This is a genomic window from Streptomyces thermoviolaceus, from assembly GCF_045209695.1.
In the GTDB taxonomy this organism is placed as follows: Bacteria; Actinomycetota; Actinomycetes; order Streptomycetales; family Streptomycetaceae; genus Streptomyces; species Streptomyces thermoviolaceus.
On the sequence record NZ_CP109280.1, the window covers coordinates 4046515 to 4161857 of the forward strand.

The following is a 115343-nucleotide window of genomic DNA, read 5'->3' on the forward strand; positions in this document are numbered from 1 at the left end:
GCCGGGCGAGGGGAACGGAACCGTCTTCGAGGAGAGGTACCGCGGGCGGCTCATCCGCGGAGTGTGGATCCCGCACGGCACCTCGGACAGCAGCGCCGGCACGCCGGCAGCGAGCGGCACAGGTGCCGGCGAGTGGCAGGTGACGGTGGACGGCCGCCCGCTGCACCTGATGCGCCGCGCCGACGGCACCTGGCTCAGCATGGTCGACCACTACCAGTCGTACCGGACGCCCCTGGAGGCCGCCCGCGGCGCCGTGGACGTCATGGGCCCAGGCCAGCAGCTGCGCGACCTGGCGCCCGGTCCGGCCGACGGGCTGCGGCAGCACCCGTACCCGCACGCGCAGGGGGTGCCCGATGGCGTACGTGCGTAAGAACGTCGCCGCGCTGACACGGCAGGAGAAGCGGCGGTTCGTCGACGCCCTGCTGGAGCTGAAACGGCGCGGCGAGTACGACGAGTTCGTGCGCATGCACATCCACTACTTCACCCCCGACGGCGAACGCGGCCTGCGGACCGCCCACATGGCGCCGTCGTTCCTGCCCTGGCACCGCCGATTCCTGCTGGACCTGGAACGGGCCCTGCGCCGGGTGGACTCCTCGGTGACCATCCCCTACTGGGACTGGACCCGCGACCGCACGACGACGTCCGTGCCCTGGCGGGACGACCTCCTGGGCGGCAACGGGCGCCCCGGCGACCGCCGGGTGACGACCGGCCCGTTCGCCTGGGCGCACGGCCACTGGACCTTGCGGGTGGGGGTGACGGACGGCACCTTTCTGACCCGGGACCTGGGACGGTCCCACGACCCGATCGCGCTGCCCACCGCCGCGGAACTGGAGTGGGCGCTCAAGGACCCCGTGTACGACGTCGCGCCCTGGGACTCCACGGTCACCAAGGGATTCCGCAACAAGCTCGAGGGCTGGGGGCCGGGTCGGGGCAGCACCTCGTGGCGCAACCACAACCGGGTGCACCGCTGGGTGGGCGGCACCATGCTCGGCGCGGCCTCCGTCAACGACCCGGTCTTCTGGCTGCACCACGCCTTTCTCGACCTGCAGTGGACCCGCTGGCAGCGCCGCCACCGCACCGGCCGCTATCTGCCGGCGCAGCCGCCGGGCCGGGGCGACGCACAGCACGGGCGCGTCGTCGCCCGGCACCAGAAACTGCCGCCGTGGGACGTCACTCCGGACCAGCTCGAGGACGTCAGCCGGATCTACCGGTACGCGTGACCGTGACCCCGCCGGGACCGGCCCCGGACCGGGCGAAGCCCCGGCGGTCGTCGCAGACCACCGGGGCTTTCGACAGGGTCGGGACGTTCCTCGGCCGTCCTCACGGTTCGGCGGGACGAGCAGGTGCCGTCAGTGGCCGTAGCCGGAACCGCCGTTGTCGTCGTCGACGTTGGCGCAGGCGTTGCCGAACGCCGGGTTGAGCAGAGCGATCACGTCGACGGTGTTGCCGCACACATTGGCCGGGATGTGCACCGGGACCTGGATCGTGTTGCCCGACACGACGCCCGGCGAGCGGTCGGAGCTCCCGGTGGCTTCGGCGTCCGCGGCCGCCAGGCCGGCGCCGCCAAGCACCACGGCACCCGCGCCCAGGGCCACGGCTGCCGTCTTCGCGAAGCGGGACATGACGTTCTCCTCACTGATTTCGGTGGGTGCGGCAGCGGGACGTGCGACCGCACGCCTCGTTCAACGCGCCCGGATGATCACGGTCACGGTGCATGTGCGTGGATCACCCGGTTCGTTGCTGGTTCACCCTGTTCGGCGAAAGTCCGGAGCCTGGTGACACGCCCGACGTCCGGTGACGAACCCGGCGCCCCGGTGACTCCGGGGCGGCGCGCGTGACTCCGGGCGTGGCCGGGCGACGGCTCCGCGTGAGACGGCGTCCGTGGGCACACGGCGGTGCGTGCGGGAGCGATGGTCAGCCGAGCGGGTTGCGGGTGTCGCGCAGGGCGGCCAGGACCGGGGCGTACATGCGGGACTTGATGGTGCCGAGGGTGTCACCGGCCTTGTTCACCTGCGCCGCGGCGAGTTCGACGGCCGTGGAGCGCACGGCGTCCTCGGCGACCGCCCGGTCGACGATGCCGGCGGCCGCGGCGTCGGTGCCGCCGTAGCGGCGGGCGGTGACCATGGCCTCGTGCGCGGTCTGCGGCGCCAGCCGTGCCTGGATCAGCGCCGCCATGCCGGGGGTGAAGGGGATGTCGATGTCCGCCTCGGGCAGGCACCAGAAGCCGCGGTCGGCACGCATCACGCGGATGTCGTGCGCGAGGGAGAACATCGCACCGGCGGCGAAGGTGTGCCCCTGCAGCGCGGCCACGGTGACGACAGGGAGCGACAGCAGCCGCGCCAGCAGCTCGTGGACGGACACGACGTACTCGTGGTACTGGCCGGCGTTGGCGAACAGCCACTCCAGATCGAGGCCGTTGGAGTAGAACGTGCCCGTGGCCGTGGTCACCAGGGCGCGCGGGCCCTCCGCCTTCTCCACCTCGTCGAGCGCGGCGCGGACCGCGCTGATCCAGTCCGGGTTGAACCGGTTCTCTCCGTTGCCGAGGTCCAGGACGAAGACGTTGTCCTGGCGGTCGAGCGAGGGCATGGCGACTCCTTCGCGGTCTGCGCCTGAGGCGGTCGGGTGCCTGCGGGCCACTGCCCGGGAGCGGAAGCGGCGGTAGGGGGGCAGGTCGGGTGGTGGATCCCGGCGGCGGAACCGGCGGGCGGCGCTCCGTCCGGGGCGGCCCGGTGGTCACCGCACCTCCGCTTTCCGGGGCATCTGCGCCACGAGCCCTCCCCGTGGCGGCGTCGGCACATGATTGGTTACTCGTGAGTAACTTATGGGGTGTGTCGCGGCTCCCGCAAGAGGCGTCGTGTGCCGGCGAGGCGGCTTCGGGTGGGGCCGCTGCGTCGCGAGTGCGTTGCTGGAGTCGGCCGGGGTGCCGGTCGGCGGGTGGCGGAGTCATCGTCGAGACGTTGCCGTCAAGAACGCAGAACGCCCGGGAGGGGAGATCCCCTGTCCGGGCGTTGTCGCTGGTGGAGGATGGCGCCCCCGGCAGGACTCGAACCTGCGGCCAAGCGCTTAGAAGGCGCCTGCTCTATCCGCTGAGCTACGGGGGCCTGGTGTGGTGCCTCGGTCACGGGATCTTCGGGGTGATCCGTGACATTGCCGGGGACAAGGATAGGGCTCCCGCATCCGTGTCCCTCGTGCTTCGCCTCCGTGGCTTGATGTGGAGGTTCAGTGAAGCAGTCTGATAATCGCAGGCGGCTGTGAATCCTGCATCGCTTTTGGCGCTCTGAGCTGCGGGTGTTGTGCACTCGTTATGCCTGCACAGTGCCTGCGCCCCAGTCGTCCTGTCTGCCCCTTTTCTTCTGTCGGCGCGCAGACGCGCTCATATGCTTCAGAAATCTCATAAAATTGGGCATTCTTCGCATGTGGTGACTCTGGACGTACGGCCTCAGCTGCTCGAAGCACTCTCCGCCCTGCGCGACCGCGTCGCCGCCGCACGCTTTCCACTGCCTCTGGACGGGGCACCGCGCGCGCGGGCCAACCGCGACGAACTGCTCGCCCAGCTCGACGACTATCTGGTGCCCCGGCTCAAGCAGCCCGAGGCGCCCTTGCTGGCCGTGGTGGGGGGATCGACCGGCGCGGGAAAGTCCACGCTCGTCAACTCCCTGGTGGGACGACGCGTCAGCGAGGCGGGCGTGCTGCGGCCGACGACCCGGACGCCGGTCCTGGTGTGCCACCCGGAGGACCACCACTGGTTCAGCGATCCGCGTGTGCTGCCCGGCCTCACCCGCGTGTGGGTGCCCCGGCAGGACACCGCGGCCGGCCTGGTCGGCGACGACCTGCTGCCGCCCGAGGAGATCCCCCCGCGCGCACTGCGCATCGAGACCGCGGAGACCCTGCCGCCCGGGCTGGCCCTCCTCGACGCGCCCGACATCGACTCCCTCGTCGCCGAGAACCGCACCCTCGCCGCCGAGCTGATCTGCGCCGCCGACATCTGGGTGATGGTCACCTCGGCCGCACGGTACGCCGACGCCGTCCCCTGGCATCTGCTGCGCACCGCCAAGGAGTACGACGCCACGCTCGTCACCGTGCTCGACCGGGTGCCCCATCAGGTCGTCTCCGAGGTCTCCCGGCAGTACGGGGCGCTGCTGACCAAGGCCGGCCTGGGGGAGGTGCCCCGGTTCACCGTGCCGGAACTGCCCGAGTCCGCCTGGGGCGGGGGCCTGCTGCCGGCCACCGCCGTGGCGCCGCTGCGCGCCTGGCTCGTGCACCACGCGCAGGATCCCGACGCCCGCCGGCACGCGATGGCCCGTACCGCCCACGGTCTGCTGGACTCGTTGAAGTCCCGCCTGACGGAACTGGCCGCGGCCACCGCCTCGCAACACGCGGCCGCACTGCGGCTCACCTCCGCTGTCGATGCCGCCTACGACGGCGAGTACGCCCGCCTGCGCAGCCGCCTGCAGTCCGGGGCCGTGCTCGCCGGGGACGCCCTGAAACGCTGGCGCGCCTACCCGCTGGACTGCACCGCCGGCGAACTGCTCGACGCGCTCGTGGAGAGTCTGAGCGCGCTGCTGCTGTGTGCCGTGACCGCCGCCGACGAACGCATCGACGCCGCCTGGCGGCGCGAGCCGGCCGCGCGCGCCCCCGAACTGACCGCCGAGTACGGCGGCGCCGACAGCGCCGAGGACCGCATCGGGCTCGCCGTACGCCGCTGGCGGCGCGAACTGGAGGAGTACGCCGAGGACGAGGTGCGCGAGCTGGACCGGAGCGTCGCCCCCGACGCCGAGGCCGTCGCCGCACTCGCCGCCACCGGGTTGCTCGGCGGCCGCCGGGGCCGGTCCGCCGGTGAGGGACTGGCCGAACGCATCGGCGCGCACGGCGCACTGCGGCTGCGCGACCGTGCCGGACGGCTGCTCGCCGACTGCCTGGACCGTGTCATGCACACCGAGCGGGAGCGCCGGCTGGCCCCGCTCGACGCCCTGGAGGTGCACCCGGAACCCCAGGCCGAACTCATCGCCGCGCTGTCCGTACTGCTGAAGGAGAGGTGACCGGTGAGAGCCGTCACTGACCAGGACCGAACGGAACACGCCGCTCAGACGGCCCGGACGCAGGACACGGCCGCCACGGACGGGCACAGAACCCAGGACGCCGCAGGCGTCGCCGGTTCCGGGGGCGGCGCCCAGCGGGCGGCGGGCGCCGGGGCGGTGGGCCGTCCCCGGACGACCGCACCCGCCGGGGCCCCGCTCACCGGCCGCGGCGGCAACCCGCGGGGCACCGGGTACGAGGGGTACGGCGAGGGGTACGGCGAGCCGGCCCGCACCCGCGCGTTCAGGGAGCCCTCGTCCGAGGAGCCCGCCGACCGCCGCAGCCGGCCCGAGTACCCGGACCGCTCCCGCACTCCCGGCGACGGGCGCCGTGTGCGCGGGCCGGAAGACCGCGTCCTCGACGACCGTGTCCCCGACGACCGCAGGTCCCCGGGCCGTGTGCCCGACGGTCCCGCCGGACGTCACGCACGCCTGCCCGACGATGCCCGCCGCGCCCGGGTGCCGGAAGGTGGACGCCCGGCGTACGCACCGTACGGCAGCGGCGCCCGGGCCCGGAGCGACGGCCGCGCCGAGCCCCGGCCGCCGCACCACCGCGCGGACGGACGGACGGCCGACGGAGGGCGCACCGAGGCCCGCACGGACACCGGTCCCGACGGCATCCGTCGCGAGGCCGTCCGGCAGGGGGAGATGCGTGGCGAGGCGATGCGCAGCCAGGGGCGGGCCGGTGCCGGTGCGCCGATGTCCGAGCGGAACGAGGCCGGCACCCGGGCCGACGGCCGCACGAGGGCCACGGGTGAGGAGCGTTCCGTGTCCGCGGGGGGCGGCCGTTCCGCGTCCGCGGGGGAGGACCGTACGGGGTCCCTGGGGGACGGCCGTACGGGATCCGCGGGGGACGGCCGTACGGGGGCCGGAGCCGACGGGCGTCCCGCGTCCACCGGGATCTGGGACGACGGGCTGATCGCGCGGCGCGTCACCCCTGGCGGCACCAGCGCCGCCGACCTCGTCCCGGTGGCACCCCGGCCGCCCCGGCCCCTGCCGGTGCCGCCCCTCGCCTACGACGGGCCGCTGCGGTCGCGGCTGGACGCGCTGCGTGAACTGGTCGGACTGTCCCGCACCCGCGTCGACAGCGGCACGCTCGCCGAGGCGGGCCGCGTCCTGGACGAGGCCGCGGCGCGCCGCCGGCTGTCCGGGCAGCACACCGTCGTCGCCATCGCGGGCGCCACCGGCAGCGGCAAGTCGCAGCTGTTCAACGCCCTCGCCGGCGTGCCCATCTCGGAGACCGGGGTCCGCAGGCCCACCACCGCCGCGCCCATCGCGTGCAGCTGGAGCGACGGCGCGGCCGGCCTGATCGACCGGCTCGGCATCCCCGGACGGCTGCGCAGGCGCCCCGTCCACGGCCCCGACGCCGATCCGCAGCTGCGCGGCCTGGTCCTGGTCGACCTGCCCGATCACGACTCGGCCGCCGTGGAGCACCGCGAGCAGGTGGACCGCATCCTCAAGCTGGTCGACGCGGTCATCTGGGTGGTCGACCCGGAGAAGTACGCCGACGCGGTCCTGCACGAGCGGTATCTGCGGGCCCTGGCGGGCCACGCGGAGGTCATGTTCGTCGTCCTCAACCAGGTCGACCGGCTGCCCGGGGAGGCCGCCGACCAGGTGCTGGACGATCTGCGCCGGCTGCTCGACGAGGACGGGATCGCCCTGGGAGAGCACGGCGAACCCGGCGCGACCGTGCTCGCGCTGTCCGCGCTCACCGGGGAGGGCCTGCCCGAGCTGCGTGAGGCACTGGGGCGGTTCGTGGCCGAGCGCGGGGCCGCGGCCCGGCGGATCGCGGCCGACGTGGACGTGGCGGCGACCCGGCTGCGCCCGCTGTACACGGCGCAGCGGCGCGTCGGGCTGAGCGAGGAGGCACGCGAGGAGTTCGCGGACCGGCTCGCGGACGCGGTGGGCGCCGTCGCCGCGGGCGAGGCGGCCGAACGCGCCTGGCTGCGCAACGCGAGCCGGGCCTGCGGAACCCCGTGGCTGCGGTTGTGGCACTGGTACCAGGACCGCCGCGAACCCCCGACCGGACGGCTTCCGGTGCGCACCCAGCCGGACGAGGAGGCCACCGCGCGTCAGCGTGTCGAGCACGCGGTGCGGACGGTGGCCGACCATGCCTCGGCCGGGCTGCCGCAGCCGTGGGCCCAGGCGGTGCGGGAGGCCGCGGCACGCGGCGCGCAGGGACTGCCGGAGGAGCTGGACGCACTCGCGGCCCAGGCCGGGCTGCCGCCGGGCCGGCCGCCCCGGCCGGGTTGGTGGCCGGCGGCGGTGCTCGCCCAGGCGGCCATGACGATCCTGCAGGTCATCGGAGGGCTGTGGCTGGTCGGTCAGATCGCCGGCGTGCTGGCACCGAATCTGGTGGTGCCGGTGCTGCTGATGCTCGCCGGGATCGTGGGCGGCCCGGTCGTGGAGTGGAGCAGCGGCATCGCCGCCCGGGGACCGGCGCGGCGGTACGGGCAGGAGGCGGAACGCCGATTGCGCGAGGCGGCGGCGGGCTGCGGCCGGGCCCGGGTGCTGGACCCGATCGCCGCGGAGCTGCTGCGCTACCGGGAGGTGCGGGAGCAGTACGCGCGGGTGAAAGGCGTGGGGGTGCGGTGACGGCGACCCGCGGGACTCGCGGGTGCCGCGCACCCGCACCCGGGCCGGTCGCCGCGGCCGTTCTCCGTTGACCCCTATCTCGGGCCTCGTGACCCTCGTCTCGGCGCGGTGTCCCTTGCCCCTCCCTGGTTTCACCCGTCCGGGTGGCGGAGTTTTCCACAGGCATGCGGTGGTCCACAGGCCCCAGCGGACTCGGCCCGGCAGAGGCAGCCTGGTTCCGCGGTGACCGCAGCGGATGCGACGGCGCGACCGACGCGGTGGACCAGCTCGGCACGTCCGCGCGGCGGATGCGGTCACCGCACCAGCCACCGCTGTACGGAACGGGCCGTACAAGCGTCCGCCCGGCCGCCGCGGCCGGAGGAGCGAGGGAGGGGTGTCGGACGATGAACGAGACGATGGTCTGCGTGGTCGGCAACGTGGCGACGCAGGTGGTGTACCGGGAGCCGTCCTCCGGGCCTTCCGCGAGGTTCCGGCTCGCGGCCACCTCCCGCTACTGGGACCGGGAGAAGAACGCCTGGACGGACGGGCACACCAACTTCTTCACCGTGTGGGCCAACCGTCAGCTGGCCATGAACGTCGCCGCCTCGCTCACCGTGGGCGACCCCGTCCTCGTGCAGGGTCGGCTGAAGGTGCGCACGGAGGTCCGCGACGGCACGCCCCGCACCTGGGCGGACATCGACGCCGTGGCGATCGGCCACGACCTGACCCGGGGCACGGCCGCCTTCCGGCGCACCGGACGACCGGAACCGGTGACGACGCTCCCGCACAGCCCGGCCGCGCCGCCGGACAGCCGCAGCACTTCCGCCGGGCAGCCGGCGGCCGCCGCTCCGGCACCACCCGAGCCCACGTGGGAGACACCGCTGCCACCCGAGGCCGCGCAGGAGCAACACCGCCCCGACTGCGCACCGCTCGCGGTGACATGACGACATGACCACCGGCGACGGACGACAAGACCGTCGGCGGCGGACCTGCCCGGAGCGGCACATCGGCGAACGCACCCGCGGGATTCCTGCGGGATTTGTCGATAAGACCAGTTCGCGGACGGCCCGTCGGGACGCCGGGCGATAACGATTCCGATTCGGATCAACGATCTGACGATCACACAGCAAAGGGCGGGTGTGCGGGCTCCCTAGGATGCCGGACATGACTCCGGCAGCCCGGAGAAACTGCTGGTGGGACCGCACCCCCCACGCCCATGGGTCCTGCTCGAAGGGGATATATGAGTGCTTCGTATGCCGCGCCGCCCGAGCGCAGGCGAGGGGCGGTTCGCGTGGCCGCCGCGACGTTGGGATCCGGACTGGTCGCCGCCGGTGTGCTGACCGTCGCGAGTCCCGCCGCAGCCGACGAGGCACCCCGTACTCCGGGCGGTGCGACCGCCACCATCGCCGGCCTGAAGACCTACGGCACCGCGATCGTCCACGACGCCACCGGTGACCACGAGGTCTCCGCGGGCCTGTTCGAGATGTCCGTCGACGGCGGCGGCATGTTGCAAACCTACTGCGTCGATCTGCACAACCCCACCCAGCGGGACGCCCGGTACCACGAGACGCCCTGGAGCGGCACGTCGCTGGGCACCAACAAGAACGCCGGCCGGATCCGCTGGATCCTCCAGCACTCCTACCCCCAGGTCAACGACCTGGCCGCGCTCGCCGCCAAGGCGGGGGTCAAGAACCTCACCGAGCAGGACGCGGCGGTCGGAACCCAGGTGGCCATCTGGCGCTTCTCCGACGACGCGGACGTCGACGCGGTCGACCCGCAGGCCGAGAAGCTCGCCGACTACCTGGAGCACCACGCCCGGGACATGGCCGAACCGAAGGCCTCGCTCGCACTCGACCCGCCCGCCGTCTCCGGTCGGCCCGGTCAGCGGCTGGGACCGGTGACGGTGCACACCGGCGCGAGCAGCGTCACGGTGACACCCCCGGCGGACGCCGCCGGGGTGCGCATCGTCGACGAGCACGGCAAGCCGGTCACCTCCGCCAAGGACGGCACCCAGCTGTACTTCGAGGTCCCCGAGGACGCCACCGACGACGCCACGCCCCCTGCGGACGGCACCACCCCCTCCGTCGACAGCGGCGCGGGCAGCGCCGAGCTGACCGTCCAGGCGTCCACCACGGTGCCGGTCGGCCGGGCCTTCACCTCCGACAGCCGCAGCCAGACCCAGATACTGGCCGGCTCCAGCGAGTCCACCGTCTCGGCCACCGCGACCGCCACCTGGGCGGACGAGGGGCCGGCGCCCGCCCTGTCCGCCGAGAAGGACTGCGCCGAGGGCGGCCTGGTCGTCCACGCGGTGAACGAGGGCGACGCACCCTTCACCTTCGCCCTGATGGGCACCGGGCACAGCATCCCGGCGCACGCGACCAGGACGGTTCTCATCCCTCTGCAGGAGGACCAGTCCTACGACTTCACGATCACCGGACCCGGCGGCCTCGCCCAGCGCTTCACGGGCGTGCTGGACTGCAGGACTCAGAGCGACACGGCCGGCCTGACCACGCAGACCGTCGCCGAACCCTCCCCGGCCACGGGCGGCAACATCGCCGACGCCGCCGATCTCGCCGAGACCGGCGGTGACGACAGCACCCCGATGATCGCCGTCACCGGCCTGAGCCTGCTGGTTCTCGGTGCCACGGCACTGAGCATCGTCCGCAAGAAGAAGGCACCGCAGGACTGACCCAGCCCGCGCCGAGCACGTCACCCCGTACGGACCCCCGTCACCCCGGACGGACCCGCGTCCCAGCCCTCCGCGGGCGTCACCGCGGAGGGACCCGCGCCCCCGCCGGGACCCGCGGGCCCGTCCGGCCCGGCCCCCTCAGGTGACGGACGGTGGTCGGCCGCCTACCGCCTTCGACGACAAAGCCCCAGCTCACAGGCCCCCACCTGAACTGGTTTCCGCCCAGGGGTGGCGGTACGGCAAGATGGGGTGTATCTGCCCACTGCCAGATTCAAGCTGCCGGACGGTTTCTCTTGGCTGAGTTCATTTACACCATGCGCAAGGCGCGCAAGGCGCACGGCGACAAGGTGATCCTCGACGACGTCACCCTGAACTTCCTGCCGGGTGCCAAGATCGGCGTCGTCGGCCCGAACGGTGCCGGTAAGTCGACCGTGCTGAAGATCATGGCGGGGCTGGAGCAGCCGTCCAACGGCGACGCGTTCCTGTCGCCCGGGTACAGCGTCGGCATCCTGCTGCAGGAGCCGCCGCTGAACGAGGAGAAGACGGTCCTGGAGAACGTCCAGGAGGGCGTCGCCGAGATCAAGGGCAAGCTCGACCGGTTCAACGAGATCGCCGAGCAGATGGCCACCGACTACTCCGACGCGCTGCTGGAGGAGATGGGCAAGCTCCAGGAGGAGCTGGACCACGCCAACGCGTGGGACCTCGACGCCCAGCTGGAGCAGGCCATGGACGCCCTGGGATGCCCTCCCGGCGACTGGCCCGTCACCAACCTCTCCGGTGGTGAGCGCCGCCGCGTGGCGCTGTGCAAGCTGCTGCTGGAGCAGCCCGACCTGCTGCTGCTCGACGAGCCCACCAACCACCTCGACGCCGAGTCGGTGAACTGGCTGGAGCAGCACCTGGCCAAGTACGAGGGCACCGTCGTGGCGATCACCCACGACCGTTACTTCCTCGACAACGTCGCCGAGTGGATCCTGGAGCTGGACCGCGGCCGCGCCTACCCGTACCAGGGCAACTACTCCACCTACCTGGAGACCAAGGCGGCCCGTCTGAAGGTCGAGGGGCAGAAGGACGCCAAGCGGCAGAAGCGCCTCAAGGAAGAGCTGGAGTGGGTCCGCTCCAACGCCAAGGGCCGGCAGGCCAAGTCCAAGGCGCGTCTGGCCCGCTACGAGGAGATGGCCGCCGAGGCCGAGAAGATGCGGAAGCTGGACTTCGAGGAGATCCAGATCCCGCCGGGGCCGCGCCTGGGCAACGTCGTGGTCGAGGTCAAGGACCTGCACAAGGCGTTCGGCGAGAAGGTCCTCGTCGACGGCCTGTCCTTCACCCTGCCCCGCAACGGCATCGTCGGTGTCATCGGCCCCAACGGCGCCGGCAAGACCACGCTGTTCAAGATGATCCAGGGCCTGGAGACCCCGGACAGCGGCGAGATCAAGATCGGCGAGACCGTCAAGATCTCCTACGTCGACCAGAACCGCGCCAACATCGACCCGAACAAGACGCTGTGGGAGGTCGTCTCCGACGGGCTCGACTACATCAACGTCGGTCAGGTCGAGATGCCGAGCCGCGCCTATGTGTCCGCGTTCGGCTTCAAGGGACCGGACCAGCAGAAGCCGGCCGGGGTGCTCTCCGGCGGTGAGCGCAACCGCCTCAACCTGGCGCTGACCCTCAAGCAGGGCGGCAACCTGCTCCTGCTGGACGAGCCCACCAACGACCTCGACGTCGAGACGCTGTCCAGCCTGGAGAACGCCCTGCTGGAGTTCCCGGGCTGCGCCGTGGTCGTCTCCCACGACCGGTGGTTCCTCGACCGTGTGGCCACGCACATCCTCGCCTACGAGGGCGACTCCAAGTGGTTCTGGTTCGAGGGCAACTTCGAGTCGTACGAGAAGAACAAGATCGAGCGGCTCGGACCGGACGCCGCCCGCCCGCACCGTGCCACCTACAAGAAGCTGACCCGGGGCTGATCCTGCCGATGCGCCACACCTACCGCTGCCCTCTGCGCTGGGCGGACATGGATGCCTACGGGCATGTCAACAACGTGGTCTTCCTCCGCTATCTGGAGGAGGCCCGGGTCGACTTCCTGTTCCGCCCGGACAAGACCTTCCGGCGGGGGTCGGTCGTGGCGCGTCACGAGATCGACTACAAACGGCAGCTCGTCCACCGGCACGAACCGGTGGAGATCGAGCTGTGGGTCACCGAGATCCGGGCCGCCTCCTTCACCCTCGCCTACGAGGTGAAGGACGGCGACCTGGTCTACGTCCGTGCCTCCACGGTGATCGTGCCGTTCGACTTCGAGGCCCAGCGGCCGCGCCGGATCACCCCGGAGGAACGGGAGTTCCTGCAGCAGTACATGGACGGCGCGGACGGCGACGGCACCGGCACGGACCCGGACGGCGAGAAGGAGGCCGTCGCCGCATGACGGTCCTCCACCTCGCCGACGGCACCGAGGCGGCCGATCTGGCGGCCTTCCTCTCCCGGCTGCTCCACTACGACCGGGCCGCCGCCGTGCGCCTGCAGGCCGCGGGCACCGCGCTGGCGGTGTTCGGACGGCCGGCCTCCTTCGAGGTGCTGGCCGTGCGCGCGGTGCGCCTGGCCGAGCCGTACGAGGACGGACAGGACGTCACGCTCGACGCGACCGTCTCCGCGGGCGAACTGCTGGAGTCCGTCGACGAGCAGGCGGCCACGGCCACCGTCCCCGCCGCGGTGACCGGACCGCCGTGGGCCGGCGTGCTGCCGCCGCGCGGCGGCTGGCGGCCGGAGCCCGGGCTGCCCGGTGCGGACAGCCTGCGGGCCCTGGTGTCCGCCGCCGTCACCGAGTTCCGTGCCCGCACCGGGCAGTTGCCTCCCGAGGCACGCACCCGCGCCGAACTCGACCGCATCGGACGGGAGATATGGTCCCGGACGGTCGGTCCGACCCGGCTGCCGGTGCGGGCCGTGCACGCGGCACAGTCGCTGGGCTTCCTGCGCCCGGCAGCCGGGGAGAGCCAGGACGACCTGGCCCTGTTCTCCTCCGGCACGTGGCTGCGGCTGCGGGCACCCTACGGTTCGATCGCCGTCCGGCAGACCGGGCAGGAGCAGGCCGGGCTGGGCGCGCTGAGCCTCAGCGTCCGCTGAACTCCCGAGTCCGGAGCGGGAGAGCGGTCGAAGGCCGCAGGCGGACCGCCTGCTGCTGCCCGGCCTGCCGGGCCTCAGTCCCGTCGGCCGTCGTGCGGTGCGCTGTCGCGCGTTTCCCCGTCGCGTGTTTCGCTGTCGTCGGGCCAGACCGCGATGTGGTCCGGCTCCAGCTCCAGCGCCACCCGGTCCCGCATGCCCAGGGCCTGCATGTACTCGGCGGGCAGTTGCATACGGCCGGCGCGGTCCAGCATGGCGTACTCCCGGCTCACCACCCGCTCGTCGCCGGTCGCCGCGTCCACCTCGCTGCGGCGCAGCACCTCCGTGGACGTCCGTCCGTCGCGGATGGCGACGGTGCGGCGCACCTCGTTCGCCACCGCCTGGTCGTGGGTCACGATGACGACGGTCGTACCCAGGCGCTCGTTGGCGGTGCGGAAGGCGGCGAAGATCTCCTCGGCGGTGTGCGAGTCGAGTTCACCGGTGGGTTCGTCGGCGAGCAGCACCGCCGGATCGTTGGCGAGGGCCACCGCGATCGCCACCCGCTGCTGCTGACCGCCCGACATCTGCCGCGGACGGCGGTCCCGGCAGTCGGCGACCTGCAGCATCTCCAGCAGTTCCATCACCCGTTCGGCCCGGGCCCGGCGTCCGCGCGGGCCGCGTCCGCCGGACAGCTGCATCGGCAGGGCCACGTTCTGCGCGGCCGTCAGATAGGGCAGCAGATTGCGGGAGGTCTGCTGCCAGACGAAGCCGACGACCTCGCGGCGGTAGCGCAGCCGGTCCTTCGCCGACATGGCGAGCAGGTCGTACTGCGCGACCCGGGCCGCACCCGCGGTCGGCGTGTCCAACCCGGCGAGGATGTTCATCAGCGTGGACTTGCCGCTGCCGGAGGCGCCGACGAGCGCCATCAGCTCGCCCTCCCGGACCAGCAGGTCGAGGCCCTGCAGCGCCTGCACCTCCACCCCGTCGGTGGAGAAGATCCGCACCAGCCGGTCGCAGGTGATCAGGGCGTCGTGGCCGTAGGCCGGGCGGGAGCGGTCCTCGGCGACCCGCCGCTCCAGATCGTCGAGCGTGGGGCGGTGCGTGCTGCTCGGCTTCGTCGTCATCGGCTGGCTCCTGCACGGCGGCGGCGTCGGCTGTGGCGGTCACGGGTGCGGCGGCGGTCCGGCGTTCGTCGGGGGGCGCTGTCCTCGGGCGATGCGGCGTTCGTCGGCGGTCCGGCGTCCCCCGGTGGTCTGTCGTCCTCCGGTGGTCTGTTGTCCTCCGGGGTTGCGGCGTCCTCCGGGGTTGCGGCGTCCTCCGGGGTTGCGGCGTCCTCCGGTGGTCCGCTGTCTGTCCTCCGGCGGTCCGGCGTCCCCCGGTGGTCGGCTGTCGCCTGCTCCTCGCACGGCCGCCTCATCGTGCGTCCCCCGCCCGCAGTTCGCGGACCGAGCCCGCGCGGCAGGTCCACCACGCCTGCCCGGCGGCCACCGCGACCGTCAGCAGCAGGACGGCCGCCGCCGGACACAGCAGCGACAGCGGGTCGGTCCGCAGCGGGGTGACGGTGGTGGGCGCGGCGGACGGCGGCAGGGCGACGGCCGTCAGGTCGAAGCCGGACGACAGCAGGCGGATGGCGGCCCAGCCGGTCAGGGCGCCCCCCGCCGCGGCGAGCAGGGCCTGCGGCAGGGACTCCAGCACCAGCAGGCGGCGGCCCTGGGAGCGGGTGAGGCCCATGGTGCGCAGGCGGGCCAGCAGCGCGGTGCGCTCGGGGGCGGCCCGCAGCAGGGCGAGGATCAGCGCGAGCACCGCATAGCCGGTGCTCGCGGCGACGGCCGCGAGGTAGAGGCGCTCGGCACCCGACTGCAGCGGCGAGTCGGCGTACGCGGCGCGCTCGGCGGCGCGCAGACGCACGACGGCGCCGTCGCCCGCGGCGCGGCGCAGGGCGGACGCGTCGAGACGGTCCCCGGTCAGCAACAGGGCGATCCTCGGGGCCGCCGCGTCGAGCCCGGCGCCGTCCACGACCAGGAAGTCGGTGCCGGGCACCGCCGGGGTGCGGTCCCGGACGACGACGATGCGCACGGTGATGGTGGCGCCACCGCTGAGCCGGATGGGGAAGGGATCGGTGCCGTAGGTCCGGGCGACCGACGGTGAGGCCAGCGCGGGCAGCGGCGCTCCGTCCGACCCGGCGGGGCGGTGCAGCCGCTGCTCCGGGAAGGAACCCAGGCCGACGTCGCGTGCCAGTGCCGCGTAGCCCGCGGGGGAGACGCCCGCCACGGTGATCCGGGTCAGGGTGCGGCCCGCCTGGGCCTGGTCGTCGACGCGCACCTCGGTCACCTCGCGCACCCCGGCCGTGCGGCGCACCCGCTCGGCCGCCCCGGCCGGCAGGGCGTCCTCGCTGTCGATCCGGCCGTCGGCGCCCACAGCGAGCAGCGCCGCGTGGTCGCGGGCTCGGTCCACACCCGCCAGGACCGAGCCGCCGAAGGCCGCCGTGGTCAGCGCGGTCAGCAGCACCAGCAGCGGCAGAACCGGCGAGGCGGACGTACGGCCGGCGCGGGCCAGCGACAGAGGGCCCACCGCCCCGCGCAGCCGACGGGCCGGGCGGGCCGTCTGTCGCAGCAGCAGCGGATACAGGCGGGCCAGGACCAGGGCCGCGATCACCCCGACCAGCACCGGCGCCGCCGCCGGCAACTGGTCCCCGGCGCCCGTCACACCGCGCTGCCGCAGGACCGCCACCGCCCCGATCGCGATCACCAGCAGGGTCAGTTCGGCGACCGTACGACGCCGGGAGGGGCGGACGGTCGCCGTGTCCTCGCGCGATACGTGCAGGCGGACCGTGCGGTGGGCGACCGCGGCGCGCACGGGCAGCGCCGCACAGGCCAGGGCGGTGACCGCGGCCGCGGCGGCGACGGCGCGCCCGGTGCGGCCCTCGGGCACCGCGAGCAGGGCCGCCACCAGTCCGAGCGCTCCGGCGGGCACGGCGACGACCGCGGTCTCGGCGAGCAGCCGGCCGGTCAGCCCGCGCAGGGAGGCACCGCGGGCGCGCAGCAGGGTCAGTTCGGCGCGGCGCCGCTCGGCGGCCAGGCCCGCCGCCATCAGCAGCACGATCCCGGCGATGACGGCTCCGCCGGTGACGGCGACCGCGACCAGCGGGCCGATGTCGTCGTCCAGGCGGCCGAAGCCGGTCAGGACATCGTCGAGTTCGGTGCTGACCTCGGCCGTCGGGTCGGTGGCGGCGCGGACCTGTCCGAGGCCCGGCCCGCCCTCCAGGGCGGCGACCGCCGAGGTCAGCCCGTCCAGGTCCCGGGCGCGCAGGACGTCGGTGACGGGGGCCAGCTGCCAGGAGCGGACCGGGTGCCCGGAGGTGGCCAGCAGGGCGGGTGCCGCTTCCGGCGGCAGCAGCAGGGCGGCCAGCCAGTAGTACAGCGGGTCGCCGCCCGCGCTCGGCGCGCGGGCCAGCGCCGGGGTCCGCAGCAGCGGCTCTGTCGACCAGTAGGCGCCGTCCGGGGTGCGCGGCGCGACGATCCCGGTGATCCGGACCTCCAGCGGTGCCCGGGAGACGGCGGGCACATGGACGACGGAGCCGACCTTCATGTGCAGGTTTCTGGCCGTCTCCTCGGTGACGGCGGCCTCCACGCGGACGCTCGCGGCCGTGACCGGGGCGTCGGCGCGCGGCAGCCGGCCGGTGCGCACCGTGGCGTGTTCACCGAGCGCGCTCTGCGCGACCAGGTGGATCTGGGCGGGCAGGCCGCTGGGGCGGGGGATCCACGGGTCGTGGACGGTGATCGCGTCCGTGGTCCTGACCCCGTAGGACGACTGGTCCGGGTCGGTGACCAGGGGCCGTCCCACGGCCTGCAGCACCTTTGTGTACTGGTCGTGCAGGGCCGGCGGCCGCAGGGCCTCGGCGCGGGCCGCGGCGGACAGTTCCAGACCGGGCTGGGGCGTGGTCACGGTCACGGTGGTGCGGTCGGGCGTCGCCCGCTCGACGGCCCGCAGCAGACCGGCGTCCTGGTAGCGGTCCCAGACGCGCGGGACGGCGGCCGCCAGGAAAGCGGTCACCAGCACCAGCAGGGCCAGGGCTGCCGCGGCGCCCGGCGCGGTGCGCAGCCGCACACGGACCCAGGAGGGGGCGACGGGGTGCACGTCATTCACCTCCGCGCTCTCGCAGGGACACGGCCGGGTCGGCCCGGCGCAGGCTCAGTACCGCGGTCACCACCAGCGGTGTGACGGCCACCGCCGTCAGCAGCAGCGCCACCCGGGCCACCGGCAGCTCGACCAGCACCGCGGGCACGGGTTTCGTGGCCTGCCCGGTCAGCACGATCAGCGGCACCACCGCCCGGGTCAGCACGGTGCCCAGGGCCACCCCGACCACCAGCGCCAACGCCAGCAGCACCCCCTGCTCGGCGGCGAGCATCCGCGCCAGCAGACGGCGCGGGGTGCCCAGGACGCGCAGCACGGCGAACTCCGCGTCCCGCTCCCGCAGCGCGCCCGCCGCGCTCATCGCGAAACCGACCGCGGCCAGCGCCGCCGCGATCACGGCCGCCGCGGTGAACGCGGCCGCGGGCACCGCACCGAAGGGGTCGTCGCGCAGCTCGGCGGCGATCTCCTCGCGCACCACGACCTGCTCGGGCTCGACGTCCGGCAGCGCCCGCAGCGCGGCGGCGGCACCGGCGGCGCCACCGGCCTCGGTGTCCAGCCACCACTCGGTGGGCGGGCCGGTGTCGCCGCCGTACCGTACCTGCAGCAGCCGGTTCACCGCTCGCAGGTCCAGCAGCACGCCCCCGCCGTCGTGCGCGGCGTCCTCGGCCCCGTCCTGCTCGGCCGCCCCGGTCACGGTGGGCAGCGCGCGCACGGTGGCGACGACCCGCACCGGGACGTTGTGCCCGGCGACGGTCACCTCCACGTGCTGACCCGGGTGCGCGCCCGTGGCCGCGAGGAACCGGTCGGTCGCCACCGCCGCGACCTCCTTCTGCGCCGGCTGGACGGCCTGCACCCGCACCACCACCGTGTCGGTCGTGCCCCGCTCCTCACGTGGGATGTAGCCGGTGCCGTAGACGACGGTCAGCGGACGGGAGGAGGTCACCTGCGGTGCGGTGGGCGCGTTGCGGCCGTCGGGCAGGACGGCGGCGTCACCGCCGGAGAAGGCGGCGGTCCAGGACGCCGGAAAGGCCAGCCGGCGGGTGGTGCCGTCCTCGGACACGGCCTCGATCGCGGGGACGGTCAGGCGGTGCTGCTCGGCCCGTCCGACGGGCAGCGGGGCGCTCAGGCCGATCCCGGTCAGGGTCGTCGCGCCCGTGCCGGCGGGCAGCGGCAGCTGGAGCGTGCGGGCGCGGCCGTCGGCGGGCAGCGAGCCCAGCGACATCCGGTGCAGGATGCCGTAGCGGTCCTGCAGCGTGACGGTGAGATCCACCGCGAAGGTCCGGTGCGCCGCGTCCGGGCTGCTCACCGCCGCCGTGATCCGCAGCCGGCCGGTGCCCTCGGGGACCGGCACTCCTGCCGTGGTGCCGCGGGGCGCCAGCCGGTGCAGCAGGGAGCCGACCGGCTCGGACGCCAGATCGCTGCGCATCAGCACGGTGTCGGCGGCCCGCTCGGTGTCCAGTGCGAGCACGGTCGCGGTGCGGCCGCCGGGCAGCGCGAGCGAGGTGCGCACGGCGGGGGCGGCCGAGCGCACCTGCGGGATCGACGTGTACGTCGCGTCACGGCCCGGACCGCCGTCCCCGGGCGTCAGCAGCCGCACCGGCGCACCGGCCCGGAAGTCGGCCTGGTCGTCCTGCGACCGCTGCCAGGAGGCGCCCTGGCCGATGGCGAGCATGCCCAGGGCGACGGCGAGGACCAGCAGCAGCGTCGGACCGGCGCCGCGGGCGGGGCGGCGGCTGAGCTGCCAGCCCGCCAGCGCGGCCGGCAGCCCGCGCCCGCCGGCCGCCCGGCGTTCGGCCAGCCGGGCCAGCAGCGGCAGCAGCCGCAGCGTCAGCACGGTGCCGGCCAGCAGGGCCAGAGCGGGGGCGGTGACCAGCAGCGGGTCGACGCCGAGCCCGCCCGTGCCGGTGCCGAGCGCACCCGAGGACTGCCGGCTCAGCTGCCAGTACGCCACCGCCGCCACCGCCAGCAACCCGAGGTCCGCACCGGCTCGCAGCGGCGCGGCGAGCGCCGGGGAACGCCGGCCGGTCCGGAACCCGCCCGTCAGCGCGGGCAGGGTCACCGCGAGCGCGCAGCCCAGGGCCACGGCCACCGCCGTCAGCCACACCGCCCCGGTCCCGGCCGCCGGGACCTGCGGGCGCAGACCGATCCGTGCCAGGGGGCCCTGCCCGGCCAGCAGCCGGGTCAGCGGCCCGGCCAGCAGCGCCGCGCACACCACCGCCGGCAGGGCCAGCAGCAGCGCCTCCGCGGCGGCCAGCGCCGCGATCCGGCCCCGCGAGGCGCCCCGGGCGCGCAACAGCCGGGTCTCCCCGGCGCGTTCCCCGCTCAGCAGCCGGGCCACCAGCAGCAGTGCGCAGCCGGCGAGCAGCGCCAGCTGCAGCGCCGCGATCAGCAGGGTCGAACGGGAGACGAGCAGCGAGCGGTCGAGCCGGGACAGGACGTCGGGCAGGGCGGTCGTCACCGTCGGCGAGCCGCCCAGCGCGGTCGAGCGGCGCAGCTCGTCGGCGGCGTCGCGGACCGCGTCCCGCACCGCGCCGATCCGCCCGGTGGTCATCGTCGAGAAGTCCGCCGAGGCCTGCCAGGCGATCTGCCCGGCGCTCACCTGCTCGCCGGTCAGCACTCCGGGGCGGGTCAGCAGCGGGCCGTAGGTGGTGAAGTCCACCGTGCGCACCCCGCGTCCGCCCAGGTCGTCCAGCTGCCAGTAGGGCGCCGCGGGGGTGGCGGGCCGGTACACCCCGGTGATGCGCACCTGCACGGCGGCGCCGCCGAGCCGGTCGGCGAGGGTGAGCCGGTCGCCCGGCCGCAGCCCCAGGCGCTGCGCGGCGGCCTGCGGCAGCGCGGCCTCCACCGGCGCCGCCCCGTCCTGCGGCAGACGCCCGGACACCAGCCGCACCTGGGACAGGTCCAGCGCGGCGAAGTACGTCAGATCCGGGTCGCCGGAGCGCTGCGCCGCGGGCTGCAGGGAGCGGGGCAGGGCGTAGGGGCCGGACCGGGTCAGGGTGCGCACGGTCACCGGCAGCCCGTCGAACGCCGTGCGGGCCTGCCGGCGGACGGCGGCGTCGGCCTGCGCACGGTCGGCGGGCGGCAGGTCGGCCTCCACGGCCAGGGTGGTGCCGGCCGCGTTGCGATCGTCGTGCAGCCAGTGACGCAGCGCCGCGTCGCCGGTCGCCGACGCATAGGCGGTGAGGGTGGCCAGGACGGTGGTGGTCAGCAGGATCGTGAGCCAGGCGGCGGCCAGGAGCAGCCGGTGCGCGCGGGCGCGCAGCAGCAGCCAGCCCGTGAACCCTGTCACCCCGGTCCCCCCGCCCCCCGGTCGTCGTCGCGATCCGCTCGCGCATCCTGTCAGAGCAGATGCGGCCGGAGTAAGCCACCGATGACCGAGATTGATCGAATCGTGACCGGATGTCGTGGCCGGATGTCGGGGGCGGGCGGCCGCCACACAGACGATCTCCGCGACGTCCGCCACGGGGACGGGGCCACGAGGTGAGGTGGGCCGCCGCCGGGGTGCCGCGAGGACGACCTGCCGGCGCAGGGCGCGACGGACGGGGCGGAAGCGCGGGATCAGGCTCGGCCGGCCGAGCCGCTCAGTCCGGCGTGTTGATCATCGAGGCGGCCGCGTAGGTCAGGTAGTTCCACAGCGTCCGCTCGTGCTCCTCCGACAGGCCCAGCTCGTCCACGGCCACCCGCATGTGCCGCAGCCAGGCGTCGTGCGCCGCGCGGTCCACCCGGAAGGGAGCGTGCCGCATCCGCAGCCGCGGGTGGCCGCGGCGTTCGCTGTACGTCGTCGGGCCGCCCCAGTACTGCATCAGGAACAGCCGCAGCCGCTCCTCCGCCGGGCCCAGGTCCTCCTCCGGGTACATCGCCCGCAGCTCGGGGTCCTGTGCGACCCCCTCGTAGAAACGGTGGACGAGCCGGCGGAAGGTCTCCTCACCGCCGACCTGCTCGTAGAAGGTCTGCTCCTGAAGCGTGCCGCGCCGAATCTCATTCACGTGCTCCATGGTCGCAGACACCCGAAGGAACGAACCCGGCCGTGAACCGGATCCGGCCCGCCGCACACGCGCGGGTGCTCGCCTCGGGACCGTGTCCCGCAGCACAGTGGAGCCATGGGCGCGCACACGGTCGGGGACACGGACGAGGTCGGGGGCACGGACGAGGTCGGGGGCACGGACGACAGGAGCGGCACGGCCGTGCGGGCCGGTGCGGCGGCCCCGCCCGAGCCGGATCTCGCCGCGCTCGCCGAGCGGGCACGGGCGGCGCTCGTACAGACGATCGACGCAAGCGGCGCCTGGCGGGACGACCCGGTGTGGCGGGAGGCGTTCACGGCGGTGCCCCGCCACCTGTTCGTGCCGTACTACTACGTCGCCACGGAGCGCGGCTACGAACGCCGCTGGGGCGAGCACCCCGACCCCGGGGAGCGCGCGGAGTGGCTGCGCGGCGCGTACGCCGACGTCCCGCTGGCGACCCGGCTGCGCGACGGCGAACTGGTCTCCTCCAGCAGCCAGCCCTCGTTGATGGCGCGGATGCTCACCGCGCTGCGGATCGAGGACGGCAACCGGGTGCTGGAGATCGGCGCGGGCACCGGCTACAACGCGGCGCTGCTCGCCCACCGCCTGGGCGACGACGCCCTGGTCACCACCGTCGACCTGGACCCGGAGATCACCGAGTCGGCGCGCCGGCACCTGGCCGCCGCCGGGCACCGTCCGGCGGTCGTGACGGGCGACGGCGCACGCGGAGTTGCGGAACGCGCCCCTTTCGACCGGATCGTCGCGACCTGCGCGCTGCCCTCGATCCCGCGCGCCTGGCTCGCCCAGTGCACCCCCGGCGGTCGCATCCTCGCACCCGTCGCCACCGGCCTGGTGGTGCTGACCGTGCGGGACGCCGCACACGCCGAGGGACGGTTCCTTGCGACCCCCGCGTACTTCGTGCCGTTGCGCGGCGAGGGCCGGCCGGAACCGCCGGCGCCGCGGTTGGAGGGGGTGCCGGCCCGGGTGCGTGAGGACGACCTGTTCCGCTTTCTGCTGGCGGTCGGCGGCGGCCGCCTGGACGGGCGGGCGGCCTGGAGGCTGTGGGAGCGCGCGGGCCGTCCGGAACGCGAGCGGTACGGCATCACGGTGCGCGGCCCGCACGCCTGGACGTGGCTGGACGACCCGGACGGTCCGCACACCTGGCCCCTGCCGGACTGAACCGCGGACCGCCGGGGCCGGACCGGCCGGGACGCGCCCCGCCGGTCCGGGCCCCGGCGGACGGACTCAGCCCCGCCGGATGGTGATGGTCGTCCAGGCGCCGACGTGCACCCGGTCGCCGTCCCGCAGCGGCACCGGCACGAACGGCTGGATCGGCTCCTCGGAACCGTTCACCGTGGTGCCGTTGGTCGAGTTCTGGTCGATGACCGCCCAGCTGCCGTCCGGCTGCTTGACCAGCACGGCGTGCTGGTGCGAGACGCCCGGGTCCTCCGGCGGCACCGACAGGTCGATGTCGGGGGTGTCGCCGGTGGAGTGCCGGCGGCGGCCGATGGTGACCTGGTTCCCGGTGAGCGTGCGCTGCTGCTCCGGCGAGTACGCGGGCAGGCTCAGACCCGCGGCCTCCGGACCCGAGCGCTGCATCATCGCCATGAAGTACTCGCGGTCCGGCGCGATCGTCGCCGTCCATGTCGTCTGCTGGGCGGGCTGGGGCGGCTGCGGAGGCTGCGGGGCCTGCGGCGTCTGCTGCGGGAACGGCGGCGCGGGCGGGGCCTGCGTGCCGCCGGGCTGCGGATAGCCGTACCCGCCGGGGGCAGGACCGCCCGGACCGCCCGCCGGACCGCCCGGACCGCCCGGGGCGCCTGCCGGACCACCTGCCGGGCCGCCGGCCGTGCCCCCGGGGGACGGCGGGGAGATCACCCAGTCGCCGCCCCCGCCGAAGGACGGACCGCCGGACGGCGGTCGGCTCGTCGCCTGCGGGAACGGCGGCGCGGCCGGCGCACCCGCGGGCGGGAAGGACGGCGCGCCGCCCGGACCGCCCTGGCCGCCTCCGGGGCCCGCGGGGCCGGGGTCGTCGGGGCCGCCCGGACGTCCAGGAGGCTCGGGGGAGGCGAACGGCGGGTTCGGCGGGATCGGTTCGGCCGGCCGGTTCACCTGGGACGGCCGGGAGCTCTGGTAGTCGAAGGCGTCACGGCCGAAGGACGGCCCCGAGGGCGGGCCGGGCGGCTGCGGGAAGTGCGGCGCCGGGCCGGCCGGTCCGGACGGACCTGCTCCGGGACCGGACGGTCCCGCTCCCGGGCCGGACGCCGGCGCGGGCGGGGTGTAGGTGGTGGCCGTGTTGGTCAGGAAGTTCCACCGGCACTCCGCGCAGAACGGCGCACCGCCCTGGCGGGGCGTACGGCACTGCGGGCACAGCTCCGGCCCGCCGCCGGGGCCGCCGAAGCCTGCGGGGCCGGGACCACCGGGAGCGGCCGGGGCGCCCTGGCCCGGTGCCGGCGGGAAGCCGTAGCCGCCCGCCGGGGGCGGCGGGGGAGGCGGCGGTACGGCACCGGCCATGCGGTGACCGCACACCTCGCACCAGTCGTCGGAACCCGACTGGTGTCCGTTCGGGCAGGTCGGCATGTCGGCGCTTCCCCCTCTCCTTCCCGGCCGGTTCGACCGGACGTCTCCAACCCCGAGGGGCCAGGCTCACTGTCTTCGCTGTCGTCGTGTGCTGTGGTGAGGCACTACTTCTTTACACGAACGGTCTTGGTGGACCGTGTCTCGAGAGTCATCTCGTCGGCCTCCGTGACCTTCGCTTTCAGTCGCACAGTACCGGTCGCGGCGTCCACCACGTCCACCACCTTCGCAAGCAGTTTCGCAGTATCCGCGTTCCCGGAGGCGGCGGCCAGCTGAACGGCCCGGCCCAAGAGGGCCGTTGCCCCGTCGATATCACCCGCTTCGCGAAGTTCGAGTCTCCGCTGGATCGCCCGGGCCGGCTCCGCCTGGCCGGTGTAGTGGGCGACCTGGGGAGGGAGAGCGGTGGAGGCGTCCGGGTCGTCGGTCCACACGGCCCGCACCAGGCCCGGTGCGCCCAGGTTCCGCACGGTTCCGTCGGGGTGCGCCACCACCGGCGTGACGCGGGCGGCGAGCAACTCCTGCCCCACCCGTGCCGCGGGCACCCGCACGTGCAGGTGGTAGTCGCGGGCCTCGTCGCCCCAGGAACCCGTCGGACAGTCCCGGTGCGCGGTCCCGCCTCCGTCGGTCGGCCCGTCAGGTCCTCGACAGCGGGGGAGACTTGTCGGTGAAGAAGGCGACCGGCGCGTCGGCCGGGGTCCACACCCGCAGGGCGACGTCCGCGGCCCCCTTGCCCATCGCCGTCTCCGTCATCCGTGTGAAGCCGGCGGCCGGGCTCGCCGGGTCGGCGACGATGTCGGCGGTGCCGAGCAGCGCCGAGGCGATCGCTGTGATTTCTTTCACATCCCGGTCGGTGCCCACTCCGCGGGCGTCACAGGCGAACCGGCCGGCGCGGTCCCGCAGCGCCGCCGCCAGGTCCTCGGGCGACTCGTGCTCGTTGCGGCCGTCGGTGAGCAGGATGCCGTGCCGGACGACGGCGTCGGCCGAGGACAGCAGCCGGCCGGCCAGACGCAGCCAGGTGCCGACGGCGGTGCCGCCGCCCGTGCCCAGCCCGCGCAGCGCGGCCTTGGCCTCGGCACGGGTCGAGGCGTCGGCGACCGCGAGCCGTCCGCCGCCCGGAGACACCTCGGTGGCCTGATGGGTGCCGGCGACCACCGCGAAGTGCGCGCCGTCGCGCAGGGTGTCCACCGCGGCGGCCGTGGCGTCGCGGGCGTTGCGCATCTTGGCCGGCGGGTGGTCCATCGAACCGGAGCAGTCCACCATGTTCACCACGGCCGCGGAGAGACCCCGGGCGGGCGCCCGCAGATGCGGGGCCGTCTCCGCACCGCCGAGCGCGGCACCCCCGGTGGCGGTGACGGTGACGATCGCGTCGACGTCCCGGCCGCCTTCGGGCAGAGACGTCCCGGCCGCCTTCGGGCAGATGCGCGTTGTGGTGGACCTCCACCGAGAACCGCGGCACACGGGACTTCGAGAACGGGGCCATGCTGTTCCAGATCCCCCTTCGGCCCACGTGAGCGGGGCCGCCGAACCATGGGCGGACCGGTTCCCTGCGAATCCGCCGGAGTCTCCCCGTGACGAGGCCGTGCCGGGTGCCGGGGCCCGTGCCGACCGCGCACCGGCGCGCGTCCTCAGGCGGATCCTGCCCCGTGCGGCGCGGCGGGGAACGGCACGACGGCCACCGTCACGTTGTCGTGGCCCCCGCCGTCCAGGGCGTGACCGACCAGCACGCGGGCGCTGTGCAGCGGCCGCAGCGCGGCGTCCGCCGGCAGCACCTCGGCCATCTCCTCGGCCGTCTCGGCGTAGTTCCACAGCCCGTCCGTGCACACGACGACCACGCCCGGCCGGTCCGGTACGAACGCGGCGGTGTGGGGCTGCAGGTCGTAGGCGTCCGCGCCGAGCCAGCCGGTGATGGCGTGGGCCCGTTCGTCGGCGTAGGCCTCCGCCTCGCTCATCAGGCCCGCGGCCACCATCTGCGCCGCCCAGGAGTCGTCCTCGGTCAGCCGGGCCGGCGGCGCGGCGCGGTCGGCCGGCACCCAGTAGGCGCGGCTGTCGCCGACCCAGCCGACGACGAGCAGCCCGGAGGTGACCACCGCGGCCACGAGGGTGCAGGCGGGCGCGTTGAGATGCACGGAGTGCTCGCGGGCGCCGCCGGGCTCCTGCGCCAGGGCGTCGACCGCCTCGGCGGCGGCGACGATCGCCTCGTGCATGGCCTGCTGCGGGTGCGTGCCGCGGGGCAGGGCGTCCAGCAGGACATCGCCGGCCGTGCGGGACGCGGTCAGGGAGGCCTCGTCGGGGCGGGTCGCGGAGGAGACGCCGTCGCAGACCACGGCCACGGTCGCCGGCGACCCGTCGGGCAGCGTGGTGCGGCCGACGGCGAAGGCGTCCTCGTTGCGGTGGTGGCGCAGCCCCCGGTCGCTGACCGCGGCGACCGGACCCGACTCCTGCTCCATGTGGTCGCGCTCCTGCGGCTGGAGGTGCCCGCACCGGGTGCAGTAGCCGTCGTCGTCCACCTGTCCGACACGGCAGGCCACGCAGCGGGGCCCGGACTGCGCGGCGGGCGGGGCGGCCACCGCCGCACGCGGGTCGGGGGCCTGCAGCGGGTACTCCTCGGGCTCGTCCGCCCGGTCGTACCGCACCGGTGAACCGTGCTCCGCCGGAGGTGAGTCGTGCTCCGCCGGCGCGGCCGGTGGCTGCGGGGCCGCAGGGACGCCGTCCGGGCCGGTCCCTGCCGCCGGGGGCGCCGGCGGAGCGGCGGGCGGCTGTGCGGGTGCGGGCGGCTGTGCGGGCGCAGGGGGCTGTACGGGAGCGGGGGGCTGGGACGGCATGGGCGGGTGCGCCGGCATGGGCGGGTACGCCTCCGGCCCGGTGCCGCCCGGTTCCGCTCCCGGCGGAGGTGCGGGCAGGTGGGTGCGCGGCGCCTCGTGCGGGGCGTCCGGCCGCAGGGCGTCCGGCCGCGGGGCCTGCGGCCAGGAAGCGCCGGGCGCGCCGTCCGCGGCGGGAGGCACGGCCTCGGCCGGGCCCGGCACCGCGCCGGCGCCCCCGGGACCGGTGCCCCCGGGACCGGTGTCCCTCGTGAGCGTGGGCGGGCCGGCCGGCGAAGCGTCGGCCGCGGACAGATCGTGACCGCAGGCGCCGCAGAAGCGGTCACCCGGTCCGAGCGGCTCCGCGCAGCTCGGGCAGTTCGACAGCGCGGCCTGCCGGTGCATCTGCGACATCAACTACACCCATGTTCGGGGGCGGTAACGGTTGGCACGTTCCACCAGGTCGATCCTCTCCTCGCCGCCGGACGCCAGCCGGGCCGGCGTGCGGGACGAGCGCTCCAGGCCGAAGCGCAGTCCCCGCTCGTCCAGGTCGCTGCCGAGCAGCACCCGCCGCGAGGCCGGGCCGGAGACCCGGCCCCCGGAGAGTACCCAGTCCGGCGCGCAGCCGAGGACTTCCGTCGCCAGCAGTTCGCGCCGCAGCGGGTCCAGCCCCTGCGCCTCCAGGGCCTCCACCTGCGCGGCCGCGGCCGTCAGGTCGTCCGGGAACGGCGTGTCGGACGGCTCGGGACGACGGTGCCGCAGCCGGGTCTCGGCCGACGGCTCGGGCACGGCGTCCAGGGCGGCGGCCTGCTCACCGGGCGCCGACGCGGACAGCCCCGCCAGGAAACCGGCGTGCGGGTCGGCGGGGGCCACGTGCGGCACGGGCAGCGCGAGCGCCGCGGCGGCGTCGACGGGCTCGACCGGTGTGGGGGCACCGGACGCGGGAGCGGGCCGCCGCGCGGACCGGCGCCTGCGCGCCGGGCGCGCGCCCAGCCGGGAGACGTCGCCCTGAAGCGGCGGGAACACCTCCGTGTCCGGCACCTTCAGCTCCGGACCGCACAGCGTCGACGGCACGGGCCGGGACCGGCCCGTCCGCACCCACACCACCTCGCGCAGCACGCCGGTCAGCTGCTCGGCCATCTCCTCGGCGGAGGCGAACCGACGTGCCGGATCCGGGTCGGTGACGCGCAGCAGCAGCCGGTGGAACCACGCGTGACGGCGGAACACCTCCACGGTGTCCGGGCCGGGCAGCGCGTGGGCGTGGACGGTGGTGAAGCCCCGGACGTCGAAGGTGAGCACGGCCAGGGTGCGGCCCACCGTGTACAGGTCGCTCGCCACCGACGGACCGGCCTCGGCGATCTCCGGCGCCTGGTAGCCGACCGTGCCGTACACCGCCGAGGTTCGGTCGTCCGTGCGGCGCACCGCGCCCATGTCGATCAGCTTGAGCCGGTCCTCGGTCCGGAGGGCGTTGTCGGGCTTGCCGTCGCAGTACAGCAGGCCCTGGCCGTGCAGATGGCCGAGCGCCTCCAGGGCCTCGAGGCCGTAGGCGCAGGCCTGTTCCACGGGCAGCGGGTCGCGCCGGCCGTCCGGGGCGCGGCGGGCGTCGGCGATCTCGCGGGGCGATCCGCCGCCGACGTACTCCCTCACGATGTAGCCGTCGAGGGAGCCGCTCCGCCGGTTCAGGTGCTCGACGAAGGTGTGGATCGGCACGATGGTGGGGTGCTCGATCTCCGCCGGGAAACGCCGCTCGGAGACCGCCGCGGCCATCGCGTCCTGGTCGCCGGTGTCCAGCAGGCCCTTGAGCACCACCCACCGGTCGGACACCGCCCGGTCCTCGGCCAGATGGATCCAGCCCAGCCCGCCGTGCGCCAGACAGCCCACGACCTCGTACTGGCCGTGGACGACGTTGCCCGGCTCCAGCTCGGGCACGAAGGAGTACGGGTGCCCGCACGCGGTGCAGAAACCCTCCGTGCGCCCCGGCCGGCCGCCGCGGGCCCGGCCCACCGGCGCCCCGCACCGAGAGCGCGAGCAGAACCGTTTGCGTTCGGGCACCTCCGGGTCGTGCAGCACCATCGAGCGCGGGCCGGGCCGCGGCACCCGCGGCACCCGCGGCACCTGCACCAGCCCGGCCCCGAGTCGCCCGCGCCCCGAGGAACCGGACGCGGAGGAGGAACCGCGCACCGGCAGCGGCCGCCGCGACCGCGACGCCCCGGTGGACCCGGGCGCCCCCGCGGCCGGCGGCGCGCCGCGTCCCGGCCCGGCGGCGGCGGTGGACGACGGGCCGAGCCCCGGGCCGGCGGCGACGGTCGGCACCGAGCAGGTCGGGCCGTCCGCCGACACCACCGGCGCCGGCCCGCAGATGTCGCAGGACAACTCGCCGCCGCCGACGTCCTCGTACGTCCCGTCGCAGTCCGGCCGCTGACAGCCCAGCCCCGCCCGGCTCATGGTGTCCCCGTCCCCCCGTCGTCCCGCGGCGCGCTCTGCCCGGGCACCCGTGCGGCGCCGAGCAGTTCGGCGGCCGCCTGCTGGTAGCGCAGCACCGCCTGCTCGGCCACCCGCAGATCGCACGGCGCGCTCCACAGCATGCGGCGCGCGATGTCGTACCGCTCCACCAGCAGCGGGTCGTCGGCCAGGCCGTGCCGGGCCACCTTCGCCCGGTAGGCGTCCAGGCGGCCGCGCAGCTCGGCCCGGACCGCGAGCGGCGCGGTCACCGCCGTCAACGACTCGCGGGCCCGCTGCAGTTCGTCCTCGGCCTTCTGCTCGAGCGCGTCCAGCAGCGGCGACAGCCGGTGCCACTGCGCCCGCCGCCGGTACTCGGCGGCCGTCGCCAGCTGCTCGTGCAGCGCGGTCGGCGGGCCGCTGACCACCGGCACCTCCGTGGCGGCGATCTTCGCCAGCACCTCGCCGCGTGCGGTGCGCGCCTCGGCCAGGGTGCGGTCCGCACGTGAGAGCACGTCCCGCAGCTTCAGCAGCCGCTGCTCGGCGTCCCGCCGCACCCCGAGCACCGCCTCCACCTCCCGGCGCACGTCCTCCAGCGCCTGCGCCTGCCGGTCGTACACCGTGGTGTCCGGCCGGCCGCCGCCCGGGGCGGAACTGCCCGAGGCCGGGATCCAGAACGCCAGCGGGTCGGAGATCACCTGCTCGCGCAGCTTCGCCAGGGTGCGGGTGATGCGTTCCAGGTCGTCGCCCGCCGGGTGCTCGCCGGGCCGGACACCGACGGAGTGCGCCAGCCGGCGGGTGCGCTGCAGCTCGGCGGAGAGCAGGTCGATCCGGGCGGGCAGCGCCGACCAGACCGTGTCGGCGGCGATCACCACGTCCAGCCCGGCGGCGTACAGCTCGTTCATCCGCTCCACCAGTTCGGCCAGGGTGAAACGGCGGCTGAGCCGGCCCGCGTCCGGCCCGCCCTCGGCGGCCTCCGCCGACCCGGGCACCGTCACGCACGCGCCGCGCACCAGCTCCGTCAGCGCCACCAGGTCCTCGTGGCTGGACCAGCGGCGGCGGGCACGGATCTCCCGTGCGCGGCGCAACGCGTCGGTGTAGGCGTCGAAGTACGTCCACAGCAGAGCGATCGACGCCTCCGTGCGCGCCCAGCGCTCCTTGGTGACGCCGGTCAGCTCGGCGCCCTCCAGGAGCCTGCGGCCCGCGTGGTCCTGCAGGGCCAACAGGGAGGTCTCGATCGCCTCGTGCTCCGCGGCCAGCCGCGCCAGCGCACGGTCCACCTCGTCCCGGTCCAGCACCGGCTCGGCGGGGTCCGTGCCGCCCATCGATCACCTCTCGCTGCTCGTGATGTTCCCTACGGTCGTACGCCGGCCCCCGGCGGGATCCGCCCGCCGCCCCGGACGGCTCCGGTCACCTGTACACCGGTACCGGCGGGGTCGCCGACGGTGTGTCCTTACCCAGGGTGGGAAGCAACCACCTGTCGTACGACGCCTTCCAGCCCCCGTCCTTGCGGTAGTCGTCCAGTATCCGGTTCACCCGACGCACGAGATCGTCCGCGCCCCGCCTCATCGCCACCCCGTAGTACTCCTCGGTGAACGGGGCGCCCTTCGGCTCCACCGCGGGGTCCTGCGCGGCCTGGCTCGCGGCGAGCGCACCGTCGGTCACCACCGCGTCCGCCTCTCCCAGTCGCAGCCGCACCAGGCAGTCCAGCTGGCTGGGCACGGTGGTGGAGATGTCGGTGGACGCCGGCAGCCGGCCGGTCTTCTTGTCCGCGGACAGGTGGTCGTGGGCGGTGGACCCCGCCGCCGAGCAGACCTTCCGGCCGGCCAGGGAGGCGTCGTAGCCGGTGACCGGCGACGTCTTCGGGGCGAGCACCTGCTGCCCGGTGCGGAAGTACGGCGCGGAGAACGCCACCTGCTCCAGCCGGTCGCAGGTGATGGTCATGGTGCGCACCACCATGTCCACCCTTCCGCTGCGGATCGCGGTGATCCGCTCGTTGGTGGGAATCGCGCGGAACTGCACCTTGCCGGCGTCGCCGAGCAGGTCCCGCGCGATGCGGTGCGCGAGGTCGATGTCGAAGCCCTCCAGCGCGCCGGAGGCGTCGTCAGGGCTGCGGTAGCCCCAGCGGTAGCTGTTCTGGTCGACCCCGACCGACAGATAGCCCCGGGCCCGGACGGCCTCGACCGCCGGACCCGTGGCGTCGGACGGGGGCAGGCTCAGGTCCTGCGCGGTGGCGTCGGTGCACGTGCCGGCCCTGGCCTGGGCGGCCTCGGCCGCGGGGCCGCCGCCCCCGAGGACGGGGACGACCGGACGGTGCCGCTCCAGCTTCGGCAACAGCAGCACGAAGGCCAGCGCCAGCGCGCACAGCACCGCCATCGCGCCGACACCGCCCCAGCCCCTCAGCCGGGACCGCAGCCGCGTCGTCCGCATCCTCACACCCCCTTCCCTCACGCCGCCGTTCCACGTCATCGGTACTCCGAGTCATCGGTACTCCGACAGCCTGCGCCCCGCGCCCAGCACCGCTCCCGCCGCGCCCAGCACCGCGAGCACCGACGCCCCGGCCGGCAGACCGGTCAGCGCACCCCGGCCGCCCCGCGCGGCCTGCTCGAAGTCCCGGGTCTCGTGGGCGATCGCCGAGGCCAGCGCACGGTCCACCGCCTCGAAGGACACGCTGGTCGACGTGTCCGCGTCCATGCCGATGATCCGGTCGCGGGCCGTGCGGTAGTCACCGGCGTCGTCGGCCTGCCGGGCCCGCGTGTGCCGGGACGTCCACTCCTTGACCGCCGCCTGCGCCTCGCGCACCGGCCGGCGCGGCAGCGGCTGGTTGAGCTTCGCGACGACGGCCGTGGAGGCGGAGTCGGGGGAGCCGGCGGCGGTGACCAGCTCGGCGGCGGCGGTGCGGATGCCGGCCTCGTAGCGTTCCCGGGTGGTACGGCTCTCCTGACGGCCCGCCAGACACCCGCTGCTCGCCATCGTGTCGGCGTCGGCCAGGGACCGGTGGATGCCGGCGGCGTGGGCGCTGAGCGGCCGGCCGCGGTGCAGCACGTCGTCGGCGGCGGCCGCCCGCCCCGCGGTCTGCCAGGCGGCGGTCGCGCCGAACGCGAGGACGAGGAGGGCCGGCACCGCGCCGATGGCCCGCAGCCGTCCCGGTTCCGTCACGGCGGCGGCCCGCAGCCGGTCGACGCCCTCGGCGAACGCGGTACGGCGCGCGACGGGCCGCGCGGGGGACGGATCCGGCTGCGACGGGACGGCGGGCACGGCCGGGTTCCCCGGCATCGTGCCGCCTGCCGGCGGTTGTGTCACTGCTGACCTCCCCCCCGTCACCCGTCACCCGTCGCCGCTCGTGCCGCCCCGGCCGGACCGCCGGTGCACCGCGCCGCACGGCAGCCGCCGGCCGGTGACCTTGCGTCCCGCACCGCCCTTTGCCCAGGAATACGCCGCGGGATGCCGTTCGGTTCCCTGCGCACCGGGGTGGAACCGGCCGACGACGACATGGCCGTCCGCGAGGACCACGTCCCGGGAGCCGCAGCCGTGACGGTGTCGCACTTCCCGCCTCACGCCCGAGCGCCCCGCCCACGACGGTCCGTCACCATCGGTCCCGGCCAGGGCCGACGGCCCGAGACGGGGCCGTCGGCCGGTCCGGTCGTGCGCCGCCCCGCAGGACGGCTGCCTCGGCGGCGGCTGTTTCCTCACGCCCAGCAGGCACACCGCCCCCAGCAGCACGGCGCAGCACCACATCAGCTCCGCCGTCAGGGTGAGGAGCCGGACGTACTGTTCGTGTCCGGCGGCCCTGCCCCGCGGAGGCAGGAACGGCAGAAGGGGCCCGAGCACCGCGAGAGCGACGGCGCAGGCTGCGACGTCGGTGTACGGGCGACGCATGCGTCTCCTCCGTCAGCGGTGGGTCGGTGCTTCCCGCAGGAACACGGCTGCACGCCGCACCCCCGGGCCGGCCGTCATGTCCCGAAGCACCTCCGCACCCGTTCGTACGCCGTCGGCGGTGCCCCCACCCGGTCCAGGCCGAGCAGGGCCGCACCCAGAACCGGACGGGCCGTCACCACTCGGGGTACGGCCGCGGGGGCGCGGGCGGCGAGGCGGGTCCGGATGCCGTCGTCGAGCTGGGGGTGACGAGCCGCCAGGACGCTGCCGCCGAGCAGTACCGGGGTCTCCTCCTCGAGCAGCCCGAGCCGGGTCAGGGCGACCGTCGCCATGGTGACGACCTCCTCCGCCAGGCGGTCCACGATCGAACGGGCGACCGGGTCGCCCTCGGCCGCGGTGGCGAACAGCACCGGCGTCAGCTCGTGGCGGCGGTGCTGCTCCAGGCGACCGAGGTGCAGCGCCTCGATCAGGGCGTACATGGAGTCCAGACCGAAGTGGGCGGGCAGGGTGCGCGCCAGCGCGGTCGGCTCGCCGCGGCCGTCCTCCGCGCGGGCGGCGTACCACAGGGCCTCCTCGGCCAGCGCCCAGCCGCCGCCGAAGTCCCCGGAGAGCCGTCCGAGCGCGGGAAAGCGGGCGGTGGCACCGTCCGGGCGCAGGCCGACGCAGTTGATGCCCGCCCCGCACACCACCGCCACCCCGCGGGGTTCGGACACGCCGGCGCGCAGGATCGCGAAGGTGTCGTTGCGGACGTCGGTCGTCGTGCCCCAGGCTCGCTCCCCGAGGGCGGCCGCCAGCTGTTCCTCCTCCGCCGGCAGGTCGGCGTTGGCCAGGCATGCCGAGACATGGGCGACGGAGGTGACCGCGGCGGCGTCGAAGGCGCGGGCGACCGTCTCGGCCAGGGTTCCGACCGCCGTCGTCACCCCCACGGCCGGGGGCCGGAAGCCGCTGCCGCGGGCCGTGGCCAGGACGTGGCCGTCGGCCGCCACGACCGCGACGTCGGTCTTGCTGTTGCCCGCGTCGATGGCGAGGACGCTCGCGGTCAGGCCCACGCCAGATGCTCCCGGTTGTGCGCGATCAGCTCGTCGGTCAGGGTCTCGGCGGTGGCGTACTGGCCGATCAGCGGGTGGGCGAGCAGGGCGCGCAGGACCCGCTCCCGGCCGCCGTGCACGGCGGCCTGCAGCGCCAGGTCCTCGTACGCGGTCACGTGCGCCACCAGGCCCGCGTACAGCGGGTCCAGCGGGGCCACCGGCAGGGGCTCGGCACCGTTCGGGCCGACCGTCGCCGGCACCTCGATCACCGCGTCGTCGGGCAGGAACGGCAGCGTCCCCCGGTTGAGGGCGTTGACGACCTGACGGGGGCTGCCGCCCCCGCCGAGCAGCGCGGCGGCGAGGTCCACGGCCGCCTCCGAGTAGTAGGCGCCGCCCCGCTCGGCCAGCAGCGCGGGCTTCTCGGCGAGCGCCGGATCGGCGTACAGGCGCAGCAGCTCCCGTTCCATGGCGGCCACCTCCTCGGCCCGGGACGGCTTGGTGCGCAGCTCGTCCACCACCTGGTCGTGGGCGTAGTAGTACCGCAGGTAAGAGGAGGGGACGGTGCCGAGACGGTCCAGCAGGGACCTCGGCAGGCGCAGATCGGCGGCGATGGCGTCGCCGTGCTCGGCCAGCAGCCGGGGCAGCACGTCCGGGCCGTCCGGTCCGCCGAGCCGGACGCCGGTCTCCCAGGTGAGGTGGTTCAGGCCCACGTGGTCCAGGTGGACCTCGGCGGGGGAGACGCCCAGCAGCGCCGCGAACTTCCGCTGCAGTCCGATCGCCACATTGCACAGCCCGACCGCGCGGTGACCGGCCTGGAGCAGCGCCCGGGTGACGATGCCGACGGGGTTGGTGAAGTCGATGATCCACGCCTGCGGGCTGATCCGGCGCACCCGCTCGGCGATGTCCAGGACCACCGGGACGGTGCGCAGCGCCTTGGCCAGCCCGCCCGCACCGGTGGTCTCCTGGCCGACGCAGCCGCACCGCAGCGGCCAGGTCTCGTCCTGCTGCCGGGCCGCCTGGCCGCCCACGCGCAGCTGCAGCAGCACCGCGTCCGCGCCGTCCACCGCCCCGTCCAGGTCGGACGTGGTGACGATCCGGCCGGGGTGGCCCTGCCGGGCGAAGATGCGCCGGGCCAGACCGCCGACCACCTCCAGACGGTCGGCCGCCGGGTCGACGAGCACCAGTTCCTCCACGGGCAGGGTGTCCCTCAGGCGGGCGAAGCCGTCGACGAGTTCCGGCGTGTAGGTCGAGCCGCCGCCGACCACGGTGAGTTTCATCTGCCTCCCTCGATCCCCTTCTCCCTCGGCTCTCTCTGTTCTTCCGGGCCCGGCGGCCCTCCGGGCCCCGGCGCGGGGTCTCCTTCCGGACTCCGCCCGTCGGCCCGGCTGCGCGACCCCCACGCGCCCCGACGGTGCCGGCCGCGGCCCGGACGCATGCCGGGCGCGCTGCGGGCCGCCGAGGCGGGCCGGCCGTCAGCGGGAGGTGTCGAAGACCTCGTCCCGGGTGGCCGCGAGCGCGCTCTCCAGTGCCCCGCGCAGCACGGGGGACTCCCGCACCTCGCCGACCACCAGCTGCGGCCGGGAGGCCGCCAGCTCCTCCAGTTCGGCCTGCACCAGGCCGCGCAGCACCTCGCCGCCTGCGGTGAGACAGGCACCGGCGAGCACCACCAGCTCGGGGTCGAGGACGGACACGAGGGAGGCGAGACCGGTGGCCAGCCGGGTCGCGTACGCCGCCAGGAAGGCGCGGTGGGGTCCGTCGGCGCGGTCGGCGGCGCGGGCCACGAGCGCGGCGGCCACCTCCGCGCGGGGGCCCGTCGGCACGTCCGCCACGCCCAGCTGCCGGGCCAGCGCCGGCAGCGCCTGGGAACCGGCCAGCTCCTGGAAACCGCCGCTGTCGGCCTTGGCGACCTGGCGCACCAGCGGGGCACCGGGCACCGGCAGGAACCCGACCTCCCCCGCGCCGCCGGTCCAGCCGCGATGCAGCCGGCCGCCGAACACCAGGGCGGCGCCCAGCCCCTCCTGGTTCCACAGCAGCACGAAGTCCCGGTGGCCGCGAGCCGCACCGAGGCGCTGCTCGGCGACGGCGACCAGGTTGACGTCGTTCTCGTACGCGACCGGCATCGGCAGGGCGGCCGCCAGGTCCTCCAGAAGCGTGGGGGAGTGCCAGCCGGGCAGGTGGGCGGCGTACCGCAGCCGGCCGGTGCGCGGGTCGAAGGCGCCCGGGGTGCCGACGACCAGGTGGCGGACGTCGTCGCGGGCCAGGCCGGCGTCCTTCAGCGCGCCGTCGAGCGCGTCGGCGACCAGGTCCACCACGGGCCGGGCCGCGCGGCGGCCGGGGGTCGGCAGCTCGTGGGCGCCGACCGTGCGGCCGGTGAGGTCGGCGACCGCGGCCCGGATGCGCTGCGGGGTGACGTCCAGGCCGGCGGCGTACGCGGCGGTGGGATCGACCGCGTACAGCCGGGCGTTCGGGCCCGGACGGCCGGTGCTGGTGCCGGTGGAGACGACGAGCCCGGCGGCCTCCAGCCGGGCCAGCAGCTGGGAGGCGGTCGGCTTGGACAGCCCGGTCAGTGTGCCGAGCCGGGTCCGGGACAGCGGCCCGTGCTCCAGCAGCAGCTCCAGAGCGGCCCGGTCGTTCATCGCGCGCAGGACGCTCGGCGTGCCCGGGGTGCCCGTACTGTCGGAGCTGCCGGTGCGGCCGGCGCTGGGCGTACTGCCCGCAGCACCCGGGGTGCCGGTCGGTCCTGTCATGCGCCTCGTCCCCCTGAAAGCCCGCATTGTCAGGGAACTTTCCTGTCGGGACGCTAGGTCCGCCGCGACACGGGCGTCAAGAGCGCGACGCCGCAGGCCGGTGCCGTCACCACGCCGGGCCGGACACTGGACGGCGCCCGCACCTACTTCCCGTTCCCGGCCTGCTGCTGCGGGACCGTGGCCGCGGGGCGGGCCTCGGTGGGGGTCGGGTCCTCGGGCTCCTGCGGAGCCGCGACCGTCACCGGTTCCGCGGCCGGCGCGTTCCCGGCGGGGGCCGTCGCCCCGCCGACGATGCGGATGTCGGCCGCGTCCAGGGCCCGCTTGATCCGCCAGCGCAGCTCGCGCTCCACGGTCGCGGACTTGCCCGGCATGGTCTTCGCGGACACCCGCACCACCATCGAGTCGATCTCCACGCTGTCCAGGCCCAGCACCTCGATCGGGCTCCACAGCAGCTCGGCCCAGGGCTCCTCCTTGCCCATGGTCTCCGCGACCTCGGTGAGCACGGCCTTGACCTCGTCCAGGTCCTCGCTCGCCTTGAGGGTCACGTCGACGTTGGCCGTCGACCAGCCCTGGGAGAGGTTGCCGATCCGCTTGACCTCCCCGTTGCGGACGTACCAGATCTCCCCGTCGGCACCGCGCAGCTTGGTCACCCGCAGACCGACCTCGATCACCTCACCGGTGGCGACGCCCGCGTCGATGGTGTCGCCGACGCCGTACTGGTCCTCCAGGATCATGAAGACACCGGAGAGGAAGTCCGTGACCAGGTTGCGGGCGCCGAAACCGACCGCCACACCCGCCACACCGGCGCTGGCCAGCAGCGGAGCCAGATTGATCTCGAACGCCGACAGCACCATCAGCGCCGCCGTGCCCATGATCAGAAAGCCGGCCACCGAACGCAGCACCGAACCGATCGCCGCCGAGCGCTGCCGCCGCCGCTCCGCGTTGACCAGCAGCCCGCCCAGCCCGCTGCCGCTCGGCTGCGGAGCGCTCCTGCGGTTCATGCGGTCTATCAGCTGGGTGATCGCCCGCCGGACCACCATGCGCAGCACCAGCGCGACGACCACGATCAGGACCACCCGCAGGCCGGTCGCCAGCCAGGTGGACCAGTTCTCCTCCACCCAGCTCGCCGCGTTGTTCGCGCTCTGCTGGGCGTCCTGCAACGAGGGGACCGGCACGTCCGGCGACTGCGCGTCGCTCGGCGACGGGGACGGGCCGGCGGCCAGTAGGACGACGGGCACGGACACGACAGGTACCTCCAGGTGCGTCCACCCTCCGGCACGAGCGGTCAGTATCGGTCGGATCACGAAGAGGTCACCGGATGGGCAGAGCCACCACACTAACGGGGCACGTCGCGCGGAACGCCGTGAACGTCCGCGGATGTCCGGCACGGACCGGGTGCCGGCCCGTGTCCGAGCAGCCTGTGGGGGCGGACCGCACTGCGGGGGAGAAAGAGCATGTGGTCGAAAACACTCCCAGCCCATTACCGGGACATGGTGGCGCGGTCACCAGGCATGAGGGGACACTGACTCCAGGTCGTCCCGGCGCGAGCCACGCGCCGCCGGCGTACAAGGAGGCATCCGTGCCGCATGTCCTGGTCCTCAACGCGTCGTACGAGCCTCTCGGCGTCGTACCGCTCCGCCGCGCGCTCGTCCTCGTGCTCGAGAACAAGGCAGTCTGCCTCGAGGAGTCCGGCGCCCATCTGCACAGCGCAACCCTCACCGTCCCCGCACCCAGCGTGGTCCGGCTCAAGCGCTTCGTCCGCGTCCCCTACCGGGGACCGGTCCCCCTGACCCGGCGGGCCCTGTTCGCCCGCGACGGAGGCCGCTGCATGTACTGCGGCGGCGTCGCCACCAGTGTCGATCACGTCATCCCGCGTTCACGCGGCGGCAAGCACGCCTGGGACAACGTGGTCGCCTCATGCCGGCGCTGCAACCACGTCAAAGCCGACCGCCACCTCGTGGAGCTGGGCTGGCGCCTGCGCCACAAGCCGGCCCCGCCCACCGGCCTGGCCTGGCGCATCATCGGCACCGGGCACCGGGACCCACGCTGGCTGCCCTACCTGCAGCCCTACGGCGCGGACGACGTCCTGGCCCGGATCGACGGCCTGCCGGCCTGAGTCCGGGCCTTTCTGCGTTCCGGGGGCTGCCCCGGGTGCCCGCGCGTCCGGCGAGCCGGCTCTCCCCGCTGCGACCGGGGGGGAGCCGGCCCGGGGCGCCGTGCCGCTCACGCAGGGGGAGCGCGCCCGCCCGCAGCGGTAGCAGGGCGGGCGGCCCGGCACGCGGTGCCGGTCCTGCGAGAGTCACGCCTGCCCTTCGTCTGTGCCCTGCCCCGCTTCCGCGGGCCGGCGGGTACGCCGCAGGGCCGTGTCCGCCTCGAAGCCGACGATCACCGGCAGGTGGAGGGGCGCGAGGAGGCGGATCCAGACCCCTGTCGTCCAGCCGGTGAAGAACCGAGCGCGCGCGAGGCCGGCTGAGCGCCGGAATCAAAGCCCGGAGCATGTGAACAGCCCTTGTCGTCGAACGATGGCGAGCATGTCGACGAAAATCTTGCTCGAAGTCGACGAAACTCTTGCTCGAAGTTGAGCCGGCACCTGTGGCCGCTGGTTCCACCGTCTCTTCACGGGGCCGTTCGTCGACATCGACGGTGTCGAGCATCAAGTGAAGCGGGGTGCAACGGACATCGCGCTCGCCGAAGGCGCCCATCAAGGCGTATGTCCGGTATCGAGGACGAAGAGATGCCCGCCTCGCCGAGGCAAGCAGGAGTTTCTTCGTCGGAGACGTCGGTGACGGCAGTCGGCTCCTGGGCATGACCATCCGGCTCGGCCCCCGCAACGGCAGCTCCTTCCGCATCTCCGCGCCGGAACCCGTGCCGGGCTGACCGGAAGGGGCCTCGCGCCGGTCCGCCCAGGCAGCACCGAACCGTCCGGCCTCCCGGCCCCCGGAGTCAAGCCCTGCAGGCTTCGCGTCGCTCGGCCTCGGCACCGCAGGGAGCGGGCGTCGCCGCCCGGCCGGCAGAGCCGGGGAACGGCGCCGCCTCCCCCCTCCGTGCCGTCCAACGAGGTGACGTGAGGCACGTCGGGCGTCGAGGGACGTCTGCCGTCGCGTCGACGGGGTAGGGCTGCGGTATCCCGTAGCCGCATTCGACAAGGAGGCCCCCGTGGCCGCATCGGCTCAGCTTCTGCTCTCGGCCCTGTCCGGACCCGAGGCGTTCGCCGGTTACGAGTCCCCCCTGGGCGGGGCGGAGAGCGCCTGCGCGGAGGCGCCGCTGACCAGCGAACCCCCGCTGCCCGACACCGCACCGCTCACCAGCGAACCGCCGCTCGCCGAGACCGCGCCCCTGACCAGCGAGGCCACCACGCGGGCCGACGGATGCGGTCTGCTGCCGGCCCAGTGCGCCGCCGAGCGGTCCGCCACGGCCCCCGGACGCGCGGAGCCGTAGATGGCGCCGCAGCCGGTCGAACCGCCCGGGGCGCCCCCCGGACGCACACTGGCCCGGCTCGCCGCCCTGCACGGCGTCGCCACCTCCTACAGCCCGGCTCCGGGCCGCACGGTCACCGTCCCCGCCGACGCGGTCGTCGCCGCCCTGGCCGCCCTCGGCGTCGACGCGAGCAGCGAAAAGGCCGCCCGTGCCGCGCTCGCCGCCGGGGAGCGGGAACGCGCCGAACGGCTGCTGCCGCCCACCGTCGTCCTCGTCCGGGGCGAGGACCCGCCCGCCGCCCTGACCGCGCTGCCCTCCGGCACCCGGCTCCGCGTCGACACCGAGCAGGGCGAGGTGCGCACCACCGCGGACGACCTGCCCTGGGGCGTGCACCGGCTGACCGCCACCGCCCCCGGCGGGCGCACCGGCCGCGCCCACCTGATCGTCGCTCCGCCCCGGCTGCCGGCCCCCGCGGGCCGCGGCTACGGCCTGCTGGTGCAGCTGTACTCCCTGCTGAGCCGCCGCTCCTGGGGTATGGGCGACCTCGGTGACCTCGCCGAGCTGGCCGGCTGGGCCGGAGGCACGCTCGGCGCCGGGTTCGTGCAGGTCAACCCGCTGCACGCGGCCGTGCCCGGATCACCCACCGACCCCTCGCCCTACCGTCCCTCCTCACGCCGCTTCCCCGACCCCGTGCACCTGCAGGTGGAGAACGTCCCCGAGTACGCCTCGGTGGCCGGCCACGAGCGGATGCGGTCGCTGCTCGCCGAGGCCGCCGCCCTGCGCGTGGCGGTGCTGGAGCGGGGCGCGCTGATCGACCGGGACGCGGTGTGGCGGCTGAAGCGGCAGGCCCTGGAGCTGGTCCACGAGGTCCGGCTCGCACCCAAGCGGCGTGCCGCCTACGAGGCGTTCCTCGCCGAGCAGGGCCAGGAGCTTGAGGACCACGCCACCTGGTGCGCGCTCGCGGAGGTGCACGGCTCCGACTGGCGCACCTGGCCGGCCGGGCTGCGCGACCCCCGCTCGGCCGAGACCGCCCGCGCCCGCCACGAGCTGAGGGACCGGGTGGACTTCCACCGCCGGCTGGCCTGGCTCACCGACCTGCAGCTGGCCGAGGCCCAGCGCGCGGCGCGCGAGGCCGGCATGGACATCGGGATCGTGCACGACCTCGCGGTCGGCATGCATCCGCAGGGCGCCGACGCCTGGGCGCAGCAGGAGTACTGCGCGGCCGGGATGTCGGTGGGCGCCCCGCCGGACGCGTTCAACGCCCGCGGCCAGGACTGGGACCTGCCGCCGTGGCGCCCCGACCGCCTGGCCGCCTGCGGCTACGCCCCGTTCCGCCGGCTGCTGCGCGCCCTGTTCCGTCACGCCGGCGCGCTGCGCATCGACCACGTCCTGGGCCTGTTCCGGCTGTGGTGGATCCCGCGGGGCCGCCCGCCCACCGAGGGCACCTACGTCCGCTACGACGCCGAGGCCATGCTCGCGCTGCTGGTGCTGGAGGCCTCCCGCGCGGGGGCCGTGGTGATCGGCGAGGACCTGGGCACGGTCGAGCCGGGCGTGCGCGAGGCGCTGCGCGAGCGCGGGGTGCTCGGCACCTCGGTGCTGTGGTTCGAACGGGACTTCGAGGGCGACGGCCGCCCCCTGCCCCCCGAACGCTGGCGCACCGGCTGCCTGGCCACCGCCACCACCCACGACCTGCCGCCCACCGCGGCCCGCCTCACCGGCGAGCACGTCACCCTGCGCCACCGCCTCGGGCTGCTCACCCGGCCGCTGGAGCAGGAACGCGCCGAGGCCGCCGCGGACACCGCGGAGTGGCTGGCCCTGCTCGCCGAGCTGGGCCTGCTGCACGGCCCGGGAGAGGAGCGGTCCGCCGTGCCGGAGGAGGAGGCGATCCAGGCGGTGCACCGCTTCCTGGCGCGCACTCCCGCCCGCATGGTGGGGCTCTGGCTCCCGGACGCCGTCGGGGACCGCCGGCCGCAGAACCTGCCCGGCACCCGGGACCAGTACCCGAACTGGCGCCTGCCCATGGCCGACGCCCGAGGCCGTCCCGTGACCCTGGAGGACCTCGCCGCCTCGCCTCGCGTGCGTGCGCTGGCCGAGGTGCTGCGCTCCGGTGTGCGGGACACCGTGCGGGTCGCGAACGGGGCCGAGCGGGGCGGGCGCAGACGGGTGGAGACGGCCTGAGCATGCGGTGGACGAGCGCCGGAGCCTGCTCGCCCACGGCACGCTCCGGCGCGCGCCCCTCGGCGCATACGGCACCCCGGACGCGCGGAGCGTTCAGGCGTTCGCTACGTTTGCACCGTGGACAAGAAGAACGCCCTGCGCGCCGGCGCTCTGGCCGCCGGTACGACGCTGATGATGCTGCTCATGTCGTCTCCCGCGCTCGCGCTGACCCGCGACGACGGTGACGACCCCGGCCCGGGCCTGAGCGTCATCGAGACGCTGGGCTACTTCGTCGGCCTGCCGATCCTGCTGTTCGTGGTGATCGCGGGTCTGGTTCTGCTGCTGACCAAGCCGGACATCAAGAAGCAGGACACCAGCCGGAACGTGAGGACGAAGGCCGAGGCCGGGGCCAAGGCCTGACCGGCGTCGGCACACACAGGGCGCGCCACCGACACGTCGTCCGCCGAGGGTGTCGGCCCCGCCGCCGTACGGATGCACACGCGTGTGCCGTACGGGGGAAGGGGTCGGCGCCCTCGGCGTGTTGCGTGCGCGCGTGCCCCGGCCGGCGGGTGCCGCGCCCCGTGCGGTGAGGTGACCCGGGGCGGACTGCGACCGGGCCGTGCCGGTCCGTCCGCATCCCGCGGGGCGGTACCGCCGCCGGACGGCCGTGCCGACGCGAGGGCCGGCACGGCCGCATGCGCGGGTCCCGCACCAGCGGGTCAGCGGCCGGCTGCCGCCGCGTCCGCCGCCTGGGCCTTCAGCGCCCGCTCGACTCCGGCCCGCGACTCCGACACCAGCCGGCGCAGCGCCGCGTTCGGCTCCGCGGACTCGAGCCACGCGTCGGTCTTGCGCAGCGTCTCCTCGGACACCTGCACCGCCGGGTACAGCCCGACCGCGATCTGCTGGGCCATCTCGTGGGAGCGGGACTCCCAGATGTCCTTGACCACCTCGAAGTAGCGGTCGGTGTACGGCGCCAGCAGCTGACGCTGGTCGGTCTGGACGAAGCCCGCGATGACCGCCTCCTGGACGGCGTTGGGCAGCTTGTCGGAGTCGACGACCGACGCCCAGGCCTCGGCCTTCGCCTCCTCGGTGGGACGGGCGGCGCGGGCGGTGGCCGCGTGCCGCTCGCCGGCCGCGGTCCTGTCCCGCTCGTACTCGGCCGCGATCTCCGCCTCGTCGAACCGGCCGGTGGCCGCGAGCCGCTGCACGAACGCCCAGCGCAGCTCGGTGTCCACGACCAGACCCTCGATCGTCTCCGTGCCCTGGAGCAGGCCGACCAGCAGGTCCAGCTGCTCCGGCGTGCGGGCGGTCGCCGCGAAGGCGCGCGCCCAGGCCAGCTGGTGGTCGCTGCCCGGCCGCGCTGCCCGCAGATGCGCCAGCGTGGCGTCGGTCCAGCGGGCGAGCAGCGCGTCCCGGGCGGCCGGGTCGGTGTACTGGTCGAGGGCCAGCTTCACCTGCCGGTGCAGCGACTGCACCACGCCGATGTCGGACTCCTTGCCGATGCCGGACAGCACCAGCGACAGATAGTCGCGGGCGGCCAGCTCGGCGTCCCGGGTCATGTCCCAGGCGGAGGCCCAGCACAGCGCCCGCGGCAGGGACTCCTCGAAGTCGCCCAGGTGCTCGGTGACGCACCGCAGCGACTCCTCGTCCAGGCGGACCTTGGCGTAGGACAGGTCGTCGTCGTTGAGCAGGATCACCGCGGGGCGGCGCCGGCCGGCCAGCTGCGGCACCGGGGTCAGCTCGCCGTCGACGTCCAGCTCGATGCGGTCGGTGCGCACCAGCTTGCCGGAGTCGCCGTCCAGGTCGTACAGGCCGATCGCGATGCGGTGCGGGCGCAGCACCGGCTCGCCCTTGGCGCCCGCGGGAAGGGCGGGGGCCTCCTGGCGGACGGCGAAGGAGGTGATGACGCCGTCGCCGTCGGTCTCGATCTGCGGGCGCAGGATGTTGATCCCGGCCGTCTCCAGCCACTTCTTCGACCAGTTCTTCAGGTCGCGGCCGGAGGTCTCCTCCAGGGCGCCCAGCAGGTCGCTCAGGCGGGTGTTGCCGTAGGCGTGGCGCTTGAAGTACGTCTGCACGCCGCGGAAGAACTCGTCCATGCCGACGTAGGCCACCAGCTGCTTGAGCACACTGGCGCCCTTGGCGTAGGTGATGCCGTCGAAGTTGACGAGCACGTCGTCCAGGTCGCGGATCTCCGCCATGATCGGGTGCGTGGACGGCAGCTGGTCCTGCCGGTACGCCCAGGTCTTCATGGAGTTGGCGAAGGTGGTCCACGCGTGCGGCCAGCGCGAGCCGGGGGCGTGCGCCTGGCAGGCGATGGAGGTGTAGGTGGCGAACGACTCGTTCAGCCACAGGTCGTTCCACCACTCCATGGTGACCAGGTCGCCGAACCACATGTGGGCCAGCTCGTGCAGGATCGTCTCCGCCCGCGCCTCGTACGCCGCGTCGGTCACCTTGGACCGGAAGACGTACTGGTCGCGGATGGTGACCGCGCCCGCGTTCTCCATCGCGCCCGCGTTGAACTCGGGCACGAACAGCTGGTCGTACTTCTTGAACGGGTAGGCGTAGTCGAACTTCTCCTGGAACCAGTCGAAGCCCTGCCGGGTCACCTCGAAGATCGCGTCGGCGTCGAGGTGCTCGGCCAGCGACGGCCGGCAGTAGATGCCGAGCGGCACGACCTGCCCGTCCTTCTCGTACACGCTGTGCACGCTGTGGTACGGGCCGGCGATCAGCGCGGTGATGTACGTCGAGATGCGCGGCGTCGGCTCGAAGACCCAGACGTTGTCCTTCGGCTCCGGGGAGGGCGAGTTGGACACCACGGTCCAGCCCTCGGGCGCCCTCACGGTGAACTGGAAGGTGGCCTTCAGATCCGGCTGCTCGAAGCAGGCGAAGACCCGCCGGGCGTCCGGGACCTCGAACTGCGTGTACAGATACGCCTGGTCGTCGACCGGGTCGACGAAGCGGTGCAGGCCCTCACCGGTGTTGGTGTACGCGCAGTCGGCGACGACCCGCAGGACGTTGCGGCCCTGCAGCAGACCGGGCAGCGCGATCCGGGAGTCCTGGAAGACCTCGGCGGGATCCAGCGTGTCCCCGTTGAGGACCACCTCGTGGACGGTCGGCGCGACCAGATCGATGAAGGACTCGGCACCGTTCTCCGCCACGTCGAAGCGCACCGTGGTCACGGACCGGTAGGTGCCTCCCTCCTGCGCCCCGGAGAGGTCGAGTTCGATCTCGTACGAGTCGACGGTGAGCAGCTTCGCCCGCTGCTGAGCCTCCTCGCGAGTCAGGTTTGTGCCAGGCACGCGTTCATCTCCTCCTGTGTACGGATGCGGTCATCCTTCCACGTCGCGGACACGGCGAGCGGGCGGTCACCGCTGTGCGGCGACCGCCCGCTCGAAGGGCGTACGGGTCCGGGGGACTCCCGGGAGGCGGGGCTTACGCGGTCAGCTCCGCCGCCACCAGCTCCGCCAGCTGGACCGCGTTCAGGGCCGCGCCCTTGCGGAGGTTGTCCGCGGAGACGAACAGCGCCAGGCCGTTGTCCACCGTCTCGTCGCGGCGGATGCGGCCCACGTAGCAGGGGTCCTGGCCGGCGGCCTGCAGCGGGGTGGGGATGTCCGACAGGGTCACGCCGGGGGCCTGGGCCAGCAGCTCGGTGGCGCGCTCCACGCTGACCGGCCGCGCGAACCGGGCGTTGACCTGAACGGAGTGACCGCTGAAGACCGGCACGCGCACGCAGGTGCCGGACACCTTCAACTCCGGGATCTCCAGGATCTTGCGGGACTCGTGCCGCAGCTTCTGCTCCTCGTCGGTCTCGTTCAGACCGTCGTCGACGAGGTTGCCGGCGAAGGGCAGCACGTTGAAGGCGATCGGACGCTTGTAGACGCCCGGCTCGGGGAAGTCCACCGCCGCGCCGTCGTGGGTCAGCCGGTCGGCCTCGGCGACGACCTTCTGCGCCTGCCCGTGCAGCTCGGCCACGCCCGCCAGACCGGAGCCGGACACCGCCTGGTAGGTGGCGGCGACCAGCGCCTGGAGCCCGGCCTCCTCGTGCAGCGGCTTGAGGACCGGCATGATGGCCATGGTCGTGCAGTTCGGGTTGGCGACGATGCCCTTGGGGCGGTTCTTGAGGGCGTGCGGGTTCACCTCGGCCACCACCAGCGGCACGTCCGGGTCGCGGCGCCAGGCGGAGGAGTTGTCGATCACCACGGCACCCTGCGAGGCGACCTTCTCGGCCAGCGCCTTGGAGGTGGCGCCGCCCGCCGAGAACAGCACGATGTCCAGGCCCGTGTAGTCGGCCTGCGCGGCGTCCTCCACGGTCACGCCGTCCAGCACCCGGCCCGCCGACCGGGCCGAGGCGAACAGCCGCAGCTCGGTGACCGGGAACCTGCGCTCCGTGAGGATCCTGCGCATGACCGTGCCGACCTGACCGGTGGCTCCGACGATTCCGACCCTCACGGTGACTCCCTCGCGTCTCTGTCGTTGCATGACCAGGACCCGTCCATCATGCGGCCCCATCAGCCATCATGCGGTGCGGCCCGGGCGGTCTGTCCAATTCTTTGCCTGTCGGGCCCGGTGTGCGAGACATGGTCCCGGGCCCGCGGTCCTGCGGCGCGCAGCCGTCCCCGGCGCAGATGCTCAACCCGGTGACGGCGTTGCGTCGCAAGTCGTACGGCCCGGCGCCTGCCCGCCCGCACACCGGCGCACACGACGGTGTGACGTACGCCTCGGCGCCGACGGCGCGTCGCCGGTGCACGCCGGCCCGACGTCCCGGCCCGAACCCCTGCCGTTTGGGGGCCCGTCTGCCGTAGCGTCCTGCCATGCGACAGGAGCTGCGGGTGGCGGCGTACGCCGTGTGCGTCCAGGACGGATCGATCCTGCTGGCCCGCTGGGTCGCCCCCGACGGCACCCGGCACTGGACCCTGCCCGGCGGCGGCATGGAGCACGGCGAGGACCCCTACGACACCGTGATCCGCGAGGTCGAGGAGGAGACCGGCTACACGGCCGAACCGGTCGCCCTGCTCGGCGTCGACTCCCGTCGGCACCACCGGCGGCGCCGGCTGCGCAGCCCGGCCGACCACCACAGCCTCCGCATCGTCTACGAGGCGCAGGTCGTCGGAGGCGAGCTGCGCCACGAGACGGGCGGCTCCACCGACCGGGCCGCCTGGCATCCGCTGACGGACGTGCCCGGCCTGCCACGGGTCCCCCTGGTCGACGTCGGGCTGCGGCTGTGGCGGGAACGCCCGGCGGCGGGCCGGACGCTCACCCCGCCGGGTGCGCCGCCCGCCCCCGGCAGCGCGCCGCACCGCTGATGAGGCCCAACGCCGCGCCGCACCGCCCCTGAGGCCCGGACGGCCCCCTCACCGCGGCAGCACCACCACAGGCGCCGCGGGCTCGCGGACGGCCGCCGCCCGCAGCGCCGTGCGGACCACCGTCGCCTGCTGCCGAGGGGCGTCCCGCAGTGCCCGCGGCGACAGCGGGACGACCGTGACGCCCAGACGCTGAAGCAGCTCGCGCCGGCGCGTGTGCCGCTCCCCGGCGGCGCCGGCCTCGCCCGGGCGGCCTGCGCACGCGTCCAGCTCCACCGCGACCGCCCGCTCGGGCCAGTAGGCGTCCGCACCGCCCAGCGCCGGGCCGCCCGGCAGCCGCAGCTCCACGTTCCACACGGGTTCCGGCAGCCCGTGGACGCGGACCATCCGGTACAGCCGGTCCTCGGCCAGGGCCCGGCCCTCGGCCAACAGCGCCTCCGCCGCGCCCACCAGGGGCGGCCGGTCCAGCAGCCGGGCCGCGGACAGCTCCCGCACCAGCGCGGCCGGCTCGCAGTGTCCGTCGCGCACCGCCTCGGTCAGCAGCCGCCGCACCGCGGTCACGTCCGTCAGCCGCCCGACCGCGTCGGCCACGGCACGCGGCACCGGCGCCACCGGCACCCCCAGGATCGTCACCGGTTCCGGCAGGGCGGCCGTGCGCCGGATCCGGACCCAGCCCGCCGAACGCGGCCGGCGCAGCCGCCCCACCAGCACGTCGATCGTCCTGAGCGTCGGCAGCGGCGGCACGGCCGCGAAGCCGTGCAGCGCGAGCGCGGCCGGCCCGGTGATCATCGCCGCGCAGCGGGGCGGGCGGCACGGCTTACGGGCGGTGGGCTGGGCCGGCACCCCGGACCCCGGATCCGGCCAGGCCCCGCGTGTCGCGTACAGCAGCGCCGCCCGCAGCCGGTCGGGGCCGGTCGGCGGGCCGGGACGGAGCAGATGGACACCGGGCAGCAGGTGTTGCCAGGGCCCGCCGGGGCGGCAGCGCTCGGCCGTCTCGGCGGCGGGCACCCCCAGGGCACGCAGCTGGGCGGTGGTCATCACCCGGCACGGCGCCGCCTCGGCCGGGCCATCCGGCCGACGGAAGGAGAGCGGGGTGTCGTGGTTCATGCCCGCCACCGTGCCCGAGTCCGCGGCGCGCCGTCACCGTTGTGACAGGAGGGTTGCACGATCCGGACAACACCGTCCGCTCATACACCCGTGCGACCGCGAAAACCCCTGGTCCGTGCGGGACGGACCAGGGGTTACGGCCTGTGTGTCACGGTTGCGCGACAGCGGGTTCGCGGCCGTGACGACCGCACGCGGCGGGCACCGGGCGGTCACCCCGGACGGCTCACGCGCGTGCGTCGCACTCCTGGCCGCGCAGCGCCCGCGCCAGGTCGTCGCGGGCCTCCAGGACCAGCCGGCGCAGCGCCGGCGGGGCGCTCTCGTGGGCGCTCAGCCAGGCGTCGGTCGCCTCGAGCGTCGCGGGCGAGGCCTGCAGCGCCGGGAACAGGCCCTGGACGACGTCCATGGCGATCTGGATGGACCGCTCGGCCCACACCCGTTCGATCACCGCGAAGTACTTCTCGGCGTACGGCGCCAGCAGCTCGCGCTGCGAGGGCCGGGCGAAGCCCGCGATCGTCGCCTCCACCAGCGCGTTGGACAGCGCGTCGGACTCCACCACGTCGTGCCAGGCCCGTGCCTTGACCTCGGCGGAGGGCCGCGCGGCCAGGCAGCGCACCTGGTGGCGCTTGCCGGAGGCGGTGTCGTCCCGGGCCAGCTCCTCGGCCAGCCTCGCCTCGTCCGCCACGCCGTGCGCGGCCAGCGGCTCCAGGAACGCCCAGCGCAGCTCCTGGTCGACGTCCAGACCCTCGATCCGCTCGGTCCCGTCCAGCAGGCCCTTCAGCAGCTCCAGGTCGGCCGGCGCCGAGGCCACGGAGGCGAAGAACCGCGCCCAGGCGAGCTGGTGCTCGCTGCCCGGCTCGGCGTTCCGCAGCTCGGCCAGCGCACCCTCGGCCAGTGCCTGCCCGGCCGTCTCCCGCCGGTCGGGCGCCACATAGTGCACCAGTGCGGACTCGGCCCACGCGTGCAGCATCTGCAGCACGCCGATCTCGGTCTCCCGGCCCGCGAACCGCAGCACCAGGTCGAGGAAGTCCCGCGCCGGCAGCAGTGCGTCCCGGGTCAGGTTCCACAGCGCCGACCAGCACAGGGCACGGGCCAGCGGGTCGGTCAGGGCACCCAGGTCCGTGCGGAGCGTGGCCAGCGAGGTGGCGTCGAAGCGGATCTTGCAGTAGGTCAGGTCGTCGTCGTTGACCAGGACCAGGTCCGGCGCGTCCTGCCCGGCCAGCTCCGTCACCACGGTCCGGGCGCCGGCCACGTCCACCTCGGTGCGCGCGTACCGCTCCAGCGCCCCGGCCGCCGAGCGCCGGTACAGGCCCACCGCCACCCGGTGCGGACGCAGCTCGGGGTGCGACTCGGCCGCCTCCTGCAGCACGGCCAGCTCCTGGATCCGCCCGTCGGCGTCCAGCGTCACCTGCGGGGTCAGCGCGTTCAAGCCGGCCGTCTGCAGCCAGGACCGCGCCCACGCGGCCATGTCCCGGCCGCTGGTCTCCTCCAGGACCGCCAGCAGGTCGCCCAGGCGGGTGTTGCCGTAGGCGTGCCGCTTGAAGTAGCGGCGGGCGCCCTCCAGGAAGGCGTCCTGGCCGACGTAGGCCACCAGCTGCTTGAGCACACTGGCGCCCTTGGCGTAGGTGATGCCGTCGAAGTTGAGCTTGGCGTCCTGCAGATCGCGGATGTCCGCGGTGATCGGATGGGTGGAGGGCCACTGGTCGGCCCGGTACGCCCAGGCCTTGCGCCGGTTGGCGAAGGTGATCCAGCCGTCGGTGAAGCGGGTGGCGCCGACCAGCGCGAAGGCGCCCATGAAGTCCGCGAAGGACTCCTTGAGCCACAGGTCGTCCCACCACTCCATGGTCACCAGGTCGCCGAACCACATGTGCGCCATCTCGTGCAGGACGACGTTGGCCCGGGCCTCGTAGGACGCCTGCGTCACCTTGCCGCGGAAGATGTACTCCTCCCGGAAGGTCACCAGGCCCGGGTTCTCCATCGCGCCGAGGTTGTACTCGGGCACGAACGCCTGGTCGTACTTGCCGAACGGGTACGGGTAGTCGAAGCGGTCGTGGAAGAAGTCCAGGCCCTGCTTGGTGACCAGGAAGACGTCGTCGGCGTCGAAGTGCTTGGCCAGGCTCTTGCGGCACATCGCGCCGAGCGGGATCCGCAGCCGTGAGCCGTCCGCCAGCTGCCGCTCGTAGGTGTCGGTCACGTAGTGGTACGGGCCGGCGACCACGCACGTGATGTAGGTCGAGATGGGCTTGGTCTCCGCGAACCGCCACACTCCGTCGTGCCGTTCACCGGCCCCGTTGCTCCACACCGTCCAGCCCTCCGGCGCCGTCACCTCGAAGCGGAAGGGCGCCTTCAGGTCGGGCTGCTCGAAGTTCGCGAAGACCCGGCGGGCGTCGGCCGGCTCGTACTGGGTGTACAGGTAGACCTCGCCGTCCTCCGGGTCGACGAAGCGGTGCAGGCCCTCGCCGGTGCGCGAGTAGGCGCACCGGGCGTCCACGATCAGCTCGTTGTCGGCGGCCAGGTCCTCCAGCAGGATCCGGGAGCCGTCGAAGACCTCGCTGGGGTCGAGATCCTTGCCGTTGAGGGAGACGGCCGTGACGCTCGGCGCGATCAGGTCCGCGAAGCTGGAGGCACCCGGCTCGTTGCAGCGGAAGCGGATCGTGGTGACGGAGCGGAAGGTGCGCGGCTCCTCTCCTTGCGTCTCGCCGACGGCCGACCGCACGTCGAGGGACACCTCGTACCCGTCGACGGACAGCAGCGCGGCCCGCTCCCGGGCCTCCTCGCGGGACAGATTCTCACCGGGCACAGGCGCAACTCCCTCGTCGAGTGTTCACGATGCGGACGGCACCGATCCTGCCATGCGCTCCTGAGGGGACGGCAGCGCCATGCGCTCCCGAGGGACGGCGGCAGGGAATGACCACGTCCGTGATCGGTGTTGCGGTCATCAAAGACCGCATACCGAGGAGAGCCATGTCCGAGACCGCCTCCGCCACGACGACCGCCTCCGGCAAGACCCCTGTCGACTTCTGGTTCGACCCGCTGTGCCCCTGGGCCTGGATGACCTCCCGGTGGGTGCTGGAGGTGGAGAAGCTGCGGGACATCGAGGTGCACTGGCACATCATGAGCCTGGCGGTGCTCAACGAGGACAAGCTGGACCAGCTGCCCGAGGAGTACCGGGAGATGATGACCACCACGGCCTGGGGTCCGGTCCGGGTGGTGACCGCGGCCTGGCAGAAGCACGGCCACGACGTCCTCGGCCCGCTCTACACCGCGCTCGGCACCCGTTTCCACAACCGGGGCGAGGGCCCGACGCGCGAGGCCATGATCGCCGCCCTGGAGGAGGCCGGCCTGCCCACCGAGCTGGTGGAGTACGCCGACCAGGACGACTTCGAGTTCGAGGCCGAGCTGCGCGCCTCCCACAAGGAGGGCATCGACAAGGTCGGCCAGGAGGTGGGCACCCCGGTGATCGCGCTGCCCGGCCCCGACGGCGAGCAGATCGCCTTCTTCGGCCCGGTCGTCACCCCCGCTCCGAAGGGCGAGCAGGCCGCCAAGCTGTGGGACGGCACCATCGCGGTCGCCTCGATCCCCGGCTTCTACGAGATCAAGCGGACCCGCACCCAGGGCCCCGTCTTCGACGACTGATCCTCCGCACCGGCAGGGGCGCGGCGGCCACCACGCCCCCGGCGGGCCGAGCGTGCCCGCGGGGCGACGTCCCGCGCGGTGCCTGCCCGCCCCGATCGACGAGGAGAGCCCCCGTGGGACGCATCCCCACGGGGGCTCCTTTTCCGCCCGCCGCCGCGAAGAGGTGAGAAGACGATCACGAGGCAGGGCGGTCCCGGGCGCGCCCTCAGGGCGCGAGCAGCAGCACGTCCGTGCGGGACTTGGCGGCGGCGTAGCGCCTGGCCACGTCCTGCCAGTTGACCACCTGCCACATGGCCTCGATGAAGTCGACCTTCTGGTTCTTGTACTGCAGGTAGAAGGCGTGCTCCCAGGCGTCGAAGACCAGGATCGGGGTGGATCCCTGGCCGACGTTGCCCTGGTGGTCGTAGACCTGCTCGACGATCAGCCGGCCGCTCAGCGGCTCGTACGCCAGCACACCCCAGCCCGAGCCCTGCGTGGTGGCCGCAGCCTTGGACAGCTGTGCCTTGAAACGGGCGAAGGACCCGAAGGACTCCTTGATCGCCTCCGCCAGCTCGCCCACGCCGTCGGCCTCCAGCGGCTCGCCGCCGCCCTCCTTCGGGCCGGTCATGTTGTGCCAGTAGATGCTGTGCAGGATGTGCCCCGAGAGGTGGAAGGCCAGGTTCTTCTCAAGGCCGTTGATCGATCCCCACTGCTCCTTCTCGCGCGCCTCGGCCAGCTGTTCGAGCGTGTCGTTGGCGCCCTTCACATAACCCGCGTGGTGCTTGTCGTGGTGCAGCTCGATGATCTCGGGGCTGATCACCGGGGCGAGCGCCGCGTAATCGTAGGGCAGGTCCGGCAGCGTGTAGACGGGCATGGAGTCCCCTCGGCTCTTATTGCAATGAGGTTGCAGCTACAAGCTAGCAGCAGAAGGTTGGAGGTGGGCAAGACGAAGGCCCCCACGGTCACACCGAGGGGGCCTTGTGGCGCGCAGGCGGGCGGGTCAGGTGCGGGTGCGGGCCCGGGTCCGCTGCCAGAGACAGCCGGCCGCCGCCAGGACCAGCGTCATCGCGCCCGTCGAGTACAGCTGCACCCGGGTGTCGGGCTCCTGGGCCATCAGCCAGAAGATCGCCACCATGCCGGCCATGGCCAGACAGGTCAGCCACGGAAAGCCCCACATCCGCACGACCAGCTTCTGTGGCTCCTCACGCTCCAGCCGGGTGCGCAGCATCAGCTGCGAGAGGGCGATGAAGATCCACACGACCAGCACCACCGCGCCGATCATGTTCAGCAGCCACGGGAAGACGTCGTCGGGCCGCCAGTAGCTCAGCAGCACACAGACGAAACCGAAGGCCGACGAGGTCAGCACCGCGGCGCGCGGCACTCCGCCGGCGACCCGCGCCAGCGCCTTGGGGCCCTGGCCGCGCCGCACCAGCGAGTAGGCGATGCGCGAGGAGCCGTAGATGTTGGCGTTCATCGCGCTCAGCAGCGCCACCAGGACCACCACGTTCATCAGCTGCCCGGCGGCGGGGATGCCGAGGTGGTCCAGCGTGGCCACGTACGGGCCCTTGTCGACGACCTCCGGGTCGTCCCACGGCACCAGGGTGACCACGACGGCCATGGAACCGATGTAGAACAGGGCGATGCGCCACATCGCGGTGCGCACCGCGCCCGCCACGCCGCGCACCGGGTCCTCCGACTCGGCCGCCGCGATGGTCACCGTCTCCAGACCTCCGTAGGCGAAGACGGAGGCGAGCAGGCCCACGATCAGGCCGTGCCCGCCGTGCGGCAGGAAGTCGCTCAGATGCGAGGTGCCCGGCGCGTCGGTGCCCGGCAGCACGCCCGCGATCGCCAGCACGCCCAGCACCAGGAACAGCACGATCGCGGCCACCTTCAGGGCCGCGAACCAGAACTCGAACTCGCCGAAGTTCTTCACCGCGGCGAGGTTCGTGCCGCAGAAGAGCACCATGAACAGCGCCACCCACATCCACTGCGGGGTGCCCGGCAGCCAGCCGGTGACGATGGTCGCGGCACCGATGCCCTCCAGGCCCACCGCCGTGCACAGCAGCACCCAGTACGCCCAGCCCACCGTGAACCCGGCCCACGGGCCGAGCGCCCGCTCGGCGTGCGTGGAGAAGGAGCCGGAGGACGGGTAGGCGGCCGACAGCTCGCCCAGCATCCGCATCACCAGCATCACGAGGATGCCGGACAGGGAGTAGGCGACGATGATCGACGGCCCGGCGGCGGCGATGCCGGCGCCGGAACCGACGAACAGACCGGCCCCGATGACGCCCCCGAGGGCGATCATCGACAGATGGCGCTGCTTGAGACCGTGCGACAAGGAGGCGTCGTCCGCCCGCTGCGCGGGCGTCTCGACGGCGATGGTACTGCGTGGCATGGGGCGGCGTGTCCAGGACGGGAACAGGGGCAAAGGTCCCAGTGTGGACAGCCGGCCCGGCCGGACGAGACGGCCGCCCACGATCCGGACATCAGCCGCACACAGGGTGAACAGCAGCCTACGCGGCGACCGGAACCGGGGCGACGGCCGTGTAGTGGGAGGCGTCGCCCTCGATCGCCCGGCTCCGCTCGCCGTCGGCACCCACCGGCACCTCGCCGGCGACGGTCACCCGGTGCAGCCGGCGGGGCAGGTCGTCGTAGCTGTCGATGGCGTAGTGCTGGGTGATCCGGTTGTCGAACAGCACCAGCTCGTTCTCCGACCAGCGGTGGCGCAGCACGTTCTCCGGACGGGTCACGTACGCCTGGAGCAGCTCCAGGATCTTGCGGGACTCGCCGGCCGACAGCCCGACGATCCGCTGCGCGAACCCGCCGATGAACAGCCCGCGCTCCCCGGTGAGGGGGTGGACGCGGACCACCGGGTGGGCGGTGCGGTAGCGGATGGAGGTGAACTGGGCCCGGCGGGCGGCCTCCGCCTCGTCGATCGCCTCGTCCGGCACGGCGTAGTCGTAGTCGTTGGTGTGCTCGGCCCACAGGGTGTCCGCGAGGCGGCGCAGCGGCTCGGGCAGGTCCCGGTAGGCGGCCGCCGCGTTCGCGATCAGGGTCTCGCCGCCGTACGGCGGGATCGTGATGCTGCGCAGGCTGGTGAGCTGCGGCGGGTTCAGCACGAAGGTGACGTCGGTGTGCCAGTGGTTGGAGCGGCCCCGCTCGCTGTCCACGGGCAGCACGTTCGGCGCGCCTTCGACCGCCGGCACGGTCGGGTGGGCGGTGGTCAGCTCCCCGAACCGGCGCAGGAACGCCTCCTGGCCGGCGTCGTCCAGGCCGGTGGCGTCGAACACCAGCGCCTTGTGGACGTTCAGGGCCTCGCGGATCTCGGCCACCTGCTCGTCGTCGAGGGGACCGGTGAGGTCGACGCCGGACACCCGGGCGCCGATGCGGGCGGTGACCTTGGTGATCTTCAGGGACATGGACGGTCCTTTCATGCGGGTTCTCGAAACGGGGATCGGGGACGGCACGGGGACCCGGGCGGGAAGCGCAGGGACCGGGGACGGGACCGGAGGAAGCGAGGACCGGGGGAGCGGGGCGCCGGGTGCGGCGCGCGGTGGCGGGTCAGGCGGCGTCCTCGGTGACGCCGAGGGCGGCCAGCAGGCGTTCCCGGAAGGCGCCCAGCACCGGATCGCGCGGCGAGCGCGGGTGGGGGCGGTCCAGGGTGAGGTCCAGGCCGATACGGCCGGAGTCCAGGACGAGGATCCGGTCGGCGAGCACCAGGGCCTCGTCCACGTCATGGGTGACCAGCAGCACCGACGGCCGGTGCCGCTGCCACAGCGCGCGCAGCAGACCGTGCATACGGATTGTGGTCAGCGCGTCCAGCGCGCCGAACGGCTCGTCGGCCAGCAGCAGTTCCGGCTCGCGCACCAGCGAGCGGGCCAGCGCGGCACGCTGGGCCTCGCCGCCGGACAGCTCGCTCGGCCACGCCTTCTCCCGGCCCGCCAGGCCGACCTCGGCCAGGGCGGCCCGGCCGCGCTCGGCGGCGTCCTTGCCGTCCGTGCCCAGCAGGACGTTGGGCAGCACCCGCCGCCAGGGCAGCAGCCGGGAATCCTGGAAGACCACGGACACCCGCTGCGGGGCGCTGATCTCCCCGCTGCCCTCGACACCGTGGTCGAGGCCGGCGATGGCCCGCAGCAGGGTGCTCTTGCCGGAACCGCTGTGCCCGAGCAGGGCCGTGAACTGGCCGGGCGGCAGGTCCAGGTCGATGCCGTCGAGGACCGTGCGTCCCGCGAAGGAGCGGGTCAGGCCACGGAGCCGGACGGCGGGCCGGGTCAGACGCTCAGTGTGCGGCGCCATGACAGCACCCTCCGTTCGATCAGGCGGACCACGCTGTCGGAGACCAGGCCGAACACGCCGTAGATCAGCAGACCGACCAGGATGATGTCGGTCTGGCCGTAGTTCTGCGCCTGGAACATCAGGTAGCCGAGGCCGCTGGTGGCGTTGATCTGCTCCAGCACCACCAGGCCCAGCCAGGACCCGGTCACGGCGAGCCGCAGCCCGACGAAGAAGCCGGGCAGCGCGCCGGGGATCACCACCTGGCGGATGAACTGCGCCCGGGACAGGCCCTGCACCTCGGCCAGTTCGACGAACCGGGTGTCGATGCCGGACAGCGCGGCATGGGTGTTCAGATAGACCGGGATGTAGACGACGATCGCGATGATGGCGATCTTGAAGGTCTCGCCGACGCCCAGCCACAGGATGAACAGCGGGATCAGACCGAGGGTCGGTACGGCCCGGTTGAGCTGCACCGTCCCGTCGATCAGGGCCTCGCCGATCCGGCTGAGCCCGGAGGCCAGGGCCAGCACCACGCCGGCGGCCAGACCGATGACGAAACCGAGGGCGGCACGCCGCAACGAGGTCGTGATGTCGGAGGGCAGGGTGCCCTCGGTCCACAGCCGTACCGCCGTCCGCGCCACCGTCCAGGGCGCCGGGATCGCGCCCGGGTCGAGCTGCCCGGCGGCGGAACCGACCGCCCACAGCGCCAGGACGACGGCGGGTCCGATCAGCCGGCCCGCGGGCACACGGCGGCCGGGCGTGAGGGAGCGGCGACTCCGCCTCCGACCCGGGCGGGCCTCGGTGCCGGTGCTCGCCGTGGCGCCGTCCGCCGCAGGGGACGCGGAGGTCGAGGGTGCGGTGGTGGTCACGGCCCTCACCTCCGGTACTGCGCCGGCACGGCGTCGGCGGCCAGGGACTCGAAACGCCGGTCGAACAGCGAGTCGACCGTGAACCGCTTGACGAACCCGCCCTCGGCGAGCAGGTCCGCGGTCTCCTGCTCCCACCGGATCGCCTCGTCCCAGCTGGGCGGGAACAGCGGCTTGTTGGCGAGCGCGGTGACCGCCTCGGCCTGGGCGAGGGTCAGGTTCTGCGTCTTGACGTAGAACTCCCGGTTCCACAGGTCCGGGTGCTCCCACTGCCACACCAGACCCTTGGCCCAGTAGGGGATGTACGCGGCGATCGCGGCGGCCTTGGCCCGGTCGGCGAGCACGGAGACCGGTGCCCACAGCAGCTTGAGCAGATCCACGACGTCGGTGCGGATGACGCGGGCGCCTTCAGCGGCGTACTGCCGCAGATACGCCGGCGCCTGCTCGTTGGCGAGCGGGGCCACGTCGACCTGACCGGACTGCAGCGCGGTGAGGAACTGATTGCTGGTCAGCGGAATCAGTTCCACCTCCCGGTGGGCCAGGCCCGCCTTTTTCAGGGCGCGCAGCAGGACGACTCCCTGGGCCTGCCCCTGCGAGAAGGCGAGCCGTTTGCCCTTGAAATCCTCGACCGTGTGGATGTCGCTGCCGGGCCTGGTGGCGAAGAGATAATTCGGTTTACGGGTGATGTCGATCGCCACGATCTTCGCGTCGAAACCCTGGTAGTGCGCCTGGATCGGAGGAATCCCGGCATTGTCCGCCACATCCAGGGACTTGGCGCGGAAGGCATTGATGACATCGGGCCCCGCGCCGATGTTCAGCCAGTGCGAGACGGTGAACGGCAGCTTCGAGAAACCGGCCAGACGGAATTGCAGCTGCTGCACGTTCTGATAGCTGGCGATGTTCAGGCTGGTACCGGGCGGTACCTCGTCCGCCAGCGGCGCGGACAGATCGGCGGGCGAGGCGGAGGCACGGGATCCGGCGCAGCCGCTCAGCCCGGCCGTCGCGGCTGCGGTGCCGAGCAGGGCGGTCAGGAACACCCGCCGGCCGAGGCCGGGTGGAGACGCTGAGGACAGGGACATGGGGGAACTCCGCAGGGTCGGAAAGGGAAGAAAGAACGCGCCGGCGAACACGACCGCGCACGCGACGGCGAACAGGACGGCAGGGGCTGGGGAACAACCTGCCGCTGCTGACGCGCACAGGCGACGGCACGCACCCGGAAAAGGGCGCGGAAGAGTGGGGACAAGCGGCCGGACCACGGACGTCGGAGGCGAGGAAACCGGAGGCAGGGAAACCGGGAGATCGGAAGGAGGAAAGCGTGTTCCCGGGTGCACGGAACAGCCGGAGGAAAAGCGCTCCGGGGCGCGTCAACGGGTCAGCGACACAGGGCGCGACAGCTCGTGAACGGGCTCATGGCAATCATGCTCCCGGGTGCGGACAGCCGCTGTCAACACGCCGAATTTTGTGAGAACACGAACTTCGTGTGACGCCGTTCATGAAGGGTGTGTGACGGCGGGTTTTCAGCGGATCGGGCGGCCGGAAAACGTCCGTCGGACAGTGTGCGAGCCGCCCTCGAACATGGACGTCTGCCTGTTCCAGGTCGGTTGCTCGGACGCCTCGGTGACCTGGAAGTACGGGGAGACGAGCTGCCAGGGCACAATGATTTCCTTGCCGCTCTCGCCTTCCGCGGAGTCCATGCGCAGGGCGCGGTTGTTCCGCGCGGCCCACTGCATCAGGTTCATGTCCTGATCGATGCCGAGTTCGCGCTTGATGAGGCCGGCCTTCGTCTCCTTGGGCACCGCTCCGGAGGAGGCGGCCTCCCCGGTGACGTCCAGAACGCTCAGGTCCTCGACGAGCCGCGCCGCGAGCAGGGTGCGCTCAGGGGCCTTCCTGCTCGACATCACCGTGGCGGACTCGTCCTCGTCCGGGTTCATGAGCCCAGCGAGACCTCGACCTCACTGCCGAAGCAGCAGGCGTGCCAGTCGTCGCCTCCCGGCCCGTTCACATGGTTGGCGACCGTGCCGGGGAAGTCGGCCGCCGTGTCCCGGCCCCCCTTGTACACCTACGTGCCCTTGGCGACCACGCCCCTGGAGACGGTGAGCTGCGGCCCGTCCTCCGCCTCCGCACGCTGCACCGGTGCCCCGGCGGCGGCATCGGCCGGCCCCCGGCCGCTTTCGTGATCGTGACCGGTCCGCTCCGGCGCGGGCCGGGACAGGACGCGCGTCGCGTTCGCCTCGGCCTCCCGCTCGAAGCGGTCCGACGGGTCCGAGACCCTCAGGCCGGCGCCGTTGTCGGTGCCCGCCACCGGGCCCTGGCGCTGCTGGATCACATGGGTCAGCTCGTGCGCGAGGGTGTGGCGGTCGGCGCCGCCCTCACCGATCACGATGTGGTTGCCCGAGGTGTAGGCGCGCGCCCCCAGCTCGGCGGCCGAGGCCTTGGCGGCGGCGTCGTCATGGATGCGGACGTCGGAGAAGTCGGCGCCGAGCCGGGCCTCCATGTCGGCGCGGACGTCCCCGCCGAGCGGCCTGCCGCTGCCGCGCAGCACCTCGTGCACGGCGGAGCGCTGGACGTGCGGCTGCCCGGAGGTCTGGTGGCCGCAGCCGGGGCCGTGCCGATGCTGCTCCTGGGCGTTCCCGGCCTGGCGGAGGGTCTGGACGACGGCGCCGTTGCCCGCCGTGCGCTGCAGCGCGAGGAGGGCCTGGGCCGGCGTGGACTGCTGCCGATGCGCCGACGCGGTGACCGAAGAAGTGCGGGCCGCGATGCTCCTGCTCGCCGTCGTCGGCGTGACCCTCTCCCGGTCGTGCACAGTGTCTCCGTACCTCGTCACTCGTCGGGCGGCCCGGAGGTCCGGACGCGGTGTCGGCCGGCGGGAGCGGACTCCCCGAGCGGTGCGTGCTTCTCAGGGTGACGCGACGGGCGGCGCGGACACCAGGGACGCCGGGGCAGTGACAGGTGCCGAACGGGCAGTGTTTCCCGGCCGCCGCAGGCACCGGCCGCGGCGAGCACGCGGCCCCGGTCACCGCGGCCGCCCGGCCCCGGCACAGCGGATGCCCGGCCTCCGGTCTGTGGCTGCTGTGGCCGCTGTGGCCGTCCCCGCACGGCTGTGGTGACCGTTCTCACGCCGTGCCGGGTGTAGGGCAAGGGCTTTGTGCGGAGCCCACCAGGGTGTGATCGGCCCTTTGTCGAGCGCTGACGGTGAGGGGTGGTGGGGCGCCGGTATAGCGTCACGGTGTTCCCACATGTCCACTTCACCCCCGTGGAGTCCCCATGAGCACCGCTGCTGCCGGCGCCCGGTCCGGCGCCGTTCTCGCTGATCTTCTGCCCGCGTCCCGTGTGCGCGATGCCGCCCTCGTGGTCGGCGGCGCCGTGCTCACCGGCCTGGCGGCCCAGATCGCGGTGCCGGTGCCCCACTCCCCGGTGCCGGTGACCGGGCAGACGTTCGCCGCCCTGCTCGTCGGCACCACGCTCGGTGCCCGCCGCGGCGTGCTGTCGCTGGCGCTGTACGCCCTCGCCGGTCTGGCCGGTGTGCCGTGGTTCGCGGGCGGCGCCTCGGGGCCGGGCCTGGTCACCTTCGGGTACGTCCTCGGCATGCTGCTCGCCGCCGCCGTCGTGGGCGCCCTGGCCCGGCGCGGCGCCGACCGCTCCCCGCTGCGCATGGCGGGCGCGATGATCCTGGGCGAGGCGGTCATCTACGCCGTCGGCGTGCCCTACCTGGCCGTGTCCGCCGGCATGTCCGCCTCCGCCGCGATCGCGGCCGGCCTCGTCCCGTACCTGATCGGCGACGCCCTCAAGGCGGCCCTGGCCATGGGCCTGCTGCCCACCGCCTGGAAGCTCGTCGGCAAGCGCTGACATCACAGCCCCCGCACCGAAGGCCCGCCGGGTACCGCTACGGACCGGCGGGCCTTCGGTCCATGTGCCGCAGATGCGCGGCGCCTGTCTGCCGCGGGCACGCGGTGCCGTGTGTGTGGCTGTGCGGTGCCCGTGCGCCGGGGTGTGCGGTGCCTGTCTGCTGCGGATGCGCGGTGCCCGTGTGGTTCCCGTGCGCCGTAGCTGTGCACTCCTGTGCCGCGGGCGTGCGGCACGTCGGCGCACACCCGGTCGCCTTCCCGTACACGCGCGAGGAGGGAGCCCCGCGGGGCTCCCTCCTCGCGCGTGTGTCCGGTGGTTCGTGTGCCCGGTCCGGTCAGTCGCCGGCCGGGACCTTCTCGCGGTCGGCTGCGGCAGCCGCCGAGCGTCGGCCGGTCAGGTTCTGCTTGATCACGGCGATCACCAGCACGACCACCGCGACGAGCAGCGACAGCAGCACGGTCTCCCGGCCGTCGTGCTGGGTGTCGGTCAGCATGTAGAGGAAGACGCAGAGGATCAGAGCGGCGGCACCCCACGTCAGGTACGGGTACAGCCACATCTTCACGACCAGCTTCTCCGGGGCCTCGCGCTGGATGATCCGCCGCATCCGCAGCTGCGAGAAGCAGATCACCAGCCACACGAACAGGGCGACGGCGCCGGAGGAGTTGACCAGGAAGAGGAAGACGGTGTCCGGGAACTCGTAGTTGAAGAACACCGCGAGGAAGCCAAAGGCGACCGAGACGAGGATCGCGGTCCTCGGCACACCCTGGGCGGTGGTGCGGGCGAACGCCCGCGGTGCGTCCCCGCGCTCACCGAGCGAGAAGGCCATGCGGGAGGCGGTGTACAGGCCGGAGTTCAGACAGGACAGCACCGAGACCAGCACGATGAGGTCCATGATCTGCCCGGCGTGGGGGATGCCCAGGGAGTCCAGCGCCGCGACGTACGAGCCCTTGTCGGTGATCGACTCGTCGTCCCAGGGGATCAGGGAGACCACGACGAAGATCGAGCCGAGGTAGAAGACGGCGATCCGCCAGATGATGCTGTTGGTCGACTTGGTCACCGCGCGCTGCGGGTCCTCGGACTCGCCCGCGGCCAGGGTGGCGATCTCGCTGCCCATGAAGGAGAACACGACGAGCAGCACACCGGTGAGGATGGAACCGGGGCCGTGCGGCAGGAAGCCGCCGTGGCTGGTCAGGTTGGAGAAGGTCGCCTGCTCGGCGTGGACGCCGGGCAGGATGCCCAGGACGGCCAGCAGACCGATGACGATGAACGCGGCGATCGCGACGACCTTGATCCCGGCGAACCAGAACTCGAACTCGCCGTAGGAGCCGACGGAGACCAGGTTGGTGGCGGTCAGCACCACCATCACGATCAGGGCCCAGCCCCACTGGGGGACGGCCGGCACCCAGTTGGCCAGGATCGTCGCGCCCGCGGTGGACTCCACGGCCAGCACGACGACCCAGAAGAACCAGTACAGCCAGCCGATGGTGAAGCCCGCCCAGCTGCCCAGCGCACGGTCGGCGTGCGCGGAGAAGGAGCCGGAGGTCGGGTTCGCGGCGGACATCTCGCCGAGCATGCGCATCACGAGCACGACGAGGGCACCGACGAGTGCATAGGAGATCAGGATGCCGGGGCCGGCGGTGGCGATGCCGGTGCTGGAGCCGACGAACAGGCCGGCGCCGATGACACCGCCGATGGCGATCATCGACAGATGACGGTTCTTGAGTCCGGCCTGGAGCCCGGATCCGTGGGGTGAGGCGGGGCCCGCCTGGCCGCTTCCAGCCTTCGGCAGGGTCGGCTGCGAGGTCATGGACAGATTCCTTTACGCCGGGTGAGCGGTAACCCGTACGAGCGCGCTGCACGAGCTGGTCCAGTGAATCTGAGGCCAACGGATTCGTGAACCTTCGAAACGTAATCGTTACATGAGGTTCTCTTGAGGTTCGTTGTTTTCATCACAATCGCTTGCGTCATGTGATATATGAGCCCACCCTTCGGCGACCGCACCCGGCGTGTCCTCGGCGAACGGGCCGTGCCACACTCGGACCATGCGCGTGTATCTCGGCTCCGACCATGCGGGCTTCGAACTCAAGAACCACCTCGTCGAGTGGCTGAAGGCGGCGGGGCACGAGCCCGTCGACTGCGGGCCGCACATCTACGACGCCCAGGACGACTACCCGCCGTTCTGCCTGCGCGCGGCCGAGCGCACGGCCGGCGACCCCGACTCCCTCGGCATCGTGATCGGCGGCTCCGGCAACGGCGAACAGATCGCGGCCAACAAGGTCAAGGGTGTCCGTGCCGCCCTCGCCTGGAGCGAGGAGACCGCGGCCCTCGGCCGCCAGCACAACAACGCCAACGTCGTCGCGATCGGTGCGCGCATGCACACGGTCGAGGAGGCCACCAAGTTCGTCGAGGTCTTCCTCAACACGCCGTTCTCCGGTGACGAGCGCCACATCCGCCGCATCGACATGCTCTCGCGCTACGAGACGACCGGCGAGCTCCCGCCGATCCCGGCGCACCACCCGCAGCAGTAGGTCACGACAAGGCGAGCGGGGCGCCCACCGGGGCGCCCCTCCACCCGCAACGGGAACTCCGCTCCCCGCACGGCAGGGAACGGGGGCTCGGCCCCGCACGGCCGACAACCGGGGATCGGCCCCGGAGGGCCGACAACCGGGCTCGACCCCGCACGGACGGCATCGGGGGATCGGCCCCGCACGGCCGACAAGTCGGGGATCGGCCCCGGACGGCAGGAACGGCAGGAAAGGACACCGCACGTGCCGGAAGGGCACACGATCCACCGCCTGGCTAAGGACTACGCGGCCCGCTTCGCCGGCCGGCCCGTGACCGTCACCAGCCCCCAGGGCAAGTTCTCCGACGCGGCCGACCTGCTCACCGGGGCGGTGCTGACCGGCACCGACGCCCACGGCAAGCATCTGTTCCTGCACTTCAGGGACAGCGACTGGGTCCACATCCACCTCGGCCTGTTCGGCAAGGTCACCTTCGGCGACGCCCCCGCGCCGCCGCCCACCGACACCGTCCGGCTCCGCCTGGCCTGCCCCACCGGCTACGTCGACCTGCGCGGCCCCACCACCTGCGCCCTGATCACCGACGCCGAGAAGCAGGCGATACACGACCGCCTCGGCCCCGACCCGCTCCGCGCCGACGCCGACCCGGCCGCCGCCTGGGCCCGCATCCGCCGCAGCCGCACCGCCATCGCGGCCCTGCTGATGGACCAGAAGGTCATCGCAGGCGTCGGCAACGTCTACCGCGCCGAGGTCCTCTTCCGGCACGGCATCGACCCCTACCGCGCCGGCAAGGACCTCACCCCCGCCGAATGGGACGCGATCTGGGCCGACCTCGTGGTGCTCATGCGCGAGGGCGTCCGCGCCAACCGCATCGACACCGTCCGCCCCGAACACACCCCCGAGGCGATGGGCCGCCCGCCCCGCGTCGACGACCACGGCGGCGAGGTGTACGTCTACCGCCGGGCCCAGCAGCCCTGCCACGTCTGCGGCACCGAGATCCGCACGGCCGGCCTGGCCGCCCGCAACCTCTTCTGGTGCCCCACCTGCCAGCAGCGCTGAGACCGCTGCCGCCGCGGCGGCCCGTGCCCGGCCTCGCAGCCCGTTGCCCCGTCGGCACCGCTCGCGGGCAGGCGCGCGCCGATGCGCGGCGCGCCGTCGGATCACGCCACCGTACCCGGCTCCGCACTGTCCGGCCGGAATCACCGCATACACACCGATCGCGAACTCCCCACCGAGCAGCACCGCACCTGTCGTCGCACGTCGCCCACCCTGTCGGCGACGGATCGTGCGCAACGGGACGAAGTGGAACGAGGTGGGAGATATCCCGGACGCCGCTCGATGCGTCGTCGTCCGGATTCATGTCAAGTCCAGCCTCGGACGGGGGATAAGTCGGACCTCCCGTGCCAAGCGGCGGCTTTGCTGGATAGGGTCCCGAACTGATGGCAGCAGGACGAGGGCCGCGCACGGCGGCCGAGACGTTCCCGGCCCGGGTCAAGATGCGATGGCACCGGGCCCGCGTCAGCCTGCGCCGGGCCGCCGTCGACTACTTCCGCGGCGACGGCTCGGACTGGATCGCCTTCGGCGGACTGCTGCTGACCATCCCGCTGCTGGCGACCCTGACCCTCGTCGACTCCGTGTGGTTCTCGCCGGTCACGCTGGTGCTGCCCATCGTCGTGGGCGGCCTGCTGCTGCGCCCCGCGAGCCTGCTCGGCCTGTACGCGGCCGCGGCCGCCGCGCTGATCGTGGAGTCGATCCGGCTCGGCCCGTACACCGAGGGTCCCTCCCGGGTGACGCCCGGCGTGGTCCTGTCCGTCGCCGCCTGCGGGTTCATCGGACTGCTGATCGCCCAGTTCCGCAGCCGGGTCGGCGTGCCCTGGCGGCGCGGCGGCACCATGCTGTTCGACCTGCGCGAACGCATCCGCGTGCAGAGCAAGCTGCCCGTGCTGCCGGCCGGCTGGCACCACGAGATGGCGCTGCGCCCCGCCGGAGGCCAGTCCTTCTCCGGCGACTTCGTCGTCGCGGCCCGCACCAACGGCGGCCGCACCCTGGAGGTCGTCCTCACCGACGTCTCCGGCAAGGGCATGGACGCCGGCTCGCGCGCCCTGCTGCTGTCCGGCGCCTTCGGCGGACTGCTGGGCAGTCTGCCCCCGCACGCCTTCCTGCCCGCGGCCAACGGCTATCTGCTCCGCCAGGACTGGCAGGAGGGCTTCGCCACCTCCATCCACCTCGTCCTCGACCTGGACTCCGGCGACTACGAGCTGTACTCGGCGGGCCATCCGCCGGGGCTCCAGCTCAGCGCCGGCACCGGCCGCTGGGAGGAGAAGGCCGCCGAAGGCCCTCTCCTCGGCGTGTACGACGGGGCGCAGTTCGACCCCGTCAAGGGCTCGCTGCGCCCCGGCGACGTGCTGATGCTCTTCACCGACGGTCTGGTCGAGACGGCCGACCGGGACATCGCCGAGGGCATCGACCGCCTCACCGGCGAGGCCGACCGGTACGTCGCCGGCGGCTTCCACGGCGCCGCCTGGCATCTCATCGAGGCCGTGGCCAAGGACGTCAACGACGACCGGGCACTGCTGCTGATCTGCCGTGACAGCACGGCGACGGCATCGAGGTGACGGTCCGGCACGACAGAAGGACTACCTGGCCGGTGGGGGCCATTTGTGATGCACCTGTGGACATCGTGGCCCCGATCACCCACAGTGTCTTCGGTCCTGATAGCAATGTTTCGGCCATGCCGTGGTCGCGCGCATGTGCGGCCCGCGGTTCAGATGATGTTGAAGGGGGAGGCGAGTTCGGCGTGAAGTTCGACATGGGCGCGCAGACGCTGTCGACGCTGATGAAGGATTCGCGGGGGTCGAGCGACGATCTGGGCGGGTTGATCCGTCAGCTGGTGCAGGCCGCGCAGCCGTTGGAGGGGAAGTTCAACGGTGCGGGCCGGCAGGCGTTCGACCAGTTCAAGACGCATGCGGATCAGATCACGCAGGAGCTGAATTCGTCGCTGGCGGCGATCCTGGGTGGTCAGTCGGGCATGGAGACGGCGTTCTCGTCGGGTGACCAGGAGCAGGGCGAGAACGCGCGGCAGCAGATGAGTGCGGCGAACTTCGACGCCGCGCGGTTCCGCTGAGCCGGCCCACCGGCCGCCGCTGCGGCCCGGATTCTGTTGTTCGATGGTCCTTCAGGTTGTGTGACGGGGAGTGTGTGTGATGGCGGGTGCCGGCAAGGATCGTCGGTCGTACGACACGACGGCTTCGGCGGATGTGCAGGGCGCGCTGCAGTCGGTGATCGGCCGGCTGGAGCAGGTGATCGGTGAGCGCGACCGTCAGGTGAAGGCGGCCATGGCCGACTTCATGGCGGACGGCGTGGCGGACGAGTACCACGGCAAGGAGCAGCGGTGGAACCGTGCCTCGCAGGAGGTGCGGAACATCATCCAGCTGGTGAAGACGACGCTGGAGAAGAACGACGCCACCGCGCAGTCGACGCTGGCGAGGGCGAAGGCCGCGGTCGACAACATCGGCTGAGGTTTGTGTCGACGACGGATCGGTGACCGGACGGCGGCCGGCTTCGGCCGGGCCGGCGTTCGGTCACCGTCCGGTGTTCGGATTTCCGCGGGGCGGCCGGGTGGCCGGCCGTCGGTGGCCCGACGGCCGAGCGGCCGGTGGGGCCGGGGTGCGGTTCTTTCACGGATTTCGGGGGTTTGTGGGTGTCTGGCTGGGATCTGCAGCCGCAGGGTATTTCGCAGGTGTTGAAGACGACGGGTGAGGCGGCGTCGCATCTGGAGAAGTATGCGAAGTCGTACGGGGAGCATTTGACGTCGGCGGCGACGCATGCGGGGACGATCTCGGCGGATGCTCCTGCCAAGGGGGGTGAGCAGGCGCAGGGGGGTCTGGTGGCGCTTGCGTTGTCGCAGTATGCGGAGCGTGCGGCGAAGGATCTGCAGTGGATCGCGGCGCGTGCGGGCAAGTCGTTGCAGGGTGTGGTGGATGCGACGACGGCGTATCTGCGGGGGGATGAGCAGATGGCGGCGGAGGCGCAGCACAAGGCGTTGGGTGCGCCGAAGGTGGACATGCCCGGTGGTGGCGGGAAGGCGGCGAAGGCGTGATCAAGCCGGAGGAGATCCCGCAGTTCACGGGGGATCTGGATGCGCTGGAGCGGGATTGTGCGGCGCTGACGAAGGATGCGGGTCATATCCGGGGGACGGGGTCGGACGTCCACAGCCGGTTCCAGGGGTTGTCGGCGTATTACAAGGCGCCTGAGGCGGAGCAGTTGTTCGCGACGACGGTGCCGGTGAAGGACCGGGCGGGGGCGTTCGCGGACGATCTGCAGAAGGTGTCGGGCGCGCTGTCGGGGTATGCGACCGAGGTGCGTCCTTTGGTGAAGAAGCTGGAGGACCTCAAGCGGGAGGCGGTCGCGTTCGTCGATTCGGTCAAGGACGACGACGAGTGGGAGTACGACGGGGACAAGGTCGACGAGCACAACCGGATCCGGGACGAGATCACGCAGACGGTGGCGGCGTTCTGGGCGGCGGAGCGCACCTGCCACAACAAGATCACCGCGCTGTGGCACGGCACCCAGATGGTCGCGGGCGATGGTTCGGAGAAGAAGAACCAGTACGGGTTCAACGCCGAGGACCTGAAGAACGCGAAGGTTCCCTGGGGTGAGCCGGTCGAGGAGAAGCATCACGCGTGGGAGATCGGTCACTGGGTCAAGTCGTTCGTGTGGGACGGTCTGATCGTCGACGGTGTGTGGGGGACGATCAAGGGTCTGGGCACGCTGGTCGGGTTCGGTGGCTGGGAGGCGATGGGGCAGGCGTGGAAGGGTCTGGCCCAGCTCGCCACCGGTATCGCCCTGACCGCGGTCCCCGGAGTGGGCGCGGCGTTCTGGACCCTGCCGGACGACAAGCTGCCCTCGTGGATCCGTGACTCGCGCACCGCGATGAAGGAGACCGGCAAGGCGCTGGTCGCCTGGGACGAGTGGGGCAAGAACCCCGCCCGTGCCGCCGGAGCGGTCACCTTCAACGTGCTGACCACCGTGTTCACCGGTGGCGCGGGTGGTGCGGCCGCGGGTGCGGGCAAGGCCGGCGCGGCCGCCCGGGCGATCTCGCTCGCGGGCAAGGCGGGCCACTTCATCGACCCGATGACCTACATCGCCAAGGGCGCGGGCGCGGGACTGTCGAAGATCGGCGACATCACCAAGGGGCTCAGGGGCGTCGGCAACATCGACATCCCCACCCTCCCGGACAACGCGGTGCACCTGCCGCAGAACACCATTCCGCTGCCCAACGGCCACTTCGTCGACCCGCAGGGCAACTTCGTGACGCCGAACGGCACCGTCGAGACCACTCCGGTGCTGCACCAGCCGGCGGCCCCGCAGCTGCCGGAAGGCTGGACGATCCAGGGCCAGCAGGCGGCCTACGCGAGCTTCCCCAGCGGTGCCGGCAACGGTGTCCACGGTGGCATCCCGCACACCGTCGACAGCGGCGCCTCCTACGGGATGCCCACCACGAGCCACGGCATCCAGGGCGGCATCCCGCACAACCCGACGGGTCCCGTCCACGCCGGCCCCACCCACGTGGCGGCGGACGGCATGTACGGCGGCACGTCGCACGGCACGTACGGCGGCACGTCGTACGGCCCCGGCAACTCCTACCCGCCGGCCGCCCACTACGACACGACGCCTCCGGCGTCGTACCAGCACACGCCGGCGGGCACTCCGACGCACGACGTCCAGTCGGGCCCCTGGTACAACCCGCACGACACGACGGTCCCCGGCCCGCACGGAGGCGCCCACGACTTCCCGGGCAGCAGTGCCGGCCACGAGACACCCACGGGCCACGGAGACGGCTCCCACGGGCCCGGGCACGACGGTCACCACGCGGGCCACGACAGCACCGGCCACGCCGACCAGCACCCGAACGGCCACGCGGGCGACGACCTCCACGTGGACGACACCGCGGACTTCGGCGACACCGTCGTGGACGCGACTGCCCACCACGGCGTCGACACGCCGACGGTGCCGGGCCACGAGGGCACGGACGTGCCGGTGCCCGGCTCCGAGGCGCCGTTCGAGTACAAGCCGCACATGTCGCAGGAGCAGTTCGACGCACTCTCCGTCGAAGAGCAGCACGCTGTGGCAACGGCTGAGCTGGCGCATGGAACGAACCCCGTGCCCAGCTCCAGCAACAAGGCGGGGCTCGATTACGGCAACGCGGTGTGGAAGGACTTCATAGACAGCCTGCCCGCTGAGAAGAAGGCCGGTCTTGTCACTTACACCGGAGCCGCCTACGACCCGATCAACAACCATCTCCGCTATGGCACAGAGGCGCCGCAGCACATCCTGGACACCATCAAGAGCATGGACGAGGTGATGGATTCCTATCCCGTGCCCGAGGACATCATGGTGGTGCGCGGTACGGGTATCGATCACCTCAAACTCGAGTCGCCGCTTGAGATGCAGGGTGGCGTCTTCGATGACCTGGCGTACACCTCTACAGCGATCGGGAAGACGCCGCCGGAGCCTTTCAACCACAAGCCGGTATGGCTGCACCTGCGAGTGCCGAAGGGAACGCCCGCCCTCTGGTTGGAGCCCCTCACTCAGGTGAAGGGTGAACGGGAATTGCTCCTGGCTCGTGGCTCCGCGTACAAGGTGACTCGCGTTTTCGCGGACGAATCGGGCAAGTGGCACGTGTACGGGGAGATCCTGCCCAGGTCGTAAGCTCGTTGCACATAGAGAAAATTCAAGGGAAGGCGAAAGCTGTGAGCGAGGAACGGCCGATCAATCCCCGTTTCGACGATGACGTGATGTTCCGGCAAGTGGCGCCTGGACCGCCGCGGTACGCGACCACCACCGACAAACCCGTGCGGTACTTCGAGGTGGCGGACAAGGAGAGCGGTGTCGTCCTCGGCTACGTCTGGGCCAGCGACGAGGACGACGCTGCTGCCTGGGAGGCACGGAAGGCGGCTGGTCCCCGTGCTTTGATGGAGAGTTCCATCTGGTTCCACCGACTGGAAAGCGCCAAAGGCCGGGGTATTTCTCCGTCTCAGGCACTTCAGGAACTGTTGACTGAGCACGCGGACGGGAAATTCGGTCGGGCCAGGCCTGACTCCCTCCGCGAAGCTCCCAACGCTGCGGTCGTCAAGGCCCTCGCCAAGGGGGAATAGCGTCGCGAGCCATGTCCGGCCCCCTCCGCTACATCACCGTCACCGCCCCGGACGGAGAGATCATCGGCTACGCCTGGGGCAGTGCCGACGACACCGGGTGGATCCACCGGGCGGCGAGCAGTACCGACGCCTTCCGGGCCGGAATCGACTGGTTCGGCAGGATCCGGGACGCCCACCGGCGCGGGCTGACCCCCGCCGGTGTTCTGGAGCTGTTCAGTCACGAGCCCGGCGTGGGGCCCGTCACCGAGGCTCCGGACATGGCGGCGCTCGAGGAACTGGCCCGCATCGTCACCCCGGCCGACGACCGGCGTCTGGTCGATCAGCTGGTCCCGGCGGGCCACCCCGCCTGGACACGGCTGGCCGAGGCGTACGACGCGCTCACGGACGCGGACCGCGAGGTCGCCTGGGACGGCGACGGCACCCTGGACGACGGTGACAGGGCCGACCGCACCGACCGGGAGGCAGCCCACCGCGCGGCGGCTGACGGAGGGGCGGCCGGTGGCGGGGCGGCCGGCGGCGAGCCGTCCGGCGACGGGACGGTGCGGACGCCGGTCCCGGGCCCGGCCCCGGTGTACAGCGAGCAGGTGCAGCGCGTGCTGCGCGCGCTGCAGGACCTCGGTGCGGTCACCGAGGAGTACCGCTGGATGGGGCATCCGCTGCCCGAGGTCCCGTCGTCCGGGCGTCTGTCGCCCGCCGACGCCGTGCGGGCGGCCACCGCCCTCGTGTGCGGGGAACGCTTCCACCCCGGGCTCGTCGGCGACGCCCTGCACAGCGGGCTCCTCGACGCCGTCGTGCTGTCCCTGCGGGCGTGGCACGCCGAGTCGGCCGCCGATGGCGTGTCATCCGCGCCCTGTGGGAGGGCGGAGGACGGCTCCGGTCGGCAGGCACCCGCCGTCCCCGTCCCCGTCCCCCGGGCCGCCGGCGGCGCTCCACGCCCTCCGCAGGCGCCGGTCCGGTGCCGGTACTGCGGTGGTTCACCCGCCGTCGACGTGTCCTTCCGCGCACACCGCGGGCTGCTCGTCCTGCTGGGGTTCCGGCGGATGGACGGGCCGATGTGCAGGATGTGCGGGCTCGGGGTCCATCGTGCGCTGACCACGCACACCCTGTGCTGGGGGTGGTGGAGTCCGCTGTCGCTGGTGCTGTTCGGGCCGTTGACGCTGGTGCGGAATCTGCTCGCCGTGCAGCGCGTCGCGCGGCTCGCGGAGCCGGGTCCCGGGCTGCTCGGCCGACGGTTCGATCCGGGGCTGCCGGTGCACCGCCGGCCACGGGCGTACGTCGCGCTGATACCGCTCGTGTGGGTGGTGGGTCTGATCGTGGTGGCGGTGTGCGCGGGCGGCTGACCCGCTCCGGGCGGCGGACACCGCGGGGCCTGCCCGCCCTCGGTCGCGACGGGGCCCGGAAAAATACGAGAAACTGAGACCGATGAGCGACGAGCAGACGAAGCACACGAGCCTCACCGAGCCGATGACGCACCTGCGGGCGCCGGGCACCCCGCCGCGTCACCGGCACCGGACGGACCCGCCTGTCCGCTGCGTCGGCCTCGGTTCCCGGGCCGGGGCCCCGGACTCCGCCGCGGTCGAGGCGCCGGCACGGAACGACTGACGGCCCGGCCCATGTCCGAACCCCTGCAGTACATCACCCTCACCGCGCCCGACGGCGAGATCATCGGCTACGCCTGGACCGACGGCACCCAGCTCGGTCTCGTCGACCGCGCGGCGAGCAGCAGCGCCGCCTACAAGGCGGGGATCGCCTGGTCGAACCGGATGCAGGACGCCCACCGGCGCGGCCTCACCCCGGCCGGTGTGCTCGCCCTGTTCAGCCATGAGCCCGGCGCGAGCCCCGTCACCGAGGCCGCGGACATGGCGGCGCTCGAGGAACTGGCCCGCATCGTCACCCCGGCCGACGACCAGCGGCTGCTGGACCAGTTGGCGCCCGCGGGACATCCCTCCTGGCGGGAGCTGGCCGAGGCGTACGACGCGCTCACGGACGAGGACCGCGACGTCACCTGGGGCGGCGGCGAGAAGTCGCCCAGCGGGGCCATCCAGATGCCGTACCCGGTCTACAGCGAGCCGCTGAGGCGGGTGGTCCGCGCGCTCAACGAGGTCGGTGCCGTCACGCCCGAGCACCGGTGGATGGACAACCCGATGCCCGAAGTGCCCGCGGACGGGCGGCTGATGACCGCCGCCGACGCCGTGCGTGCCGCCACCGCCGTCGTGCGGGGCGAACGCTTCAGCGAGGGCACGATCGCCCACGCGGTCAAGGACGGGCTCCTCGACGCCGTCGTCGCCTCCCTGCGTGCCTGGGCGGCGGCGCAGGGATCCACGGCCGGCCCCGCCCCGTCCGCCCCCGCAGCGCCCGCCCCCGCGCACCCCACGGCGCCCTCGGTGCCGTCGGCCCCCACGGCCGCCACGACCGGTCCCGCCCGCTCCGCCCCGGCGCCCGTGGCTGCGGCCCCGGCCGCCGTGTGCAGGCACTGCGGTGGTTTCCCCGCCGTGAACGTCGCCTTCCGGGCTCATCTCGGGCTGCTGTTCTTCCTGCGGTTCCGGCGGATGGACGGGCCGGTGTGCCGGACGTGCGGGCTCGCACTGCACCGGGGCTTCACCACGTACACGCTGTGCTGGGGCTGGTGGAGTCCGCTCTCGCTCGTCCTGTTCGGCTGGCTGACCCTGGTGCGGAATCTGCTCGCCGTGCGGCGGGTGGAACGGCTGCCGGAGCCGGGTCCGGCCGTCACCGGCGGGCGGTTCGACCCGGGGGTCCCGGTGCACCGGCGGCCCCTGGCGTACGTCGCGCTGATCCCGTTGTGCTGGGTGCTGACCCTGATCGTGGCAGCGGTGTCCGGCGGTGGCTGACGCGCGAAACGCCGGGCTTTGTCCACAGGCATCCGGGCCCGGGTGTACGGACACCCCGTCCATGCCCTATGTTGCGGAAGCGACGTAGGGGGATGCACATGCCGCAGGACAGCACGCCCGGCGAGGAGCGCGCGCAGGCGCCGGCCGGTGCCGCCGCGCAGATGACCCTGGCCGAGGTGGAGACGGCCGCACGGGCCGCGCACGAGGGCCGGTCGGACAAGGCCGGGCGGCCGTACGCCGAACACCTGCAGGCCGTCGCCGAAGGCGTACGGGCACGAGGCGGGGACGACGACCTGGTCGCCGCCGCCTGGCTGCACGACGCCGTGGAGGACGGCGTGCTGAGCGAGCAGTGGCTCGACGCGGCCCGGCTGCCGCAGCGCACCAAGGACGTCGTACGGGCCGTCACCAAACGGCCGGGCGAGGAGACGGAGGCGTACGCGCGCCGGATCCTGGCCACGCCCGGCGCCCGCCTGGTGAAGGCGGCCGACCTCGCGCACAACGCCGACCCGCGCCGGCTGGCCGTGCTGGACGAGGCCACCGCGAGGCGGCTGACGCGCAAGTACGCCACCATGCGCGACCTGCTCGGGCTCGGCCCGGACGACTGACCGCACCGCCCGGCGCACAGGCCGGGCACGCACGACCCCGCCCACGGGCACGGCCGCACGCACCGGCCCGGCCCACGGCGCGACAGCACGCGGACCGCACGTACGCCACGGACGCATCACAAGCACGCATCACGACAGCACGCATCTACAGCACAGGACGACGGAAATGGCACGGGACTACGACAGCCAGCTGCTCGAGTCGGTGGCGGTGCGCCGGCGCCGGATGCGCGACGCGTTGCTGTTCGGCGCGCAGCGCGGACGTCGCACCCTGGACGAGCGGCTCGGCAAGGTGTTCGCGGGGATCGCCATCACGGCCGTGCTGTGCGCCGGGTGCGTGGGCTGGTCGTTCCTGCAGGCGACGCTGGCCAAGCAGAAGGCCGAGCAGAAGAAGCAGCAGCAACAGCAGGAGCAGCTGTTCAACCCGTCCCCGACGGCCAGCCCGACGGACGGTCCGTCGGCGACTTCCGAGACACGGTGAAGACGGTGTGGCAAGACGGACATGATCATGTCACGCAGGCTCTTGGCCGAATCCACGCGATGATAGGTTCCGGTGAGTGGTGAGCACAGCAACGACGTCCCGGACCCAGCTGAGCCGGGTCACTCTGGTCGGTGAGCGACGACGCGCCGACATCGTCCTGCCGTCGGACACCCCGATCGGCCAACTGCTCCCCGACATCCTCCGGTTGCTCGACGACCGCGCGGCGACCCGGCCGGCCACCCGGCAGCTGATCACCTCCGACGGCTCGGTCCTGCCGCACGACGCGACGCTGGCCTCGGCGGAGATCCCCGACGGAGCCGTCCTGCAGCTGGTGCGTGCCCATGCCGCACCGCCCGCGCCGGTCGTGCACGACGTCACCGACCAGGTCGCCGACGACCTCGACCTGCGCGCCTGGCGCTGGCGCCCGGCCGCCCGCCGGGCCAGCGCCGGAGTGGCCACCGTGGCGCTCGCGGTGACCGCCGGGGTGCTGGCGCGGCGGGAGTTCGCGCTGGAGAGCGTCACCACCGCCCTCGCGGCCCTCACCGTGGTCTGCCTGCTCGCCGGGGCCCTCGTGGCGAAGATCGGCAAGGGCAACGTCGGCCTGGCCACGGCCCTGCTGCTCGCCACGGGCGGACTCGGCCTGCTCGCGGCGTGGACCGCTGCCGACGCCTACCACTGGTCCGCGACGGCCCGGCTGGCCGGTGTCGTCGGCGCCCTGGTCGTCACCCTGGTGCTGCTGGCGTACTTCTCGCCGCTGGGCCGGGGCGGGCTGATCGGCGCCGGGGCGGCCGCCGTGATCACCGTCGTGTGGGAGGCCGTCGCCGCCGTGCAGGACCGGCCCGACCGGCTCGGCGCCGTGATGGCCGTGGTCTCCATCGTCCTGCTCGGACTGCTGCCCCGGATCGCCCTGATGGCCTCCGGGCTCACCGGGCTCGACGACCGGCGCTCCTCGGGCGCGTCGGTGAGCCGGCACGCGGTCGCCAACGCGCTCGCCGCCACCCACCGCGGACTGGCGCTCGCCACGATCGTCACCGCCGCCTCGGCCGCCGCCGGCGGCTGGCTGCTGACCGCCGCCGAGAAGCCGACCGTGTGGACGGTGACGCTGGCCTCGCTGACCGCCGTCGTGCTGCTCTCGCGGGCGCGGGCCTTCCCGCTGGTCGCCGAGGTCGTGGCGGCGTTCGCGGCGGCCGCCGTGCTCGTCGTGCGGCTGGCGGTGCTGTGGCTGGACCACGCCGGGGGAGCGGGCGCGCTGGTGCTGCTCGGCGCGGCCGCGCTGCTGCCGCTGCTCGTCCTCGCGGTCGAGCCGCCGGAGCACATCCGGGTGCGGCTGCGCCGGTTCGCCGACCTGATCGAGTCCCTCGGGGTGATCGGGCTGTTCCCGCTCGCCGTCGGGGTGTTCGGCATCTACGGGCAGCTGCTCAACAAGTTCTGAGGCTTCATGGACGACGCGCCGGCGCTCCGGGCGGGATGACGAGGCAGGGGAAGAAGGCGACATGCCGAACGGGGAGAACTGGCAGAGCGACGTGCTGCGCGACCTGAGGAGCGGCGGCGGCACGTCCGGGAGGGGACCGCAGGAGGCCGGACGGGCACCGCATCAGGCGCCGCAGGCCGCCGGTCAGGCCGGTCAGGACGGGCACCCGGACGCGACACCGCGGCCGGGCACGCCCGCGGCCGGCGTGCCGGCGCAGCAGCAGGCCCAGGGGCAGCCGCAGCACGGCGCAGCCGCCCCGGCCTACGGCTACCCGCACCAGCCGCAGCCGCACCAGCAGCACTTTCCGCAGGCCGGTGCCCACCAGCCGTACCCGGCCCAGTACCAGGCCCAGCAGGCCGCGCAGCAGCAGGCCCACCAGGCTCAGCAGGCTTACCAAGCCCCGCAGCCCCACCAGCCGTACACCGCCCCGGCGCAGGAGGCACACCAGGCGCAGGCGCAGCCCGCGTACGCCCCCGCGCCCGGCGCCGCCCCGCAGCCGCAGCCGGCCGCGGTGCCGCACCAGCAGCCGGCCGGCCACGCCGCCCGCTCCCCCCGTGCCACCCCCGACTCCCGTCCCGTGGTGGACAAGCAGCTCGCGGCCGCCGGGGTGAAGCCGCGGCACGGCGAGCCGTTCGCCCGGCGGGCGCTGCGGGCCGTGCGCCGCACCGTGTCGTCCTCGGCCGCGCGGGAGGTCGCCGACACCACCGCCACCGCCGAGGTGCTGCAGCAGCCGGTCACCACCGGCCGGCAGATCGCCGTGACCTCCATCCGCGGCGGCTCCGGCAAGACCACGGTCACCGCCCTGCTCGGCACCACCTACGCGCACTACCGTCAGGACCCGGTGCTCGTCGTCGAGGCCGACCCGGCGCTCGGCTCGCTGCCGCTCCGGCTCGGCGCGGAGACCCTGCGCTGGACCACCGGCGACCTCGCCGGCATCGTCGAGCCGCAGATGTCGCTGCTGGACGTGACCGGGTACCTCGTGCAGCTGCCCGACAACGCCTGGCTGCTGCCGGGCAGTCAGGGCCAGGTCGGCGCGATGCTCGACACCAAGGGCTACGAGCGGGTCATGGTCGCCCTGCGGCGCTACTTCGGCGTGACCGTGGTGGACTGCGAGACCCTGCCCGCCGAGGTGGCCCGCACCGCGCTGTCCGCCGCCCAGGCCCGGGTGCTGACCGTGCCCGCGACCCTGGAGGGCATCGCCAGCACGCACGCCGTGCTGGAGTGGATGCGGGCGCTGCCGCGGGACATCACCACCTCCACCGTCGTCGTGCTCACCGAGACCGTGCCGCACACCGGACTCGACCTGGACAAGGCGGCCGAACAGCTGAAGGCGACCGGTGCGAGCGTGCGGGTCCTGCCCTACGACCGGCATCTGGCGGCCGGCGGCACCATCCGCACCGACCTGCTCGCCCAGGCCACCCGGCAGGCGGTCACCCGGCTCGCCGCCGAGGTCTTCCAGCTCTCCCACAAGCGCCGCTGACCCCCTCGACGCAGGGGAACACGAGGACGAGGCACGCACGATGAGCACCCGACTGATCCACCGCCCGGCCCGGACCACCCGGCCCCCGGCCGCGCCCGAGCCGCGCACCATCGAGGCGCCGCCCAACCTGCCCGAGGGCAAGGCCGGTTCCATCGCGACCTCGCTGCTGCCGGTCGCCGGTGTGATGTCGTCGGTCGTCATGATGACCGTGGTGCGCAACAGCCAGTTCGCCGGGTTGGGCGCGATCATCCTCGTGGTCACCCTGGCCGGCTCGCTCACCCTGGTGTTCTCCCAGCGCGGCAAGGCCCAGCGCACCCGCCGCACCCAGCGCGAGGCCTACCTGTCCTACCTGGAGGACCTGCGCGAGGAGCTGTCGAAGGAGGAGCGGGAGCGGCGCGAACAGGCGCAGGTGCTCAACCCGCCGCCGGACGCGCTGTACGACATCGTCCGCGACCCGGCCCGGTTGTGGGAGCGGCGCCGGCTGGACGACGACTTCCTGCGGGTGCGGGTCGGCACCGGCGAGATGCCGGTGCGGGACCTGAAGCTCGCCCAGCAGGGCTCCTCCGTGCTCACCCCGCCCGACCAGTTCATGCTGAACGAGGCGTCCGCGCTGATGGCCCGGTTCTCCACCGGCACCGAACTGCCGCTGACCGTGCCCCTGGACCGGGTCGGCAACGTCAGCGTCATCGGCCGCCGGGAGGACACCCTGCGGGTCGCCCGCGCCCTGATGGTGCAGACCGCCGCCACCCACGCCCCCGACGACGTGGCGATCGCGCTCGCCGCGCCCGGCGACCGGATCGCCGACTGGGAGTGGGCCAAGTGGCTGCCGCACCTGCTGGACTCCGAGCAGTTCGACGGGCCGGTCGCCGCCCGCCGCATCGCCCCGTCCCTGCCGCAGCTGGCCCGGCAGATCGGCCCCGAGCTGCGCCGCCGCGCCTCCTACGCCGCCGAGGTGCGCCGCGGCCTGTCCGGCAAGGACGCCCTCGCCATGACCTCCCGGCTGCTCGTCGTCGCCGACGGGCACGGCGACGACGCCGTGGAACTGCCGCGCCCCGACGAGGCCGTGGGCCTGCGCGAGATGGGCGTGACCGTGCTGCACCTGCTGGACGAGCGCATCCAGGAACCCGGCAGCGTCACCGTGCGCATCACCGTCGACGGCGACCGTGTCGTCATCGAGGACCTGCGCCAGAGCGAACCGGTCAGCGCCCACGGCGTCGTCGACGAGATCGGCACGCCCTTCGCCGAGGGTCTGGCCCGCATGCTCGCCCCGCTCAGGCTGTCCGCCGAGGCGGAGGCCGACGCACCGCTGAGCGGCCCGGTCGACTTCGCCGAACTGCTCGGCATCGACGACGTCGCCCAGCTCGACCTGGACCGCCTGTGGGCGCCGCGCGGCGAGCGGGCCTTCCTGCGCGTGCCCATCGGCGTCAGCGACTCCCACGAGCCGGTCCTGCTGGACCTGAAGGAGTCCTCCGAACTCGGCATGGGCCCGCACGGCCTGTGCGTCGGCGCCACCGGTTCCGGCAAGTCGGAGCTGCTGCGCACCCTCGTGCTCGCCCTGGTCGCCACCCATCCGCCGGAGGACCTCGCCCTGGTCCTCGTCGACTACAAGGGCGGCGCCACCTTCGCGCCGTTCGCGGGCCTGCCGCACGTCGCCGGTGTCATCACCAACCTGGAGAACCAGGCCGGCCTCGTCGAACGCGTCCACGCCTCCCTCGCCGGCGAGGTCAAGCGCCGCCAGCAGGTCCTCAAGGACGCCGGGAACGTCGCCGACATCGGCCACTACGCCGCGCTGCGCGCCGAGAAGCGGCCCGACCTCGAACCGCTGCCGCACCTGTTCGTCGTGATCGACGAGTTCGGCGAACTGCTCACCGCCAAGCCGGACTTCATCGACCTGTTCCTGTCCATCGGCCGCATCGGCCGCTCCATCGGCGTGCACCTGCTGCTGTCCAGCCAGCGCATCGAGGGCGGCAAGCTCAAGGGCCTGGACACCTACCTGTCCTACCGGCTGGGTCTGCGCACCTTCTCCGCCGACGAGTCCCGCACCGTGCTGGACACCACCGACGCCTTCCACCTGCCGCCGCTGCCCGGCTTCGGCTACCTCAAGGTGGACACCAGCCACTACGAGCGGTTCAAGGCCGGCTACGTCTCCGGCGCCTACCGCGGCCCCGTGCAGCGCGACACCGAGGACACCGGCCCGCTCGCCCTGGAGTACGAGGCGTACAACACCCTCGGCCAGGACGAGGACACCGGCCCGGAGGAGCCGCAGGTGCGGCGCCGGGAGACCGGCCCGACCGAGATGGGCGTGATGGTGCGGCAGATCGAGGAGGCCGGCGCCCGCCCGGTGCGCCGCATCTGGCTGCCCCCGCTGCCCGACGCGATCCCCCTGGACAAGGTCGCCGGCCCCGTCGAGGTCGGCACCCGCGGCACCCAGCTCGCCGGACGCCGCGGCCCGCTCCAGGTGCCGCTCGGCATCATCGACGACCCGACCAAGCAGTGGCAGGGCCAGTGGTACCTGGACCTGACCCTCGCCGGCGGCCACGCCGCCGTCATCGGCGGCCCGCAGTCCGGCAAGACCACCCTGCTGCGCACCCTCGCCCTGTCCCTGGCGCTCACCCACACCCCGCAGGAGGTCGGCATCTACGGCCTGGACCTGGTCGGCGGCGGCCTGCAGGCCCTGTCCGGGCTGCCGCACGTCGGCGGGGTCGCGGGCCGCGCCGACCGGGAACGGGCCGCGCGCACCATCGACTCCGTGCGCGCCATGCTCGACCAGCGCGAGGAACTCTTCCGCATCCACAACATCGACTCCCTCGAACAGCTGCGCACCCTGCGCGCCGCCGGACGGCTGCCCGAGCTGGCGTCCACGGAGATCGTGCTGCTCATCGACGGCTTCGGCGCGCTCCGCGACGACTTCGAGGAACTGGACGACGCGGTCGGCGACATCCTCAAGCGCGGCAGCGGCTACGGCATCCACGTCGTGGCGGGCATGCTGCGCTGGAACGACGTGCGCATCGCCACCCAGTCCCAGTTCGGCACCCGCGTCGAGCTGCGGCTGAACGACCCCAGCGAGTCCAGCATCGACCGCAAGCTCGCCGAGACCCTCTCCCCGGAGGAGAAGGGCCGCGTCCTCACCGACCGCAAGCTGTTCGCCCAGGTCGCGCTGCCCCGCACCGACGGCCTCGCGGACACCGCCGACCTCGGCACCGTCCTGGAACGCACCGCCCGCACCATCCGCGCCACCTGGACCGGCGAGGTCGCCCAGCCGGTGCGGGTGCTGCCGCACGTGGTGGAGCCGCAGGCGCTGCCCGGCCCGTCCGCCGAACCGCGCCGCGTCCCCATCGGCCTGGACCAGTCGCGGCTCGCGCCCGTCCTGCTCGACCTGTTCCAGCACGACCAGCACCTGCTGATCATGGGCGACAGCGAGTGCGGCAAGACCAACCTGCTCAAGGCGATCGCCCAGGGGCTGATCGAGCGCTACAGCGACGAGGAACTGGTCTTCGGCGTCTTCGACCCGCGGCGCGGCCTGCGCGGCGCCATCCCCGAGGAGTACCGCGGCGGGTACGCCTACAACGCCAAGCTGGCCGGCGCGCTGGCCGCGGGCATCGCCGGAGAACTCGACAAGCGCCTGCCCGACGAGACCGCCGACCCCGCCTCGCTGGAACCCGGCAGCTGGGGCTCGGGCCCGCGCATCGTCATCCTCGTCGACGACTACGACGTGCTGACCACCGCCGGGCAGCAGCCGCTCGCCCCGTTCGTGCCGTACATCCCGTCCGCCGTCGACATCGGCCTGCACTTCGTCCTCACCCGCCGGGTCTCGGGCGCCTCCCGCGGGCTGTACGAGCCGCTGACGCAGGGCCTGCGCGAATCCGGTGCCTCCGCGCTGGTGATGTCCGGCGACCGCGGTGAGGGACAGCTCCTCCCCGGTGTGTACGCCGGGCCGCAGCCGCCCGGACGCGGCGTGCTGGTGCGCAGGGGCGAGCCGCACCGGCTGATCCAGACCGTCTACGCCGGGAACTAGGGGGGAACCGCCATGACCAAGGACGTCGTCACCCTGACCAAGAAGATGCCCGACCCGCTCAGCGTGATCGCGGGCCTGCTGTCCGGCGGCCCCGACAAGCTGGTCGGCGCCGAGGGCGAGGGCGCGGTCGTGCAGCTGTGCGACGAGCAGGGCCGGCCCCTCGTCTCCGTGGAGGCACCCGTGCTGGTGCAGGTCAGGGGAGAGGCGCAGCGGCTGCTCGGCGCCGTGGAGCCGGAGGTGCCGTACTGGTGGACCGAGGCCCGGGCCACCACCGGCGTCGAGGAGGGCGAACGGCTCGCCGGAACCTTCGCCGCCCGCCTGGCCACCGTCGTCGGCGGCACCGCCTGGCCGCCGCAGGCCGCGCGCTCCCTCGCCGTCGTCGAGACCGACGGGATCAGCGTCGCGCCGCAGCCGGCCGCCGCACAGCCCGCCGTGGACGTGCTCACCGACAAGGTCGCCGTCGTCATCCAGGACCGCCCGGTGGTCGCGATGACCGCCTGGCTCGCCGACGCCTTCAAGGCGGCCGCGAACGCCCAGCTCGGCCTGCAGATCGTCACCCCGGCCGGCACCCGGCTGTCCCCGGCGGTGCGCGCCGCCCTGCCCGGCTGGCCCTCCCGCTGGGTCGTCCAGGACGCCGAGGTCGGCTACTACGACGGCCTGTCCGGCGCCGTGCTGGAGTGGAACAACGGCCTGTTCGTGACCGCCACCTCGCCCGAGGCGACCCCGGACGACCCGCGCACTCCGGTCGCCGAGTCCTTCACCCGCGACGTGGCGGACACCGGCGAACGGCAGCTGGCCATCTCCTACCGTGCCATCCACCCCGCCGACGACCGGCTCGTCCTCGGCGGCGCCCTGGAGGCCGTGTGGCGGGAGATCACCGGCGAACCGCCCGCCGGCTGGGGCACCGAGGAACCCGCCAACCTGCCCTGGTCGCTGCGGCAGCTCACCGACGTCGCCCACGAGCGGTCACCGGAGCCGACCTGGCTGGTCGTGGTCGGCACACCGGAACGCCCCGGCCTGGCCACGGTCCGCATCACCCGCACCACCGGCGGCATCGAGGAGGACGTCACCCTGGCCTTCGGCTACGGTCCGGGCGAACAGGTGCCCACCGACGCGGTGCCCCGCGCGGCGGAGATCCTCGCCACCCGGCACGACCTGCAGTCCATGCTGGTGCAGATCCGCCGGGCACGCCGCGATCTGTCGGTGCCGCCCCGCTTCGAGGGACCCGGCGTGCCGTTCGCCTTCGTGCTCGGCGCCGAGGAGGTCCGCGAGATGCCCGGCGACCGCGCCCGGCGCACCCCGCTCGCCCAGGCACCGCGCGAACTCGGCCCGAGGACCCGCCCGGCGCTGTACTACCCCTTCCCGGGCGACGCCTCCGACCTGTCCGGCTGGCAGGACTTCGAGAAGCTGATGCGTCACCTCAAGGGCGAGCAGGCGGCCTGAGCGGCCGCCCCGGCCGTGGGTGCCGGGAGTGTGCGGGGAGCGTGCCGGGGGTGTCCCGTCACCGTCGCGGACGCTCCCCGCCGCGCTCGCACGCGTCACGCTCGCACGCGTCACGCTCGCACGCGCCGCGCTCGCACGCGCCGCGCTCGCTCGTCCGGCGCAGGTCAGCGGCCCGTCGCCGCCCCGGCCTTCTCAGACGTCTCCGCCCCGGCCGTCTCCGCCGTGCCCGCCTGCCCGGACACGGCCGCCCGGCCGTCGGTGCCCCCGGATTCTCCGGCCGTCCGCGGTGCGACCGGCCGGAAGGCCCAGTCCATCCGCGGTTCCATCACCCACCGGAAGACACGCAGCACAGCCGGGGTGCACAGCAGCGTCACGCCCGCCGCCGCGACGACGGTGACGACGAGCGCGCCCAGCGGGCCGTGCATCCAGTCCGGCTCGAACCCGCCCGCGTACAGTACGCCCCTCACCACGAAGCCGTGCAGCAGATAGCCGCCCAGCGTGCCCGCGCCCAGCGCCGTGCACCACAGCCGCCGGCCCGGCACCCAGGCCAGGAAACAGGCCGTCAGCAGCACCGCGCAGGCGAACAGCACCAGCACCGTCACCGGACCCGCCCACCAGGGGGCGCCCAGGTCCTGCGCGGCGGCGTTCCGGTACAGCCAGCTGATCTGCAGGCCGGGCGTGGCCCACCAGGCGGCTGCCACCGTGAGCACGAACACCGGCACCGAGGCGATCCGCGCCGCGCGCCGCCGCACCAGGTGGAAGTGCTCCGGTTTCAGGCACATGCCCAGCACGAAGCACGGCGCGAACTGAAGAATCCGCTGCATGTCCAGCAGTCCGCCCATCCCCGGGGTGACCGAGGCCAGCATCGCCACCGCGAGCGCCACCGGCAGCGGACGGCGCAGCATCCGCCATACGGGCGCGGTCAGCCGCCAGACGAACAGGGCGCACAGGAACCAGGTCAGATACCAGGGGACGAAAAGATTGATGTGCGGGTCGCCGGTGTGACCGACATGGATACGGAACAGGGAATACGCGGTCTGGAACACGAGGTACGGCACGAGAACGCCGGTGAGCAGCCGCTTCAGCCGATGCGGGCGCAGGTCGAAAGTGCGGGAAAAATAACCGGAGATGATGATGAACGCCGGCATGTGGAACACGTAGACGACGGTGTACGCCGTCTGCAGGAGCCGGTTGTCGCTCATGATGTTCGCCCAAGCATGCCCCAGCCCGACCAGGACGATCGCCAGATACTTGGCGTTGTCGAAGAACGGGTCGCGCTGCTCGTCGGACGGCCCGCGGCGTGTGTCCGGCCGCTGCGGACGCGGGGCCTCCGGGGCCGGCGGACGGAGCGCCGGGAGCGGTGTTCTCTTCGATCCGGGGGATGAGGCGGCGTGGAACATCTGAGGCACCCTAGCGTTGTCTGCGGCATTGCGCGGATACGTGCGGCGGCACATCGGGCCACGGGCCGCCGTTACCCGGGAACCGCGTGACCGAAAAGGTGAGCGTCACCACATCACCATCGCCGTGCGGTCACAACCGGCAGCCTCATATCCCCTTTTCCGCGAATGAGTTGAGAGCCGGACAGTCGCCGGCGCCGCGCATTCGAGTCACCCGCGAACACGATGTGTGGGATTTGAAACGATCGCCCGGTCGCCGCGTGTGACCCAGCCTGCGAAAAGGCGGCCGCGGCATACCTGGAGTCCCGCCCCGGAAGCGGCCGGTGCGTGCCCCGCCGTGCGGGACCTGTGTGCATGCCGACGCCCTGTCGACCGATGATGCGTCAGTCACCGCATACTGCGGCCGTGTTGGTGGCACGATGGTTCCAGCGGGGGTGCGGGGACGGCCCCCGGGCCGGGAGAGCGGACCGACCGAGGGTGTGATCAGTTGTGGCCATTTCGCTGTCAGTGGTGCTGCTGTTGGCGGTCATCCTGGTGGTGCTGTTCCGAGGCGGCTCCCTCAAGCCGGGCCCGGCCATCGTCGCCATCCTGTTCGGCTTCTTCCTCGCCTCCTCGGGCATGGCTCCGTCGATCAACCGCTTTCTGAACTCGATAGCGGAATCGATCAACTCGATCAGGTTCTGACACGCCGGTTGTCCGAGGTCAGTTCGCGCGCCGGGGTGCGTCCTCCTCGGGGACGCACAGCATCCGGTGGTGGGGGTAGACCGGCTCGTCGGGCAGCAGCCGGGCGCCTCGCAGCCGGACCGCCACGCAACCGGCGGGCGTCTCGACCAGGCGCCAGCGGTGATGCTCCGGGACGTCCTTCGCGGGCAGCGGCCGGGTGGCCAGGGCCACCCAGCGGTCGTACTCGGTCGGCCAGACGCGGATCGCCGCGCCGCACTGCTCGCACACGGGTGCCTCGATCCACTCCGTGTCGTCCGGGTCCGGCTCGGGCAAGGGCGTCGCCGTGGTGCCCTCCTCCTCGGCGAGGCGGTTGGCCCGGACGTTCCAGCAGCCGTCGCAGAGCACGCCCCAGAGGTCGATCCGCCCGCGCTCGCGAACGGAGGCATCACGCTTTCCGCACGTCCAGCACGAAGCCCACATGTCACCCCCACACGCCCCCTTGGGTCCGAGTGTGAGCAGACACGCACAACGCCGACAGGGCGCGAATCGGACACTTCGGTCCGGAGATGTCATGGCCATGGCTCGGCCTGCGGTCGAGGGACAAGGCTCCGCCCGGATCGCTCGCTCCGCCCGGATCGCTCGAAAAGACGACCGAACGAACCGGCCGGGAGGCGACCGGCCGGAACGGCCCGGGAGCGGAGCCCCGCAGCCGGACGCCGGCGTCCCGGTGTGTCAGCGGCTGATGTCTCCCGCGCCCCGAGACGCGCTCCCCGCTCCGGAGCGGCGCTCGGCGTCGGACCCGGGCACCGTATGAACGGGCGCCGCCTCGTCGCCCCGTGCCGTCGTGCAGGCGTCTGCCGTCCCGATCCGTTGTGCGGTCCCGGTCCGGCCGGGACGTCCACCCGGCACGGCGCCCACACCCCTCCCGCCCCCCGGGAACGACTCAGGCCCAGGCGGCCGGAAAACGGTCTCACCTGGGCCTGAGCCACGTCAGAGCGGGCGACGGGAATCGAACCCGCGTAGCCAGTTTGGAAGACTGGGGCTCTACCATTGAGCTACGCCCGCACAGAACGCGCGCCGCGGACCGTACGGCCGCGGCACACACGCATCCTAGCGGGTCGTGTCCCCTCGCTGCACACCCCGTGCCCGTCGTCCCGGCTCTCGTGTGCGCCCTTCGGTGGACGTCCGGGCGTGCAGGGGCGTCCCGGCGTCGGGCAGGGCCGACGGTGAGCCCCGTGGAACCGGCGGACAGGCGCCCTTCCGGGGGTGTCGTGCGCCCCGAGGGGGCGCGGTGACCACGCGTGCGCCCCCGGGTGCGGGTGCGCGCGGGCGGCCGCGCGGGCCGTGGGCATGTACCCTACGTGTCGCACCAGACGGGGTGTGGCGCAGCTTGGTAGCGCGTCCGCTTTGGGAGCGGAAGGCCGTGGGTTCAAATCCCGCCACCCCGACCATCCGCCGGCGACCTGGCCGGCGCAACGTGACAGGGGCACGTCGACGACGTGTCCCGGGCGCATCCGGCGCGGTGCCCGTGCGATGGTGATCGCCTTTTGGGGCGTCGAGCTGCTGCGGTTACTATGCAAGCTGCGCGCCCGTGTGTCCGGCCTACTGGGCCACGAACTCCTCCGGGCGGCGAAATCCGCCGGAATCCCCGACGACTCCGGCGACACCCGAGAAGTCAGCCACAAGGAGACCGAACCGTGAAGAGCGCCGTGGAGACCCTGAACCCGACTCGGGTTCGGCTCACTGTCGAGGTGCCCTTCGAGGAGCTCAAGGACAGCCTCGACGCGGCGTACAAGAAGATCAACCAGCAGGTCACGGTGAAGGGCTTCCGCAAGGGCAAGGTCCCGGCCCGCATCATCGACCAGCGGTTCGGCCGCGGCGTGGTCCTGGAGGAGGCCGTCAACGACGCGCTTCCGAAGTTCTACACGGACGCGGTCAACAACGCCGAGCTGAACCCGCTGGGCCAGCCCGAGGTCGACATCACCGAGCTGAAGGACGGCGAGACGCTGAACTTCACCGCGGAGGTCGAGGTCCGCCCGAAGCTGGAGATCCCGGACTACTCCGGCATCGAGGTCGAGGTCGACGCCGTCGAGGTGACCGACGAGGACGTGGAGAAGGCGGTCCAGCAGCTGCGCGAGCGCTTCGCCTCCACCACCCCGGTGGAGCGCGCCGCCCAGGACGGCGACGTCGTCACCATCGACCTCGAGGCCAAGGTCGACGGCAAGGTGCTGGAGGACGGCATCGCCAACGGCGTGTCGTACACGATCGGCTCCGGTGAGCTGCTGGACGGCATCGACGACGCCGTGAAGGGTCTGGAGGCCGGCGGCGAGGCCACCTTCACCTCCGAGCTCAAGGGCGGCTCGGCGGCCGGCAAGGAGGCCGAGATCACCGTCAAGGTCAGCCAGGTCGCCGAGCGGGAACTGCCCGAGCTGGACGACGAGTTCGCGCAGCTCGCCTCCGAGTTCGACACCCTCGAGGAGCTGAAGGCCGACAGCCGCAAGCGCCTCGAGAACATGAAGCGCTACGACCAGGCCACCCAGGCCCAGGAGCGCGTCCTGGAGAAGCTGCTGGAGCTGGTCGAGGTGCCGGTGCCGGAGAAGCTGCTCGAGGACGAGATCCGCACCCGCAAGCACAACCTGGAAGAGCACCAGCTGGCGCAGATGGGTCTCACCCTCGACAAGTACCTGGAGCTCCAGGGCAAGACCGCCGAGGAGTACGAGAACGAGACCCGCGAAGCGGCGGTCAAGGGCATCAAGACCCAGTTCGTCCTCGACGAGCTGGTCGCCAAGGAGAAGCTCAACGTCAACCAGGAGGAGCTGACCGAGCACCTCATGCGGCGTGCGGCCTCCTCCGGCATGTCCCCCGACCAGTTCGCCCAGGCGGTCGTCCAGAACAACCAGGTGCCGCTGCTGGTCGGCGAGGTCGCCCGCGGCAAGGCCCTGGCCGTCGTGGTCGAGGCCGCGACCGTGAAGGACACCAACGGCGAGATCGTCGACCTGGAGGACGAGGAGGACAACGAGGCGGCCGACACCGCCGAGGCCTCCGCCGACGACAAGGGCGAGGGCGAGGAGAAGGCCGAGGCCTGATCCGCGCGGACCGTCCAGGACGTCCGTACGATGGGCCCTGGGGCACGGCGCCCCAGGGCCCATCGCCCTACCCGGCCTGCGCCTTGGCGGGCCAGTGCGCTACGCCCCCGGCGAACACTCCCTTGAGCGGGATTCCCCGAAGCAACCCGCGCGTTAGGGTCCATGAATACGAGGGCAGGGGAGTCCCCGCTAACGCCGGACGGACCCGCGCCCCGGCAGAAAACGTGAGACGGCCCGGCGCCGTCGCAAGACGAGCAGGTGGATACGTGACGAATCTGATGCCCTCCGCCGCCGGCGAGCCCTCCATCGGTGGTGGCCTCGGCGACCAGGTCTACAACCGGCTGCTCAACGAGCGGATCATCTTCCTCGGCCAGCCGGTCGACGACGACATCGCGAACAAGATCACCGCGCAGCTGCTGCTCCTTGCCGCCGACCCCGACAAGGACATCTACCTGTACATCAACAGCCCCGGTGGTTCGATCACGGCCGGCATGGCGATCTACGACACCATGCAGTACATCAAGAACGACGTGGTGACGATCGCCATGGGTCTGGCCGCCTCCATGGGCCAGTTCCTCCTCAGCGCGGGCACCCGCGGCAAGCGCTTCGCGCTGCCCAACGCCGAGATCCTCATCCACCAGCCCTCCGCCGGACTGGCGGGCTCGGCCACCGACATCAAGATCCACGCCGAGCGGCTGCTGCACACCAAGCGGCGCATGGCCGAGCTGACCGCCCTGCACACCGGCCAGACGGTCGAGCAGATCATCCGCGACTCCGACCGCGACCGCTGGTTCGACGCCCACGAGGCCAAGGAGTACGGCCTCATCGACGACGTGATCACGCACGCCGCCGGTATGCCGGGCGGCGGTGGCACCGGAGCCTGAGCCGCTCGGAGCGGGGGCCGTCCGAGCCCCCTCTCCGCATCCGCGGACCCCGGCGCCCGCCGAGGACACCCGCGCAGCCCCCAGGCCCCCGGCCGACCGCCCCAGCCCCTTTCCAGGAGACATCGTGAACGACTTCCCCGGCAGCGGCCTCTACGACCGCATGCGCGCCGAGTACACCGGCCCCGCGGCCGAGTCCCGCTACGTCATCCCCCGTTTCGTCGAGCGCACCTCCCAGGGCATCCGCGAGTACGACCCGTACGCGAAGCTCTTCGAGGAGCGCGTGATCTTCCTGGGCATCCAGATCGACGACGCCTCCGCCAACGACGTCATGGCGCAGCTGCTGTGCCTGGAGTCCATGGACCCCGACCGGGACATCTCGGTCTACATCAACAGCCCCGGCGGCTCCTTCACGGCGCTCACCGCGATCTACGACACCATGCAGTACGTCAAGCCGGACATCCAGACGGTCTGCATGGGCCAGGCGGCCTCCGCCGCCGCGGTGCTGCTGGCCGCCGGCACGCCCGGCAAGCGCATGGCGCTGCCCAACGCCCGCGTGCTGATCCACCAGCCCTACAGCGAGACCGGCCGCGGCCAGGTCTCCGACCTGGAGATCGCCGCCAACGAGATCCTGCGGATGCGTTCGCAGCTGGAGGAGATGCTGGCCAAGCACTCCAACCAGTCGGTGGAGAAGATCCGCGAGGACATCGAGCGCGACAAGATCCTCACGGCCGAGGAGGCGCTGTCCTACGGGCTGATCGACCAGATCATCTCGACCCGGAAGATGAACAACACCGCCCTCCGCTGACGCGGAGGCCGCACCCGTCCGCCGCCCCTCGGCACGGTCACGTCCCGGTGAACCGTGCCAAGGGGGGCCCGGACGGGGGGCCCGGCAAGGTACCGTCGACATAAGGCAGCACCAGGAGCCGCTGGACGCAAAGGTTCCAGGGTCTCCCAGGCGAAGGGGAAGCACACCGTGGCACGCATCGGTGACGGCGGCGATCTGCTCAAGTGCTCGTTCTGCGGCAAGAGCCAGAAGCAGGTCAAGAAGCTCATCGCAGGGCCCGGTGTGTACATCTGCGACGAGTGCATCGATCTCTGCAACGAGATCATCGAGGAGGAACTCGCGGAGAGCAGCGAGGTGCGCTGGGAGGAGCTGCCCAAGCCCCGCGAGATCTACGAGTTCCTGGACGGGTACGTCGTCGGCCAGGAGGCCGCGAAGAAGGCCCTGTCCGTCGCGGTGTACAACCACTACAAGCGGGTCCAGGCCGGGGAGAACGGCGGCGCCCAGGGCCGCGAGGACGCCATCGAGCTGGCCAAGTCCAACATCCTTCTGCTCGGCCCCACCGGGTCCGGCAAGACCCTGCTGGCCCAGACGCTGGCCCGCATGCTGAACGTCCCGTTCGCCATCGCCGACGCCACCGCCCTCACCGAGGCGGGCTATGTCGGCGAGGACGTCGAGAACATCCTGCTGAAGCTGATCCAGGCGGCCGACTACGACGTGAAGAAGGCCGAGACCGGGATCATCTACATCGACGAGATCGACAAGGTCGCCCGCAAGAGCGAGAACCCGTCGATCACCCGCGACGTCTCCGGCGAAGGCGTCCAGCAGGCCCTGCTGAAGATCCTGGAGGGCACCACCGCCTCGGTGCCGCCGCAAGGCGGCCGCAAGCACCCGCACCAGGAGTTCATCCAGATCGACACGACGAACGTGCTGTTCATCGTGGGCGGCGCCTTCGCCGGTCTGGAGAAGATCATCGAGGGGCGGGCCGGCGCCAAGGGCATCGGCTTCGGCGCCCAGATCCGCTCCAAGAGCGAGCGCGAGGCCAAGGACCTCTTCGAGGACGTCATGCCGGAGGACCTGGTCAAGTACGGCATGATCCCCGAGTTCATCGGCCGTCTGCCGGTGATCACCAGCGTGCACAACCTGGACCGCGAGGCCCTGCTGAAGATCCTGGTCGAGCCGCGCAACGCACTGGTCAAGCAGTACCAGCGGCTGTTCGAACTCGACGGGGTCGAGCTGGACTTCGAGCGCGAGGCGCTGGAGGCCATCGCCGACCAGGCCATCCTCCGCCAGACCGGCGCGCGCGGCCTGCGCGCCATCATGGAGGAGGTCCTGATGTCGGTGATGTACGAGGTTCCCTCCCGCAAGGACGTGGCCCGCGTCGTCATCACCGCCGACGTCGTCCACTCCAACGTCAACCCGACCCTGATCCCGCGCGACGCCCGCGGCCGCGGCCCGGGCGAGCAGAAGTCGGCGTAGCGGCCCGTCGCCGCGATGCGCAGGGGCCCCGGCCGGACACCGGCCCGGGGCCCCTGCGCGTGCCCGCTCACGGCCCGCACCTCCCGCCCGCACCGGGCGTCCGCCGCCCGTCCGACGGCTGCCTCGAGGGGGCGGGCCGGGCCCTGTGCAAAAGCGGTTTCAGGCCTGTGGGGCGCCCCCTCTACACTGTGTCCGTGACCGAGAACGCTCAGCAGCAGCCACCGACGCCCGCCACCGAACTGCCGACCCAGTACGCGCCGGCCGACGTAGAGGGGCCGCTGTACGAGCGCTGGGTCGAGCGGGGCTACTTCGCCGCCGACGCCAAGAGCGACAAGCCCCCGTACACCATCGTCATCCCGCCGCCGAACGTCACCGGCTCCCTCCACCTGGGCCACGCCTTCCAGCACACGCTGATGGACGCCCTCACGCGCCGCAAGCGCATGCAGGGCTACGAGGCGCTGTGGCTGCCGGGCATGGACCACGCCGGCATCGCCACCCAGAACAAGGTCGAGCAGCAGCTCGCCGAGGAGGGCAAGTCCCGCCACGACCTGGGCCGCGAGGCGTTCGTCGAGCGTGTCTGGCGGTGGAAGGAGGAGTACGGCGGCAAGATCCTCGGCCAGATGCGCCGTCTCGGCGACGGCGTCGACTGGGACCGCGAGCGGTTCACCATGGACGAGGGCCTGTCCAAGGCCGTCCAGACCATCTTCAAGCGGCTCTACGACGACGGGCTGATCTACCGCGCCGAGCGCATCATCAACTGGTGCCCGCGCTGCCTGACCGCCATCTCCGACATCGAGGTGGAGTACCAGGAGGACGACGGCGAGCTGGTCTCCATCCGCTACGGCGAGGGCGAGGACTCGCTGGTCGTCGCCACCACGCGGGCCGAGACCATGCTCGGCGACACCGCCGTGGCCGTCCACCCCGACGACGAGCGGTACCGGCACCTGGTCGGCAAGCAGATCAAGCTGCCGCTGACCGACCGCACCATCCCCGTCGTCGCCGACGCCCATGTCGACCCCGAGTTCGGCACCGGCGCCGTCAAGGTCACCCCGGCCCACGACCCGAACGACTTCGCCATCGGCCAGCGCCACGGCCTGGAGTCGATCACGGTCATGGACGAGCGGGCCGTCATCACCGCGCACGGCCCCTTCCAGGGCCTGGACCGCTTCGAGGCGCGTGCCGCCATCGTCGCCGCGCTGCGCTCGCAGGGCCGGATCGTCGCGGAGAAGCGCCCCTACGTCCACTCCGTCGGCCACTGCTCGCGCTGCAAGACCACCATCGAGCCGCGCCTGTCCATGCAGTGGTGGGTGAAGGTCGCCCCGCTGGCCAAGGCCGCCGGCGACGCGGTCCGCGACGGCCGGGTGACGATCCACCCCGAGGACATGTCGAAGCGGTACTTCGACTGGGTGGACAACATGAACGACTGGTGCATCTCGCGCCAGCTGTGGTGGGGCCACCGCATCCCGATCTGGTACGGCCCCGACGGCGAGATCGTCTGCGTCGGCCCCGACGAGGAGCCGCCGACCGGCGAGGGCTGGCACCAGGAGACCGACGTCCTCGACACCTGGTTCTCCTCCGGTCTGTGGCCGTTCTCCACGCTCGGCTGGCCGGAGCAGACCGAGGACCTGCGCAGGTTCTACCCGACCGACGTCCTGGTCACCGGCTACGACATCATCTTCTTCTGGGTCGCCCGGATGATGATGTTCGGCCTGTACGCGATGGACGGCGAGGTGCCGTTCAAGACCATCGCGCTGACCGGTCTGGTCCGCGACGAGCGCGGCAAGAAGATGTCGAAGTCGTTCGGCAACGTCGTCGACCCGCTGGACTGGATGGACCGGTACGGCTCCGACGCCGTCCGCTTCACCCTGGCCCGCGGCGCCAACCCCGGCACCGACGTGCCCATCGGCGAGGACTGGGTCCAGGCCTCGCGGAACTTCGCCAACAAGATCTGGAACGCCACGCGCTTCGCGCTGATGAACGGCGCCACGGTCGACGGCCCGCTCCCCGCCCCCGAGGAGCTGTCGGCCACGGACCGCTGGATCCTGTCCCGGCTGAACCAGACCGTCGCCGAGGTCGACGCCCACTACGACGACTTCCAGTTCGCCAAGCTCTCCGACGCGCTGTACCACTTCGCGTGGGACGAGGTCTTCGACTGGTACGTCGAGCTGACCAAGACGACGTTCCAGGAGGGCGGACGGGCCGCCGAGGTGAGCAAGCGCGTCCTGGGCGAGGTCCTGGACGTCACCCTGCGGCTGCTGCACCCGGTCGTCCCGTTCGTCACCGACACGCTGTGGACCGCCCTGACCGGCGGCGAGTCCGTGGTGATCGCGGACTGGCCGGCCGACAGCGGCTTCCGCGACGCGGACGCCGAGCAGGAGATCGAGACCCTGAAGTCCCTGATCACCGAGGTGCGCCGGTTCCGCGCCGACCAGGGCCTCCAGCCCGGGCAGCGCGTCCCCGCCCGGCTGGGTCTCGACGGCTCGCCGCTCGCCCGGCACGAGGCCGCCATCCGGCAGCTGGCGCGGCTGCAGCCGGCCGGTGACTCCTTCACCGCCACGGCGACCCTGCCGGTCGCCGGCGTCGAGGTGGCCCTCGACCTGTCCGGCGCGATCGACGTCGCCGCGGAGCGCAAGCGGCTCGCCAAGGACCTGGCCGCCGCGGAGAAGGAGAAGGCCCAGACGAGCGCCAAGCTCGGCAACGAGGCCTTCCTGGCCAAGGCCCCGGAGCACGTCGTGGAGAAGATCCGCACCCGGCTCGCCAAGGCCGAGGAGGACATCGCCCGCATCCAGGCCCAGCTGGAGCGCCTGCCGCAGGCGTAGGGCAGCGCCGGCCGTACGGGCGTGCATGCTGCGCGAGGCCCCCGGAACCGTCCGGTTCCGGGGGCCTTCGCCCGTCTACGTACACTTGCCTCGTGAGCGAGCAGCCCCCGAACGGCAACGACGACCAGCCCGACGTCCTCGACCACTTCGACGAGATCATCGCGGCGGAGACCGACCGCGACCCCGATCTCGCGGTGATCGAGGCCGGCAGCCGCACCCTGCGCACCCAGGGCGGCCCCCCGCAGGCCGACGTGCCGGCCCGGCCGGCCGACCCCGCGGTGGACAAGGCGCTGCGGGAGGTCGAGGCGGAACTGGCGACCCGCTGGGGCGAGACCAAGCTGGAGCCCTCGGTCAGCCGGATCTCCGCCCTGATGGACGTCCTCGGCGAGCCGCAGCGCGCCTACCCCGCCATCCACATCACCGGCACCAACGGCAAGACCTCGACCGCCCGCATGGTCGAGGCGCTGCTCGGCGCCTTCGAGCTGCGCACCGGCCGGTACACCTCGCCGCACGTGCAGTCGATCACCGAGCGGATCAGCCTGGACGGCGCACCGATCTCGGCCGAGCGGTTCATCGAGACGTACCAGGACATCAAGCCGTACATCGAGATGGTGGACGCCGCGCAGGAGTACCGGCTGTCCTTCTTCGAGGTGCTCACCGGCATGGCGTACGCGGCCTTCGCGGACGCGCCGGTGGACGTGGCCGTCGTCGAGGTCGGCATGGGCGGCAGCTGGGACGCCACCAACGTCATCGACGCGGACGTCGCCGTGGTCACCCCCATCGGGCTGGACCACACCGACCGGCTCGGCGGGACCACCGCGGAGATCGCCGGGGAGAAGGCGGGCATCATCAAGCAGAGCGCCACGGTGGTCATGGCCCAGCAGCCGGTGGACGCCGCGCAGGCGCTGCTGAAGAAGGTCGTGGAGACCGATGCGACCGTGGCCCGGGAGGGCCTGGAGTTCGGGGTCGTCTCGCGGCAGGTGGCCGTCGGCGGGCAGCTGCTCACCCTGCGCGGTCTGGGGGGCGAGTACACGGACGTGTACCTGCCGCTGCACGGCGCCCACCAGGCGCACAACGCGGCGGTGGCGCTGGCCGCGGTGGAGGCGTTCTTCGGGGTGGGCGCACAGCGGGCGGAGCCGCTGGACGCCGAGACCGTCCGCCGGGCCTTCGCCTCGGTGGTCTCGCCCGGGCGGCTGGAGGTCGTGCGGCGCTCCCCGACGGTGGTGCTGGACGCCGCGCACAACCCGGCCGGCGCGCAGGTCACCGCCGACGCGGTGCACGAGGCGTTCGACTTCAGCCGGCTGATCGGCGTGGTCGGGACCAGCGCGGACAAGAACGTGCGCGGGCTGCTGGAGGCGTTCGAGCCGGTGTTCGCCGAGGTGGTGATCACCCAGAACTCCAGCCACCGCGCGATGGACGCCGACGCGCTGGCGGCGATCGCCGTGGAGGTGTTCGGCGAGGAGCGGGTCCAGGTGGAGCCCCGGCTGCCGGACGCCCTGGAGGCCGCGATCACGCTCGCCGAGGAGGAGGGCGAGTTCGCCGGCGCCGGCGTGCTGGTCACCGGCTCCGTCATCACCGTCGGCGAGGCCCGGCTGCTTCTGAAGAAGGGCTGACGTTTCCGTGCGTACGCTGTGTTCCTCGACCCTGCTCGGTGAGTTCTTCGTCATCGGGTTCGCCGGTCTGGTCGCGATGAAGGACCCGGACCTGTCCATGGCGACGGTGTGGACGGTCAGCGGCATCGCGATGGTGCTGTGCGTGCTGCTGTGCGGGATGGTGACCCGCCGGTCGGGCGTGTTGCTGGGCTGGGCGCTGCAGATCGCGCTGATCGCCTCCGGTGTGGTGGTGCCGACCATGTACTTCCTGGGCGCGGTGTTCGCCGGGCTGTGGTGGGCGTCGGTGCACTTCGGACGGAAGGTCGACGCGGCCAGGGCGCGCATGGCGGCGCAGGCCGAGAGCTGACGGAGCCGGCCCGGGAAGCGGACACCCGGGCGCCCGGGCCGGGCCCCACCGGTGGTGCGGATGGGGCATCTCCTGCGTTTTCCCCCGCCGCGGACGGCATCGAGGCAGGTCCGGGCGCCGGTCGGCGCACCGGACCCGGTACCCTTCGGGCCAACCGATCCCTGGCCTGTAAGGAGCCGTACCCATGACCCAGCGCACTCTCGTCCTCCTGAAGCCGGACGCCGTCCGTCGTTCGCTGGTCGGCGAGATCGTCAGCCGGATCGAGCGCAAGGCCGGCTGGCGCATCACCGCGCTGGAGATGCGGACCCTGGACCGCGCCACGCTGGAGCAGCACTACGCGGAGCACGTGGGCCGCCCCTTCTACGAGCCGCTGCTGGAGTTCATGTCCTCCGGCCCGGCCGTGGCCATGATCGTCGAGGGTGAGCGGGTCATCGAGGGGATGCGGGCGCTGGCCGGTGCGACCGACCCGATCGCCGCCGCGCCGGGCTCCATCCGGGGCGACTACGGCGTGATCGTGCGGGAGAACCTGGTCCACGCCTCCGACTCCGAGGAGTCCGCCGAGCGCGAGGTCAAGATCTTCTTCCCCGGCCGGGCCTGACCCGCGCCGGGCCGGTGGTTCTCCGCGTTCTTTCTGACATATCGTCAGCCCGGCGGGCCGTGTGACCTGGGCGGTCGTGGGAAACCGGCCGCCCGTCGGCATACGCGGTGCCGATCGGGGGAACGCGTGCCCCCGATGGATCGTCTCCACAAGCGAGGCGGTACGCCATCTGCTGACAATGACGAAGACCCTCGCGCAGTGTTCGTGCAGGCGCGTCTACGATGGAAGCCTTCACGTCACAGCACCCACCTTCGCCGACCTGACACGCCCTCAAAGCCGCCAGGAAGGCCAGACGAATCCTGATGGGAAACTCTATGTCGTTCATCGGCCGTGACATGGCTGTCGACCTCGGGACCGCCAACACGCTGGTGTACGTCAGGGGTCGCGGGATCGTACTCAACGAGCCGTCCGTCGTCGCCATCAACACCAACACCGGTGGCATCCTGGCGGTCGGCGCCGAGGCGAAGAAGATGATCGGGCGGACGCCCGGCAACATCGTCGCCGTCCGTCCGCTCAAGGACGGCGTCATCGCGGACTTCGAGATCACCGAGCGGATGCTCCGCTACTTCATCCTGAAGATCCACAAGCGGCGGTATCTGGCGCGTCCGCGGGTCGTGGTCTGCGTGCCCTCCGGGATCACCGGGGTCGAGCGGCGCGCCGTCATCGAGGCGTCCTCCCAGGCGGGCGCCCGCCAGGTGCACATCATCGAGGAGCCGATGGCCGCGGCCATCGGCTCCGGCCTGCCGGTCCACGAGGCCACGGGCAACATGGTGGTGGACATCGGCGGCGGCACCACGGAGGTCGCGGTCATCTCCCTCGGCGGCATCGTCACCGCCCAGTCCATCCGGGTGGCGGGCGACGAGCTGGACAACGCCATCATTCAGTACGTCAAGAAGGAATACAGCCTTCTGCTGGGTGAGCGGACGGCCGAACAGATCAAGATCACGATCGGTTCGGCGTACGACCTGGAAACCGACGAACACACCGAGATCCGAGGCCGCGACCTGGTGTCCGGGCTGCCGAAGACCGTCGTCATCTCCGCCGCCGAGGTCCGCAAGGCGATCGAGGAACCGGTCAACGCCATCGTCGACGCGGTCAAGACCACCCTGGACAAGTGCCCGCCGGAGCTGTCCGGCGACATCATGGACCGGGGCATCGTCCTCACCGGTGGTGGCGCCCTGCTGAGGGGGCTGGACGAGCGGCTGCGCCGGGAGACCGGGATGCCGATCCACATCGCCGAGGACCCGCTGGACAGCGTGGCCCTCGGGTCCGGCAAATGCGTCGAGGAGTTCGAGGCCCTGCAGCAGGTCCTGGACGCCCAGCCGCGCAGGTGACACAACTGTTCGGGTCCGCCGTACGAGATGATCTCCTCTCGTGCGGCGGATCGTTGATATAGAGGCATAAGCTCCCGCAAACGGGCCCCTGGGAAACGCCGTTCCACGGTCGGCGTTCCGGGGCCCACCCGGTTCCTATGAGGAAGGGCACGGCCGCCGCACGTGAGGGACACGAAAGAGAGCCGGCTGCTCCTGGTGCTGCTGATCGCGATCGCGTTCGCGCTGATCACGGTGGACATCCGTGGCGGAGAGGACTCCCCGGTGCAGGGGGCCAGAAGGGCCGCCGCCACCGTGTTCGGCCCGATCGAGAACGGCTTGTCGTCCGTGGTGAACCCGGTCGGCAATGCGGTCTCCGCCGTCCGTGACTCCGGTGAACGCCACGACCGGCTGGCCGCGCTGGAGAAGGAGAACGCCGAGCTGAAGGCGAAGCTCGGCAGCGACGCCCGCAACCGCAGCCGCCTCGCCCAGCTGGACGGGATGCTGAAGCTGGCCGGCCGCGGGCAGTACGGCATCAAGGGCGCCCAGGTCATCGCCATAGGAGCCGCCCAGGGCTTCTCCTGGACCGTCACCATCGACGTCGGCTCGCGCGACGGCATCCAGCGCGACATGACCGTGCTCAACGCCGACGGACTGGTCGGCCGGGTCACCACCGTCGGCCCCGACTCCGCCACCGTGCTGCTCGCCAACGACCCCGACTTCACCGTCGGCACCCGTCTGGAGGGCACCGGCGAACTCGGTTTCGCCTCCGGCCAGGGCGATCGCCCGCTGCGGGTGGAGCTGCTCAACGGCAAGGCCGAGGTGAAGAAGGGCGACCGGCTGGTCACCTTCGGCTCCCAGGGCGACAAGCCGTTCGTGCCCGGCGTGCCGGTCGGTGTCGTCTCCCGCGTGGAGGCCTCCGGCGGAGATCTGACCCGCACGGTGTACGTGACGCCGTACGTCGGCTTCAGCAAGCTCGACATCGTCGGCGTCGTCGTCCAGGCGCCGAAGAAGGACCCGCGGGACGCCGTCCTGCCGCCCGAGCCCAAGCCCACCCCGACGCCCACGGTGACCGTGACGGTCACCCCGTCCGCCCGGGCCGACGACGCCTACGCGAGCGACGAGGACGAGTCCTACGACGGGAACCGGGACACGGCCGGCGACACCGGCGGCGGCGAGGAGCCCGACGCCCGATCCACCGACAGCCAGCAGCCGTAGGAGCTGAGAAGTCCCATGCGCCTGAACCGGATCCTGCTCTCCACCGCGCTGGTCGTCGTGGCCCTGGTGATCCAGGTCAGCGTCCTGTCCCGGCTGCACCTGCCGGGCGCGGTGCCCGACCTGCTGCTGCTCACCGTCCTCGCCCTGGCCATGGTCTACGGCCATGTCGGCGGCGCCCTCATCGGCTTCGGCGCCGGGCTGCTCGCCGACCTCGCCCCGCCCGCCGACCACGCCGCCGGCCGCTACGCGCTGGTGCTGTGCGTCATCGGCTACCTCGCCGGGCTCGTCAAGCCGGAGACCGGTCGGCTGAGGTCGGCGTCCGGCCCGATGGCGGTGGTGGTCGTCGCCGCGCTCGGGTCCACCTTGCTGTACGCCGGTGTCGGCGCCCTCGTCGGCGACACCGCCGCCCGCCATGTCGGCCTGTCCGGGCTGCTGTTCACCGCCGCGCTGTACGACCTGCTGCTCGCCCCGTTCGTGGTCCCCGGCATCATGGCGCTGGCCCGGCGCACCGACCCGGACCCGCTCGCCGAGGCCGGCGGCGCCTCCCAGGGCGCCGACATCTCCTCCGGCTGGCTGTCCTCCGGCACCGGGCTGCGCATCGGCGACCAGCGCGGCGCGCTGGGCGGCCTGAAGGCGAGGGCCCGCACCCGGTCCGTCCGGGTCGGCCGCATCAAGGGGGTCAAGCGGCTGTGAGCACCGCGCAGTTCACCCGAACGGGTGCCGCCCGGCGGAACGCGGGCTCACCGGCACGTCGTTCACCCTGCGGATGCGCGCGTACAGGTGTACGCGTGCCCGCACACACATCCGTCCGTGCCCACGCACCGGCATGCTGAGAGAGGGGGATCGAACGCCGTGACGAACATTCCCGAGACCGGCCGGACCCCACGGGTCCAGACCCGTCTCGTCGTGATCCAGATCCTCGTCCTCTCCCTGCTCGGCACCCTGGGGGGACGGCTGTGGTACCTGCAGATCCGGGAGGGGGCCCACTACCAGAAGGAGGCGTCCGGCAACCACGTCCAGCAGGTCGTCGAGCCCGCACCGCGCGGCTCGATCCTGGACGCGCGCGGTGTGCCGCTCGCCGACAACGAGACCCGCCTGGTGGTCTCCGCGTCCCGCACCGAGCTGCTCAAGCAGAAGGACGACGGCAAGGCGGTGCTGACCAAGCTGGCCGGTGTCCTCGGCATGGACCCGAAGGAGGTCATGCAGAAGGTCCGGCTGTGCGACGCCGAGACGCCCCAGCCCTGCTGGAACGGCTCGCCCTACCAGCCCATCCCCATCACCGACGAGGCCTCGCCCAAGCAGGCGCTGCAGATCCGGGAACGCGCCGAGGACTTCCCCGGCATCACCGCCGAGCCCGAGGCCGTGCGCCGCTACCCCGGCCCCGGCAAGTCCAACACCGCGCAGGTCCTCGGCTACCTCTCCCCGGTCACCGACGAGGAGATCCAGCAGGCCAAGGACACCGACTCGCCCTATCTGCGCTCCGACATGGTCGGCCGCTCCGGCCTGGAGCGGCAGTACGACAAGGAGCTGCGCGGCAAGGCCGGCGTCACCCGCTACGAGGTCGACAACCTCGGCCGGGTCATCGGCCAGGCCGAGTCCGACCCGGCCGAGCCCGGTTCGAACCTGGTCACCAGCCTCGACGCCCGTGTCCAGCGGGTCGCCGAGTACGAGCTGGACAAGGCCATGAAGGCCGCCCGCCAGCAGTACGACCACATCACCGGCACCAACTACAAGGCGGACTCCGGTGCCGTCGTCGTCATGGAGGCCAGGACCGGCCGGGTCGTCGCCATGGCCTCCGCGCCCACGTACGACCCGAACGTCTGGGTCGGCGGCATCTCCGCCAAGGACTACGCCGAGCTCACCGGCAAGAACTCCGACTACCCGCTGCTCAACCGCGCCATCCAGGGCCAGTCGGCGCCCGGTTCGACGTTCAAGGTGGTCTCCACCGCCGCCGCCGTCCAGGCCGGGTACGACTTCAACGGCAAGTACCCGTGCACCAGCTCGTACACGGCGGGCGGCCACACCTTCATGAACTTCGAGGGCGAGAACTTCGGCGACATCACCCTCGGCCGGGCCCTGGAGGTCTCCTGCGACACGGTCTTCTACTACCTCGCCGACAGCGAGTGGAAGAAGGACGGCGGCATCAACCCCAAGCCGGGCCAGCCCAAGGACTGGTTCTTCAAGACCGCCCACCAGTTCGGGCTCGGTCAGAAGACCGGCATCGACCTGCCCAACGAGGTCACCGGCCGCGTCCCCGACCGCGAGTGGAAGCAGCGGTACTGGGAGGCCAACAAGGACGCCTGGTGCAAGAGCGGCAAGAAGGACGGCTCCTACGTCGAGAAGATCGCGTACGAGAACTGCCTCGAGGGCAACAAGATGCGCGAGGGCGACGCGATCAACTACTCCATCGGGCAGGGCGACACGCTGCTGACCCCGATCCAGGAGGCCGTCATCTACAGCGCCATCTCCAACGGCGGCACCATGTACGTCCCCACCATCGGCAAGGCCATCGTCAGCGCCGACGGCAAGCACGTCACCGAGATCAAGCCCAAGGTCCGCGGCAAGCTGCCGATCAGCAAGTCCACCCGCGACATGATGGACGAGGCGCTCGCGGGCGTGGCCACCCGCGGTACCGCCGCCTGGAAGTTCGCCGGCTGGCCCCAGGACAAGATCCCGCTGCACGCCAAGACCGGTACCGCCGAGGTCTACGGCAAGCAGACCACGTCCTGGCTCGCCAGCTACAGCAAGGACTACACGGTCATCATGACCATCTCCCAGGCCGGTACCGGTTCGGGCGCCTCCGGTGAGGCGGTGCGCAACATCTACAGCGCCCTGTACGGCGTCCAGGCCGACGGCTCCATCGACACCAAGAAGGCGCTGCTGCCCACCCCGCAGAAGGGCCTGCCGAAGATCCACACCGACGGCACCATCGCCTCCCCGAAGATCCCCGGCGACCCCGCCAAGGACGTGGAGAAGGCCCAGCAGCAGGCCACCGAGGAGGGGGACACCGCGCCCGACGACGGAGGGACACCGGCGACCACCACCGAGCCGTCGGCAGGCAACCGCGACACCCGCAGGCGGGCACGCCGCAGGGGAAGCCGGAGGACGACCGCATGACCGGCGTGAACAGCTTCTCCGTCTCCGGGTACGGACCCCAGCGGGCGCGCTGGACCCGGCTCTTCGCCCGGGACTCCGTCACCCGCCGCCTGGACTGGCCGATGCTGCTGTCCGCGCTCGCCCTGTCCGTGATCGGCACCGCCCTGGTCTTCTCCGCGACCCGCAACCGCACCGAGATCAACCAGGGCGACCCGTACTACTTCCTCATCCGGCACGTGGTGAACACCGGCATCGGGCTCGCCCTGATGATCGGCACCATCTGGCTCGGCCACCGCGTCCTGCGCAACGCCGTGCCGATCCTCTACGGCGCCTCGCTGCTCGGCATCCTGCTGGTGCTCACCCCGCTCGGCGCCACCATCAACGGCAGCCGCAACTGGATCGTGCTGGGCGGCGGGTTCTCCATCCAGCCGTCGGAGTTCGTGAAGGTCACCATCATCCTGGGCATGGCGATGCTGCTGGCCGCCCGGGTGGACGCCGGCGACAAGGAGCACCCCGACCACCGCACGGTCCTGCAGTCCCTGGGCCTGGCCGCCGTGCCCATCGTGATCGTGCTGCTCATGCCCGACCTCGGCACGGTCCTGGTGCTGGTCACCATCGTCCTCGGCGTGCTGCTCGCCTCCGGCGCCTCCAACCGCTGGATCTTCGGGCTGCTCACCGCGGGCGCGATCGGCTGCGTGGTGATCTGGCAGCTGCACATCCTCGACGAGTACCAGATCAACCGGTTCGCGGCCTTCGCCAACCCCAGCCTCGACCCGGCCGGTGTCGGCTACAACACCAACCAGGCCCGCATCGCCATCGGCTCCGGCGGCCTGACCGGCGCCGGCCTGTTCCACGGCTCCCAGACCACCGGGCAGTTCGTGCCCGAGCAGCAGACCGACTTCGTCTTCACGGTCGCGGGCGAGGAGCTGGGCTTCATCGGCGCCGGACTGATCATCGTGCTGCTCGGGGTCGTGATGTGGCGCGCCTGCCGCATCGCCCGCGAGACCCCCGATCTGTACGGCACCATCGTCGCCGCCGGCATCGTCGCCTGGTTCGCCTTCCAGTCCTTCGAGAACATCGGCATGACCCTGGGCATCATGCCGGTCACCGGTCTGCCGCTGCCGTTCGTCTCCTACGGCGGCTCGTCGATGTTCGCGGCCTGGGTGGCGGTGGGTCTGCTGCAGTCGATCCGGGTGCAGCGGCCGGTGTCGGCGTAGGCGCCCCGGCGCCCGGACGCCGGGCCCGCGGTCGGCGGGGCCCGCGCCCCGGGCACCCCGGCGCCCGGCCGCCGCACCCACGCCCGGTGGTGTCTCGGCGCCCGGACGCCGCACCCGCACACCACGCGTCCCGACGGTCGTGCCGTGCGGTCGCACGGTTCGACGGCTGCTGCTCCGACTGCTGCCGTGCGCCCCTGCCCGGGCGCGCCGGCGCCGCACTACAGTCGGTGCATGGTGGCCGCGAGACGGGAGATCGAGCGGAAGTACGAGGCGGGGGCGCCGGGCCTGCCGGACCTGACCGGCGCAGGACCCGTCGCGAGCGTCGCGGACCGGGGCACGTCCGCCCTGGACGCCGTCTACTACGACACCGCCGACCTGCGCCTGTCCGCCGCCGGCCTGACCCTGCGCCGCCGCACCGGCGGCAGCGACGCGGGCTGGCACCTGAAACTCCCCGCCGGTCCGGGCGCCCGCGACGAGATCCAGGCCCCGCTCGGCGACACCGTGCCCGCGGACCTGGCCGCGCTGGTCCGCTGCCGCGTCCGCGACCGGGCCGTGCGGCCGCTGGTCCGGCTCCGCACCGAGCGCGCCGTACGGCACCTGCTCGCCGCCGACGGAACCCTGCTGGCCGAGGCGAGCGTGGACACCGTCCAAGCCGAACGCCTCGCCGACGACACGGCCGACGAGACACGCACCGCCCGGTGGACCGAGATCGAGGTCGAACTGGCCGACGGCGCCGACCCGGCCGTCCTTGACCAGGTGGAGCACCGGCTGGAGGCCGCCGGCGTCCGACGGTCGACGGCCGCCTCCAAGCTGGAACGCGCCCTCGCCGAGACCCTCCCGCCCGAGGCCCGGCCCGGCCGGGCCGCCCCGGAACCCCCCGTGACCGCCGGCGACCACGTCCTCGCCCATCTGCGCGCCCAGCGCGACACCCTTCTCGCCCTCGACCCGGCCGTGCGGCGGGACCTGCCCGACGCCGTGCACCGCATGCGGGTCGCCACCCGCCGCCTGCGCAGCGTGCTGCGCAGCTACGCCACGGTCCTCGACCGTGCCGCCACCCGCCCCGTCGGCGCGGAACTGAAGTGGCTCGCCGGTGAACTCGGCCGCGGACGCGACGCGGAGGTGCTCACCGAACGCCTCACCGCCGCCCTCGACGGCCTGCCCGAGGACCTGGTCACCGGCCCCGTCGGCGAACGCCTGCGCACCTGGTCCGCCGAGCGCGCAGGCGCAGCGCGCCGCGAGCTGCTGGCCGCCCTGGACGGCACCCGGTACCTGGCCCTGCTGGACGCGCTGGACGCCGTCGTGGACCGCCCGCCGCTGCGCCCGGCCGCCGCCGGCCGCCCCGCCCGGGTCCTGGCCCGCGTGGTGCGCAAGGAGTGGCGGAAACTGGCGACCGCCCTCGGCGACGCCCTGGCACTGCCGCCCGGGCCGGGCCGCGACGTCGCCCTGCACGAGGCCCGCAAACAGGCCAAACGGGCCCGGTACGCGGCCGAGGCCGCCGCGCCCGCGCTCGACGAGGCGGCCGGCGTCGCGTCCGCGGCCAAGGGCCTGCAGACCCTGCTCGGCGACCACCAGGACGGTGTCATGGCCCGCCAGGCCCTGCGCGAGCTGGCCGCGGCGGCCGAGCGGGCGGGGGAGAGCACCTTCGCCTACGGGCTGCTGTACGGGCGCGAGGAGCAGCGAGCCGCCGAGGTGGAGACGCGGCTGCCGGCGGCCTGGAAGGAGCTGAGGAAGCGCACCGAGCTGCCGGGCTGAGGCAGCGCGCCGGGTGCCCGCCGACCGGGTTACGCTTGATGGTCGCACTCCCCGAGCCGGCCGGCCGGGGGACCCAGCCAGCTGACGAAGGTATTCCCACGATGTCTGTCGAGTCGGTCTTCCCACAGCTCGAAGCTCTGCTCCCGCATGTGCAGAAGCCGATCCAGTACGTGGGCGGCGAGCTGAACTCCACCGTCAAACCGTGGGACAGCTGTGACGTCCGCTGGGCGCTGATGTACCCCGACGCCTACGAGGTCGGGCTGCCCAACCAGGGCGTCCAGATCCTCTACGAGGTGCTCAACGAGCAGGACGGCATCCTCGCCGAGCGCACCTACAGCGTGTGGCCCGACCTGGAGGCGCTGATGCGGGAGCACGGCGTCCCGCAGTTCACCGTGGACAGCCACCGCCCGGTGAGGGCCTTCGACGTGCTCGGCATCAGCTTCTCCACCGAGCTGGGCTACACCAACATGCTGGCCGCGCTGGACCTGGCCGGCATCCCGCTGGAGTCGAAGGACCGCACCCTCGACGACCCGATCGTCATGGCCGGCGGTCACGCGGCGTTCAACCCGGAGCCGATCGCCGACTTCATCGACTGCGCCGTCCTCGGCGACGGCGAGCAGGTCGTCCTGGAGATCAGCGACATCATCCGCGCCTGGAAGCAGCAGGGCCGCCCCGGCGGCCGCGAGGAACTGCTCCTGCGCCTGGCCAAGACCGGTGGCGTGTACGTCCCCGCCTTCTACGACGTCGAGTACCTTCCCGACGGCCGCATCGGCCGGGTCGTGCCCAACCGCTCGGGCGTGCCGTGGCGCGTGTCCAAGCACACGGTGATGGACCTGGACGAGTGGCCCTACCCCAAGCAGCCGCTGGTCCCGCTGGCCGAGACCGTGCACGAGCGGATGAGCGTGGAGATCTTCCGCGGCTGCACCCGCGGCTGCCGGTTCTGCCAGGCCGGCATGATCACCCGCCCGGTGCGCGAGCGGTCCATCACCGGCATCGGCGAGATGGTCGACCGGGGCCTGAAGGCGACCGGCTTCGAGGAGGTCGGCCTGCTGTCGCTGTCCTCCGCGGACCACTCCGAGATCGCCGACATCACCAAGGGCCTCGCCGACCGCTACGAGGACGACAAGGTCGGTCTGTCCCTGCCCTCCACCCGGGTCGACGCCTTCAACATCGACCTGGCCAACGAGCTGACCCGCAACGGGCGCCGCTCGGGCCTGACCTTCGCCCCGGAGGGCGGCTCGGAGCGCATCCGCAAGGTCATCAACAAGATGGTCTCCGAGGAGGACCTGATCCGCACCGTCGCCACCGCGTACGGCAACGGCTGGCGTCAGGTGAAGCTGTACTTCATGTGCGGCCTGCCCACGGAGACCGACGAGGACGTGCTGCAGATCGCCGACATGGCGGCCCGCGTCATCGCCAAGGGCCGCGAGGTCTCCGGCTCCAAGGACATCCGCTGCACCGTGTCCATCGGCGGGTTCGTGCCCAAGCCGCACACCCCGTTCCAGTGGGCCCCGCAGCTGAGCGCCGAGGAGACCGACGCCCGCCTGGAGAAGCTGCGGGACAAGATCCGCGGTGACAAGACCTACGGCCGCTCCATCGGCTTCCGCTACCACGACGGCAAGCCCGGCATCGTCGAGGGTCTGCTCTCCCGCGGCGACCGCCGCATCGGCGCGGTGATCCGCGCGGTCTACGAGGACGGCGGGCGCTTCGACGGCTGGCGCGAGCACTTCTCCTACGACCGCTGGATGGCCTGCGCGGAGAAGGCGCTCGCCCCGTACGGCGTCGACGTGGACTGGTACACCACCCGCGAGCGCTCCTACGAGGAGGTCCTGCCCTGGGACCACCTGGATTCCGGCCTGGACAAGGACTGGCTCTGGGAGGACTGGCAGGACGCCCTGGACGAGACCGAGGTCGAGGACTGCCGCTGGTCGCCGTGCTTCGACTGCGGTGTGTGCCCGGCGATGGACACCACCATCCAGATCGGCCCCACCGGCAAGAAGCTGCTGCCGCTGACGGTCGTGAAGTGATCTGAGACCGTGACGTGACCGACGAGGCGGGCGCCGCTGCGGCGCCCGCCTCGTCGGTTCCTGCGCACGAAAGCGGGTGAGGCACGCACATCGGGCGGGTGCGGCGTCGCCGGCGTCCGCCCCGTCCACGCGCTCCCTCCCGTGCTCGCAACAGGGGAGCCGTCCGGGACGTCCTGTGATCCACGGGATCCCCGAGGGAGAAGGAAGAGGGCACAGATGGGCCAGGAGCGCCTCGTGCGGGCGGCGTGCACCCCGACTCCACGATCACCGTGGACCAGGCGTATCCGCAGCGGAGCGCCGAAGCGGCGCTGCGCGCCGGGACGTTCGTGGCGCCGTTCAAGCGTGAGCGGCTGACCTGGATCAAGCCGTCCTTCCTGGGGATGATGTACCGCTGCGGCTGGGCCTCGAAGCCGGACCAGGAGCGTGTGCTGCGCATCGAGATCGACCGGACGGGGTTCGAGCGGGCGCCGGCGCATGCGGCCCTCAGCCACTTCCGGCCCGGTGTGCACGCGGACCACGACCAGTGGCGCGCACAGGTCGCCGCGTCCCCGGTACGTGTGCAGTGGGACCCGGACCGGTCCGTGCCGCTGGAACCGCAGCCGTGGCGGGCCGTTCAGGTCGGCCTGTCCGGCGAGACCGTGGATCGTTACGTGGACGACTGGATCGTGGACCTCACGGACGTCACCGAGCTGGCACGGTCGACGCACTCCGCCGTGCTCGACGGCAGGATCGAGGAGGCCGGGCGTCCGCCGCCGGCCGAACGCCCGTACCCGCTGCCGGAGGCCATCCGCCGACGGCTGGGAGCGGACGGCTGACCTGCTCCTCCTCTCACCGGCTGTGGCTTTCACCTACGTCCGCAAGAGACGGATCGGCCCCTGGGCTCTCGCCGCCCGGCGGGTCGCGGAGACCCCCTGGTTGCCCGGAGTCGACCCGGCCGGGAACTCACGGGGCGAGGAACACGTACCCTAGTAAAGAGGACCAGGCGCCACATGCCCGCCGGCACGGGGGCGTCTGGACTATCCGCCGTACACAAGGAGAAGTTCCACTGGGCAAGCGACAGCCCGAAGGCCCGCCGCCCGCACCCGCGGTGCAGCGCATCCGACTGCGTTACACCAAGCGCGGCCGCCTCCGGTTCACCAGCCACCGCGACTTCCAGCGCGCCTTCGAGCGTGCGCTGCGCCGTGCCGAGGTGCCGATGGCGTACTCGGCGGGCTTCACGCCGCACCCGAAGGTCTCCTACGCCAATGCCGCACCCACCGGCACGGGCAGTGAGGCGGAGTACCTCGAGATCGCGCTCACCGCGCCCCGGGATCCGGAGCAGCTGCGCGCCCAGCTCGACGCGTCGCTGCCCGACGGGCTCGACGTGACCGACGCGGTCGAGGCCCGCACCTCGGGGTTCGCCGACCGGCTGACCGCCTCCGTGTGGGAGCTGAAACTCCCCGGGGTGGACCCCGCCGAAGCGGAACGGGCCGTGGCGGCCTTCACCGAGGCCGATAAGGTCGAGGTCCAGCGCCTGACCAAGAACGGCATGCGCACCTTCGACGCCCGGCCCGCGGTGGTGAGTCTCGAGGTCGCGACACCGGAAGGTGCGACAGCTGATGGGTCGAACGAGCAGCCCTGTGCGATACTGCGGCTGGTTGTTCGGCACGTGACGCCTGCCGTACGACCCGACGACGTCCTGTCCGGCCTCAACGCCGTGGCCGACCTGGCGCCGCCGGTCCCCGCAGCGGTGACCAGGCTGGCGCAGGGGCTGCTCGATGACGAGACCGGCACGGTGACCGACCCGCTCGCGCCCGACCGCGAGGCAGCCCCGGCCGCCCCGGCCGCGTCACCAGGGGCCGTCGGCTCTGCCACCGCGAAGGCGCCCGCTTAGGGAAGGTCCCGCAGGGACGGACGCCGAAAGCGCCGCCCTCGAACTCGGGAGCCACCTGGGTCGGGCAGCGCACCGACCAGAAGACTTTCGCCAGGCCGTATGCGACAAGGCGTACGGAACCGGTGATACAGGACATAGTGAGCTCCCGCGCGGCGCCCGCGCCCCGGACGGCGGTCACCGCGCACCAGCGCGGCCGCGGACGTCAACGGCGAACGATCGAGGATCGATGCCGGACCAGGCGCGGCGCCCGGGAGCCTGACGGGAGATACGCCCGCATGCTCGGACCGAACGAACCTACGGGTTCCGAAGAACTGAACACCCCCAGCGACACCCTGCCGCCGCGCCGTCGGCGCCGTGTCGCGTCCCGCCCGGCGGGTCCGCCCGCCGTCGCCTCGTCCGAGGCCCCGGCCGAGATCACCACGCCGGCCATAGCGGCCGCCGACCCCGCCGAGCCGTCCGCGACCGCCGCCGAGCCCGCCACCGACGAGACCGAGCAGGTCGACGAGACCGAGCAGGTCACGGACACCGACGAGACCATCGAGGCCGCCGAGGCCGCCGAGGCCGCCGAGGCCGCCGAGTCCGCCGAGGACTCCGCGCCGCAGGAGCAGCCTTCCGCACAGCCGCCCGCTCGCCGCTCGCGCCGCCGGGTCACCGTGCCCGCCGGGTCCCCGAAGACCGCGCAGAGCGACACGGCCGTCGAGACCGTCGTACCGGCGGCCTCCGCGTCGTCCGCGGCCGTCGACGCCAGCACCGTCGGTTCCGTCGAGGTCGGCGAGGCCGCCGCCCCGCGCCGCCCCCGCCGCCGGGTCACCCGCAGCGTCTCCGCGCCGGCCCCGGCCGCACCCGCCGAGCCGGTGACGCAGGCGAGCACGGAGAGCGCCCCCGAGGCCGCCGCACCGGCCGAGCAGGCCGCTGCCCCGGAGCCTGCCGCCGAGGCCCCCGCCCCGGCCCGGCGCCGGCGCCGTCGCGTGTCCGCGCCCGTCGGCGCGCCGAAGCCCGCCCAGGACGTCCAGGCTGCCCCGGCCGAGCAGGCGCAGCGCAGCGAGCAGCCGGAACAGGCGGAGCAGCCCGTTGAGCAGGCCGCCGCCCCGGCCGAGGAGCCCGCGCCGCGCCGCCCGCGCCGTCGCGCGACCCGCCCGGTGTCCTCCCCCGCGCCCGAGTCCGCCGAGGTCCCCGCCGCCGAGGCTCCCGCGGCCGCCGCTTCTGCCACCGAGGAGGCCGAGCCGGCCGCCGCGTCCCGGCCCCGGCGGGTCCGTCGCCGGGTCACCCGCGCGGTGTCCGCACCCGCCCCCGCGGAGAACACCGAGAACACCGAGAACACCGAAAACACCGAGAACACCGAGAACGCGCAGAAGAAGGCGGCGGACGAGGCCGGCGAGGCGCCCGCGTCCGCCGCCCCGGCCGCCGTCGGTGCCGAGAGTCCGCAGCAGCCCGCCGCCGAGACGCCCCAGGCCTCCGCCGCACCCGCGGCCGTCGAGGAGGAGGCCGCGCCGCGCCGTGTCCGGCGCCGTGTCGTCCGCCGTGCCGCGACCGGCTTCGCCGCTCCGGCCGTCGAGCCCGCCGCCTCGCAGCCCCCGGCCGAGGAGAGGGAGATCCCGCGCCGCCCGGTGCGCCCGGCCGTCGCCGTCTTCCAGCCGCCGGTCTTCACCGAGCCGAAGTTCCAGACGCCGCTGCGGGCCGCCGCCGAGGCCGCCGAGGCGGCGGAGGAGGACGCGGAGACCGAGGAGTTCCCGTCGCCGGAGCGCGAGGAGCGCGAGGAGCGCAGCGGCAGCCGGCGCCGCCGCCGTCGCCGCGGCTCCGCATACGCCGAGGAGCCCGAGGAGCGGATCACCGAGGACGAGGCCGAGGACGCCGAGGAGGGCACCGAGGCCGCCGACGAGACCGAGGAGACCGGCGGACGCCGCCGTCGCCGCCGCGGAGGCCGCCGTCGCCGCCGGGGCGAGCAGACCGAGACCGGCGCCGAGGACGAGGCGGAGGACACCGCGCAGACCGCCTCCGCCCAGGCCGCGCAGGACGCCGAGGACACCGCCGAGCAGTTCGAGGAGGACGCCGAGGAGGCGGCCAAGGCCGAGGAGGGCGCCGCCGCCGAGGAGCAGCAGGCCGCCCCGGCCACCGCCGGCACCAGCAGCAGCCGCCGGCGCCGCCGCCGTCGCCGCCGGGCCGGTGACAGCGCCGTGGACACCGAGCCGGCACCGGACGACCCCGAGCGCACCGTCGTCAAGGTCCGCGAGCCGCGCAAGAAGGACACCGACGTCACCGACGAGGTGCAGTCCATCAAGGGCTCCACGCGTCTGGAGGCGAAGAAGCAGCGCCGCCGCGAGGGCCGTGAGCAGGGCCGCCGCCGCGTGCCGATCATCACCGAGGCCGAGTTCCTGGCCCGGCGCGAGGCCGTCGAGCGGGTCATGGTCGTCCGCCAGCAGGGCGACCGCACCCAGATCGGCGTCCTGGAGGACGGCGTGCTCGTCGAGCACTACGTCAACAAGGAGCAGGCGGTCTCCTACGTGGGGAACGTCTACCTCGGCAAGGTGCAGAACGTGCTGCCGTCGATGGAGGCCGCCTTCATCGACATCGGCAAGGGCCGCAACGCCGTCCTGTACGCGGGCGAGGTCAACTTCGAGGCGCTCGGCCTGGCCAACGGCCCGCGTCGCATCGAGTCCGCCCTGAAGTCCGGCCAGTCGGTCCTGGTCCAGGTGACCAAGGACCCGATCGGCCACAAGGGCGCCCGTCTGACCAGCCAGGTCTCCCTGCCGGGCCGCTACCTCGTGTACGTCCCCGAGGGCTCGATGACCGGCATCAGCCGCAAGCTGCCCGACACCGAGCGGGCCCGGCTGAAGACCATCCTCAAGAAGATCGTCCCCGAGGACGCGGGCGTCATCGTGCGCACCGCCGCGGAGGGCGCCAGCGAGGAGGAGCTGCGCCGGGACGTCGAGCGGCTGCAGGCGCAGTGGGAGGAGATCCGGAAGAAGGCCAAGAACGGCTCCAGCGCCCCCGCGCTGCTGTACGGCGAGCCGGACATGACCGTCCGGGTCGTGCGCGACATCTTCAACGAGGACTTCTCCAAGGTCATCGTCAGCGGTGACGAGGCCTGGGAGACCATCCACGGCTACGTCACCCACGTCGCCCCGGACCTGGCGCCGCGCCTGCAGCGCTGGACCAGCGACGTGGACGTCTTCGCCACCTACCGGATCGACGAGCAGCTCGCCAAGGCGCTGGACCGCAAGGTCTGGCTGCCCAGCGGCGGTTCGCTCGTGATCGACCGGACCGAGGCGATGGTCGTCATCGACGTCAACACCGGCAAGTTCACCGGTCAGGGCGGCAACCTCGAGGAGACGGTCACCAGGAACAACCTGGAGGCGGCCGAGGAGATCGTGCGTCAGCTGCGGCTGCGCGACCTCGGCGGCATCATCGTGATCGACTTCATCGACATGGTCCTGGAGTCCAACCGCGACCTGGTGCTGCGCCGCCTGCTCGAGTGCCTGGGCCGCGACCGCACCAAGCACCAGGTGGCCGAGGTGACCTCGCTGGGCCTGGTGCAGATGACCCGCAAGCGGGTCGGCCAGGGCCTGCTGGAGTCCTTCTCCGAGACCTGCGTGCACTGCAACGGCCGCGGTGTCATCGTCCACCTGGACCACGTCACCTCCGGCGGCGGCAAGCGCCGCAAGCGCGCCCGTGCCGGGGCCGAGCAGCCGCAGCAGGAGGCCGCGGCCGAGGCCGTCGCGCAGACCGCCGAGGAGGAGGCCGAGCGCGAGGCGGAGACCGTCCCCGAGACCGCCGAGAGCCCCAAGGCCGGGACCCCCACGGCTGCCGAGTCGGCCGCGGTGCCCGCGCCGCAGCCGCTGCCCGACGGCATCGCCCCGGACGAGGAGCTGTACAGCAGCGTCGCCGAGGCGGAGGCCGCGGCCACGCGGGGCCGTGGCCGACGCCGGGCGAGCCGCAAGGCGTCCGCCCCGAAGAAGGCGGCCGCCGCCCCGGCCCAGGACGGCACCGCACCCGCCGAGGAGACCGGACGCCCGGCGGCCGAGGAACCGGCCGCGCAGACGCAGGCCGGGCCGGAGCCCGTCGAGGAACCGGCCGCCGAGGTCCCGTCGCCCGCGTCCACCGAAGCACCTGCCGAGACGCCTGCCGAGCCCGCCGAGGAGCCGGCCCCGGCCCCCAAGGGCCGTACGCGCCGCCGGGCCACCCGCAAGGCGTCCGCGCCGGCCGGCAGCCCGGCCGGAGCCGAGGCGGCCGTGGTGACGGTCGCGGAGACCGCCGCGGTCCCGGCCCAGGACGGGACCGAGCAGCCCGCGCAGCCCGAGGCACCGGCGGCCGAACGGGCCCCGCAGGCGGAGCAGACCGAGGCCCCGGCCGAGGCGCCCGCCGAGCCGGCCCCGCCCGCCCGTCCGCGGCGCCGTGCGGTGCGCAAGGCCACCGCGCCGACCGCCCCCGAGGAGGCGGCCGTCGTGGTCGTCCCGTCGTCCCCGGCAGCCCCGGAGACCGCCGCGAGCACCGGGACCGGTGCCGCGCCGCAGCCGGAGCAGTCCGGGACGCCCGAGGCGCCCGAGGGCGCCGCGCCCGCCGCCGAGGCGGAGCCCGCGGCCGAGAGTGCCAGCGACGGTACGGCCGACGGCGAGGGCGCCGAGGAGACGGCGGCAGCGGCCAAGAAGACGGCCCGCAAGACCGCCAAGAAGGCCACGGCGAAGAAGGCCGCCACCAAGAAGACGGCCGCGAAGAAGACCGCTGCCAAGAAGACGGCGGCGAAGAAGACCACGGCCAAGAAGGCGGCCAAGACCGCCAAGTCGGCCACGGCCAAGAAGGCCGCGGCGAAGAAGACCGCGACGGCCGAAGCGGCGGCGTCCGCCGCCTCCGGCGCCGCGGACGAGGGCTGACCCCGCGTGGTGTGGCCCTGCTCGAACGGGCAGGGCCACACCGCACGAACCCGGTTTGACCCTCGGCGGGCGAGCCCCGTAACCTTGACCGTCGGCGTGTGAGCACGCCACATCCCCGTAAACCCTTTCCTCCCGGGCGCAGGATCGGCCGGGAGAGGTCGTTCGCGATGCCGGGCGACTGGCCTGCGGGGGTGCCGTTTCCCGAGCGAAGAGAGTGAGAGCCCCGTGTACGCCATCGTGCGCAGCGGCGGCCGCCAGCACAAGGTGGCTGTCGGCGACGTCGTCGAGGTTGACAAGATTCCCACTGCCAAGGTTGGCGACACGGTCGAGCTTTCGACCCTGCTCGTTGTCGACGGCGACTCCGTGACCAGCGACCCGTGGGTCCTGGCCGGGATCAAGGTCCAGGCCGAGGTCGTGGACCACCACAAGGGCCAGAAGATCGACATTCTGCGCTACAAGAACAAGACCGGCTACCGCCGTCGGCAGGGCCACCGCCAGCAGTACACGGCGATCAAGGTCACGTCGATCCCCACGGTCGCGAAGTAAGGACTGAAGAGAGATGGCACACAAGAAGGGCGCATCGTCCACTCGGAACGGTCGCGACTCCAACGCTCAGCGGCTCGGCGTGAAGCGCTTCGGCGGTCAGGTCGTGAACGCCGGTGAGATCCTGGTCCGTCAGCGCGGCACCCACTTCCACCCG

87 protein-coding genes, 3 tRNA genes and 2 pseudogenes (2 of these 92 only partly in view) are annotated in these 115343 nt (G+C 73.1%); 56 read left to right on the plus strand and 36 right to left on the minus strand.

Annotated elements, in window-relative coordinates:
• Together OG899_RS17730 and OG899_RS17735 are read left to right on the plus strand one after the other, a co-directional pair.
• A protein-coding gene (locus OG899_RS17730; protein WP_206345808.1) for a tyrosinase family oxidase copper chaperone crosses the window boundary here: on the plus strand, nucleotides 1–370 show its 3' portion. The gene continues 227 nt to the left of window position 1, outside the view; 370 of the gene's 597 nt are visible here — the last part of the coding sequence; its start codon lies beyond the left edge, outside the window; it ends in the stop codon at nucleotides 368–370.
• Nucleotides 354–1220, plus strand: a complete 867-nt coding sequence (locus tag OG899_RS17735) for a tyrosinase family protein (protein WP_125498844.1) — start codon at nucleotides 354–356, stop codon at nucleotides 1218–1220. The genes OG899_RS17730 and OG899_RS17735 overlap by 17 nt, the downstream gene beginning before the upstream one ends.
• A gap of 129 nt (nucleotides 1221–1349) precedes the next feature.
• Here OG899_RS17735 and OG899_RS17740 read toward each other — a convergent pair whose 3' ends face one another.
• From OG899_RS17740 to OG899_RS17750, 3 genes are all read right to left on the minus strand, one after another.
• Entirely contained in the window at nucleotides 1350–1622 is a 273-nt protein-coding gene (locus tag OG899_RS17740) for a chaplin (RefSeq protein WP_125498845.1), read from the minus strand.
• Nucleotides 1623–1914: 292 nt separating this feature from the next.
• Nucleotides 1915–2586 carry an enoyl-CoA hydratase-related protein gene (locus OG899_RS17745; protein WP_125498846.1) on the minus strand — a complete coding sequence of 224 codons (672 nt, stop codon included), beginning with the start codon at nucleotides 2584–2586 and terminating at the stop codon, nucleotides 1915–1917.
• 439 nt (nucleotides 2587–3025) lie between these two features.
• Nucleotides 3026–3101 (minus strand) — tRNA-Arg (locus OG899_RS17750).
• Between the two features lie 315 nt (nucleotides 3102–3416).
• On the opposite strand from OG899_RS17750, the gene OG899_RS17755 reads away from it, so the two are divergent.
• The 7 genes from OG899_RS17755 to OG899_RS17785 all read left to right on the plus strand — a co-directional run bounded on the left by OG899_RS17755 (nucleotide 3417) and on the right by OG899_RS17785 (nucleotide 13446).
• A complete protein-coding gene (locus OG899_RS17755; protein WP_125498847.1) occupies nucleotides 3417–5039 on the plus strand; it encodes a dynamin family protein in 1623 nt (540 codons plus the stop codon).
• Nucleotides 5040–5507: 468 nt separating this feature from the next.
• The gene (locus OG899_RS17760) at nucleotides 5508–7670 is read left to right on the plus strand and encodes a YfjP family GTPase (RefSeq protein ID WP_206345819.1); all 2163 of its coding nucleotides are present in this window, start codon (nucleotides 5508–5510) and stop codon (nucleotides 7668–7670) included.
• Nucleotides 7671–8053: 383 nt separating this feature from the next.
• A complete protein-coding gene (locus OG899_RS17765; RefSeq protein WP_125498848.1) occupies nucleotides 8054–8593 on the plus strand; it encodes a single-stranded DNA-binding protein in 540 nt (179 codons plus the stop codon).
• A gap of 296 nt (nucleotides 8594–8889) precedes the next feature.
• Nucleotides 8890–10338, plus strand: coding sequence for a Cys-Gln thioester bond-forming surface protein (locus OG899_RS17770; protein ID WP_125498849.1), 1449 nt, complete (start codon nucleotides 8890–8892; stop codon nucleotides 10336–10338).
• A 293-nt stretch (nucleotides 10339–10631) separates the two neighbouring features.
• A complete protein-coding gene (ettA, locus tag OG899_RS17775; protein WP_125498850.1) occupies nucleotides 10632–12296 on the plus strand; it encodes an energy-dependent translational throttle protein EttA in 1665 nt (554 codons plus the stop codon).
• Between the two features lie 8 nt (nucleotides 12297–12304).
• Complete coding sequence (locus tag OG899_RS17780) at nucleotides 12305–12751, plus strand: thioesterase family protein (RefSeq protein WP_125498851.1); 447 nt, start codon at nucleotides 12305–12307, stop codon at nucleotides 12749–12751.
• A complete protein-coding gene (locus OG899_RS17785; RefSeq protein ID WP_125498852.1) occupies nucleotides 12748–13446 on the plus strand; it encodes a hypothetical protein in 699 nt (232 codons plus the stop codon). The genes OG899_RS17780 and OG899_RS17785 overlap by 4 nt, the downstream gene beginning before the upstream one ends.
• 74 nt (nucleotides 13447–13520) lie before the next feature.
• Here OG899_RS17785 and OG899_RS17790 read toward each other — a convergent pair whose 3' ends face one another.
• From OG899_RS17790 to OG899_RS17805, 4 genes are all read right to left on the minus strand, one after another.
• Nucleotides 13521–14546: an ABC transporter ATP-binding protein gene (locus OG899_RS17790; RefSeq protein WP_125498853.1), complete on the minus strand. Its 1026-nt coding sequence runs from the start codon at nucleotides 14544–14546 to the stop codon at nucleotides 13521–13523.
• A 289-nt stretch (nucleotides 14547–14835) separates the two neighbouring features.
• Nucleotides 14836–17559 carry an FtsX-like permease family protein gene (locus tag OG899_RS17795; protein ID WP_168132172.1) on the minus strand — a complete coding sequence of 908 codons (2724 nt, stop codon included), beginning with the start codon at nucleotides 17557–17559 and terminating at the stop codon, nucleotides 14836–14838.
• 1 nt (nucleotide 17560) lies between these two features.
• Nucleotides 17561–20845, minus strand: a complete 3285-nt coding sequence (locus OG899_RS17800; protein WP_229814260.1) for an ABC transporter permease — start codon at nucleotides 20843–20845, stop codon at nucleotides 17561–17563.
• 292 nt (nucleotides 20846–21137) lie between these two features.
• Nucleotides 21138–21551, minus strand: coding sequence for a globin (locus tag OG899_RS17805; RefSeq protein WP_125498856.1), 414 nt, complete (start codon nucleotides 21549–21551; stop codon nucleotides 21138–21140).
• A gap of 105 nt (nucleotides 21552–21656) precedes the next feature.
• Here OG899_RS17805 and OG899_RS17810 point away from each other — a divergent pair, with 105 nt between their 5' ends.
• A complete protein-coding gene (locus OG899_RS17810; RefSeq protein WP_125498857.1) occupies nucleotides 21657–22736 on the plus strand; it encodes a methyltransferase domain-containing protein in 1080 nt (359 codons plus the stop codon).
• Between the two features lie 66 nt (nucleotides 22737–22802).
• On the opposite strand, the gene OG899_RS17815 is transcribed toward OG899_RS17810, so the two are convergent.
• The 12 genes and pseudogenes from OG899_RS17815 to OG899_RS17870 form a co-directional block, all read right to left on the minus strand.
• Entirely contained in the window at nucleotides 22803–24134 is a 1332-nt protein-coding gene (locus OG899_RS17815; RefSeq protein WP_406311083.1) for an FHA domain-containing protein, read from the minus strand.
• Between the two features lie 104 nt (nucleotides 24135–24238).
• A pseudogene (locus tag OG899_RS17820) lies at nucleotides 24239–25611 on the minus strand (VWA domain-containing protein).
• Between the two features lie 145 nt (nucleotides 25612–25756).
• The gene (locus OG899_RS17825) at nucleotides 25757–27343 is read right to left on the minus strand and encodes a PP2C family serine/threonine-protein phosphatase (protein WP_168132170.1); all 1587 of its coding nucleotides are present in this window, start codon (nucleotides 27341–27343) and stop codon (nucleotides 25757–25759) included.
• Nucleotides 27344–27346: 3 nt separating this feature from the next.
• Nucleotides 27347–29374 (minus strand): serine/threonine protein kinase, encoded by a 2028-nt coding sequence (locus OG899_RS17830; RefSeq protein WP_406311084.1) that lies wholly within the window; start codon nucleotides 29372–29374, stop codon nucleotides 27347–27349.
• The gene (locus tag OG899_RS17835; protein ID WP_125499365.1) at nucleotides 29371–30693 is read right to left on the minus strand and encodes a hypothetical protein; all 1323 of its coding nucleotides are present in this window, start codon (nucleotides 30691–30693) and stop codon (nucleotides 29371–29373) included. The genes OG899_RS17830 and OG899_RS17835 overlap by 4 nt, the downstream gene beginning before the upstream one ends.
• Nucleotides 30694–30778: 85 nt before the next feature.
• The gene (locus OG899_RS17840) at nucleotides 30779–31798 is read right to left on the minus strand and encodes a glutamate ABC transporter substrate-binding protein (RefSeq protein WP_168132169.1); all 1020 of its coding nucleotides are present in this window, start codon (nucleotides 31796–31798) and stop codon (nucleotides 30779–30781) included.
• Between the two features lie 51 nt (nucleotides 31799–31849).
• Nucleotides 31850–32644, minus strand: coding sequence for a hypothetical protein (locus OG899_RS17845; protein WP_189428230.1), 795 nt, complete (start codon nucleotides 32642–32644; stop codon nucleotides 31850–31852).
• Nucleotides 32645–32695: 51 nt separating this feature from the next.
• Nucleotides 32696–33247, minus strand: coding sequence for a hypothetical protein (locus tag OG899_RS17850; protein WP_406311085.1), 552 nt, complete (start codon nucleotides 33245–33247; stop codon nucleotides 32696–32698).
• Nucleotides 33248–33321: 74 nt separating this feature from the next.
• Nucleotides 33322–34293, minus strand: a complete 972-nt coding sequence (locus tag OG899_RS17855) for an N-acetylglucosamine kinase (protein WP_406311086.1) — start codon at nucleotides 34291–34293, stop codon at nucleotides 33322–33324.
• Nucleotides 34284–35549, minus strand: a complete 1266-nt coding sequence (locus OG899_RS17860; protein WP_125499361.1) for a 6-phospho-beta-glucosidase — start codon at nucleotides 35547–35549, stop codon at nucleotides 34284–34286. Before OG899_RS17860 ends, OG899_RS17855 begins: the two co-directional genes overlap by 10 nt.
• 195 nt (nucleotides 35550–35744) lie before the next feature.
• The gene (locus OG899_RS17865; protein WP_189428286.1) at nucleotides 35745–36908 is read right to left on the minus strand and encodes an ROK family transcriptional regulator; all 1164 of its coding nucleotides are present in this window, start codon (nucleotides 36906–36908) and stop codon (nucleotides 35745–35747) included.
• 254 nt (nucleotides 36909–37162) lie between these two features.
• A complete protein-coding gene (locus OG899_RS17870) occupies nucleotides 37163–38263 on the minus strand; it encodes a mechanosensitive ion channel family protein (RefSeq protein ID WP_125499360.1) in 1101 nt (366 codons plus the stop codon).
• 335 nt (nucleotides 38264–38598) lie between these two features.
• Here OG899_RS17870 and OG899_RS17875 point away from each other — a divergent pair, with 335 nt between their 5' ends.
• From OG899_RS17875 to OG899_RS17890, 4 genes are all read left to right on the plus strand, one after another.
• Nucleotides 38599–39135, plus strand: coding sequence for an HNH endonuclease (locus tag OG899_RS17875; RefSeq protein ID WP_125499359.1), 537 nt, complete (start codon nucleotides 38599–38601; stop codon nucleotides 39133–39135).
• A 1040-nt stretch (nucleotides 39136–40175) separates the two neighbouring features.
• A complete protein-coding gene (locus OG899_RS17880; RefSeq protein ID WP_206345821.1) occupies nucleotides 40176–40457 on the plus strand; it encodes a hypothetical protein in 282 nt (93 codons plus the stop codon).
• Entirely contained in the window at nucleotides 40458–42614 is a 2157-nt protein-coding gene (malQ, locus tag OG899_RS17885) for a 4-alpha-glucanotransferase (RefSeq protein ID WP_125499358.1), read from the plus strand.
• 117 nt (nucleotides 42615–42731) lie between these two features.
• Entirely contained in the window at nucleotides 42732–43013 is a 282-nt protein-coding gene (locus OG899_RS17890) for a hypothetical protein (protein WP_125499357.1), read from the plus strand.
• Nucleotides 43014–43312: 299 nt separating this feature from the next.
• On the opposite strand, the gene pepN (OG899_RS17895) is transcribed toward OG899_RS17890, so the two are convergent.
• On the minus strand, nucleotides 43313–45892 hold the full coding sequence (gene pepN / locus OG899_RS17895) for an aminopeptidase N (RefSeq protein WP_125499356.1): 2580 nt from the start codon (nucleotides 45890–45892) through the stop codon (nucleotides 43313–43315).
• Nucleotides 45893–46025: 133 nt separating this feature from the next.
• Complete coding sequence (locus tag OG899_RS17900) at nucleotides 46026–47042, minus strand: aspartate-semialdehyde dehydrogenase (RefSeq protein ID WP_125499355.1); 1017 nt, start codon at nucleotides 47040–47042, stop codon at nucleotides 46026–46028.
• Nucleotides 47043–47404: 362 nt separating this feature from the next.
• Between OG899_RS17900 and OG899_RS17905 the strand changes: the two genes are divergently transcribed.
• Nucleotides 47405–47896 (plus strand): NUDIX hydrolase, encoded by a 492-nt coding sequence (locus OG899_RS17905; RefSeq protein WP_125499354.1) that lies wholly within the window; start codon nucleotides 47405–47407, stop codon nucleotides 47894–47896.
• 48 nt (nucleotides 47897–47944) lie between these two features.
• On the opposite strand, the gene OG899_RS17910 is transcribed toward OG899_RS17905, so the two are convergent.
• A complete protein-coding gene (locus OG899_RS17910; protein WP_125499353.1) occupies nucleotides 47945–49000 on the minus strand; it encodes a hypothetical protein in 1056 nt (351 codons plus the stop codon).
• Between the two features lie 223 nt (nucleotides 49001–49223).
• Nucleotides 49224–51797, minus strand: coding sequence for an aminopeptidase N (gene pepN, locus OG899_RS17915; protein ID WP_125499352.1), 2574 nt, complete (start codon nucleotides 51795–51797; stop codon nucleotides 49224–49226).
• Nucleotides 51798–51961: 164 nt separating this feature from the next.
• Between pepN (OG899_RS17915) and OG899_RS17920 the strand changes: the two genes are divergently transcribed.
• Complete coding sequence (locus tag OG899_RS17920; RefSeq protein ID WP_125499351.1) at nucleotides 51962–52633, plus strand: DsbA family protein; 672 nt, start codon at nucleotides 51962–51964, stop codon at nucleotides 52631–52633.
• A 205-nt stretch (nucleotides 52634–52838) separates the two neighbouring features.
• On the opposite strand, the gene OG899_RS17925 is transcribed toward OG899_RS17920, so the two are convergent.
• The 9 genes and pseudogenes from OG899_RS17925 to OG899_RS17965 form a co-directional block, all read right to left on the minus strand.
• Nucleotides 52839–53486 (minus strand): superoxide dismutase, encoded by a 648-nt coding sequence (locus tag OG899_RS17925; RefSeq protein ID WP_125499350.1) that lies wholly within the window; start codon nucleotides 53484–53486, stop codon nucleotides 52839–52841.
• A gap of 126 nt (nucleotides 53487–53612) precedes the next feature.
• Complete coding sequence (locus OG899_RS17930) at nucleotides 53613–55007, minus strand: amino acid permease (RefSeq protein WP_168132164.1); 1395 nt, start codon at nucleotides 55005–55007, stop codon at nucleotides 53613–53615.
• A gap of 118 nt (nucleotides 55008–55125) precedes the next feature.
• Nucleotides 55126–56031, minus strand: coding sequence for a TauD/TfdA dioxygenase family protein (locus OG899_RS17935; RefSeq protein ID WP_406311087.1), 906 nt, complete (start codon nucleotides 56029–56031; stop codon nucleotides 55126–55128).
• A gap of 142 nt (nucleotides 56032–56173) precedes the next feature.
• Nucleotides 56174–56908 (minus strand): ABC transporter ATP-binding protein, encoded by a 735-nt coding sequence (locus tag OG899_RS17940; protein WP_125499347.1) that lies wholly within the window; start codon nucleotides 56906–56908, stop codon nucleotides 56174–56176.
• Complete coding sequence (locus OG899_RS17945) at nucleotides 56884–57756, minus strand: ABC transporter permease (RefSeq protein ID WP_373296713.1); 873 nt, start codon at nucleotides 57754–57756, stop codon at nucleotides 56884–56886. Before OG899_RS17945 ends, OG899_RS17940 begins: the two co-directional genes overlap by 25 nt.
• Before the next feature lie 5 nt (nucleotides 57757–57761).
• Nucleotides 57762–58832 (minus strand): ABC transporter substrate-binding protein, encoded by a 1071-nt coding sequence (locus tag OG899_RS17950; protein ID WP_125499345.1) that lies wholly within the window; start codon nucleotides 58830–58832, stop codon nucleotides 57762–57764.
• Between the two features lie 438 nt (nucleotides 58833–59270).
• Entirely contained in the window at nucleotides 59271–59684 is a 414-nt protein-coding gene (locus OG899_RS17955) for a hypothetical protein (protein WP_125499344.1), read from the minus strand.
• Nucleotides 59681–59812, minus strand: a complete 132-nt coding sequence (locus OG899_RS17960; RefSeq protein ID WP_285876749.1) for a hypothetical protein — start codon at nucleotides 59810–59812, stop codon at nucleotides 59681–59683. The genes OG899_RS17955 and OG899_RS17960 overlap by 4 nt, the downstream gene beginning before the upstream one ends.
• A gap of 63 nt (nucleotides 59813–59875) precedes the next feature.
• Nucleotides 59876–60556 (minus strand): annotated as a pseudogene (locus tag OG899_RS17965) (DUF4157 domain-containing protein); the annotation flags it as partial.
• Between the two features lie 461 nt (nucleotides 60557–61017).
• On the opposite strand from OG899_RS17965, the gene OG899_RS17970 reads away from it, so the two are divergent.
• Complete coding sequence (locus OG899_RS17970) at nucleotides 61018–61599, plus strand: biotin transporter BioY (RefSeq protein WP_125499343.1); 582 nt, start codon at nucleotides 61018–61020, stop codon at nucleotides 61597–61599.
• A gap of 334 nt (nucleotides 61600–61933) precedes the next feature.
• Here OG899_RS17970 and OG899_RS17975 read toward each other — a convergent pair whose 3' ends face one another.
• Nucleotides 61934–63406, minus strand: coding sequence for an amino acid permease (locus OG899_RS17975; protein WP_125499342.1), 1473 nt, complete (start codon nucleotides 63404–63406; stop codon nucleotides 61934–61936).
• A gap of 235 nt (nucleotides 63407–63641) precedes the next feature.
• Here OG899_RS17975 and OG899_RS17980 point away from each other — a divergent pair, with 235 nt between their 5' ends.
• The 16 genes from OG899_RS17980 to OG899_RS18055 all read left to right on the plus strand — a co-directional run bounded on the left by OG899_RS17980 (nucleotide 63642) and on the right by OG899_RS18055 (nucleotide 83616).
• On the plus strand, nucleotides 63642–64127 hold the full coding sequence (locus OG899_RS17980; RefSeq protein WP_125499341.1) for a ribose-5-phosphate isomerase: 486 nt from the start codon (nucleotides 63642–63644) through the stop codon (nucleotides 64125–64127).
• Between the two features lie 240 nt (nucleotides 64128–64367).
• Nucleotides 64368–65177, plus strand: coding sequence for an Fpg/Nei family DNA glycosylase (locus OG899_RS17985; RefSeq protein WP_125499340.1), 810 nt, complete (start codon nucleotides 64368–64370; stop codon nucleotides 65175–65177).
• A 380-nt stretch (nucleotides 65178–65557) separates the two neighbouring features.
• Nucleotides 65558–66733 (plus strand): PP2C family protein-serine/threonine phosphatase, encoded by a 1176-nt coding sequence (locus tag OG899_RS17990; protein ID WP_125499339.1) that lies wholly within the window; start codon nucleotides 65558–65560, stop codon nucleotides 66731–66733.
• 182 nt (nucleotides 66734–66915) lie between these two features.
• On the plus strand, nucleotides 66916–67242 hold the full coding sequence (locus OG899_RS17995) for a hypothetical protein (protein WP_406311194.1): 327 nt from the start codon (nucleotides 66916–66918) through the stop codon (nucleotides 67240–67242).
• 79 nt (nucleotides 67243–67321) lie between these two features.
• Nucleotides 67322–67636, plus strand: a complete 315-nt coding sequence (locus OG899_RS18000) for a pore-forming ESAT-6 family protein (RefSeq protein ID WP_125500542.1) — start codon at nucleotides 67322–67324, stop codon at nucleotides 67634–67636.
• 182 nt (nucleotides 67637–67818) lie between these two features.
• Complete coding sequence (locus OG899_RS18005; RefSeq protein WP_125500861.1) at nucleotides 67819–68217, plus strand: DUF6507 family protein; 399 nt, start codon at nucleotides 67819–67821, stop codon at nucleotides 68215–68217.
• Nucleotides 68214–70829 carry an ADP-ribosyltransferase gene (locus OG899_RS18010; RefSeq protein ID WP_406311088.1) on the plus strand — a complete coding sequence of 872 codons (2616 nt, stop codon included), beginning with the start codon at nucleotides 68214–68216 and terminating at the stop codon, nucleotides 70827–70829. The genes OG899_RS18005 and OG899_RS18010 overlap by 4 nt, the downstream gene beginning before the upstream one ends.
• 41 nt (nucleotides 70830–70870) lie before the next feature.
• Nucleotides 70871–71275 (plus strand): hypothetical protein, encoded by a 405-nt coding sequence (locus tag OG899_RS18015; protein ID WP_168132297.1) that lies wholly within the window; start codon nucleotides 70871–70873, stop codon nucleotides 71273–71275.
• Nucleotides 71276–71286: 11 nt separating this feature from the next.
• Nucleotides 71287–72615: a DUF6508 domain-containing protein gene (locus OG899_RS18020; RefSeq protein ID WP_406311089.1), complete on the plus strand. Its 1329-nt coding sequence runs from the start codon at nucleotides 71287–71289 to the stop codon at nucleotides 72613–72615.
• Between the two features lie 273 nt (nucleotides 72616–72888).
• The gene (locus OG899_RS18025) at nucleotides 72889–74124 is read left to right on the plus strand and encodes a DUF6508 domain-containing protein (RefSeq protein WP_168132299.1); all 1236 of its coding nucleotides are present in this window, start codon (nucleotides 72889–72891) and stop codon (nucleotides 74122–74124) included.
• Nucleotides 74125–74285: 161 nt separating this feature from the next.
• A complete protein-coding gene (locus OG899_RS18030; RefSeq protein ID WP_229813675.1) occupies nucleotides 74286–74729 on the plus strand; it encodes an HD domain-containing protein in 444 nt (147 codons plus the stop codon).
• 166 nt (nucleotides 74730–74895) lie between these two features.
• A complete protein-coding gene (locus OG899_RS18035; RefSeq protein WP_125500427.1) occupies nucleotides 74896–75207 on the plus strand; it encodes a hypothetical protein in 312 nt (103 codons plus the stop codon).
• A gap of 76 nt (nucleotides 75208–75283) precedes the next feature.
• Complete coding sequence (gene eccD / locus OG899_RS18040) at nucleotides 75284–76639, plus strand: type VII secretion integral membrane protein EccD (RefSeq protein ID WP_125500426.1); 1356 nt, start codon at nucleotides 75284–75286, stop codon at nucleotides 76637–76639.
• Between the two features lie 61 nt (nucleotides 76640–76700).
• The gene (locus OG899_RS18045; RefSeq protein ID WP_185867976.1) at nucleotides 76701–78158 is read left to right on the plus strand and encodes a MinD/ParA family protein; all 1458 of its coding nucleotides are present in this window, start codon (nucleotides 76701–76703) and stop codon (nucleotides 78156–78158) included.
• A 40-nt stretch (nucleotides 78159–78198) separates the two neighbouring features.
• Nucleotides 78199–82173 carry a type VII secretion protein EccCa gene (eccCa, locus tag OG899_RS18050; protein ID WP_189427489.1) on the plus strand — a complete coding sequence of 1325 codons (3975 nt, stop codon included), beginning with the start codon at nucleotides 78199–78201 and terminating at the stop codon, nucleotides 82171–82173.
• Between the two features lie 12 nt (nucleotides 82174–82185).
• Entirely contained in the window at nucleotides 82186–83616 is a 1431-nt protein-coding gene (locus OG899_RS18055; RefSeq protein ID WP_125500424.1) for a DUF6177 family protein, read from the plus strand.
• Between the two features lie 164 nt (nucleotides 83617–83780).
• On the opposite strand, the gene OG899_RS18060 is transcribed toward OG899_RS18055, so the two are convergent.
• Nucleotides 83781–85016 carry an acyltransferase family protein gene (locus tag OG899_RS18060; protein WP_168132301.1) on the minus strand — a complete coding sequence of 412 codons (1236 nt, stop codon included), beginning with the start codon at nucleotides 85014–85016 and terminating at the stop codon, nucleotides 83781–83783.
• Nucleotides 85017–85502: 486 nt separating this feature from the next.
• On the opposite strand from OG899_RS18060, the gene OG899_RS18065 reads away from it, so the two are divergent.
• The gene (locus OG899_RS18065; protein ID WP_125500422.1) at nucleotides 85503–85697 is read left to right on the plus strand and encodes a hypothetical protein; all 195 of its coding nucleotides are present in this window, start codon (nucleotides 85503–85505) and stop codon (nucleotides 85695–85697) included.
• An 18-nt stretch (nucleotides 85698–85715) separates the two neighbouring features.
• Here OG899_RS18065 and OG899_RS18070 read toward each other — a convergent pair whose 3' ends face one another.
• Together OG899_RS18070 and OG899_RS18075 are read right to left on the minus strand one after the other, a co-directional pair.
• A complete protein-coding gene (locus OG899_RS18070) occupies nucleotides 85716–86081 on the minus strand; it encodes a DUF6083 domain-containing protein (protein ID WP_229813638.1) in 366 nt (121 codons plus the stop codon).
• Between the two features lie 589 nt (nucleotides 86082–86670).
• A tRNA-Gly gene (locus OG899_RS18075) sits at nucleotides 86671–86741 on the minus strand.
• A 309-nt stretch (nucleotides 86742–87050) separates the two neighbouring features.
• Between OG899_RS18075 and OG899_RS18080 the strand changes: the two genes are divergently transcribed.
• The 22 genes from OG899_RS18080 to rpmA form a co-directional block, all read left to right on the plus strand.
• Nucleotides 87051–87127 (plus strand) — tRNA-Pro (locus tag OG899_RS18080).
• Nucleotides 87128–87209: 82 nt separating this feature from the next.
• Entirely contained in the window at nucleotides 87210–87377 is a 168-nt protein-coding gene (locus OG899_RS18085) for a hypothetical protein (protein ID WP_168132302.1), read from the plus strand.
• Complete coding sequence (gene tig / locus OG899_RS18090; RefSeq protein ID WP_125500421.1) at nucleotides 87374–88762, plus strand: trigger factor; 1389 nt, start codon at nucleotides 87374–87376, stop codon at nucleotides 88760–88762. Before OG899_RS18085 ends, tig begins: the two co-directional genes overlap by 4 nt.
• Before the next feature lie 278 nt (nucleotides 88763–89040).
• Entirely contained in the window at nucleotides 89041–89646 is a 606-nt protein-coding gene (locus OG899_RS18095; protein ID WP_168132309.1) for an ATP-dependent Clp protease proteolytic subunit, read from the plus strand.
• A 124-nt stretch (nucleotides 89647–89770) separates the two neighbouring features.
• On the plus strand, nucleotides 89771–90451 hold the full coding sequence (locus OG899_RS18100; protein WP_125498347.1) for an ATP-dependent Clp protease proteolytic subunit: 681 nt from the start codon (nucleotides 89771–89773) through the stop codon (nucleotides 90449–90451).
• A gap of 168 nt (nucleotides 90452–90619) precedes the next feature.
• On the plus strand, nucleotides 90620–91906 hold the full coding sequence (gene clpX, locus OG899_RS18105) for an ATP-dependent Clp protease ATP-binding subunit ClpX (protein ID WP_125498348.1): 1287 nt from the start codon (nucleotides 90620–90622) through the stop codon (nucleotides 91904–91906).
• 194 nt (nucleotides 91907–92100) lie between these two features.
• On the plus strand, nucleotides 92101–94725 hold the full coding sequence (locus OG899_RS18110; protein ID WP_189427490.1) for a valine--tRNA ligase: 2625 nt from the start codon (nucleotides 92101–92103) through the stop codon (nucleotides 94723–94725).
• Between the two features lie 92 nt (nucleotides 94726–94817).
• Entirely contained in the window at nucleotides 94818–96338 is a 1521-nt protein-coding gene (locus tag OG899_RS18115) for a folylpolyglutamate synthase/dihydrofolate synthase family protein (RefSeq protein WP_189427491.1), read from the plus strand.
• A 7-nt stretch (nucleotides 96339–96345) separates the two neighbouring features.
• Nucleotides 96346–96684, plus strand: a complete 339-nt coding sequence (locus tag OG899_RS18120; RefSeq protein WP_125498351.1) for a DUF4233 domain-containing protein — start codon at nucleotides 96346–96348, stop codon at nucleotides 96682–96684.
• A 184-nt stretch (nucleotides 96685–96868) separates the two neighbouring features.
• Complete coding sequence (ndk, locus tag OG899_RS18125) at nucleotides 96869–97282, plus strand: nucleoside-diphosphate kinase (RefSeq protein WP_125498352.1); 414 nt, start codon at nucleotides 96869–96871, stop codon at nucleotides 97280–97282.
• 314 nt (nucleotides 97283–97596) lie between these two features.
• The gene (locus OG899_RS18130; protein ID WP_125498353.1) at nucleotides 97597–98616 is read left to right on the plus strand and encodes a rod shape-determining protein; all 1020 of its coding nucleotides are present in this window, start codon (nucleotides 97597–97599) and stop codon (nucleotides 98614–98616) included.
• A 162-nt stretch (nucleotides 98617–98778) separates the two neighbouring features.
• The gene (gene mreC, locus OG899_RS18135) at nucleotides 98779–99810 is read left to right on the plus strand and encodes a rod shape-determining protein MreC (RefSeq protein WP_168132303.1); all 1032 of its coding nucleotides are present in this window, start codon (nucleotides 98779–98781) and stop codon (nucleotides 99808–99810) included.
• 15 nt (nucleotides 99811–99825) lie between these two features.
• Nucleotides 99826–100503 carry a rod shape-determining protein MreD gene (gene mreD / locus OG899_RS18140; protein WP_125498355.1) on the plus strand — a complete coding sequence of 226 codons (678 nt, stop codon included), beginning with the start codon at nucleotides 99826–99828 and terminating at the stop codon, nucleotides 100501–100503.
• 159 nt (nucleotides 100504–100662) lie between these two features.
• Nucleotides 100663–102927, plus strand: coding sequence for a penicillin-binding protein 2 (gene mrdA, locus OG899_RS18145; protein WP_189427492.1), 2265 nt, complete (start codon nucleotides 100663–100665; stop codon nucleotides 102925–102927).
• Entirely contained in the window at nucleotides 102924–104123 is a 1200-nt protein-coding gene (gene rodA / locus OG899_RS18150) for a rod shape-determining protein RodA (protein WP_125498357.1), read from the plus strand. Before mrdA ends, rodA begins: the two co-directional genes overlap by 4 nt.
• A 231-nt stretch (nucleotides 104124–104354) precedes the next feature.
• Complete coding sequence (locus tag OG899_RS18155; RefSeq protein WP_125498358.1) at nucleotides 104355–105875, plus strand: CYTH and CHAD domain-containing protein; 1521 nt, start codon at nucleotides 104355–104357, stop codon at nucleotides 105873–105875.
• Between the two features lie 101 nt (nucleotides 105876–105976).
• Nucleotides 105977–107902 (plus strand): TIGR03960 family B12-binding radical SAM protein, encoded by a 1926-nt coding sequence (locus OG899_RS18160; protein ID WP_125498359.1) that lies wholly within the window; start codon nucleotides 105977–105979, stop codon nucleotides 107900–107902.
• A gap of 245 nt (nucleotides 107903–108147) precedes the next feature.
• Nucleotides 108148–108717, plus strand: coding sequence for a DUF4291 domain-containing protein (locus OG899_RS18165; RefSeq protein ID WP_189427493.1), 570 nt, complete (start codon nucleotides 108148–108150; stop codon nucleotides 108715–108717).
• 272 nt (nucleotides 108718–108989) lie between these two features.
• Nucleotides 108990–109775, plus strand: a complete 786-nt coding sequence (locus tag OG899_RS18170) for a TIGR03936 family radical SAM-associated protein (RefSeq protein ID WP_189427494.1) — start codon at nucleotides 108990–108992, stop codon at nucleotides 109773–109775.
• A gap of 275 nt (nucleotides 109776–110050) precedes the next feature.
• Nucleotides 110051–114643, plus strand: a complete 4593-nt coding sequence (locus OG899_RS18175; RefSeq protein ID WP_189427495.1) for a ribonuclease E/G — start codon at nucleotides 110051–110053, stop codon at nucleotides 114641–114643.
• 225 nt (nucleotides 114644–114868) lie between these two features.
• Nucleotides 114869–115189 (plus strand): 50S ribosomal protein L21, encoded by a 321-nt coding sequence (rplU, locus tag OG899_RS18180; protein ID WP_125498363.1) that lies wholly within the window; start codon nucleotides 114869–114871, stop codon nucleotides 115187–115189.
• Nucleotides 115190–115202: 13 nt separating this feature from the next.
• Nucleotides 115203–115343, plus strand: partial view of a 50S ribosomal protein L27 gene (gene rpmA, locus OG899_RS18185; protein WP_110628143.1) — the 5' portion only. 114 nt of this gene lie beyond the right edge of the window; only the first 141 of its 255 coding nucleotides appear in the window; its start codon is at nucleotides 115203–115205; its stop codon lies off the right edge, out of view.

What these genes read in the sequence shown, in the direction of transcription:
- OG899_RS17735 (WP_125498844.1), top strand. Translation starts at nt 354, where the DNA reads ATGGCGTACGTGCGTAAGAACGTCGCCGCGCTGACACGGCAGGAGAAG.
- OG899_RS17740 (WP_125498845.1), bottom strand. Translation starts at nt 1,622, where the DNA reads ATGTCCCGCTTCGCGAAGACGGCAGCCGTGGCCCTGGGCGCGGGTGCC.
- OG899_RS17745 (WP_125498846.1), bottom strand. Translation starts at nt 2,586, where the DNA reads ATGCCCTCGCTCGACCGCCAGGACAACGTCTTCGTCCTGGACCTCGGC.
- OG899_RS17765 (WP_125498848.1), top strand. Translation starts at nt 8,054, where the DNA reads ATGAACGAGACGATGGTCTGCGTGGTCGGCAACGTGGCGACGCAGGTG.
- OG899_RS17770 (WP_125498849.1), top strand. Translation starts at nt 8,890, where the DNA reads ATGAGTGCTTCGTATGCCGCGCCGCCCGAGCGCAGGCGAGGGGCGGTT.
- OG899_RS17780 (WP_125498851.1), top strand. Translation starts at nt 12,305, where the DNA reads ATGCGCCACACCTACCGCTGCCCTCTGCGCTGGGCGGACATGGATGCC.
- OG899_RS17785 (WP_125498852.1), top strand. Translation starts at nt 12,748, where the DNA reads ATGACGGTCCTCCACCTCGCCGACGGCACCGAGGCGGCCGATCTGGCG.
- OG899_RS17790 (WP_125498853.1), bottom strand. Translation starts at nt 14,546, where the DNA reads ATGACGACGAAGCCGAGCAGCACGCACCGCCCCACGCTCGACGATCTG.
- OG899_RS17805 (WP_125498856.1), bottom strand. Translation starts at nt 21,551, where the DNA reads ATGGAGCACGTGAATGAGATTCGGCGCGGCACGCTTCAGGAGCAGACC.
- OG899_RS17810 (WP_125498857.1), top strand. Translation starts at nt 21,657, where the DNA reads ATGGGCGCGCACACGGTCGGGGACACGGACGAGGTCGGGGGCACGGAC.
- OG899_RS17815 (WP_406311083.1), bottom strand. Translation starts at nt 24,134, where the DNA reads ATGCCGACCTGCCCGAACGGACACCAGTCGGGTTCCGACGACTGGTGC.
- OG899_RS17825 (WP_168132170.1), bottom strand. Translation starts at nt 27,343, where the DNA reads ATGTCGCAGATGCACCGGCAGGCCGCGCTGTCGAACTGCCCGAGCTGC.
- OG899_RS17830 (WP_406311084.1), bottom strand. Translation starts at nt 29,374, where the DNA reads ATGAGCCGGGCGGGGCTGGGCTGTCAGCGGCCGGACTGCGACGGGACG.
- OG899_RS17835 (WP_125499365.1), bottom strand. Translation starts at nt 30,693, where the DNA reads ATGGGCGGCACGGACCCCGCCGAGCCGGTGCTGGACCGGGACGAGGTG.
- OG899_RS17840 (WP_168132169.1), bottom strand. Translation starts at nt 31,798, where the DNA reads ATGCGGACGACGCGGCTGCGGTCCCGGCTGAGGGGCTGGGGCGGTGTC.
- OG899_RS17845 (WP_189428230.1), bottom strand. Translation starts at nt 32,644, where the DNA reads ATGCCGGGGAACCCGGCCGTGCCCGCCGTCCCGTCGCAGCCGGATCCG.
- OG899_RS17850 (WP_406311085.1), bottom strand. Translation starts at nt 33,247, where the DNA reads ATGCGTCGCCCGTACACCGACGTCGCAGCCTGCGCCGTCGCTCTCGCG.
- OG899_RS17860 (WP_125499361.1), bottom strand. Translation starts at nt 35,549, where the DNA reads ATGAAACTCACCGTGGTCGGCGGCGGCTCGACCTACACGCCGGAACTC.
- OG899_RS17865 (WP_189428286.1), bottom strand. Translation starts at nt 36,908, where the DNA reads ATGAACGACCGGGCCGCTCTGGAGCTGCTGCTGGAGCACGGGCCGCTG.
- malQ (WP_125499358.1), top strand. Translation starts at nt 40,458, where the DNA reads ATGGCGCCGCAGCCGGTCGAACCGCCCGGGGCGCCCCCCGGACGCACA.
- OG899_RS17905 (WP_125499354.1), top strand. Translation starts at nt 47,405, where the DNA reads ATGCGACAGGAGCTGCGGGTGGCGGCGTACGCCGTGTGCGTCCAGGAC.
- OG899_RS17910 (WP_125499353.1), bottom strand. Translation starts at nt 49,000, where the DNA reads ATGAACCACGACACCCCGCTCTCCTTCCGTCGGCCGGATGGCCCGGCC.
- OG899_RS17920 (WP_125499351.1), top strand. Translation starts at nt 51,962, where the DNA reads ATGTCCGAGACCGCCTCCGCCACGACGACCGCCTCCGGCAAGACCCCT.
- OG899_RS17925 (WP_125499350.1), bottom strand. Translation starts at nt 53,486, where the DNA reads ATGCCCGTCTACACGCTGCCGGACCTGCCCTACGATTACGCGGCGCTC.
- OG899_RS17930 (WP_168132164.1), bottom strand. Translation starts at nt 55,007, where the DNA reads ATGCCACGCAGTACCATCGCCGTCGAGACGCCCGCGCAGCGGGCGGAC.
- OG899_RS17935 (WP_406311087.1), bottom strand. Translation starts at nt 56,031, where the DNA reads ATGTCCCTGAAGATCACCAAGGTCACCGCCCGCATCGGCGCCCGGGTG.
- OG899_RS17940 (WP_125499347.1), bottom strand. Translation starts at nt 56,908, where the DNA reads ATGGCGCCGCACACTGAGCGTCTGACCCGGCCCGCCGTCCGGCTCCGT.
- OG899_RS17950 (WP_125499345.1), bottom strand. Translation starts at nt 58,832, where the DNA reads ATGTCCCTGTCCTCAGCGTCTCCACCCGGCCTCGGCCGGCGGGTGTTC.
- OG899_RS17955 (WP_125499344.1), bottom strand. Translation starts at nt 59,684, where the DNA reads ATGAACCCGGACGAGGACGAGTCCGCCACGGTGATGTCGAGCAGGAAG.
- OG899_RS17970 (WP_125499343.1), top strand. Translation starts at nt 61,018, where the DNA reads ATGAGCACCGCTGCTGCCGGCGCCCGGTCCGGCGCCGTTCTCGCTGAT.
- OG899_RS17975 (WP_125499342.1), bottom strand. Translation starts at nt 63,406, where the DNA reads ATGACCTCGCAGCCGACCCTGCCGAAGGCTGGAAGCGGCCAGGCGGGC.
- OG899_RS17980 (WP_125499341.1), top strand. Translation starts at nt 63,642, where the DNA reads ATGCGCGTGTATCTCGGCTCCGACCATGCGGGCTTCGAACTCAAGAAC.
- OG899_RS17990 (WP_125499339.1), top strand. Translation starts at nt 65,558, where the DNA reads ATGGCAGCAGGACGAGGGCCGCGCACGGCGGCCGAGACGTTCCCGGCC.
- OG899_RS18000 (WP_125500542.1), top strand. Translation starts at nt 67,322, where the DNA reads ATGGCGGGTGCCGGCAAGGATCGTCGGTCGTACGACACGACGGCTTCG.
- OG899_RS18020 (WP_406311089.1), top strand. Translation starts at nt 71,287, where the DNA reads ATGTCCGGCCCCCTCCGCTACATCACCGTCACCGCCCCGGACGGAGAG.
- OG899_RS18025 (WP_168132299.1), top strand. Translation starts at nt 72,889, where the DNA reads ATGTCCGAACCCCTGCAGTACATCACCCTCACCGCGCCCGACGGCGAG.
- OG899_RS18030 (WP_229813675.1), top strand. Translation starts at nt 74,286, where the DNA reads ATGACCCTGGCCGAGGTGGAGACGGCCGCACGGGCCGCGCACGAGGGC.
- OG899_RS18035 (WP_125500427.1), top strand. Translation starts at nt 74,896, where the DNA reads ATGGCACGGGACTACGACAGCCAGCTGCTCGAGTCGGTGGCGGTGCGC.
- OG899_RS18045 (WP_185867976.1), top strand. Translation starts at nt 76,701, where the DNA reads ATGCCGAACGGGGAGAACTGGCAGAGCGACGTGCTGCGCGACCTGAGG.
- eccCa (WP_189427489.1), top strand. Translation starts at nt 78,199, where the DNA reads ATGAGCACCCGACTGATCCACCGCCCGGCCCGGACCACCCGGCCCCCG.
- OG899_RS18055 (WP_125500424.1), top strand. Translation starts at nt 82,186, where the DNA reads ATGACCAAGGACGTCGTCACCCTGACCAAGAAGATGCCCGACCCGCTC.
- OG899_RS18060 (WP_168132301.1), bottom strand. Translation starts at nt 85,016, where the DNA reads ATGTTCCACGCCGCCTCATCCCCCGGATCGAAGAGAACACCGCTCCCG.
- OG899_RS18085 (WP_168132302.1), top strand. Translation starts at nt 87,210, where the DNA reads ATGGTGATCGCCTTTTGGGGCGTCGAGCTGCTGCGGTTACTATGCAAG.
- OG899_RS18095 (WP_168132309.1), top strand. Translation starts at nt 89,041, where the DNA reads ATGCCCTCCGCCGCCGGCGAGCCCTCCATCGGTGGTGGCCTCGGCGAC.
- ndk (WP_125498352.1), top strand. Translation starts at nt 96,869, where the DNA reads ATGACCCAGCGCACTCTCGTCCTCCTGAAGCCGGACGCCGTCCGTCGT.
- OG899_RS18130 (WP_125498353.1), top strand. Translation starts at nt 97,597, where the DNA reads ATGTCGTTCATCGGCCGTGACATGGCTGTCGACCTCGGGACCGCCAAC.
- mreD (WP_125498355.1), top strand. Translation starts at nt 99,826, where the DNA reads ATGCGCCTGAACCGGATCCTGCTCTCCACCGCGCTGGTCGTCGTGGCC.
- rodA (WP_125498357.1), top strand. Translation starts at nt 102,924, where the DNA reads ATGACCGGCGTGAACAGCTTCTCCGTCTCCGGGTACGGACCCCAGCGG.
- OG899_RS18155 (WP_125498358.1), top strand. Translation starts at nt 104,355, where the DNA reads ATGGTGGCCGCGAGACGGGAGATCGAGCGGAAGTACGAGGCGGGGGCG.
- OG899_RS18160 (WP_125498359.1), top strand. Translation starts at nt 105,977, where the DNA reads ATGTCTGTCGAGTCGGTCTTCCCACAGCTCGAAGCTCTGCTCCCGCAT.
- OG899_RS18175 (WP_189427495.1), top strand. Translation starts at nt 110,051, where the DNA reads ATGCTCGGACCGAACGAACCTACGGGTTCCGAAGAACTGAACACCCCC.